At 40.2% G+C, this 115,343-nt stretch carries 116 protein-coding genes, 1 tRNA gene, 1 pseudogene and 1 riboswitch (2 of these 119 cut by a window edge); of the genes and pseudogenes, 70 read left to right on the top strand and 48 right to left on the bottom strand.

The features are described from left to right. Nucleotides 1–375, top strand: partial view of a conjugal transfer protein TraD gene (locus HMAT_RS10270; RefSeq protein WP_104382614.1) — the 3' portion only. The gene continues 264 nt to the left of window position 1, outside the view; the window shows 375 of its 639 coding nt (coding positions 265–639); its start codon lies off the left edge, out of view; the stop codon is at nucleotides 373–375. A 250-nt stretch (nucleotides 376–625) separates the two neighbouring features. After that, on the top strand, nucleotides 626–2,260 hold the full coding sequence (locus tag HMAT_RS10265) for a hypothetical protein (protein WP_104382613.1): 1,635 nt from the start codon (nucleotides 626–628) through the stop codon (nucleotides 2,258–2,260). Nucleotides 2,261–2,479: 219 nt separating this feature from the next. Here the strand turns inward: HMAT_RS10265 and HMAT_RS10260 are convergent, their stop codons facing one another. Together HMAT_RS10260 and HMAT_RS10255 are read right to left on the bottom strand one after the other, a co-directional pair. Further along, complete coding sequence (locus HMAT_RS10260) at nucleotides 2,480–4,507, bottom strand: UvrD-helicase domain-containing protein (protein ID WP_104382612.1); 2,028 nt, start codon at nucleotides 4,505–4,507, stop codon at nucleotides 2,480–2,482. After that, entirely contained in the window at nucleotides 4,491–6,254 is a 1,764-nt protein-coding gene (locus HMAT_RS10255) for an ATP-dependent endonuclease (protein ID WP_104382611.1), read from the bottom strand. The genes HMAT_RS10260 and HMAT_RS10255 overlap by 17 nt, the downstream gene beginning before the upstream one ends. Before the next feature lie 184 nt (nucleotides 6,255–6,438). Between HMAT_RS10255 and HMAT_RS10250 the strand changes: the two genes are divergently transcribed. The 15 genes from HMAT_RS10250 (at nucleotide 6,439) to HMAT_RS10180 (ending at nucleotide 18,050) form a co-directional block, all read left to right on the top strand. Then, entirely contained in the window at nucleotides 6,439–6,744 is a 306-nt protein-coding gene (locus HMAT_RS10250) for a DUF4134 domain-containing protein (RefSeq protein WP_104382610.1), read from the top strand. A gap of 11 nt (nucleotides 6,745–6,755) precedes the next feature. Then, a complete protein-coding gene (locus HMAT_RS10245) occupies nucleotides 6,756–7,088 on the top strand; it encodes a DUF4133 domain-containing protein (protein ID WP_104382609.1) in 333 nt (110 codons plus the stop codon). A 79-nt stretch (nucleotides 7,089–7,167) separates the two neighbouring features. Then, a complete protein-coding gene (locus HMAT_RS10240) occupies nucleotides 7,168–9,675 on the top strand; it encodes a TraG family conjugative transposon ATPase (RefSeq protein WP_104383379.1) in 2,508 nt (835 codons plus the stop codon). 21 nt (nucleotides 9,676–9,696) lie between these two features. Beyond that, nucleotides 9,697–10,329 (top strand): DUF4141 domain-containing protein, encoded by a 633-nt coding sequence (locus tag HMAT_RS10235; protein ID WP_104382608.1) that lies wholly within the window; start codon nucleotides 9,697–9,699, stop codon nucleotides 10,327–10,329. 3 nt (nucleotides 10,330–10,332) lie between these two features. Further along, entirely contained in the window at nucleotides 10,333–11,328 is a 996-nt protein-coding gene (gene traJ, locus HMAT_RS10230; RefSeq protein ID WP_104382607.1) for a conjugative transposon protein TraJ, read from the top strand. Nucleotides 11,329–11,341: 13 nt separating this feature from the next. Next, a complete protein-coding gene (gene traK, locus HMAT_RS10225) occupies nucleotides 11,342–11,965 on the top strand; it encodes a conjugative transposon protein TraK (RefSeq protein ID WP_104382606.1) in 624 nt (207 codons plus the stop codon). A gap of 10 nt (nucleotides 11,966–11,975) precedes the next feature. Beyond that, nucleotides 11,976–12,371 carry a hypothetical protein gene (locus tag HMAT_RS10220; protein ID WP_104382605.1) on the top strand — a complete coding sequence of 132 codons (396 nt, stop codon included), beginning with the start codon at nucleotides 11,976–11,978 and terminating at the stop codon, nucleotides 12,369–12,371. A 3-nt stretch (nucleotides 12,372–12,374) separates the two neighbouring features. Next, entirely contained in the window at nucleotides 12,375–12,659 is a 285-nt protein-coding gene (locus HMAT_RS10215) for a nitrogen regulatory IIA protein (RefSeq protein WP_104382604.1), read from the top strand. Next, complete coding sequence (gene traM, locus HMAT_RS10210; protein ID WP_104382603.1) at nucleotides 12,646–13,971, top strand: conjugative transposon protein TraM; 1,326 nt, start codon at nucleotides 12,646–12,648, stop codon at nucleotides 13,969–13,971. The genes HMAT_RS10215 and traM overlap by 14 nt, the downstream gene beginning before the upstream one ends. Before the next feature lie 24 nt (nucleotides 13,972–13,995). Next, nucleotides 13,996–14,898 carry a conjugative transposon protein TraN gene (gene traN, locus HMAT_RS10205; RefSeq protein WP_104382602.1) on the top strand — a complete coding sequence of 301 codons (903 nt, stop codon included), beginning with the start codon at nucleotides 13,996–13,998 and terminating at the stop codon, nucleotides 14,896–14,898. 99 nt (nucleotides 14,899–14,997) lie between these two features. Further along, on the top strand, nucleotides 14,998–15,555 hold the full coding sequence (locus tag HMAT_RS10200; protein WP_104382601.1) for a conjugal transfer protein TraO: 558 nt from the start codon (nucleotides 14,998–15,000) through the stop codon (nucleotides 15,553–15,555). A 59-nt stretch (nucleotides 15,556–15,614) separates the two neighbouring features. Further along, nucleotides 15,615–16,013: a DUF3872 domain-containing protein gene (locus tag HMAT_RS10195; RefSeq protein WP_371412047.1), complete on the top strand. Its 399-nt coding sequence runs from the start codon at nucleotides 15,615–15,617 to the stop codon at nucleotides 16,011–16,013. Nucleotides 16,014–16,117: 104 nt separating this feature from the next. Next, complete coding sequence (locus tag HMAT_RS10190) at nucleotides 16,118–16,396, top strand: molybdenum ABC transporter permease (protein WP_104382599.1); 279 nt, start codon at nucleotides 16,118–16,120, stop codon at nucleotides 16,394–16,396. Between the two features lie 52 nt (nucleotides 16,397–16,448). Then, complete coding sequence (locus tag HMAT_RS10185; protein WP_104382598.1) at nucleotides 16,449–17,324, top strand: hypothetical protein; 876 nt, start codon at nucleotides 16,449–16,451, stop codon at nucleotides 17,322–17,324. A 345-nt stretch (nucleotides 17,325–17,669) separates the two neighbouring features. Continuing rightward, complete coding sequence (locus HMAT_RS10180; protein ID WP_104383378.1) at nucleotides 17,670–18,050, top strand: response regulator transcription factor; 381 nt, start codon at nucleotides 17,670–17,672, stop codon at nucleotides 18,048–18,050. A 23-nt stretch (nucleotides 18,051–18,073) separates the two neighbouring features. Here the strand turns inward: HMAT_RS10180 and HMAT_RS10175 are convergent, their stop codons facing one another. From HMAT_RS10175 to HMAT_RS10165, 3 genes are all read right to left on the bottom strand, one after another. Beyond that, complete coding sequence (locus HMAT_RS10175) at nucleotides 18,074–18,991, bottom strand: putative phage abortive infection protein (RefSeq protein WP_104382597.1); 918 nt, start codon at nucleotides 18,989–18,991, stop codon at nucleotides 18,074–18,076. A gap of 38 nt (nucleotides 18,992–19,029) precedes the next feature. Beyond that, the gene (locus HMAT_RS10170) at nucleotides 19,030–20,259 is read right to left on the bottom strand and encodes a Shedu immune nuclease family protein (RefSeq protein ID WP_104382596.1); all 1,230 of its coding nucleotides are present in this window, start codon (nucleotides 20,257–20,259) and stop codon (nucleotides 19,030–19,032) included. A 391-nt stretch (nucleotides 20,260–20,650) separates the two neighbouring features. Continuing rightward, entirely contained in the window at nucleotides 20,651–21,184 is a 534-nt protein-coding gene (locus HMAT_RS10165) for an antirestriction protein ArdA (RefSeq protein ID WP_158655766.1), read from the bottom strand. A gap of 491 nt (nucleotides 21,185–21,675) precedes the next feature. On the opposite strand from HMAT_RS10165, the gene HMAT_RS27240 reads away from it, so the two are divergent. Both HMAT_RS27240 and HMAT_RS27415 read left to right on the top strand, forming a co-directional pair. Further along, the gene (locus HMAT_RS27240) at nucleotides 21,676–21,837 is read left to right on the top strand and encodes a hypothetical protein (RefSeq protein WP_199768588.1); all 162 of its coding nucleotides are present in this window, start codon (nucleotides 21,676–21,678) and stop codon (nucleotides 21,835–21,837) included. A 26-nt stretch (nucleotides 21,838–21,863) separates the two neighbouring features. After that, nucleotides 21,864–22,661, top strand: a pseudogene (locus HMAT_RS27415) (recombinase family protein); the annotation flags it as partial. A 739-nt stretch (nucleotides 22,662–23,400) separates the two neighbouring features. On the opposite strand, the gene HMAT_RS10155 reads toward HMAT_RS27415, so the two are convergent. Next, nucleotides 23,401–23,473, bottom strand: a tRNA-Lys gene (locus HMAT_RS10155). Between the two features lie 117 nt (nucleotides 23,474–23,590). Next, complete coding sequence (gene prmC, locus HMAT_RS10150) at nucleotides 23,591–24,451, bottom strand: peptide chain release factor N(5)-glutamine methyltransferase (protein WP_104382594.1); 861 nt, start codon at nucleotides 24,449–24,451, stop codon at nucleotides 23,591–23,593. A 33-nt stretch (nucleotides 24,452–24,484) separates the two neighbouring features. Between prmC and ribD the strand changes: the two genes are divergently transcribed. After that, nucleotides 24,485–25,528: a bifunctional diaminohydroxyphosphoribosylaminopyrimidine deaminase/5-amino-6-(5-phosphoribosylamino)uracil reductase RibD gene (ribD, locus tag HMAT_RS10145; protein ID WP_104382593.1), complete on the top strand. Its 1,044-nt coding sequence runs from the start codon at nucleotides 24,485–24,487 to the stop codon at nucleotides 25,526–25,528. Between the two features lie 76 nt (nucleotides 25,529–25,604). Continuing rightward, the gene (locus HMAT_RS10140; protein WP_158655765.1) at nucleotides 25,605–26,882 is read left to right on the top strand and encodes a DUF2851 family protein; all 1,278 of its coding nucleotides are present in this window, start codon (nucleotides 25,605–25,607) and stop codon (nucleotides 26,880–26,882) included. Here HMAT_RS10140 and HMAT_RS10135 read toward each other — a convergent pair. Then, nucleotides 26,879–27,529 carry an ankyrin repeat domain-containing protein gene (locus tag HMAT_RS10135; protein WP_104382591.1) on the bottom strand — a complete coding sequence of 217 codons (651 nt, stop codon included), beginning with the start codon at nucleotides 27,527–27,529 and terminating at the stop codon, nucleotides 26,879–26,881. The two genes, HMAT_RS10140 and HMAT_RS10135, sit on opposite strands and share 4 nt — an antisense overlap. 347 nt (nucleotides 27,530–27,876) lie before the next feature. Between HMAT_RS10135 and HMAT_RS10130 the strand changes: the two genes are divergently transcribed. From HMAT_RS10130 to HMAT_RS10090, 9 genes are all read left to right on the top strand, one after another. Further along, complete coding sequence (locus HMAT_RS10130; protein ID WP_104382590.1) at nucleotides 27,877–28,446, top strand: UbiX family flavin prenyltransferase; 570 nt, start codon at nucleotides 27,877–27,879, stop codon at nucleotides 28,444–28,446. A 215-nt stretch (nucleotides 28,447–28,661) separates the two neighbouring features. After that, nucleotides 28,662–29,930 (top strand): dihydroorotase family protein, encoded by a 1,269-nt coding sequence (locus HMAT_RS10125; RefSeq protein WP_104382589.1) that lies wholly within the window; start codon nucleotides 28,662–28,664, stop codon nucleotides 29,928–29,930. Nucleotides 29,931–29,933: 3 nt separating this feature from the next. Further along, nucleotides 29,934–30,608, top strand: a complete 675-nt coding sequence (locus tag HMAT_RS10120; protein WP_104382588.1) for a hypothetical protein — start codon at nucleotides 29,934–29,936, stop codon at nucleotides 30,606–30,608. Nucleotides 30,609–30,610: 2 nt separating this feature from the next. Continuing rightward, on the top strand, nucleotides 30,611–31,213 hold the full coding sequence (locus HMAT_RS10115; RefSeq protein ID WP_104382587.1) for a DUF4199 domain-containing protein: 603 nt from the start codon (nucleotides 30,611–30,613) through the stop codon (nucleotides 31,211–31,213). Nucleotides 31,214–31,312: 99 nt separating this feature from the next. Further along, on the top strand, nucleotides 31,313–32,263 hold the full coding sequence (locus HMAT_RS10110) for a glycosyltransferase family 2 protein (RefSeq protein ID WP_104383377.1): 951 nt from the start codon (nucleotides 31,313–31,315) through the stop codon (nucleotides 32,261–32,263). A 5-nt stretch (nucleotides 32,264–32,268) separates the two neighbouring features. Then, nucleotides 32,269–33,396 (top strand): glycosyltransferase, encoded by a 1,128-nt coding sequence (locus HMAT_RS10105; RefSeq protein ID WP_104382586.1) that lies wholly within the window; start codon nucleotides 32,269–32,271, stop codon nucleotides 33,394–33,396. Nucleotides 33,397–33,554: 158 nt separating this feature from the next. Continuing rightward, nucleotides 33,555–33,824: a hypothetical protein gene (locus tag HMAT_RS10100; protein ID WP_233789172.1), complete on the top strand. Its 270-nt coding sequence runs from the start codon at nucleotides 33,555–33,557 to the stop codon at nucleotides 33,822–33,824. Then, on the top strand, nucleotides 33,821–34,597 hold the full coding sequence (locus HMAT_RS10095) for an MBL fold metallo-hydrolase (protein WP_104382584.1): 777 nt from the start codon (nucleotides 33,821–33,823) through the stop codon (nucleotides 34,595–34,597). Before HMAT_RS10100 ends, HMAT_RS10095 begins: the two co-directional genes overlap by 4 nt. A gap of 70 nt (nucleotides 34,598–34,667) precedes the next feature. After that, complete coding sequence (locus HMAT_RS10090; protein WP_104382583.1) at nucleotides 34,668–34,823, top strand: lmo0937 family membrane protein; 156 nt, start codon at nucleotides 34,668–34,670, stop codon at nucleotides 34,821–34,823. A gap of 5 nt (nucleotides 34,824–34,828) precedes the next feature. Here the strand turns inward: HMAT_RS10090 and HMAT_RS10085 are convergent, their stop codons facing one another. Together HMAT_RS10085 and queA are read right to left on the bottom strand one after the other, a co-directional pair. Then, nucleotides 34,829–35,518, bottom strand: coding sequence for a 2-C-methyl-D-erythritol 4-phosphate cytidylyltransferase (locus HMAT_RS10085; RefSeq protein WP_104382582.1), 690 nt, complete (start codon nucleotides 35,516–35,518; stop codon nucleotides 34,829–34,831). 86 nt (nucleotides 35,519–35,604) lie between these two features. Continuing rightward, a complete protein-coding gene (gene queA / locus HMAT_RS10080) occupies nucleotides 35,605–36,654 on the bottom strand; it encodes a tRNA preQ1(34) S-adenosylmethionine ribosyltransferase-isomerase QueA (RefSeq protein WP_104382581.1) in 1,050 nt (349 codons plus the stop codon). Nucleotides 36,655–36,838: 184 nt separating this feature from the next. On the opposite strand from queA, the gene HMAT_RS10075 reads away from it, so the two are divergent. Genes HMAT_RS10075 through HMAT_RS10065 form a run of 3 tightly spaced genes read left to right on the top strand, consistent with a single transcriptional unit; the run spans nucleotide 36,839 to nucleotide 39,716 of the window. Then, nucleotides 36,839–38,083 (top strand): ABC transporter permease, encoded by a 1,245-nt coding sequence (locus tag HMAT_RS10075; RefSeq protein ID WP_199768587.1) that lies wholly within the window; start codon nucleotides 36,839–36,841, stop codon nucleotides 38,081–38,083. Between the two features lie 7 nt (nucleotides 38,084–38,090). Then, entirely contained in the window at nucleotides 38,091–38,759 is a 669-nt protein-coding gene (locus tag HMAT_RS10070) for a DUF2306 domain-containing protein (protein ID WP_199768586.1), read from the top strand. Nucleotides 38,760–38,801: 42 nt separating this feature from the next. Beyond that, nucleotides 38,802–39,716, top strand: coding sequence for a YARHG domain-containing protein (locus HMAT_RS10065; protein WP_104382579.1), 915 nt, complete (start codon nucleotides 38,802–38,804; stop codon nucleotides 39,714–39,716). A gap of 92 nt (nucleotides 39,717–39,808) precedes the next feature. Here HMAT_RS10065 and hisD read toward each other — a convergent pair whose 3' ends face one another. Further along, a complete protein-coding gene (gene hisD, locus HMAT_RS10060) occupies nucleotides 39,809–41,101 on the bottom strand; it encodes a histidinol dehydrogenase (protein WP_104382578.1) in 1,293 nt (430 codons plus the stop codon). Nucleotides 41,102–41,122: 21 nt separating this feature from the next. Continuing rightward, complete coding sequence (gene hisG, locus HMAT_RS10055) at nucleotides 41,123–41,974, bottom strand: ATP phosphoribosyltransferase (protein WP_104382577.1); 852 nt, start codon at nucleotides 41,972–41,974, stop codon at nucleotides 41,123–41,125. Between the two features lie 467 nt (nucleotides 41,975–42,441). Here hisG and HMAT_RS10050 point away from each other — a divergent pair, with 467 nt between their 5' ends. From HMAT_RS10050 to HMAT_RS10040, 3 genes are all read left to right on the top strand, one after another. After that, nucleotides 42,442–43,032, top strand: coding sequence for a phosphatase PAP2 family protein (locus HMAT_RS10050; protein WP_104382576.1), 591 nt, complete (start codon nucleotides 42,442–42,444; stop codon nucleotides 43,030–43,032). A gap of 28 nt (nucleotides 43,033–43,060) precedes the next feature. Beyond that, nucleotides 43,061–44,131 (top strand): Gfo/Idh/MocA family protein, encoded by a 1,071-nt coding sequence (locus HMAT_RS10045; protein ID WP_104382575.1) that lies wholly within the window; start codon nucleotides 43,061–43,063, stop codon nucleotides 44,129–44,131. Between the two features lie 142 nt (nucleotides 44,132–44,273). After that, complete coding sequence (locus HMAT_RS10040; protein WP_104382574.1) at nucleotides 44,274–45,521, top strand: hypothetical protein; 1,248 nt, start codon at nucleotides 44,274–44,276, stop codon at nucleotides 45,519–45,521. Nucleotides 45,522–45,622: 101 nt separating this feature from the next. On the opposite strand, the gene HMAT_RS10035 is transcribed toward HMAT_RS10040, so the two are convergent. After that, complete coding sequence (locus tag HMAT_RS10035) at nucleotides 45,623–46,246, bottom strand: 7-carboxy-7-deazaguanine synthase QueE (RefSeq protein WP_104382573.1); 624 nt, start codon at nucleotides 46,244–46,246, stop codon at nucleotides 45,623–45,625. Between the two features lie 343 nt (nucleotides 46,247–46,589). On the opposite strand from HMAT_RS10035, the gene thrS reads away from it, so the two are divergent. The 5 genes from thrS (at nucleotide 46,590) to HMAT_RS10010 (ending at nucleotide 50,484) form a co-directional block, all read left to right on the top strand. Then, complete coding sequence (thrS, locus tag HMAT_RS10030; RefSeq protein ID WP_104382572.1) at nucleotides 46,590–48,515, top strand: threonine--tRNA ligase; 1,926 nt, start codon at nucleotides 46,590–46,592, stop codon at nucleotides 48,513–48,515. Nucleotides 48,516–48,526: 11 nt separating this feature from the next. Beyond that, nucleotides 48,527–49,087: a translation initiation factor IF-3 gene (infC, locus tag HMAT_RS10025; protein WP_077435368.1), complete on the top strand. Its 561-nt coding sequence runs from the start codon at nucleotides 48,527–48,529 to the stop codon at nucleotides 49,085–49,087. Nucleotides 49,088–49,126: 39 nt separating this feature from the next. After that, complete coding sequence (gene rpmI / locus HMAT_RS10020; RefSeq protein ID WP_002993964.1) at nucleotides 49,127–49,327, top strand: 50S ribosomal protein L35; 201 nt, start codon at nucleotides 49,127–49,129, stop codon at nucleotides 49,325–49,327. 99 nt (nucleotides 49,328–49,426) lie between these two features. Then, the gene (gene rplT, locus HMAT_RS10015) at nucleotides 49,427–49,771 is read left to right on the top strand and encodes a 50S ribosomal protein L20 (RefSeq protein WP_046674462.1); all 345 of its coding nucleotides are present in this window, start codon (nucleotides 49,427–49,429) and stop codon (nucleotides 49,769–49,771) included. 266 nt (nucleotides 49,772–50,037) lie between these two features. Further along, on the top strand, nucleotides 50,038–50,484 hold the full coding sequence (locus HMAT_RS10010) for a DUF3060 domain-containing protein (protein WP_199768585.1): 447 nt from the start codon (nucleotides 50,038–50,040) through the stop codon (nucleotides 50,482–50,484). A gap of 68 nt (nucleotides 50,485–50,552) precedes the next feature. Here the strand turns inward: HMAT_RS10010 and HMAT_RS10005 are convergent, their stop codons facing one another. The 5 genes from HMAT_RS10005 to HMAT_RS09985 form a co-directional block, all read right to left on the bottom strand. Then, nucleotides 50,553–53,297 (bottom strand): DUF3857 domain-containing protein, encoded by a 2,745-nt coding sequence (locus HMAT_RS10005; RefSeq protein ID WP_104382571.1) that lies wholly within the window; start codon nucleotides 53,295–53,297, stop codon nucleotides 50,553–50,555. A gap of 159 nt (nucleotides 53,298–53,456) precedes the next feature. Further along, a complete protein-coding gene (rimK, locus tag HMAT_RS10000; RefSeq protein WP_104382570.1) occupies nucleotides 53,457–54,392 on the bottom strand; it encodes a 30S ribosomal protein S6--L-glutamate ligase in 936 nt (311 codons plus the stop codon). A 59-nt stretch (nucleotides 54,393–54,451) separates the two neighbouring features. Continuing rightward, nucleotides 54,452–54,889 (bottom strand): RimK/LysX family protein, encoded by a 438-nt coding sequence (locus tag HMAT_RS09995; protein WP_104382569.1) that lies wholly within the window; start codon nucleotides 54,887–54,889, stop codon nucleotides 54,452–54,454. Between the two features lie 58 nt (nucleotides 54,890–54,947). After that, a complete protein-coding gene (locus HMAT_RS09990; RefSeq protein ID WP_104382568.1) occupies nucleotides 54,948–56,126 on the bottom strand; it encodes an AIR synthase related protein in 1,179 nt (392 codons plus the stop codon). Nucleotides 56,127–56,179: 53 nt separating this feature from the next. Then, nucleotides 56,180–56,662 (bottom strand): DNA-deoxyinosine glycosylase, encoded by a 483-nt coding sequence (locus HMAT_RS09985; protein WP_104382567.1) that lies wholly within the window; start codon nucleotides 56,660–56,662, stop codon nucleotides 56,180–56,182. 97 nt (nucleotides 56,663–56,759) lie between these two features. Here HMAT_RS09985 and HMAT_RS09980 point away from each other — a divergent pair, with 97 nt between their 5' ends. The 4 genes from HMAT_RS09980 (at nucleotide 56,760) to mgtE (ending at nucleotide 60,098) form a co-directional block, all read left to right on the top strand. Then, complete coding sequence (locus HMAT_RS09980) at nucleotides 56,760–57,623, top strand: SPFH domain-containing protein (RefSeq protein WP_104382566.1); 864 nt, start codon at nucleotides 56,760–56,762, stop codon at nucleotides 57,621–57,623. A gap of 10 nt (nucleotides 57,624–57,633) precedes the next feature. Then, a complete protein-coding gene (locus HMAT_RS09975) occupies nucleotides 57,634–57,810 on the top strand; it encodes an Arc family DNA binding domain-containing protein (RefSeq protein WP_104382565.1) in 177 nt (58 codons plus the stop codon). A gap of 89 nt (nucleotides 57,811–57,899) precedes the next feature. Continuing rightward, complete coding sequence (pepE, locus tag HMAT_RS09970) at nucleotides 57,900–58,610, top strand: dipeptidase PepE (RefSeq protein ID WP_104382564.1); 711 nt, start codon at nucleotides 57,900–57,902, stop codon at nucleotides 58,608–58,610. A 171-nt stretch (nucleotides 58,611–58,781) separates the two neighbouring features. After that, a complete protein-coding gene (gene mgtE / locus HMAT_RS09965) occupies nucleotides 58,782–60,098 on the top strand; it encodes a magnesium transporter (protein ID WP_104382563.1) in 1,317 nt (438 codons plus the stop codon). Between the two features lie 72 nt (nucleotides 60,099–60,170). On the opposite strand, the gene HMAT_RS09960 is transcribed toward mgtE, so the two are convergent. The 6 genes from HMAT_RS09960 to ubiE form a co-directional block, all read right to left on the bottom strand. Next, nucleotides 60,171–61,430 carry a chloride channel protein gene (locus HMAT_RS09960; RefSeq protein WP_233789170.1) on the bottom strand — a complete coding sequence of 420 codons (1,260 nt, stop codon included), beginning with the start codon at nucleotides 61,428–61,430 and terminating at the stop codon, nucleotides 60,171–60,173. Between the two features lie 21 nt (nucleotides 61,431–61,451). Next, a riboswitch (Fluoride riboswitch) is annotated at nucleotides 61,452–61,514 on the bottom strand. A 7-nt stretch (nucleotides 61,515–61,521) separates the two neighbouring features. Then, nucleotides 61,522–61,896 carry a DUF423 domain-containing protein gene (locus HMAT_RS09955; RefSeq protein WP_104382561.1) on the bottom strand — a complete coding sequence of 125 codons (375 nt, stop codon included), beginning with the start codon at nucleotides 61,894–61,896 and terminating at the stop codon, nucleotides 61,522–61,524. 9 nt (nucleotides 61,897–61,905) lie between these two features. Continuing rightward, nucleotides 61,906–62,361, bottom strand: coding sequence for a GNAT family N-acetyltransferase (locus HMAT_RS09950; protein ID WP_199768584.1), 456 nt, complete (start codon nucleotides 62,359–62,361; stop codon nucleotides 61,906–61,908). Between the two features lie 90 nt (nucleotides 62,362–62,451). Continuing rightward, entirely contained in the window at nucleotides 62,452–62,901 is a 450-nt protein-coding gene (locus tag HMAT_RS09945) for a GatB/YqeY domain-containing protein (protein ID WP_104382559.1), read from the bottom strand. Between the two features lie 10 nt (nucleotides 62,902–62,911). Continuing rightward, the gene (locus HMAT_RS09940) at nucleotides 62,912–63,673 is read right to left on the bottom strand and encodes an SDR family oxidoreductase (RefSeq protein WP_104382558.1); all 762 of its coding nucleotides are present in this window, start codon (nucleotides 63,671–63,673) and stop codon (nucleotides 62,912–62,914) included. 82 nt (nucleotides 63,674–63,755) lie between these two features. Further along, complete coding sequence (gene ubiE / locus HMAT_RS09935) at nucleotides 63,756–64,496, bottom strand: bifunctional demethylmenaquinone methyltransferase/2-methoxy-6-polyprenyl-1,4-benzoquinol methylase UbiE (RefSeq protein WP_104382557.1); 741 nt, start codon at nucleotides 64,494–64,496, stop codon at nucleotides 63,756–63,758. 414 nt (nucleotides 64,497–64,910) lie between these two features. Between ubiE and dnaB the strand changes: the two genes are divergently transcribed. After that, on the top strand, nucleotides 64,911–66,524 hold the full coding sequence (gene dnaB / locus HMAT_RS09930; protein WP_104382556.1) for a replicative DNA helicase: 1,614 nt from the start codon (nucleotides 64,911–64,913) through the stop codon (nucleotides 66,522–66,524). Between the two features lie 119 nt (nucleotides 66,525–66,643). Here the strand turns inward: dnaB and HMAT_RS09925 are convergent, their stop codons facing one another. Further along, on the bottom strand, nucleotides 66,644–67,537 hold the full coding sequence (locus tag HMAT_RS09925) for a DUF3078 domain-containing protein (RefSeq protein WP_104382555.1): 894 nt from the start codon (nucleotides 67,535–67,537) through the stop codon (nucleotides 66,644–66,646). Nucleotides 67,538–67,675: 138 nt separating this feature from the next. Here HMAT_RS09925 and rlmH point away from each other — a divergent pair, with 138 nt between their 5' ends. Continuing rightward, complete coding sequence (gene rlmH, locus HMAT_RS09920; RefSeq protein ID WP_104382554.1) at nucleotides 67,676–68,149, top strand: 23S rRNA (pseudouridine(1915)-N(3))-methyltransferase RlmH; 474 nt, start codon at nucleotides 67,676–67,678, stop codon at nucleotides 68,147–68,149. Between the two features lie 44 nt (nucleotides 68,150–68,193). Next, a complete protein-coding gene (locus tag HMAT_RS27575; protein WP_262507815.1) occupies nucleotides 68,194–68,322 on the top strand; it encodes a hypothetical protein in 129 nt (42 codons plus the stop codon). 438 nt (nucleotides 68,323–68,760) lie between these two features. On the opposite strand, the gene HMAT_RS09915 is transcribed toward HMAT_RS27575, so the two are convergent. From HMAT_RS09915 to HMAT_RS09900, 4 genes are all read right to left on the bottom strand, one after another. Then, entirely contained in the window at nucleotides 68,761–70,014 is a 1,254-nt protein-coding gene (locus HMAT_RS09915) for a PQQ-dependent sugar dehydrogenase (RefSeq protein WP_104382553.1), read from the bottom strand. A 163-nt stretch (nucleotides 70,015–70,177) separates the two neighbouring features. Beyond that, nucleotides 70,178–70,423 carry a hypothetical protein gene (locus tag HMAT_RS09910; protein ID WP_104382552.1) on the bottom strand — a complete coding sequence of 82 codons (246 nt, stop codon included), beginning with the start codon at nucleotides 70,421–70,423 and terminating at the stop codon, nucleotides 70,178–70,180. Nucleotides 70,424–70,493: 70 nt separating this feature from the next. Beyond that, complete coding sequence (gene murI, locus HMAT_RS09905) at nucleotides 70,494–71,318, bottom strand: glutamate racemase (protein WP_104382551.1); 825 nt, start codon at nucleotides 71,316–71,318, stop codon at nucleotides 70,494–70,496. Nucleotides 71,319–71,372: 54 nt separating this feature from the next. Next, a complete protein-coding gene (locus HMAT_RS09900) occupies nucleotides 71,373–72,788 on the bottom strand; it encodes a glycoside hydrolase family 125 protein (RefSeq protein WP_104382550.1) in 1,416 nt (471 codons plus the stop codon). 196 nt (nucleotides 72,789–72,984) lie between these two features. Between HMAT_RS09900 and HMAT_RS09895 the strand changes: the two genes are divergently transcribed. Continuing rightward, nucleotides 72,985–74,658 (top strand): gliding motility protein RemB, encoded by a 1,674-nt coding sequence (locus tag HMAT_RS09895; RefSeq protein ID WP_233789169.1) that lies wholly within the window; start codon nucleotides 72,985–72,987, stop codon nucleotides 74,656–74,658. A 195-nt stretch (nucleotides 74,659–74,853) separates the two neighbouring features. After that, nucleotides 74,854–75,273, top strand: a complete 420-nt coding sequence (aroQ, locus tag HMAT_RS09890) for a type II 3-dehydroquinate dehydratase (protein ID WP_104382549.1) — start codon at nucleotides 74,854–74,856, stop codon at nucleotides 75,271–75,273. A 193-nt stretch (nucleotides 75,274–75,466) separates the two neighbouring features. Here aroQ and HMAT_RS09885 read toward each other — a convergent pair whose 3' ends face one another. Genes HMAT_RS09885 through HMAT_RS09865 form a run of 5 tightly spaced genes read right to left on the bottom strand, consistent with a single transcriptional unit; the run spans nucleotide 75,467 to nucleotide 79,165 of the window. After that, nucleotides 75,467–76,441 (bottom strand): bifunctional riboflavin kinase/FAD synthetase, encoded by a 975-nt coding sequence (locus HMAT_RS09885; protein WP_104382548.1) that lies wholly within the window; start codon nucleotides 76,439–76,441, stop codon nucleotides 75,467–75,469. Between the two features lie 55 nt (nucleotides 76,442–76,496). Then, nucleotides 76,497–77,219 (bottom strand): tRNA pseudouridine(55) synthase TruB, encoded by a 723-nt coding sequence (gene truB / locus HMAT_RS09880; RefSeq protein WP_104382547.1) that lies wholly within the window; start codon nucleotides 77,217–77,219, stop codon nucleotides 76,497–76,499. 9 nt (nucleotides 77,220–77,228) lie between these two features. After that, complete coding sequence (locus tag HMAT_RS09875) at nucleotides 77,229–78,023, bottom strand: undecaprenyl-diphosphate phosphatase (protein WP_104382546.1); 795 nt, start codon at nucleotides 78,021–78,023, stop codon at nucleotides 77,229–77,231. 15 nt (nucleotides 78,024–78,038) lie between these two features. Next, nucleotides 78,039–78,284 (bottom strand): DUF3098 domain-containing protein, encoded by a 246-nt coding sequence (locus tag HMAT_RS09870; RefSeq protein ID WP_104382545.1) that lies wholly within the window; start codon nucleotides 78,282–78,284, stop codon nucleotides 78,039–78,041. A gap of 2 nt (nucleotides 78,285–78,286) precedes the next feature. After that, nucleotides 78,287–79,165, bottom strand: coding sequence for an ABC transporter permease (locus tag HMAT_RS09865; protein ID WP_104382544.1), 879 nt, complete (start codon nucleotides 79,163–79,165; stop codon nucleotides 78,287–78,289). 218 nt (nucleotides 79,166–79,383) lie between these two features. Between HMAT_RS09865 and leuS the strand changes: the two genes are divergently transcribed. Next, on the top strand, nucleotides 79,384–82,167 hold the full coding sequence (gene leuS, locus HMAT_RS09860; protein ID WP_104382543.1) for a leucine--tRNA ligase: 2,784 nt from the start codon (nucleotides 79,384–79,386) through the stop codon (nucleotides 82,165–82,167). Between the two features lie 55 nt (nucleotides 82,168–82,222). On the opposite strand, the gene HMAT_RS09855 is transcribed toward leuS, so the two are convergent. Then, nucleotides 82,223–82,504 (bottom strand): GNAT family N-acetyltransferase, encoded by a 282-nt coding sequence (locus tag HMAT_RS09855; protein ID WP_104382542.1) that lies wholly within the window; start codon nucleotides 82,502–82,504, stop codon nucleotides 82,223–82,225. 423 nt (nucleotides 82,505–82,927) lie between these two features. Between HMAT_RS09855 and HMAT_RS09850 the strand changes: the two genes are divergently transcribed. Continuing rightward, complete coding sequence (locus HMAT_RS09850) at nucleotides 82,928–83,353, top strand: cold-shock protein (protein ID WP_104382541.1); 426 nt, start codon at nucleotides 82,928–82,930, stop codon at nucleotides 83,351–83,353. Between the two features lie 136 nt (nucleotides 83,354–83,489). Here HMAT_RS09850 and HMAT_RS09845 read toward each other — a convergent pair whose 3' ends face one another. From HMAT_RS09845 to HMAT_RS09835, 3 genes are all read right to left on the bottom strand, one after another. Beyond that, the gene (locus tag HMAT_RS09845; protein WP_104382540.1) at nucleotides 83,490–83,780 is read right to left on the bottom strand and encodes an RNA polymerase alpha subunit C-terminal domain-containing protein; all 291 of its coding nucleotides are present in this window, start codon (nucleotides 83,778–83,780) and stop codon (nucleotides 83,490–83,492) included. Nucleotides 83,781–83,954: 174 nt separating this feature from the next. Continuing rightward, nucleotides 83,955–84,401: a hypothetical protein gene (locus tag HMAT_RS27040; protein WP_158655749.1), complete on the bottom strand. Its 447-nt coding sequence runs from the start codon at nucleotides 84,399–84,401 to the stop codon at nucleotides 83,955–83,957. After that, nucleotides 84,356–84,544: a hypothetical protein gene (locus tag HMAT_RS09835; protein WP_104382538.1), complete on the bottom strand. Its 189-nt coding sequence runs from the start codon at nucleotides 84,542–84,544 to the stop codon at nucleotides 84,356–84,358. Before HMAT_RS09835 ends, HMAT_RS27040 begins: the two co-directional genes overlap by 46 nt. Before the next feature lie 59 nt (nucleotides 84,545–84,603). Between HMAT_RS09835 and HMAT_RS09830 the strand changes: the two genes are divergently transcribed. Continuing rightward, entirely contained in the window at nucleotides 84,604–85,185 is a 582-nt protein-coding gene (locus HMAT_RS09830) for a TetR/AcrR family transcriptional regulator (protein WP_104382537.1), read from the top strand. A gap of 24 nt (nucleotides 85,186–85,209) precedes the next feature. Here the strand turns inward: HMAT_RS09830 and HMAT_RS09825 are convergent, their stop codons facing one another. Both HMAT_RS09825 and HMAT_RS09820 read right to left on the bottom strand, forming a co-directional pair. Further along, a complete protein-coding gene (locus HMAT_RS09825) occupies nucleotides 85,210–85,416 on the bottom strand; it encodes a hypothetical protein (RefSeq protein WP_104382536.1) in 207 nt (68 codons plus the stop codon). Next, on the bottom strand, nucleotides 85,413–85,922 hold the full coding sequence (locus HMAT_RS09820; protein WP_104382535.1) for a GNAT family N-acetyltransferase: 510 nt from the start codon (nucleotides 85,920–85,922) through the stop codon (nucleotides 85,413–85,415). Before HMAT_RS09820 ends, HMAT_RS09825 begins: the two co-directional genes overlap by 4 nt. A gap of 119 nt (nucleotides 85,923–86,041) precedes the next feature. Here HMAT_RS09820 and HMAT_RS09815 point away from each other — a divergent pair, with 119 nt between their 5' ends. Further along, complete coding sequence (locus tag HMAT_RS09815; protein WP_104382534.1) at nucleotides 86,042–86,515, top strand: SRPBCC family protein; 474 nt, start codon at nucleotides 86,042–86,044, stop codon at nucleotides 86,513–86,515. 48 nt (nucleotides 86,516–86,563) lie between these two features. Here the strand turns inward: HMAT_RS09815 and HMAT_RS09810 are convergent, their stop codons facing one another. From HMAT_RS09810 to HMAT_RS09800, 3 genes are all read right to left on the bottom strand, one after another. Continuing rightward, on the bottom strand, nucleotides 86,564–87,184 hold the full coding sequence (locus HMAT_RS09810) for a hypothetical protein (RefSeq protein WP_104382533.1): 621 nt from the start codon (nucleotides 87,182–87,184) through the stop codon (nucleotides 86,564–86,566). A 1-nt stretch (nucleotide 87,185) separates the two neighbouring features. After that, nucleotides 87,186–87,854, bottom strand: a complete 669-nt coding sequence (locus HMAT_RS09805) for a hypothetical protein (RefSeq protein ID WP_104382532.1) — start codon at nucleotides 87,852–87,854, stop codon at nucleotides 87,186–87,188. Nucleotides 87,855–89,265: 1,411 nt separating this feature from the next. Beyond that, the gene (locus HMAT_RS09800; protein ID WP_104382531.1) at nucleotides 89,266–90,099 is read right to left on the bottom strand and encodes a DUF4846 domain-containing protein; all 834 of its coding nucleotides are present in this window, start codon (nucleotides 90,097–90,099) and stop codon (nucleotides 89,266–89,268) included. Between the two features lie 162 nt (nucleotides 90,100–90,261). On the opposite strand from HMAT_RS09800, the gene HMAT_RS09795 reads away from it, so the two are divergent. The 3 genes from HMAT_RS09795 (at nucleotide 90,262) to HMAT_RS09785 (ending at nucleotide 95,691) form a co-directional block, all read left to right on the top strand. Further along, entirely contained in the window at nucleotides 90,262–93,684 is a 3,423-nt protein-coding gene (locus HMAT_RS09795) for a glycosyltransferase (RefSeq protein WP_104382530.1), read from the top strand. Between the two features lie 103 nt (nucleotides 93,685–93,787). After that, nucleotides 93,788–95,296, top strand: coding sequence for an NAD(P)H-hydrate dehydratase (locus tag HMAT_RS09790; RefSeq protein WP_104382529.1), 1,509 nt, complete (start codon nucleotides 93,788–93,790; stop codon nucleotides 95,294–95,296). Then, the gene (locus tag HMAT_RS09785) at nucleotides 95,293–95,691 is read left to right on the top strand and encodes a GNAT family N-acetyltransferase (RefSeq protein WP_104382528.1); all 399 of its coding nucleotides are present in this window, start codon (nucleotides 95,293–95,295) and stop codon (nucleotides 95,689–95,691) included. Before HMAT_RS09790 ends, HMAT_RS09785 begins: the two co-directional genes overlap by 4 nt. Nucleotides 95,692–95,843: 152 nt before the next feature. On the opposite strand, the gene HMAT_RS09780 is transcribed toward HMAT_RS09785, so the two are convergent. Then, the gene (locus tag HMAT_RS09780) at nucleotides 95,844–96,431 is read right to left on the bottom strand and encodes a sugar O-acetyltransferase (RefSeq protein WP_104382527.1); all 588 of its coding nucleotides are present in this window, start codon (nucleotides 96,429–96,431) and stop codon (nucleotides 95,844–95,846) included. 217 nt (nucleotides 96,432–96,648) lie between these two features. Here HMAT_RS09780 and HMAT_RS09775 point away from each other — a divergent pair, with 217 nt between their 5' ends. Beyond that, nucleotides 96,649–98,862, top strand: coding sequence for a glycosyltransferase family 4 protein (locus tag HMAT_RS09775; protein WP_104382526.1), 2,214 nt, complete (start codon nucleotides 96,649–96,651; stop codon nucleotides 98,860–98,862). Here the strand turns inward: HMAT_RS09775 and HMAT_RS09770 are convergent. Continuing rightward, complete coding sequence (locus tag HMAT_RS09770; protein WP_104382525.1) at nucleotides 98,834–100,318, bottom strand: glycoside hydrolase family 130 protein; 1,485 nt, start codon at nucleotides 100,316–100,318, stop codon at nucleotides 98,834–98,836. The two genes, HMAT_RS09775 and HMAT_RS09770, sit on opposite strands and share 29 nt — an antisense overlap. A gap of 128 nt (nucleotides 100,319–100,446) precedes the next feature. Between HMAT_RS09770 and HMAT_RS09765 the strand changes: the two genes are divergently transcribed. The 6 genes from HMAT_RS09765 (at nucleotide 100,447) to HMAT_RS09740 (ending at nucleotide 107,882) form a co-directional block, all read left to right on the top strand. Next, nucleotides 100,447–101,913, top strand: coding sequence for an aminoacyl-histidine dipeptidase (locus tag HMAT_RS09765; RefSeq protein WP_104382524.1), 1,467 nt, complete (start codon nucleotides 100,447–100,449; stop codon nucleotides 101,911–101,913). 380 nt (nucleotides 101,914–102,293) lie between these two features. Next, on the top strand, nucleotides 102,294–103,622 hold the full coding sequence (locus HMAT_RS09760; protein ID WP_104382523.1) for a gluconate:H+ symporter: 1,329 nt from the start codon (nucleotides 102,294–102,296) through the stop codon (nucleotides 103,620–103,622). Between the two features lie 33 nt (nucleotides 103,623–103,655). After that, nucleotides 103,656–104,120 carry a RidA family protein gene (locus HMAT_RS09755; RefSeq protein ID WP_104382522.1) on the top strand — a complete coding sequence of 155 codons (465 nt, stop codon included), beginning with the start codon at nucleotides 103,656–103,658 and terminating at the stop codon, nucleotides 104,118–104,120. 10 nt (nucleotides 104,121–104,130) lie between these two features. Then, nucleotides 104,131–105,237, top strand: a complete 1,107-nt coding sequence (locus HMAT_RS09750) for a D-TA family PLP-dependent enzyme (RefSeq protein ID WP_104382521.1) — start codon at nucleotides 104,131–104,133, stop codon at nucleotides 105,235–105,237. Nucleotide 105,238: 1 nt separating this feature from the next. Next, a complete protein-coding gene (locus HMAT_RS09745) occupies nucleotides 105,239–106,330 on the top strand; it encodes a dipeptidase (RefSeq protein ID WP_233789167.1) in 1,092 nt (363 codons plus the stop codon). Nucleotides 106,331–106,637: 307 nt separating this feature from the next. After that, nucleotides 106,638–107,882, top strand: coding sequence for an MFS transporter (locus tag HMAT_RS09740; protein ID WP_104382520.1), 1,245 nt, complete (start codon nucleotides 106,638–106,640; stop codon nucleotides 107,880–107,882). 131 nt (nucleotides 107,883–108,013) lie between these two features. Here HMAT_RS09740 and HMAT_RS09735 read toward each other — a convergent pair whose 3' ends face one another. Next, complete coding sequence (locus HMAT_RS09735; RefSeq protein WP_104382519.1) at nucleotides 108,014–108,358, bottom strand: hypothetical protein; 345 nt, start codon at nucleotides 108,356–108,358, stop codon at nucleotides 108,014–108,016. 135 nt (nucleotides 108,359–108,493) lie between these two features. After that, nucleotides 108,494–110,275, bottom strand: coding sequence for an ABC transporter ATP-binding protein (locus HMAT_RS09730; RefSeq protein ID WP_104382518.1), 1,782 nt, complete (start codon nucleotides 110,273–110,275; stop codon nucleotides 108,494–108,496). A 181-nt stretch (nucleotides 110,276–110,456) separates the two neighbouring features. Here HMAT_RS09730 and HMAT_RS09725 point away from each other — a divergent pair, with 181 nt between their 5' ends. The 4 genes from HMAT_RS09725 to yajC are packed head-to-tail and all read left to right on the top strand — an operon-like array spanning nucleotide 110,457 to nucleotide 113,367. Next, entirely contained in the window at nucleotides 110,457–111,536 is a 1,080-nt protein-coding gene (locus tag HMAT_RS09725; RefSeq protein WP_104382517.1) for a Glu/Leu/Phe/Val dehydrogenase, read from the top strand. Nucleotides 111,537–111,596: 60 nt separating this feature from the next. Next, a complete protein-coding gene (gene nusB / locus HMAT_RS09720) occupies nucleotides 111,597–112,544 on the top strand; it encodes a transcription antitermination factor NusB (RefSeq protein WP_104382516.1) in 948 nt (315 codons plus the stop codon). A gap of 14 nt (nucleotides 112,545–112,558) precedes the next feature. Then, a complete protein-coding gene (locus HMAT_RS09715; RefSeq protein WP_104382515.1) occupies nucleotides 112,559–113,020 on the top strand; it encodes a DUF1573 domain-containing protein in 462 nt (153 codons plus the stop codon). A gap of 26 nt (nucleotides 113,021–113,046) precedes the next feature. Further along, complete coding sequence (yajC, locus tag HMAT_RS09710) at nucleotides 113,047–113,367, top strand: preprotein translocase subunit YajC (protein WP_104382514.1); 321 nt, start codon at nucleotides 113,047–113,049, stop codon at nucleotides 113,365–113,367. Nucleotides 113,368–113,488: 121 nt separating this feature from the next. Here the strand turns inward: yajC and HMAT_RS09705 are convergent, their stop codons facing one another. Further along, nucleotides 113,489–114,124 carry a hypothetical protein gene (locus tag HMAT_RS09705; protein ID WP_104382513.1) on the bottom strand — a complete coding sequence of 212 codons (636 nt, stop codon included), beginning with the start codon at nucleotides 114,122–114,124 and terminating at the stop codon, nucleotides 113,489–113,491. Between the two features lie 457 nt (nucleotides 114,125–114,581). On the opposite strand from HMAT_RS09705, the gene HMAT_RS27035 reads away from it, so the two are divergent. Both HMAT_RS27035 and HMAT_RS09695 read left to right on the top strand, forming a co-directional pair. Next, nucleotides 114,582–114,752 (top strand): hypothetical protein, encoded by a 171-nt coding sequence (locus HMAT_RS27035; protein WP_158655737.1) that lies wholly within the window; start codon nucleotides 114,582–114,584, stop codon nucleotides 114,750–114,752. Between the two features lie 252 nt (nucleotides 114,753–115,004). Beyond that, nucleotides 115,005–115,343 carry the 5' portion of an ATP-binding cassette domain-containing protein gene (locus tag HMAT_RS09695; protein ID WP_104382511.1) on the top strand. Its footprint extends 324 nt past the window's final position, so 339 of the gene's 663 nt are visible here — the first part of the coding sequence; its start codon is at nucleotides 115,005–115,007; its stop codon lies beyond the right edge, outside the window.

Below are 115,343 nucleotides of genomic sequence, written 5' to 3'. Positions count from 1 at the left end.
CAGATTGAGGGAGAGCCGGATGAAGTTTTCGGGAATATGTCCAATTTTGAAAATGAGGAAGACGAATGGGATGAGTACGGGTTTGAGGACAGCGACAATGAGTTTGCCACAGGGGTTACCTTTGATGAACTAACAACCGTGGGGGCATGGTTGGAGCAAGATACACTTGAACCTGTCCAGCAACAGAGAGCGGTAGATATAGTTCAGCGATTACAGGGAACGGAATTGTTAAGTCTGCTCGAAAACTCAATGGATGGGGCTTCACGGAAGATTGCAGAATTGTTGGACAAGAGCCTCTCCGCCGGAACGGATTTCAGTTCTCCCGATTTGCGGAAAAGTGATTTAGAAGATTTCGACATCGGGGAGTTTGTGTGAGCAAACTCCCTTTTTATTTAGATTTCTATTATAATCTTTTCAAGATAAAATAAGTGTATAAATCGTAAAAAAAACTATCTTGTGACAACTAAAGGTGTTAACTACGATTTTTTATATATCAAGAACATAATATTTTATTTTTCAACTTGTTGATTTTTAGCGATTTATTTTCTTGAACTTTAAAGGGTTTTAATTTTTTACGGCGAGGATAAAAAAGAAATAAAATATAATTTATAAGGGCAGTGTGACAATGGTAAACAAAAACAATACTAATCAAGAACAATTTAATGCTTTTCTTATTTCGCTTTTAAAGAAAAGCTTTTGTAAGTCAGGCATTGAATTGAACGAAGCTTTGGTAAGTGAGTTCGGTGTAACGCCCCAGTATGCAAGACAAATCCTTAAAAGAAGTGTTGAGAAAGACAGAATAAAATCATCTGCTCCCCATATGTTCGGTACCGGTCAGTACGTGTATTTTTTAAGTAAGGAAAATTTAAACTTATCAAACGTATTAAAGATTTGTAAAAAATACCGTCCTCCCATTTACAGATTACTAGAGTTAATGCAAATGAATGGCGGAATTGTATCTATTTATGAGGCATTAAAAATCACATCAACTCCAATCAAGAAAAATTCGGCTAAGATTTCTTTATTGTCGGACATCGAACATATGCTCACAGCACTTTCTATCATTTATAGAAAAAAGGACGAAAATAGTGTAGAGTATCTTATTCTTTACGAACAGAATCAAAAATTAAGTTCTCCAGTAGAAAAGCAAAAGATGTCAGACCATTATAATAAGATGGTTACAGACTGTACCTTAATACCAGATGTGTTACGTTGGCTTATCAATTCGAATATTATCGGTAATTCTCAACCAATATACAGAAATAAGAAAACCCCTAGTAGAGGTGCTGTTCAAAACAACTTAGTTTGGGATGCATACGGTTATACTAAAGCTACAGGCATAAATCCTAGTCTAGGCGTTCAAAGTGATAATACAGAAAAGCAAACACTCGTGGTTCTCGAGGTTGTTCTAAGTTCTGATTATACTAAGATTCATTTAGATGCTTTTTTTGAAAGAATTCAACACAATAGGCACTCTACAAAAGCTGACAGCAGAAAAATCCTCCCTATCGTCGTCTATAAATCTGCGTCACAACTTGTTATTAATACACTTGGCAAGCTGGGTATTATCGCTTTCGACATAAACTCTATCTTCGGTACTAAGATTATTGACATCTTACTTAAAACCCAAAACTTAGTTCAATTGATAAACGATCCCGAGGATATTGAAAAAGAAATTTCCGGTATATTAAAAACCATATCGAACGCCGGACAAGAAGATGCATTAAGGGATTTAAAAGGTACGTTATTTGAATTTTTAATGTATCCATTAATAGTAAATTTATATCCCCAAACTCATATAGAACGTGGAAAAATATTATATTCTGAAACAGTTGACGAAACAGGAGAAACAACTATAGAGAAGTATGAATATGATTACATCGTAGTAAATAATAATCCTCCTGAACTCATTTTCATAGAATTAAAAGGATATAATTCTGGTGCAACTATCCCGTTAGGGGATCGAAACACGAAATCATCTTTGAAGTGGTTTTTTCGGCGTACTCTTCCATTTGGTATTAAACAATATGATAGATATATTAAAGAGGGTAAAGTTGGTAAAGGCGTGTATATCACATCAGCAAATTTCTACCCCGATGGTCACGATTTTATAAGTACCATAAACAAAAGTAAGCTTAAGCCTTTACAACTAGAAGCAGGATATGAAAGACAATCACTAATAAAACTCTTAACCGAACGAGGGTTTAATAATGAAGTGAAGATTATCGAAAAATTCTACACTAAGGAAACGGAATCTTGACGACAGTTCACTTTAAACTCCGACTTTTACACTACATGACAAAAATTGAAAACAGCATAAAAAACGCGTCATCCGTCAGTGGACGGACACAGTTGCGAGGAGGTACAACGAAGCAATCTGCGTTTTTTATGTCATCAGATTGCTTCGTTTCCTCGCAATGACGATGACATGTTTTTTGTCATGTACTAAATCCGACTTTATATTCCCTATATGCAGATTTTAAACTGTTTTGATTTCCCAAACGTCGGTGTCAATCCCATTTAGTTGAGCATCAAATCTGTTTTTGTGTATTGCGATACACAGTAAATCCGTTGGTCGCGAAAAACCAACATAAGCCATTTTTGTTGATTGTTTAACTCTATCACGAACATTTGATTGTATTTGTATTCCTAAGAATTGGTCTTTTAGTCGTTGAGATTCGTAGGATTTAGCATTTATACCTTGTCCGTCTTGCTGAAAATATGATTCCAAATACAATGTTGCACAATGTGTTTGTCCTTTTACTGCGTGAACGCTTGTGATTTCAATTTCAAGTCCTTCTTCTTTATAATAGTTTGTTGATGCTAAAATTTCGGCATTTTCGATTGGAATTTCAGCATTGTCATTATTGATAAAATTTAAACTTTCAAACATTTGTTTGTCAAAAATTGCAAGTAAAGTCGGAATGTATTCTTTTATGCTCATGAAAACTTCGCTTGTTTTTCCTTGGATTATTCCGATTGACCAATTGTAAAGATTCAAATTCAATTCATCGTATTTCTGAATGTCGTTTTCGTGAATTAAGTCAATTAGAACTTTCTTTGTGTAAGGTCTGTTGTCTGCGGTGTTGATGCTTTCTAAACGCAAGATTTTAAGAAAAGCGTTCAAAATATTTTTACGCAAAGGTTCTAAGGTTTGTTTTTTCTCGTAGTACAACAAATAACTTTTCAAGTTGTCGTAATCTTGTTTTGGTTTGCCTTTTTCTTTTTTGAAACCCTGGTGATAATCTTCTAAACGTAATTTTGTCGCATCTTGGCGACCAGCATCATCATTCCATTCTGTATTCCAGCAAACAACTTTGATCGGTTTTCCGGAATTGATTAAATTATTTTCTCGGACAATTTGAGCAAAACAAGGAATTATATTTCCGATTGCGTTATCTTCAAAAACCAAAATATGCGGTTTTATTTCGCATTCGTATATTCCTATAATATCAAAATCATTATCGCTGTATAAGGCAAATTTCTTCACTACGTCTGCAATTGGCTTGCTCAATCGCTGACTTCCGTTAAGTCTTAAAACTTCCGCTCTGTCTTGCCAAATATCTGTTGCTTTTACTGAATTGTAGATTGCTTGGTTTTTGTCGCCAATTCGCTGAATTTTTGAAACGCTGTTTCCCTCGTCATAAAAAATCTTTTCCAACAAATCGTATTGATGCGTGTCCATATCTTGCATTTCGTCCACAAAAACAAAAGAGAAACGTTTTTGTAAAATGGTTTTTACGCTTGGAATTTTTTTTAAATAAATATCAGCTAAAAAATACGCATCGTCAAAATGTAAAATACCCGATTTGAGAATTGATTTTTTTAACGCCAAAAACCAATTATATACTTCTTGTTTTTCTTGTTGTGTGTAATCACGATAATTTTGCGGTCTTGTATTTCCTCTCGGTTTACTGATTTCTAAGACATCTTCGTTTAACTTTTTTACTAATTGGATTTCGTTTGATAATTTAAACCTGTAATTATAAAATATTGCTTCATTATTGTTTTTAATATGAGCAACTTTTGTGTTAGTTTCTTCGCTTAAATTAAATCTATGAAGCCAAATTTTATCAAGAAAACTTTTTATTCTTTCGTTGTAAATTTCGTTGTCTATTCTTATTGGTTTCTTTTTGAATTTTGAAACATAAAAAGGAATTGCCAAAAATGCGTCAACAAAACTTTGTATTGTGCCAATGAAATTGGGATAAGAAAAAAGTTTAGGACAATGCTTTTGTATTTTTTCTTTTATCTCGTCAATGGCTGCGTTGGTATGCGACAAAACCAAAATCCCCGAACCGTCAGCAAACGGAAGTTTCTTTTCTAAAATAACCAACTTTGCCAACAAAGCTGTTGTTTTTCCACTTCCCGGAACGGCTTGTAAATCTATTGTGTTGAAATTGCGAATAAACGTTCTGCGTTCTTCGTCAAAAGTTTTGCCCACAGGCAAAAGCAACCGTTCGGCATATCGAATTTCTTCATCTGATATGTTAATTACCTGTGGCATATTGAATCGCTTTTACAAGGTAATTAACCGTGTCGTTTTCATCGTCAATATTTAGAATTGTACGAACTTCTTTTGTCAAATCTTCATCAATGGTATTTGCAATTTGATAAGCAATTTCAGTCTTTTTCAATTTTTTTTTGATTAACTTTTGTGCAAGTGCTTTTTCAAAATTCGTGTTCCAATCTGTTTTTGTGTGAATGGCTTTTACTGCATTTTGAAATACCGTTGTTAAACTTGCTGACTTAAATAATGAATATTCCAACGTCCAATTTGGTGCTGGGAAATATTGAACGTTTTTTTCGGATTTCCAGCTTATGTCTGTAATTTTCTGCGTTGTTTCTTGCAAAACGGTGTTTTCATCACGTTTCTCATAATTGTTTCCGTTCTTTTCGTATTCTCTCACGTCAGAATCGGTAATTACAGCAACTGGAATTGTCATATTGGGTTCTGTTTGTCGCAAGTAAATGTTTGCATAATGGTCAAAGCCTGTATGTCCAATGTTTACAACCGAAACACCTTTTTCAGTCAAGTTAATTCCTATTGCTTTAGCAACGCTCGGAATTAAAATTTCTTCTGCCCAACCTTCTACCAAAATTACGCCTTTAGCGAAAAACAAATTGGCTTTTGTGGTGTCCAAAAACTTTTCTAAAAACTTATAATTATCTTTCTCTAATTTGGTGTAGGTTTTGCCCATTGGAAAAGCATTTGCGTTGTTGCAAATAATCAAATTTTCCAATTTGAGTTTTGAAGCCAAATTCGGGCTGTGTGTTGTAAGAATGAGTTGAATGGTTTCTTGTTTTTGAAAGGCTTCAATTACCTGCATTTGTGCTTGTGGGTGCAAATGTGCTTCCAATTCTTCCACCAAGCCCAAACGTAAACCACTCCAATTTGATTTGTTTAAGTGAAGCAATTCGGCAGCCATAAACAAACGGTTTAATGTTCCAAGACCAGGGTTTGTTTCGTTTTTCAACGACAAGGCTAATTTTTCAAGAATACTTTTTATGCCGGCTGATGTTGCTCCAAATTCGGTTTCGTAATCATTTCCGTAAAAACCTTTGATGTAGCCGTCAATTTTATCTTTTATCTTTTTACCCACTTTGGGTTGTCCTGCTTCATCATTTTCGTTGAAAAATTTTTCCAATTCGGTTTTAAGTCCAGAAAAAATTTGCAACAACTCGTTATCGTTTTCTTTTCCTTTAAATGCCTCATCGCCCAAAAGAATTTGCGATAAACGTGAATTGCGTTTTGCAATCAATTCGTTTTCGGCATCACGCAAAGGTTTTAAGTAAGTTGCTTTCAGATATTCTTTTGCTTCTGCTGTAAGCAAATAACCGTCTTCATCAACACCTGCTTTTACATCAGTCGGTAAGATTTTATCTGCTTGGCGTTTTACATCGTAATTGAGTTTTAAAAATGGTTTTGCGTTTTCGCCTGTTCCGTTCCAGCCCAACCACTCCGTAAAATTCTTTGCTTCATCAGGCATTAAACCGTCAAAGGTTAATTCAATGCGGAAACGAGTAGCTTGTTGATAAAAGTCTTTATCATCAACTTTTATGTAATCGTAGCTATGTGTTTTCAGTACTAATTTTATCGCATCGATGATGGCGGTTTTGCCTGAATCGTTTTCACCAATAATCACATTTAAACCTTTGGTTAGGTTCAAATCTAAATTTGGTCTATCAGGGTCAATTTCGCTCTCCGAACCAAATTTTCTAAAATTCCACAACTTAATATTCGATAAATGCACTGATAATAATTTAATAAGGTTTTTATACTCCTCTAAGATATAAAATAATTTACTTCAATCGCCACTCACTGCCAACTAATTCCACAGATTTCCACTTTCCCGTAACGCTTCGATTTCCATAAGACTTTTGTTGCGAAAGCCCACATGGGGTGGGCAGACAATAACAATTTAATTCAGTTAAATCATGGATAAACAAAGCAAAAAAGTGTTGCTGACAGGCGTTGCCTTACTGTCGGCATTTGGTGTGTTCGCACAGGGCAACGGCACGGCAGGGATTACGGAAGCGACCCAAATGGTCACCTCTTATTTTGATCCGGCAACCAAACTGATCTACGCCATCGGGGCTGTGGTCGGATTGATCGGAGGTGTTAAGGTGTACAACAAATTCAGTAGCGGTGACCCCGATACAAGCAAGACGGCAGCATCGTGGTTTGGGGCTTGTATCTTCCTAATCGTAGCGGCTACCATTCTCCGCTCATTCTTCCTTTAAGCCGACTACCTATGAGCAATTACAGTATCAATAAAGGTATCGGCAGGACGGTCGAGTTCAAAGGGCTGAAAGCACAGTACCTGTTCATCTTCGCAGGCGGTCTGCTCGGTGTGCTTATCCTCGTCATGATCCTGTACATGGCAGGTGTAAACCCCTACATCTGTCTGTGCATCGGGGCAGGCGGAGCATCGCTAATCGTATGGCAGACATTCGCATTGAACGGGAAATACGGCGAACATGGATTGATGAAAGTCGGCGCAAAGAGAAGGCATCCGAAATACATCATCTGTCGCAGAGCCGTACACCGCTATCTGAAATTTAACACTAAATCCCAAGCCCTATGAGACCATCATGAGCATAACGAAAAAACAGAGATTAAATGCTCATGATAGCTTCATATCCATTAAAAAACAGATAAATACTATGAAAAATACAGGAAAAGCCACAACGTTGGAGAGCAAGTTTCCATTACTGGCGGTGGAACAGAACTGCATCATATCAAAGGATGCAGACATCACGGCTTGCTTTCGGGTACACCTGCCGGAACTGTTCACGGTAGCTTCGGCGGAGTACGATGCCATTCATTCGGCATGGCACAAAGCTATCAAGACCTTGCCTGATTACACCATTGTCCACAAACAGGACTGGTACATCAAGGAAAATTATGCGCCGGACATTGCACAGGAAGACCAGAGTTTTCTTGCAAAATCCTATCAACAGCATTTCAACGAACGCCCGTTTTTAAACCATTACTGTTACCTGTTCCTGACCAAGACGACCAAAGAGCGGATGCGGATGCAGAGCAACTTTAGTTCGCTTTGCAAAGGTGTCCTTATCCCGAAAGAAATTAGGGATAAAGAAGCCGTCCGCAGGTTTATGGAAGCGGTCGCACAGTTTGAGCGCATTATCAACGATAGCGGTTTTGTGAAACTGGAACGTTTGACCGAGGATGACATCATCGGAACAAGTGAAAAACAGGGATTGCTCGAACAGTACCTTACCCTGTCGAGGGAAGCCGGAACGCCCATGCAGGATATAGCTTTGGGCAGTGAGGATGTGCGTGTCGGAAATAAAAGGCTGTGCCTGCACACGCTGTCCGATACGGATGATTTACCCAACACGGTATCGTCAAATACACGGTATGAAAAGCTGTCCACGGACAGGAGCGATTGCCTGCTGTCCTTTGCCTCTCCGGTCGGTCTGCTCCTTAGCTGTAACCATATCTACAACCAGTACCTGTTTTTGGATAACAGCGATGAGAACCTGCGCAAGTTTGAAAAGTCCGCACGTAATATGCACTCACTGGCAAGGTACAGCCGAGCCAATCAGATTAACAAGGAATGGATAGAAAGGTATCTGAACGAAGCACATTCGTTCGGACTTTCTTCCATCCGTGCGCATTTCAACGTGATGGCGTGGTCGGACGACCCGAACGAACTCAAACAGCTAAAGAACGACACGGGAAGTGCGCTTGCTTTGATGGAATGCAAGCCGAGGCACAACACCGTGGATGTCGCCACGCTGTATTGGGCAGGTATGGCAGGCAATGCAGGTGACTTTCCGGCAGAGGAAAGTTTTTATACGTTCATTGAACCTGCCCTGTGTTTCTTTACAGGGGAAACCAATTACCAAAGTTCGGTATCGCCTTTCGGTATCAAGATGGCGGACAGGCTCACGGGCAAGCCTATCCATTTGGATATTTCCGACCTGCCCATGAAAAAAGGCGTTATCACGAACCGCAACAAGTTTATCTTGGGGCCATCGGGAAGTGGTAAGTCTTTTTTTACCAATCACATGGTACGCCAATACTATGAACAGGGTGCACACGTCCTGCTCGTGGACACCGGAAATTCCTATCAGGGATTGTGCGAGTTGATCAAAGGCAAGACCAGAGGCGAGGATGGTGTTTACTTTACCTATACCGAGGATAACCCCATTGCCTTTAACCCGTTCTACACGGACGATGGCGTTTTCGACATTGAGAAAAGGGAAAGTATCAAAACGCTCATCCTTACGCTATGGAAGCGTGACGATGAACCGCCGACCCGTTCGGAGGAAGTGGCATTGTCCAATGCCGTGAGCGGTTACATCGACCGTATCAGGCAGAGCGATGAACATCCCTCTTTCAATGGGTTTTACGAATATGCAAAGGGTGATTACAAAAAGGTACTGGAGGAAAAACAGGTAAGGGAAAAAGACTTTGACCTCGCCAATTTTTTGAACGTGCTTGAACCCTATTACAAGGGCGGTGAATATGATTACCTGCTCAACTCGGACAAGCAACTCGACCTTTTGAGTAAACGCTTTATCGTGTTTGAAATAGATGCCATCAAAGACCACAAAATTCTCTTTCCCATAGTGACCATCATCATTATGGAGGTCTTCATCAACAAGATGCGCAGGCTCAAAGGTGTGCGTAAACTGATACTCATTGAGGAAGCATGGAAAGCCATCGCCAAAGAAGGAATGGCGGAGTACATCAAGTACCTGTTCAAGACGGTACGGAAATTTTTTGGCGAGGCTATCGTGGTCACGCAGGAAGTGGACGACATCATCCAGTCACCCGTGGTCAAGGAAAGTATCATCAACAATTCCGACTGTAAAATCCTGCTTGACCAACGCAAGTACATGAACAAATTCGATGCGATACAGGAAATGTTGGGGCTTACAGAAAAGGAAAAATCCCAAATCCTTTCCATCAATCAGAACAACGACCCGTCAAGGCTTTACAAAGAGGTATGGATTGGGCTTGGCGGTACGCACTCCGCCGTGTATGCCACAGAGGTTTCGCTCGAAGAATATTTCGCATACACCACAGAGGAAACCGAAAAAATGGAAGTCATGCAACTGGCTTCCGAACTGGACGGCAATGTGGAACTGGCGATAAAGCGCATTGCCCAACAGAGACGTGAAAGCACAAATAGTTATTAATCATTTTAAAAATCAGAAACAATGAAAAAAACAATGTTACTGGTGTTTACGGCACTTATGCTTGCCGTTGCACCGTCCGCAAAAGCACAATGGGTCGTTGTTGACCCCTCAAATTTGGCATCGGGTATTATCAACTCCGCCAATGAAATCGTGCAGACCTCATCCACCGTGTCCAACGTGGTTAAGAATTTCAACGAGGTCAAAAAAGTGTATGAACAGGGCAAGGAGTATTACGACAAACTGCAAGCCGTAAACAACTTGGTGAAAGATGCCCGTAAGGTGCAACAGACTGTTTTGCTCGTGGGTGATGTGTCCGAAATGTACGTGAACAATTTCGGCAAGATGTTGAACGACCCGAATTTCAGTCCGCAGGAACTCACGGCAATCGCCAACGGTTATTCTGCTCTGCTCAACGAAAGCACCGAGTTGCTGAAAGAACTGAAACAGATTGTTACTTCTTCCTCGCTTTCGCTGAACGACAAAGAGCGTATGGACATCATCGACAGGGTTTACAAAGAGGTCAAGGATTATCACAACCTTGTCCGCTATTTCACCAACAAGAATATCTCCGTAAGCATTTTGAGGGCTAAGAAACAGAACAACACCAAGAGGGTGCTTGAACTGTACGGAACTGCTGAACAAAAATACTGGTAAGCTATGGAATGGAACAATCTTCACGAACTCCTGCGCTCGCTTTACGATGAGATGCTCCCACTGTCCGCCGATATGGCGACAGTAGCTAAGGGCATCGCCGGATTGGGCGCACTGTTCTACGTAGCACTGAAAGTGTGGCAGGCATTGAGCCGTGCAGAACCGATAGACGTGTTTCCACTCCTGCGACCGTTCGCCATCGGGCTTTGCATTATGTTCTTCCCGACCATCGTATTGGGAACTATCAATGCGGTGCTAAGTCCGGTAGTAAAAGGCACAAATGCCATGCTCGAAAACCAAGTGCTTGACCTCAACAAGTTGCAGGAACAAAAAGACCTGTTGGAAAGAGAGGCGATGCTCCGCAATCCCGAAACCGCTTATCTCGTAAGCGATGAGGAATTTGATAAGAAACTGGAAGAATTGGGATGGTCGCCGTCCGATTTGGTTGCCATATCCGGTATGTACATGGAACGTGGCATGTACGATTTAAAGAAAAGCATCCGTGACTGGTTTCGGGAGCTACTGGAAGTCCTTTTCCAAGCCTCGGCACTGGTCATAGATACCATACGGACATTCTTTCTTATAGTGCTGTCCATTCTCGGGCCGATAGCCTTTGCGATAAGTGTATGGGATGGTTTTCAGTCCACACTTACGCAATGGCTGACCCGATATATCAGCGTGTACCTGTGGTTGCCCATCGCCGATATGTTCAGCTCCATGCTCGCAAAGATACAATCCCTTATCATCGAAAGGGATATTGATATGCTTGCCGACCCGACCTATATCCCCGACACATCCAACACCGTGTATATCATCTTCATGCTGATTGGCATAGTGGGTTATTTCACCGTGCCAACGGTGGCAGGTTGGGTAATACAGGCAGGTGGTGCAGGAAACTTCATGCGCAACGTAAACTCTACGGCATCGAAGACCGGAAACATCGCCGGAGCAGGAACTGGGGCTGTTGCAGGAAATATCGGTGGCAGGTTAATGAACAAATAAAAATCAGAAAGCAATGGAATTTAAGACACTAAGAAATATAGAAAACAGCTTTAGGCAAATACGGCTGTACGCCATTGTATTTGCCGTACTCTGCATCGCCGTTGTAGGATATGCCGTTTGGCAATCCTACAACTTTGCAGAGTTGCAACGACAAAAGGTCTATGTACTGGACAACGGCAAGTCCTTGATGTTGGCATTGTCACAGGATGCAAGCATCAACAGACCTGTTGAGGCAAGGGAACACGTAAGGCGTTTCCATGAACTGTTCTTTACGCTCGCACCGGATAAGAACGCTATTGAAAGCAACATGAAAAGGGCTTTTAATCTTGCCGACAAATCGGCTTTCGATTACTACAAAGACCTTTCGGAAAAGGGCTATTACAACCGTATCATTTCGGGCAACGTGCAACAGCGTGTCGAAGTGGACAGCGTGGTGTGCAACTTCGATACCTATCCCTATGCCGTCAGGACGTATGCCAAACAGTTTATCATCCGGTCAAGCAATGTTACAAGCCGAAACCTTGTGACCTCCTGTTATCTCGTGAACTCCGTCCGCTCGGACAACAACCCACAGGGCTTCAATATCGAAAAGTTTGCCGTGTTGGAAAACAGGGATATAGAAGTCATCGACCGCTAAAGCCAAGATTATGGAAGCAATATCAGATTTGAACACGTTCGCCAAAATCCTTACCGCAAAGGGATATGACGGCGATTTCCATACGCAGGGGGCGTATGCCGGAAAACTGAAAGCAAGCATCAGCGAATATCTCGCCAACTGCCCCAAAGGTGTAGCTAAAAAGGAGTTGTTGCTATCCTGCTTTCTGCAATGGGCAGGCGAAGACCTGCCCAGGATAGAATGCCTTATGTGGGTGAAGTACCTAAACGGCAAATTCTTCTTGGGCAGAATGGAGATTGCAAAAAAAGACAGTTACGGGCAGGTGATGAAACAATCGGAACTGACCGACCTGTCGGTCGTAACCACTCCCAAAGCAAAAGAGGCAATCACTATGGTCAGTGATGCAGTGGAACGGAATAACAATTAAAGGATGAAAAATCTAAGAACAGCAATCAGTAATTGGTTTGACAAGCTCGATGGACAGTGGCGAGCGATGCCTGTTGCAAAACAGCATCGCTATACGCTACTGCTCTTTGCAGGCTATGCACTGCTGTCCGTCATTGTACTGCTCGAAGTGTGCTACGATGTAGCGCATTCCGATAATACCATGACCATTGAGCATATCGAAAACCCGATTAAGCAAAACAATTCCTCGGTTTCACCGCAGGACAGTATTACAACAATCTTAAAAGGTAAAAATCATGAAAGACAATGAAAACAAAAAGGTGAGTTTTTTGGTCGAAGATGACGACCCGAAAAACGGAATGGATGCGACCCAAGACGGGGCGCAGAACAAAGCCGACAAGCTAAAGAAACCTATCATTTTTGCCCTTATGGGCGTGGTGTTCCTCGGCTGTATGTACCTAATCTTCAAATCGTCCTCCGATAAGGAAACGGTCGAGGATATTGGTCTGAACGATGCCGTACCGCAGGCAAGTGATGCAGGGCTTCAATCCGATAAGCAAAAGGCTTATGAACAGGAAATGCTCGAACAGAAAATGCAGGAAAAGCGCAATTCGCTCCTGTCACTATCCGACTATTGGAGTGAGGACAGTACCGCCGATCCGGAAGCGGAGCAACCGGATGAGGTTTACAAAGACGGCTACACTTACGGCGGTGGTACACGCAAGAACAGCAACCCTGCCCTGAATAGTTACCGCAATGCGCAAAGTACGCTGACCTCGTTCTACGACAACAGCGATTACGAAACGCAGGAACTCCGCAAACAGATTGAGGAACTCAAAGAACAGTTGGCAGAAAAAGACGTACCGCCTGTAACGACCATAGATGACCAACTGGCTTTGATGGAAAAGTCATACGAAATGGCTTCTCGTTACCTGCCACAAACCCCTACACAGCCGAACAGTACGGACACAATGGTTTCCGCAAAGGGTGCATTGCAAAAGGAACATTTTGTGGCTTTCACTCCTGTAAGGAAAAATACGGTTTCAGCATTGTACCGTGAACCGACCGACAGTGCTTTTTTGGCAAACTGGAACGAAACCCGAAACCGTAGCTTCTATACGGCAGGTGTTTCGGAACAGGTCATACAGCCAAAAAACAGCATCAAAGCGGTGGTACAGGAAACACAGGTCGTGACGGGTGAAAGCGGTGTGCGCCTACGCCTGTTGGAAACGGCACAAACGCCTGTCCGCTCCATTCCGGCAGGAACGGTACTAACGGCAAATGCCAAGTTTCAAGGTGGCAGATTGCAGTTAAAAGTAACGTCCATCGAATATGAGGGCAACATTATTCCGGTCGATATAACCGTGTACGATGTGGACGGACAGCAAGGGCTATATGTGCCATATTCGCCCGAAATGAACGCCCTAAGTGAGATAGCCTCCAACATGAGCCAAACCTCCGGCACGTCCATTATGATGACACGCTCGGCAGGTCAACAGATGGCAGGTGACCTTTCCCGTGGTGTGGTACAGGGTGTGTCGGGTTACTTCTCCAAGAAAGTAAGAACACCCAAAGTAACCGTCAAAGCCGGTCATCAAATTTTCCTTGTTTCAAAAAACTAATGTTCAACTAAAATAAAAACGAAAATGAAAGCAATATTTAAAAGCCTCTTGGCAATGGTCTGTTTGACCCTCTTTATCACAGGTGCAAATGCACAGCAAGTTGCATCCAATACCACAAAATTGAGCATGGGCAAGGTAGAGCCTTACGAAATGCAGGTGACGTACAGCAAAACCTCGCATCTGATATTCCCGTCCGCTATCCGCTACGTGGATTTGGGCAGTGAATACCTTATCGCAGGCAAAGCCGAAGATGCGGAAAACGTCTTGCGCATTAAGGCAAGCGTAAGGGATTTTGACGAGGAAACCAATTTTTCCGTCATTACGGACGATGGTCGTTTCTACAATTTCAACGTCTTTTACAGTGCTTATCCCTCAACGCTGAATTATGATTTGCTGACGATGCAAAAGGCATCGGACAGGGAAAACGGCAACGATGTTCTGTTTGAGGAATTGGGGGGCAATTCTCCGTCACTGGCAGGCTTGCTCATGGAGACGATTTACAGGAAAAACAAACGGATTGTAAAGCATATCGGGTCGAAAAGCTACGGCATACAATTCCTGCTGAAAGGTATCTACGTGCATCATGGAAAATTCTATTTCCATACGGAACTGCGCAACAAAAGCAATGTGCTGTTCAATATTGATTTTGTGAATTTCAAGGTGGTGGACAAGAAAGTCGCCAAGCGTACCGTGGTACAGGAAAAGGCAATGCAACCACTGCGGACGTACAAAACGCTCGGTGAAATCACGGGCAATACGACAGACCAAAACGTGTTCCTGCTCGACCAGTTTACCATCACGGACGACAAGGTACTCGTGATTGAAATCTTTGAAAAGAACGGTGGCAGACAACAGGTATTACACGTGGAAAATTCAGACCTCGTAAATGCCAAGTTGATAAACGATATGCACCTAAAGATTAATTAACCCAAAACGAAAGAACAATGATACCTGCATGGGTTGCCTTAAAGAATTTTTATACCAACCCATGCACGCTTCATCACCATTAAAAATAAAATTATAAAGATGAAAACATACATTTTTGCCGTGGTGCTTGCCATGTGGAGCATCACGGCGGTACAGGCACAGCGAATGCTCCCCAAACAAAAGGGATTGGAAGTAAACGCAGGTATGTTGTCCAAAGAAGTAAGCGACAATTACTATCTGAATTTGACCCTTACCGTGAACGGAAAGAACGGCAATTACTGGATATGGGGTGCGGAATATGCCCATCAGCTTTCCGGTTACAGGGATGTACAGATACCGCTCGAAACCTATACGGGCGAGGTGGGTTACAGTCTTCAGCTATTGGGCGATGCACGGAAGACCATCACGCTGAATGCAGGGCTTAACGCCGTGGCAGGTTACGAAACCATCAACCGGAGCGAGGCAATGCTACCGGACGGCTCAACCATCCTTGACAAAGACAATTTTGTCTATGGTACAGGCGGACGGCTCACACTTGAAACGTACCTGTCCGACCGTTTTGTCCTGCTCCTGCAAGGGCGGACAAAAGTGCTTTGGGGTACGGATTTGAAACAGTTTCGTCCATCGGCAGGGATTGGACTAAGGTTTAACTTTTAAAATGATTTGCAATGAAAACATTAATCAGAAAATACAGGCTTCATTTACAGGCAACGTTTATGCTCTTGGCGATGTTGGTCTGCTCCGTGGTGCTGACCTCGTGCGAAAAAGACGAACTCGACATCAAACAGAATTACCCATTTGAGGTACAGGTGATGCCTGTACCCAAAGAGGTGACAAACGGGCAGACCGTTGAAATACGGATTACCGTTCAACGGTCGGGCAATTTCAGCGATGCGAAATACTTTATCCGCTATTTCCAGTTTGACGGACAGGGAGCATTGCGGTATTACAGCGAACCGCCGTATATGCCCAATGACCTGTACGTGTTGCCACAAACACAGTTTAGGTTGTTTTACACTTCCCAATCGACCGTATCACAGTCTTTTGACATTTGGATTTCGGACAATTTCGGGAACGAAAAACAGATAAGTTTCCAGTTTAACAGCCGTGATTAAAGACAGAAAAATCCTGCCCGATGTGGCGGGATTTTTCATTTTTTAAGCCTATTATTCGGTGCTTTTTGGTAAATTCAAAGTGTCGAATTATAATAGCTATCGTTATGGGGGCATCATTGGTTTTAGGCATAATATTTTTGGTTTTAGGTTTGGGTCTGCGTTACTGGATTAACCGCAGGAAGTTTTACAGACGTAGCCCCACCGGAGCAGAGGGCTTTTCATCTTATGAGAAATCGGTTATTATAAAAACTTCTGAACGTTTGGGCAAATGGATAGCTTATGCTTTGATTATATTCGGAGTGCTTTTTCTGTGGAGTTATTCGAGACAGAAAAAGGCAAGTGAAAAAGCATCCTCAAATACGGAAATACAAAACCCACAATAGGCATTACATTGAACACAAAAGTCAGTCATAAATCGCAAAACATAAATATTAAATGAGTAAGCAAGGATTAGTGTATTGTATTCAACCCGAACAATACGATGTTTTTGATGAGCGTATTAGCAAACCTATATGTATTAAACAGGTTGAAAACGGAATTGAAAAAGGCTCTATGGTTTTTCAAGAACTGGACGAAGTAAACTTTGCAAAAAATCCTTTGACTTACTTTCCTCCCAATAACGTTGGTCTTTTGCTTTCAATTTGCAAAAGACATTTAGTAGATGCTAAGAAATTATTTAAAGAATATATAGACCCTCATATAGTAAATCACTCATTTGTTGATGCTGAAACGAACAAAAAAGAGTTTTTAAAAGAAAAGTCTAAAATAGTAGCTGACTACATCGAGGCTATACAAATTTGTATAGTTTTCGGCTATACTGCATTGGAGACATTTTCAAACCTTAGTATAACCGAAACTTATCAATACAAGGTAAATGTTAAAAGTAGAGGAGTTGTCGAACTATATGACAAGAAAGCAATTGAAAGATGGGTTAGTCTTGCCGATAAATTATCAAAGATTTTACCCGAAATCTATGAAACAAAAAAAATAGAAACTACCAAGTTTTGGAGCTACTTCATTAAATTAGAAAAATATCGACATGATATTATCCATCAAAAAACGATTGAAAGGACGGACTTCTATAAAACTTACTTTAATAAAGATATTTTCGAAATTTGTGCAAGTGCAGAATATGTGTTGAAATTCTTCTATGAAGCACATTCAGACAAGCAACGGACAAATCCGTTATGGCCTTGGCTTATCAACAAAGACAAGGAATTTCCTGTGACATTCGACTTCAAATCTGAAAATTATGAAGTGGTAGGTAATCTTTTTGAGGGCAACAAAAGATATAATAAAAAGAACCGTTAAGATGAAGTCTCTATTTGCTTTACACATTTCAATATGTTGTAGAAATAGATAATTTCAGTAATTATCTGCACAGGCAAATGGTAATAGAATGTTGTGTATGAAAATACACATTGTTATCTTTCCTATTGAAAATATAAAATTCTTAAAGTGTTTTTGCTTTAAGTCTCGACATTAAAAACTGGTAATTTTTAGACCCCGAGACAATAAGTAGGAACGCTCATGCCAATAGGCGTGGGCGCTCTCTTATTCGGTGGTCGGGCGTACCAGTGCCTTAATGTCGATAAGTGTAGTTGCCTGCGCTTTTTTATTGCAGGCACTCCATACAGAATAAAAAACTACGTGAATATGGAGACTAAGAACATAAGCCGAATTACCACAGCATTTATCAATGATAGAACCCCAGTGATGGATTTAATGCATGATGACCTCGTTTCTTCGGGGGTAGACATTGTCTTTCGTTCAGATAACGTTGTGGATGGGATAAATCAACTGTCAGCATTAAAATCGTTACCCAATATCTGCATCATCGACCTCGATTTTTCTGATAAAGGCATCATGAAGCATTTACGGGAATTAAGAAGTCAATACCCTAAATTGAAGCTAATTGCCCATAGTGATATGGATGATGAAAAAATTATCAGAGAACTTGAGGAGTTTGGCTTTTCAAAATATGTGCTGATTGGAAATGACATGAAAAAAGCCATTGACGGGGTGGTCAATGGCTAACATGGGTAAACTTTTTTCATAGTTCAATATTCTTCATCTTCATATTCCATGGGAAAATGTTCGTTTGGAATATATCCATCACAATACCCGTTTGGTATGTTTTTTAAAAGTTTATATTTTGTTATATAGTCATTTTCTTTCCATTTTCTTCCAAATCGGGAAAGAACATTGAAGAATAAGACATACAATTCTGGATTTGATAATTGGGCTCTATATATTTTCATCAAATCCTTTTTTTCTATTTCGTTTAAAAATTTTGAACTGTCCACAAGCTTTATTGCATTGTACATATTTCTAAAATACGTGCTTAGGTTTGTTTGATTAGTTCTGCCATACCTTAAATTTGGATTTAGGTTTATTTTATCTTGTATTTCTTTAGCAAGTTCTCTGTGAATGGGGCTGTAAACAAGTAGTTTATCTTCGATAAATGATATCCAAGAGCCATCTATACCATAATAAAAAACCACATATACGATATCAGCGATTTGTTGTTCTGTTAATTCGTACTTTTTTTCCTCATTTATTTCTCTAACAATATCAAATAACCTGTTGATTTGGATTTTAAATTGAACGAATGCTCTTCTGCCATCAGATATTTCTGCTTTTCGTGTTACATCTAAATGTGGTATTTTTAATTGATTGACATTCTGATTATGGTAATCAATCATTCTGAAAAAATTAGCTTCTAATGCGGATTTTTGAGTATCTCTATTTTGACGAAGAATAGTATAAATCAGCAAGAAAATACTAAGGATACTGAAAATTGTACCAACGAAACCACCAAAAAAATCACCAAATTTTGAAGCGAGTTCAGGGTCAATAATTTTTGTTTCATTAAAATGGTACGATGAATTAAATATGATGGCGAAAAATGAGATTATGCCTATAAGTCCGAATATTATGGATAGGGATACAAAGATTGTTTTTATTGTTTTGTTCATTGGTAAGGAAAGGTATTTGATAGGCTGATGGATTACTTTTATTTGTCAATTTTAATTGTATCTAACAAGTTTTTTAGTCTTTCAAGCAACTCATCGTAAAGTACAAATTCTATATCTTTTAAACTTTCACGTAAATTTTTAAACTGATTTTTTTTCTTGTCAGTATCTAATTGATTAGTATGTCCAATTACAATAATCGCTCGTGGGTTTATTATGTTCACATTTAAACCTTGTTCGGTTTCAGTTTCGGTTTCATCTTTAATAGCTTTCGCATAACTTAAAGCGTTCTCTTTTGCCTTTTGTAAATAATCAGAGACTTGGGAAATAACCATTGAAACGTCCTTGCTCCAAAACCAAGTTTTATGGCTATTATCGTACTGTATCAATTGTGTTCCGCTTTTTTTAAGCTCGTAAAAATCAACGTAACCATATATGTCCACCAAAACTAAATCAGGATATTTAGTTATACCTGTTGCAATATTTTTGTAGTCTATCTTCCGAACATATCGGCTATCGAATAATGTGATGAATTCATCGAAGAACCTTTGCCACTCGCTCTCCGATGGATTGTCTTTTAGCAATTTTTCATATTTCTGAATTATTTCTTGTAACGTTAGAATTTGAGCATTTTTTAACAAGCCTGCTGTCATCTTTTTAACTATATGACTTGCTTTGAACTTCCTCGTGGCTTTGACATAAAAGTTTCCGATTTGCTCAATTTCGTTTGCGGTCAACTTCTCGATTAATTTGTCATTTAAATTTCTAAGAATTAAATCTTTATTATTATTGGTTTCAGTAAAGTCAAAATTCACATTTGGAAATATCTCAACAACTAAGTTTTTTATTAAAATCTTCTTTGTGTCGTTACAAGCCCTTTGTTCTTGATTAATTTTTGACAATAAATCTTCTAAATCAGAATAGTTTATAATCAATGAATTCCCTTTCTTTTCTGATTTATTGGTTTCAGAAAGTACCAGAGTTTCTACTTCTTTGTTCTTGAAATTGTATTTAAAAAAATTGTTTAAACTATTTTCAGCAAAACCATACCCAAATGCGCTGACGAAATGAGGAAAGTCCTTTGGACTATCAATGATTATCTTTTTTATTTGTTCTCCCTCGAACTCGTATTCAATTTGTTTGCTATTTTTAGAATAGATGAAAGTTTTTTCATTTTTTTCATCTTCTTTATTTTGTCGATAAACCTTGGTAATCTTGCCTTTAGTCTCTTCGAATATCAGAAGCTTTTTTGTTTCTTGGACTTGTTTCATAAATTAGTTACTATCAAGAATAGTTGTTATGTAACAAATTTAATAAAATAAAACATTCTTATTACCACCAATTCAGATGATTATATATAATCTTAGGTTTCTTTGCTACTTTCTTTTTCGTCTCAACTCACGAAAGAAAGTAGTCCACTACAACACAACCTGTTTGGAAAATGCAGATGTGTTGACATTGTGGAACGGAGCATTTACAAAAGGGGTTGTTCCACTTTCCGCAAAAAGACGGTTCCGACCTGGGGAGGATCTGTCTTTTTGCCCGACCGAATTTTAGGGTAAAGTATTTTTCCGTATCATGCCCGTATCATGATTTTAGGTCGTTTTTAAAACCTTAATTATTTTTTAAGCGACCACCTTTGCAGGCGGTCGCCTGTGTGGATTAGGAATTGTAAAATACATGACCGTTATCGCTCCAATAGTCACCGGAAAACAGGTCACGGGCAAAAGCCTCATAATCGAAGTAGGTTTTTGCAAATTCGGGCAAGTCCATTTGCTCTACCTGTTCATAGGCAAAATCTTCCTCGTCCTTGTATTCGCCTATATAGTCATCGTCAAAGTCGCTTATTAGGTCGCTTATATCCCCCTCGGATAGCTTACGGTGTCCATTGTTGCACCATATTAGGAATGCTTCTTTTCGGGTTTCGTCCATGTCTTCCAAAGCCTCCAAAACGTCAAATATGCTGTCGCTTATACAACATTCGCCGATTAAGCCGTTCGGGATGTTCTCGTAATCTTGGAACATAAATTCGGGGTCTTCCTCGTCATCGTGTAGCTCTCTGCAAGCATCGTAAAATTCGTCTTTGTCCGCATAGTCGGATAGCGTTAACCATTCCCCGAAGATTGAACCGTCATTGTATTTTCCGTATGTGCCGACATATACCCTTGCTTCCGATGTGTTTATTTGATGTGTCATTTCTTTACTGTTTTGAATTAATTTTTTTGATTTATTCGGCAATGAGAGGTGGTGCTGTTGTTTTGTTTCAATACTATTTCCAATGCTTATAATCCTCATGCCTGACATTTTTTTTATTCGTGTAAAGAGCCGGAGTATGCTGTGTTTCGTTTCGGGAGCATCAAAGGTTCGTGTTTAGCAGGCACAAGGTTTTGTAAAAAAAATACTACCCATAGGTGGAGATTTTTTTTACAAACTTGTCTTGACCTTTTGCCTGCGTTAAGAACACGGACATACCTTTGCTCCATGAAACGTGAACAATAGGCATACTCGCTTTTTAGGCATAACCAAACGTGGAAGTAGTGAGGATAGCATTGTCGAAATAGTTCTAAACAGGCAGACTATGCCAAGTAATTCAACCCAAAGACACAATCCAATATCCACTCCATCAGTGCAATAAGTTTGTCTGTGCGGATTAATCCGTATGGTTAACAGGCAAAAATCAGTTGAAGATGGAGAAAGAAAAAGCGAACGATTTAACACCCGAAAGAGTTGTACAAATCTTGAAAAAGAAAGGAACAGAGGTCGATATAGAGGAAGCAAAAACCATCTTGGAGTTTGTCAAAAAGATAGCTCACATTGCAGTTAACCAGTATCTAAGAGGAAAATTTTAACCCAATGAAAAAGGAAAACTGTTGTGATGAGAAAGGCAGATTTATACATACGTGTATCGACAGACGAGCAGGCGGACAAAGGATATTCGCAACGTGACCAAGAAGACCGATTAAGAAAATATTGTGAGATAAAGGGCATTCCGGTAAGGGATGTTTACATAGAAGACCATTCGGCAAAATCTTTTAAACGTCCAGAGTGGCAGAAATATTTATCTAACCTACGCAAAACAAAGAACAACAAAGCGGGGTCAATAATACTATTTACGAAATGGGATAGGTTCAGCAGAAACGCAGGGGATGCGTACCAAATGATTAACCAGTTACGTACACATGGCGTTGAACCTGTGGCAATAGAACAGCCCTTAGACCTTACCATTCCCGAAAACAAAATCATGCTTGCGTTCTATCTTGCTTCACCGGAAGTGGAAAACGACAGGCGTGCATTGAACGTTTTTCACGGGATGCGCAGGGCAAAAAAAGAGGGGCGGTATATGGGTACTGCTCCATTGGGATATATCAATAAGATAACAGAGGGCAAAAAGAAATTCATTGCCCCACATGACTTTGAAGCCCCCCTTTTGAAATGGGCATTTGAACAAATCGTTGCAAACAATTTCAATACGGAACAGATTTGGAATATGGTTCGGGAGAAAGCGGATGGAAAGGGTAGGTTCAGTAAGAATAATTTTTGGGTAGCTGTCCGAAACCCATTGTACTGTGGCAAAATATTCATTCCTCCCTACAAAGAGGAAAAGGGATATTTTGTCAAAGGACAACATGAGCCATTAATCAGCGAAAAGACGTTTGCGGATGTACAGAATATTCTCGATGGGAGAAAACGGGTTGTAAAACCTAAAATCGTGGCTATGGACAATCTACCGCTTAGGGGGTTTATTAAATGTCCTAACCCTAATTGTAATAGGATGCTCACAGGGAGTGCCTCAAAAGGCAAGATGGGAGTTTACTACAATTACTATCATTGCACTTCCGCCTGCGGAGTACGGTTCAAAGCCGAAACCGCAAATGAGGCATTCTTAAAACAATTACGGTATATGTCGCCAAAAGAGGGTATGGTCGATGTTTTTATCGAAGCCTTTATTAAAGATTTCAATAACAAAACCAAAGCCCAAAATACCGAACGGGCAAATATCATTGGTGAGATTGATGCATTGAACAAACGCTATCAAAATGCACTTTTAAAGAATGCGGATGGCGAAATGGCAGACGATGATTTCCAAGAAGTAAAGAAATTGACCAAAGGAAAGATTGAGGTTTTGGAACGAAGATTAAATGACTTGGCAGTGGTCGGAACAGAGATTAAGGATTTGGTAGCATCTACCTTAAAAAAGGTCGCAAACATTGATAGACGCTATGAAAACGGCGATATTGAGGACAAAAGGCTTATAGTGAGTTCGATGTTCCCCGATTTTTTGGAATTTGACGGAACAAGACATCGAACTCCGAGACTAAATTCTGCGATTGCTCTTATTTATCAGAATAACAGCAAGTTACAAGGCAAAAAAAATGGGACAAGTCTATCATTTTTAGACTTGTCCCAAGAAGTGATCCCGCTGGGATTCGAACCCAGGACCCATACATTAAAAGTGTATTGCTCTACCAGCTGAGCTACGGAATCCTTTCTGTTTTTGAAAGTGATGCAAAGGTAGAGTTTCTTTTGATATGCTCCAAATAATTGGTTCTAAAATTTGGTTGATCGGCGTTAACTGTCTAGTAAATAAAAAGATTATTTTTTCTATATGCTTTTCTTAGCATGGATTATCCGGTTGGCACCGTGGATATCTTTGATGAGCTGCACTTGCTGAAAGCCCTTTTTCTCGATGAGATCCTTGGTTTCCGGTCCCAGATATTGATTAATTTCAAAATAAAGATCTCCGTTTGGTGCCAAATGTTTTAAAGCAAAAGATGAAATAACATCATAAAAGATCAGCGGCGCACTTTCTTCAATGAATAAAGCGAGTTCAGGTTCATAGGCCAATACATTTTGCTGCATTTGCTGTTTTTCACTTGGTGTAATATAAGGCGGGTTGGAAACGATAATATCGTATTGTTGGTCTGAAAAGACGTAATCCCATTCTAAAATATCCGCATTGATGAAATGAACGGGTTCTCCCAGGCGTTGCGCATTTTTTCTGGCGGTATGGATCGCTTCTTTAGAGATATCTACCGTAGTCACCTGTGCCTGATTTAAGTATTTTGATAAAATAATGGGAATGCAACCTGAGCCAGTGCCGATATCAATCACCTTTAGATACGATGAGGAAGCATGTGTTTTTATAATCAGATCAACGAGTTCCTCCGTCTCCTGTCTCGGGATCAGAACCGATTCATTCACCTCGAAAAACTCACCGTAAAAATCTGCCTTATTTAAAATATATTGGATCGGTCTGCTTTTTTTGAGATCATGAAGAATCCTCTGGAAATGAGCAGCCTCGTTTTCAGAAACGAAATCATCCTTTTTAAAAGGATATGTTATTCTTTTTATACCCAATAATTCTTCGACCACAAGTAGAAATATGGATTTTATTTCGTCACTGTCATATATGGACTTTAATTCATGTTGAAACGATAATTCGAAATCTTGAAGTATTCTCATGCATCAAAGGTACGATTTTCATAGATTTGCATTATGAATATGCACAGGCAATATATGCAACGCTGCTTGGATCTCGCTCAGCTAGGAGCAGGGTCTGTAAGTCCAAACCCCATGGTGGGTGCAGTTATCGTCCATAATGACAAGATTATAGGAGAGGGGTACACTTCTCCTTACGGAGGTCCTCATGCGGAAGTTAATGCTGTAAGTCAGGTGCTGGAGCGGTATGGTGATTCGGCAAAGGAATTACTGGCTGCAAGTACATTTTATGTCAGTCTTGAACCTTGTGCACACTACGGTAAAACACCTCCCTGCGCCAATATGATCGCCGATTTAAAACCATTGAAGGTTTTTGTCGCTTGTCTGGATCTCTATGCAAAAGTCAATGGTAAAGGTATTGAAATACTGAGAGCGGCTGGTATTGAGGTTGAAATTGGGCTTTTGGAGAAGGAAGCGGTCTGGCTCAACCGCCGTTTTTTTACACGAATCAGCCAACATCGACCATATGTTATTTTAAAATGGGCACAATCTAAAGATGGATTGATGGGTCAACAGGATAAGCAGGTGTGGATCAGTAATGCCGCAAGCCAGCAATTGACTCATCGTTGGCGCGCAGAGGAGGACGCAATTTTAGTGGGGACGCATACTGCTCAACTGGATGATCCTAGTTTGACTGTTAGGCATTGGAAAGGTAAAAATCCAATCCGCGTGTTGATAGATCGGGATCTGGTCATATCTCCTGATGCTAAGATTTTTGATGAAAAAGCCGATACCATTGTGTTTAATGCAAAAAAAACAGATTGGCAAGGACATATTAAGCATATTGAACTTGAAAATTATGGCCTGTATTTACCGCAAAGTATCCTTTATCAATTGTACCTGATGGATGTACAGTCCATTATCATTGAAGGGGGAGCAAAGACTTTACAAACATTTATTGATGCGGCTCTTTGGGATGAAGCACGCGTGTTTCGATCGGAGAAGGAATTGCATAGTGGTGTTTCTGCTCCAAAGTTAAATGGACGGATTTTGGAAACACAGATGATTTCAAGTGACTTGTTGTCAATCTATGTGAAATAGTTCGGATAAAATTGTATATTTAAGAAATTATAAATCATAGCCGGTTAGCTTAATTTCTTAGTATACAATTATGGTGATGACAGAAAACTTAATGCAGTTTATCTGGAAACTACGGCTATTCAATACAATAGGGTTGCGATCCACGGACGGAGAGCCGTTGATTTTGATAAACTTTGGTCAGCATAACCTGAACGCAGGACCGGATTTTTTAATGTCTCATATCATACTCGGAGACAAAAAATGGTATGGAAATATAGAACTCCATATTCGTTCATCGGATTGGGATCGGCATCATCACCAGGATGATTCAGCTTATAATAATGTTATCCTTCATGTTGTCTGGGTAAATGATAAAGTCATATACCGAAGTGATGGGAGTGTTATCCCAACGATGTTGCTTTCGGCGTACGTAAATCAGCATTTGCTCGATCGGTATTCGACAATGATGAATACGACAAACTGGATTCCTTGTCAGTCGCAGTTAAGTTCAGTTGATGTTCTAAAAAAGACAATGTGGTTGGGCGCATTATCTTATGAGCGCCTAGAGATGAAAGTTCAGACGATCTTTAGTTTATTGGCTGATAACGACAAGGATTGGGAAAAGGTATTTTGGATCTGGATGTGTAGATGTATGGGGCTGAAAGTGAATGCAGAGGCATTTCATGAGCTTGGAGAAAAACTTCCTATATCTTTATTGAAAAAATATCGTTCGAATACCTTGAAGATCGAAGCAATTTTTTTTGGAACAGCTGGATTCTTATCCAGCAATGAGGAGGATGAATATGCTAAATTACTCTATAATGAGTTTGTTTATCAACAGGGTGCTCATAGAATTGAGGTTGTAAGCGGTGATTGGAAAAAACTACGAATGCGACCTTATAATTTTCCTGAACTTCGCATAGCGCAGTTGGTAAGCTTATTTACTGATAAGTCATTAAGTTTTTCAATGATTTTGGATCTGGAAAATTTAGAGGATGCACGTTCATTGTTTCGTATTGGAAGGTTAAGTGAGTACTGGAAATCTCGTTTTTTACCAAGAGGTAAGGAGCGTACGGCGCATTCTGGAAAAATAGGGAAAGATACCATTGATATCCTCATTGTGAATGTTGTGGTACTATTTCTTTTTGCTTATGGCAAATATTATGGGATAGAACGGTATATTGACAAGGCCATTTATTTTTTGGAAATGCTTCCTGTTGAGAAAAATGCAATCATAAAACGGTTTGGAGAATTTGACTGGCATGCCGAAAATGCTGCCCAAAGCCAGGCGATATTGCAATTGAAGAAAATGTACTGCGATAAGAGACAGTGTCTTCATTGCCGGATTGGTGCCGAAATTATGCGAAGTGGTTAATTCGCGAGTATTTCGGCAATTTCCTTATATCCTTTTTCCAAAGCGAAGTCCGCTGGGCTGAATCCTGCCAGGTTGAAGATTTTTGTATCTGCACCAAATTCAAGCAAGGTGACAATGAAGTCAATATTTCCGTGTTGGGCGGCATAATGTAATGCCGTTTCACCCGTTGCTTGAACCGCATTGACATCGGCATCGGCTTCCATAAGCATTTTGCCGATTTCTTCGTTATTATTTGAAGCAGCAATATGTAGGGGGGAGCTGAGTTGTTCGTTTCTGCTGGCTACATTAGGATTTACCTTTTTGGATAACAATAGACGGACAATGTCAACTCTGTTGAAATAGGTTGCCAACAACAAAGGTGTAAACCCATGGGAAGACCATTCATTGACAACCGATGGAGCCTGTTGAATAATAGCCTCCACGTATGCGGTCAATCCTGCTGCACAGGCCTCATGGATGGTCATCGTTTTGGTGTGTTGCAGAAGTATTCGGATAATTTGCGGTTTATTGTAGTAACATGCCAATAATAAGGGTGAAATACCATGACTGGTGGTCTCTTGTAATAATTCAGGGTTTCCAATCAATAGTAGGTCGATGTCGTGGCTTTTGCCTTCTTCAATATATTGCTCTAAAACAGAAAGATTCATTTTCAAATGTAATTGCGTAACTCTCCTACTAAAATAGGTTTTATTAATGAAAATAACTGTTTGAGTAGCGAATTTATTTGCGAAATCGGGTTGTCATAAATCCTGAAAAAATTGCAAGTGATATAAATTGGAGTAATAATTCGGATGGGATCAGGGGCAAAAGTGGTGTTTTTTGAGAATTTATATACACAAATGTGTAGTAATTCATATAATATTTTTGAAAATTAAAAAGTAGATGTACTTTTGTTAAGCCCCTCCCAAGGGCATGTTTTTCATAGGTAGATGTAGGGTCGAGTGTTTCTCACTTCGACCCTTTTTTTATAGCTTTGTTTTTATATTTAAAAGAAATGTCCAAAAGAAAGATTGTTGTTGCTATTACGGGAGCGAGTGGCTCTATATATGCGAAGTTACTGCTGGAAAAACTGAATTCGCTAAAATCTCAGATTACTGAGGTGGGTATTGTGATGTCAAATAATGCGAAGGATGTATGGCGGGCTGAATTGGGTGATGAGAGTTACCAGGACGTGCCTTTCAAGTTCTACGATAAAAATGACTTTTTTGCTCCTTTTGCATCGGGTTCGGCGCGTTTTGATACCATGATTGTTTGTCCTTGTTCTATGGGAACCTTGTCCAGAATAGCCTATGGGACTTCTTCAGATCTTACCACCCGTGCAGCGGACGTTATGTTAAAGGAAAGGAGGAAACTTATTTTAGTTACACGTGAGACACCACTAAGCATTATTCATATTCAGAATATGAAATTGGTTACAGAGGCAGGTGGAATTATTTGTCCAGCTTCTCCGTCTTTCTATAGCTTACCAAAAACTTTGGAGGAGTTGGCTGAGACTGTGGTTGATCGGATTTTGAGTTTGGCCGGATTTGATTTTAAGCATTATCAATGGGGAGAAAATTCCTAATGAATGTTCACTGAAATCTATTTTTAGTGTTCTATAATAAAATTGTATTTTGTAACTTTGTTTCTCGAAATGAAGCAATCAAAAGCATCACGCGAAAAATCTGTTTATGGCTATACAATTTATAGTGATAAATTCGTTTTTTGTTTGTTGCCGGAGAACACGCTACATGCTTCAACAGACAATTTGTATCCTATTAATTTCAATCACATTCATATATGAAAAGCTTATTGATTACTTCTGTTAAAGTAATTTTACCGGGTAACGAATATCATCAGCAGACTGTTGACGTATTTATCGACAAAGGGAAGATTGCACAGATTGGAAACACCATCAAAGTAGCTGATAAAAACGTAGAGACCATCGACGGAACAGGTAAGATTTTATCGCCTGGATTTTTCGATTTACATGCCAATTTTGGGGAACCAGGTTTAGAGACCAAAGAAGATATCCGGACAGGAACGGCTGCTGCTGCTGCTGGGGGTTTCACTGCCGTGGCCGTCATGCCTAATACCGAGCCTGCCATTCAAAGCCGGTCCGAAGTGGCGCTCGTGGTCAATGCTGCAAAAGGAAATATTGTCGATATACATCCCATTGGTGCAATTAGCAAGAAGCGGGAAGGTAAGGAAATGGCCGAACTCTATGATATGAAACAGAATGGTGCTGTTGCTTTCAGTGATGGAAATAGGAGCGTGCAACAAGCAGGACTAATGAGTAGAGCTTTGTTGTATGCAAAAGGATTTGAGGGACTGATTTTTTCGCATGCCGAAGATGAGTCCATGGCGGGTGGCAATAAAATGAATGAGGGTACGATGAGCACTTATTTAGGAATGAAAGGAATTCCTAATCTTGCGGAATCCTTGATGGTTTCCCGTGATCTATATCTTGCGGAATATACGGAAGCCCCGATCCATTTTGCGTCAATCAGTACGCCCGAAGCCGTAGATCTAATTAAAAAAGCGAAAGCTAAGGGCCTTCGGGTTACTTGTGACGTGGCAGCACATCAATTGGTATTTACAGATGAGGATATCATTGGTTTTGACAGTAACTATAAAGTGAGCCCGCCATTAAGAACCAAAGCCGATGCGAAAGCGCTGATAAAAGGTTTAAAGGACGGTATCATAGATGCAGTGGTTTCACAACATACACCACAGGAAATAGAATTTAAAAATGTGGAATTTCATATTGCAAAAAACGGTATTATAGGCTTGCAAACTGTGCTACCTTTGTTAATTCGTGCTGGATTAACCGAAGAGCAAATTGTACATAGCTTAGCTGTTAGACCGAGACAAATTCTTGGCATAGCTATCCCGCAAATTAAAGCTGGGGCTATGGCGAACCTTGTGCTGTTTGACCCTGCGAAATCTTGGAATTTCGATGAAAAGACAAATAAATCCAAATCAAAAAATTCCCCATTATTCGGGCAGACATTAAAGGGGGCTGTCGAATTGGTCATCAATAATAATCAAATCATTAAAAACGATTAAACCATGGAAGCAAACGTAAAAGCTGCTGTTGAAGCAGGTATTTTAAATTATGGAAAAGTTGACGGGATTGATACAGCCCCAGAATTTCTGGCGAAAATCATTCAAGTATTCAATACTGAAGCTACCTATCTGGAGAAATTGGAACTTCTGGATCAGTCTTTTGACGATTATCCTTTGTTTGATGAACTTCGTGAAGTCTATGTTGACTTACTATTGATGAATTTCTTTTCTAACGATGTGCTCAAGCTTGAAGATGACTACCTGGACTCTGAAGAATGGGAAGCTATTGAAGATGAGACTATAGATCGTGGAACTGAGTTATTGAATATTTTCCTTTATCTAGGTGAATGTAAAGATGACGAGATTGAACCGGAGCTAGATGATTTCCTAAAAGAGTTTTTATTGGTTGATGAAGATGAGTTTCAGGATGAACATGAAATCTATGAAGATATCATTGCAAACCAGATTCTAGTGGATAGCCCGTATGCCGAAATAGCCAAAGTGGCTAGGGGGATTAATCCCAGAAGTGAAGTATATGAGCTGTTCTATCCGGTAATGAGCTTCTTTAGCGAGTTGAAACCAAGTGATCAACAATTTGAAGAATACACGGCGGAATCAAACAATAAAGCGTTTGATTTGGCTCTTTATAAGGTTCTTAGCACTTATTATAATAAATAATTATGGCAGATTCAATTAACCCCAGCAATGCCGGATTCGATGCGGTAATTGACAAGAAAAAGAGTATTATCTATGGTGTCGTTCTGGGCGTGATTTCATTCATTCTTGGACTGATCGTCTTGTTTGTTGTTAAGGACCTGAATTCCTTTTGGGGAGTTATGTCTATGTCATTTATTGTTAATACGGGTATATTTGTTGTTATATCCGCATTGTTTTCCTTTTCTCTAAGAAAAGCGAATGGCGGTTATTGGAGTTTTTCCATTGCACTCAAATCCATTTTTATGATGTTGGCTATTTCGACAATTATTTCGACAATAGGAACACAGGTTTATGTTAATTTTGTCAATCCTACGCTGCAAGAACAAGTTGTGACACACACCATTAATGTGACCATTGAGTATATGGAAAAGAATAATGTTCCCGATGAAGTCATTGATTCGAAAATTGCCGAATTGGAAAAACAAGTTGATGCGATCGGAAAGATAACCTTGGGTCAGATCTTTAAAGGCTTGGCCATTACATTGTTGTTTCAATTTGTGTTTGCATTGCTATTGTCTGCGCTTTCCAAGAAAGAAAAACCCGTATTCGCTCAGCCTGTCAAGTAGATTTTTATAAAATAAAATATAGTGCATAAGGTATTGCTGAGAAAAGTAATACCTTTGTTTGTATTAAAATAGTACATTTTTAGCATGATTAACATTCACATGGATATTTCTGTTGTTGTTCCATTATTTAATGAAGAAGAATCTTTACCCGAATTAACGGCCTGGATTGACCGGGTTATGACGGCTAATCACTTCTCTTACGAAATTATTTTGGTCGATGATGGGAGCAAGGATAATTCCTGGAAGATCATTGAAGAATTGAAAGCACAAAATGGCAATATTTCAGCCATTAAATTCAGACGTAACTATGGTAAATCCGCTGCTTTAAATGTTGGATTTGCGGCAGCCCAAGGCGACGTGGTCATTACGATGGATGCGGATTTGCAGGATAGTCCGGATGAGATTCCGGAGTTATATGACCGAATTATGAATAAGGGAGCCGATCTGGTTTCGGGTTGGAAACAAAAGCGTTATGATCCATTGACAAAGACGATTCCGACCAAACTATTCAATGGGGTAACGAGATCAATGTCAGGTATCCATAATCTACATGATTTTAACTGTGGTCTCAAAGCTTATAAGAAAGAAGTGGTTAAGAATATTGAAGTATACGGAGAGATGCACCGCTATATTCCGGTTATTGCAAAATGGGCTGGATTTACGAATATCCAGGAACAAATTGTTCAACATTATCCACGTAAATACGGTACAACAAAATTTGGACCGGGACGCTTTGTTAAAGGGTTTTTAGACTTGTTGTCTATATTCTTTGTCGGAAAATTTGCCAAACGGCCGATGCATTTTTTTGGTGTTATGGGGGTGATAAGTTTCCTTGCCGGTTTATTTATTTCAATCTATTTGATCTGCCACAAATTGATGAGTATAGCTAGTGGTACACCCTTTAGAGATATAACTGATCAGCCATTATTTTTCTTTGCGCTGACGGCGATCATTTTAGGTACCCAATTGTTTTTGACAGGATTTTTAGCCGAACTGGTTTCGAGAAGTAGTTCGGACCGGAATGAGTACCAAATCGAAAAAGTCATTTAATTCCTATGCGCATTGTGATTCTGGGGTCCGCATACCCTTTAAGGGGAGGAGGGATCGCTTCTTTTAACGAACGATTGGCATCCCACTTTCAGGAATTGGGGCATGAGGTGGATATTTACTCGTTCACTTTACAATATCCCAATTTTCTCTTTCCGGGCAAATCTCAATTCTCCGATGAACCGGCGCCAGTTGGTCTGAATATAAAGACGAAAGTTAATTCGATCAATCCTTTGAATTGGTTTAAGATCGGAAGCGAACTCCGGGAAGCTCGATATGATCTCCTTATCGTTCGTTTTTGGATGCCCTTTTTTGGTCCCTGCTTAGGTACAATTCAACGGCAGGTGCGGAAAAATAAACACACCAAGATCGTCTGTATTGCGGATAACATTATCCCACATGAACAGCGTTTTGGAGATAAATTCCTGATCCGTTATTTCTTGAAATCTGTCGACGCCTGTGTCACCATGAGCAAAAGTGTACTGGCTGACTTAAAGACCTTGAGTCCACGGATGCCAGCTGTTTATACCCCCCATCCTTTATATGATAATTATGGCCTCCACATGAGTAAAGTTGAGTCACGCAAGTTGCTCAATATTGAAAAGCGAGATCGTGTTATCTTATTTTTTGGGTTTATTCGACAATATAAGGGCTTAGATCTATTACTGGAAGCTTTAGCGGATGCTCGGGTCCGGGAACTAAATATCAAATTGTTATTGGCGGGGGAGTTTTACGGAGACCCAACACCTTATTTGGCCCTTATCCAAAAATATCATTTGGAGGATGTGATTTACATGCATACTGATTTTATTCCCAATCAGGAGGTTGGCCGTTATTTCTCGGCTGCTGATTGTGTTGTGTTGCCCTATCGAACAGCAACACAAAGTGGAATTACACAGGTTGCTTATCACTTTGATTTACCGATGATCGTAAGTAATGTAGGCGGCTTACCCGAACTGGTACAGGACGGCAGTGTAGGTTATGTGGTTGAGCCAGATGTGAACGGCATCGTCAATGGAATCGTATCATTCTATCATCACGATAAGGAAGGACAATTTCGGACAAATATAATAGACGAAAAGAAAAAATATAGTTGGGATACCTTTGGGAACGAGCTTCTTAAACTGGTCGATTGATCCCTGGAAATAATGAAAATATCCTGTGCTATAGCGGTTTTTGAAATTGTATTTTAAACACCTGAAAAATGTGTGTAAGTGAATTTATTTGTATATAAAGGCAAATTTATCTAAGTTTGGAATACTGGGAAAAAAACTAAAAAGAAGGAGAGATTTTGTTGCCGTTTACACAGAGTAGTTTAACAAAGATAGAGGAGTTTTTTAAAGAGCAGGGCTTTAAAGTTAGGTATGAAAAAGGTTCATTCCGCACTGGGGCCTGCATGTTGCAGGCGACAAAGGTTGTGGTCGTGAATAAGTTTTCCAATCTGGAGATAAAAATCCAGTCCTTATGGAATATTTTATTGGAGGTGGAAATTGATTCAGAGGTTATTTCTGAAAAACTTTTTCCGATTTACGAAGAGGTATTGAAATCAAAGACAATAGTTTGAGAATAACATTTTTAGGAACCGGAACATCACAAGGGGTACCCGTTATCGCGTGCCAATGTCAAGTCTGTCAATCTCAGGACAAACATGATAAACGCTTGCGTTCTTCTATTCTTATTGAATATAACGATCATACGCTTGTGGTAGATACAGGTCCTGACTTTCGCTATCAGATGTTGCGTGAAAAAGTAATGCATCTAGATGCTGTACTGATGACACACGCACACAAAGATCATATAGCTGGGTTGGATGATGTACGGGCGTTTAACTATCAGCAGCATTCTTCCATTGCGATTTACGGTACAAAGGCGCTTCATGAAGCCTTAAAACGTGAGTTTTACTATGCCTTTACAGAAATTAAATATCCCGGAGCTCCACGATTAGATTTAGAAGAAATAAAAGCAGGGGAGCCGTTATTTCTATTTGGAAAAGAGATTATGCCTATCGAGGTATTGCATTATAAAATGCCTGTGCTGGGATTTAGGATAGATGATTTTGCCTACATTACCGATGCGAAATTTATCTCCGAGGAATCCAGGATGTTGTTGAAAGGTGTAAAAATTTTGGTTGTCAATGCGCTGCAAAGGGAATCCCATATTTCCCATTTAACCCTGCAGGAGGCGATAGCATTTGCAGAGGATATCAACGCTGATAAGACCTATTTTACACATATTGGGCATCGGATGGGCTTACATGCGGAGGTTTCGGAAGAACTACCGCCTAATATATACCTCGCTTACGATCGATTGCAGATCAATCTTGATGAATACATTTAATATAAAACTTTAGTCCATTTCCTGTTGTTATACCTATATAAAACAGAATAAGGTATTAAATTATAAAGAAATGGGAAACTTATTGTACATCATCGCCGTTATTTTAGTGATTATCTGGGCGATTAGTTTTTTTGGAGGTTATGCAGCCGGAAATAACATTATTCACATCCTTTTGGTCATTGCAATTATTGTCGTGCTGTTGCGCGTCATTCGGGGTAACGCCTAATCAATTCACTTTTTAATCAGTTTCAAATAAAATTGGGCAATTTGTAGGTCTTGTGGATAGGTGATTTTAATATTTTTAGCATCGCCCTCAACAATAGCAATACGATTGCCCATTTTTTCGACCACTGAGGCATCATCTGTAAATAAAGGATCCTCTTTTTGGCGATAAGCCCGTGCAAGCAATTCAGCATGGAATACCTGAGGGGTCTGTACCAGCCAAACCTGATTTCGATCGACAGCATTATTTAATGTATTGTTGCCGGTCCGTACCGATTCAATACTCTTTTGCGCTAAAACAATTGCTTGGTGCTCGTAGGCCCCCTGGAATGCCCGAGTTATTAAAGAACTAGAGACAATGGGACGGGCGCCGTCGTGGACGGCAATATAATCACTTGTTCCTAATTCAAAATTTTTCTGGATATATTCAAGGCCATTTTTTACACTTGCGAAACGAGTATCACCGCCAAAAGCTAAATGGACTGGCGTGTGATAATGCTGTTTTAAACATAAATCTGTCCAGAATTGCTCCATTTCTTTGCTGATGACCAAGATAATCTCTGCGATCGCTGATGATTGGTGAAAATTATCAATGGTATGCATAATCACCGGTGTTCCGTTTAAATCAAGAAACTGTTTCGGTAAGTCGCTGTTCATACGACTCCCGGTTCCGGCGGCAACGATAATGACAAAATTCATAGACAGGTATTGAGTGTTTTTATTTAAAAAAACGTGGATAGTTTACAAGCTACCCACGTTTCAAGATATTTTATAATCTACTCTGATTAGATGATCAACATCGCATCACCGTAGCTGTAGAATCTGTATTTTTCTTTTACAGCAACCTCATAGGCGTTCATTACATTCTCATATCCCGCGAATGCAGCAATCATCACCAATAAAGTAGATTCCGGCGTATGGAAGTTGGTAATCATTGAGTTTGCAATGCTGAAATCATAAGGAGGGTAGATGAACTTACTTGTCCAATCTGAAGCAGCTTTTAAGTGATGATCTGCAGATACTGAGGATTCAATCGCACGCATAGATGTCGTTCCAACAGCACATACGCGGCGTTTATTATCAATTGCTCTGTTTACTACTTTTGCAGCTTCATCCGTGATAATAAATTGCTCCGAGTCCATCTTATGTTTAGTCAAATCTTCCACTTCGACAGTACGGAAGGTACCAAGACCAACATGTAATGTAACTTCAGCAAAATCCACACCTTTAAGTTCCAAACGTTTCATTAATTCACGGGAAAAATGAAGACCAGCTGTAGGTGCTGCAACAGCGCCTTCATTTTTGGCATAAATAGTTTGGTACCGGAATTTATCTTCTGGAGTTGCTTTACGTTTGATATATTTAGGAAGTGGCGTTTCACCTAAAATCTCGATGTTGCGACGGAATTCTTCGTCGGTACCATCAAATAGGAATCTGATTGTACGTCCACGTGAAGTCGTGTTGTCAACAACCTCAGCGACCAATAAGTCATCCTCGCCGAAATATAATTTGTTACCAACACGGATTTTACGTGCAGGATCAACCAATACATCCCAAAGACGAAGCTCATTGTTCAATTCGCGTAACAAGAAAACTTCAATCGTAGCTCCAGTTTTTTCTTTATTACCATATAGGCGCGCTGGAAAAACTTTTGTATTGTTTAATATCATGACGTCTTTGTCGTCAAAATAGTCCAATACATCTTTGAAAATTTTGTGTTCAATTTTACCAGTATCCCGATGTAAGACCATCAAACGTGATTCGTCACGATTTTCAGAAGGTTCAGAAGCAAGCAATGATTCTGGTAAGTTGAATTTAAATTGAGATAACTTCATCTTTAATGATATATATTTTAATGTCTGCCTTTCAGTGCATTACAGTGCACCAAATACTAGGTTGCAAAAAGCATACAAAGTTATAACTTTTTTGGGTATCAAAAGGCCTTATTTCTAATTTATGCATATATTTTTATTGATTTTGACATTAAATCAAAACTATATTGTATTTTAGGATGCAATTATGTTATTCCTTCGATTGATATTGGAAAGTTGTCAGTTTGCGTTTTCGGCATTAAAGGACAATCGTACACGGACCTTGCTTTCCTTGCTGGGCGTGACTATCGGTATTTTTACCATTATAGGTGTGTTTTCGGCAGTAGATACCCTACGAAATAATATTGAGGAATCTGTCAAGAAGATCGGTAGTAAGACACTTTATATCGAAAAATGGCCCTGGGATGGCGGTCCAAATTATCCTTGGTGGAAATATTTGAATAGGCCCGAACCTACCTATAATAATTATCAGGATTTAAGAAGTCGTATGACAACAGCCGAATATATGGCGTATATGATCAATATCGGCAATACGACGATTAAGTATAAGAACAATTCGGCGCAAGGTTCTTCCGTAAATGCAGCTACCTATGAAAATCTATATATCCAAAACTTAAATATTGTTGACGGTAGATACTTTGCCGAAAGTGAATCCCGAAGTGGAGCTCTTGTAACGGTATTAGGAGCCAACATCGCGGAGGGTCTTTTTCCAAATGAGGAGCCGGTAGGCAAGTATATCAGTATGTTGGGCCGAAAGATTCAGGTGATTGGCGTGTTAAAAAAAGAGGGTAATGGTGTATTAATCAATACATCGCCTGATGATACGGCTTTTATTCCTTTTGAATTAGCCCGTAATCTTGTCAATTATGATAATTTCTCACCAAGTATAGCGATGGTGATCAAGTCGAATTATACCTTGGGGGAGGCAGAAAGTGAAGCAAAAACATTGATGCGTTCTATCCGCCGCATTTCTCCGCAGCGTGAAGAAAATTTTTCCATCAACCAGACAACGATGATTACGGGTGCATTGGATCAGCTTTTTGGTATCATCAACCTTGCCGGTTTTTCCATTGGTATTTTTTCGATTTTAGTCGGTGGTTTTGGTATCGCGAATATCATGTTTGTCAGCGTCAAGGAACGCACACATATTATTGGAATCCAAAAAGCATTAGGGGCTAAAAACTTCTTCATCTTGTCGCAGTTTCTCATTGAATCTATCGTGCTTTGTTTATTAGGGGGCGGAATTGGTCTTGCCGTGGTCTATTTTCTGGCTTTTATCGTTCAATTGGCGACCGGCGTGGCCATTGTCGTTAGCTTAAAGATGGTCATTCTTACGGTTTCTCTTTCGACCTTCATTGGCCTAGTATCAGGGATAGTTCCGGCTTTAATGGCCTCCCGGTTGGATCCTGTCGAAGCAATTCGAAGTAAATAAACTCGTCATGGAAAAAAAAGCTCAAATTTCGATATTGAATGGATTTTGGCTTTTGATTTTTGCTTACAGCTGTACGTTGATGGCGGAAATTACTTGGCGCTACCGCAGTTTTGCATTAGACGCAAATTTTCTTATGATCAAACAGACTGAAGTTGAGGAGCTTTGGTGGTACAAGTATGCTTTTTATACCCATGTCTGCACCGCAATCCTTGCTTTGCCCGCTGGTTTTACCCAATTTAATTCAGGCTTACTAAAGAAGCGCCCCCGATTACACCGGACGATCGGATACATTTATGTCGTCGGTATTTTGGGATTTGCAGCACCTTCTGGTGCTTTGATTGGTTCTGTCGCTAATGGCGGGGTATTTGCAATCATTTCATTTGAGTTGCTCGCACTGGGATGGTTCTATTTTACATGGCAGGCAGTGCGCCTCGCAGTTCAGAGAAAAATAAATCTTCACCATGATTTTATGCTGCGAAGCTTCGCCCTGACCTGTTCAGCGCTTACATTGCGTTTTTGGAAAGTGATTCTGGTCTATCTCTTCCATCCCAATCCGATGGATCTTTATCAGCTAATTGCCTGGTTGGGTTGGGTTCCTAATTTATTACTTGTAGAGTTTATTATTTATCGAAAAAATCATAATTTACGAAACCATTACGGTCTATCCGACTTATAAATGGCATGAATTCATTTATTTAATAAAACAAATTATAACAAAATGAAAAGGAATATTTATTTATTGTTAGCGCTTTCCGCCCTGATCGGTTGTAAGGATCGAACAAATAAGAAGGCCGTTGAACCCAAAGCAAAAGATTCCGTTGTCCTAGAGCGTGAAGCACATCAGGAGCTTTATGGCAATTGGGTGGGCGATTTTGTGATTGATGAAAATTTACTAGAAGATGGAGAGGGGCTTCCAAATACCGATTATAGTCCAAAAATAAACCTGACCATAAAAAAAATTACAGATAAAGGGAATGTTTTTGGGCAGAATGTGGTCAAAGGGAATCTACGTTCGTTGATGGGAAAACTTGAGGGCGACGGGAATGCGATGCAGCTCCTGTTAGATGAACCCGGAGATAAAAAATCAGATGGTCGTTTTGAAATAAAACTGAGGAATGATACATTGATCGGTAGCTGGGTTGCCTATGACCAGAGCGTGAAGATTAAAAAGAGAAATTTCAAATTATTGAAAAAGCAGTTTGCCTATAATCCCAATCTGATGTTAAATAATCAAGATGAAGAATATGGAACTTTGGTCGATTGGATCAATGCGAAAAAGAAAGAAGCGACAGATCAAGACGGTGATTCGACTTATACCTATGTGATGGAATATTATCGGTCTGCATCCCCGGCGGTGTTCAGCATAAATGCTTCTAAACAAAAATTGGCAGAGAAAGACTTGAAAAACTTAAAAAAATTAGATCTGGAGATTATCCGAAATACAATTTTCGCTCGGCATGGCTATGCATTTACTAAACCCTCTATTCGTCAGTTCTTCGATCCGGTAGATTGGTATGTGCCGGTTTCGAAAGATGTGAGTTCGGATCTGAGTCCGTTGGAAAAAGATAATATTGCTCTTCTGACGAGATTCGAGAAGTATGCGACAGATAATTATGACACATTTGGAAGATAATTTTCCTAAGGATTTTGCCTCGGATTGAGGAATAAAAAAAGCGGTCGTACAATGTGTGCGGCCACTTTTTTTGTATTTTCAGTTCCGCTGGATTATACCTGTTCGTTGCGGATGGAAATGGCATTTTTATGTGCTTGTAGCCCTTCGAGCTCGGCAAGTATTTCGACCGTAGATCCGATTTGTTGAAGTCCGGTCTCATTGATATGCTGAAATGTTATTTTCTTTACAAAAGAATCAACGGAAACACCTGAATAGGAACGGGCGTATCCTGATGTCGGCAGCGTATGGTTTGTGCCTGATGCATAGTCACCGGCACTTTCTGGGGTAAGGTGTCCTAAGAAGACCGAGCCTGCGTTGCTGATATGACGTGTCAGGGATTCCCATTGATCCGTTTCCAGGATAAGGTGCTCCGGAGCGTATTCATTTGAATACTGAATAGCCTCCTGGAGGTTACCGACCGTGACAGCATAAGAGTTTTCGATTGCTCTTGAGGCAAGTGCCTTGCGCGGTAAAACCGCCAATTGTGTCTCGAGTTGGGTGTTAACGGCGTCTACTATAGCTGTGGAAGTCGCAACTAATACGGCCTGACTGTCTGCTCCGTGTTCTGCTTGCGCGAGAAGGTCCGCCGCTACGAATGCCGGGTTGGCAGATTCGTCAGCAATGACAAGTACCTCAGATGGGCCGGCAGGCATATCTATGCTAACATTCGTTAACCCTTGTATGATTGACTTTGCTTTGGTGACAAATTGATTACCGGGACCAAAGATTTTGTCGACTTTCGGAATAGATTGTGTACCGAACGCCATGGCTGCTACGGCTTGCGCGCCACCAACAAGGTAGATCCGCTTAATATTGAGTAGCTTCAAGCAATAAGCGACAAATCCATTAATCTTTCCATTGGATTGTGGCGGTGAACAAACCACGATTTCCTTACATCCCGCAATGCGAGCCGGGATACCCAGCATCAATAATGTGCTTGGTAGTACTGCAGAACCTCCGGGGATATACAAGCCTACTTTTTCAATCGGGCGTATTTCCCGCCAGCATTTTACGCCCGGCATTGTCTCGACCGTACGTTCTCTTTTAAGCTGTGTGCTATGGAATCTGTGGATATTCTGGAACGCGATTTCTAAAGCGCGCTGTTGGTCGCGCTGTATGGTTGCCGCTAGATCATCTATGTCATCCGCATCTAAAAAGAGTTTGTCAAGCTGTACTTTGTCAAATTTTTCGGCATACTCGCGTAGTATAGTATCACCTTGTACGCGTACCTGTTGAATAATATCCTGGACGACATCCTGAATTGCGTTGTTCGGGTCTGTATTCCGTGCAACCAGCTGTTGTCTTTCCTCTTCTTTTAAAGATTGGTAATCATATTTTTTTAACATGGTCGTCAGAATCGGTCAAGTTTAAAGAATGATTTTTTCGATTGGCATCACAACGATACCCTGTGCACCTTCAGCTTTTAATTTGTTGATTTTATCCCAAAAGTCGTCCTCCGTAATAACGGTGTGCACGGCTACCCAGCCTTCTTCAGCCAATGGAACTACAGTTGGACTTTTGACACCATGTAATAGTGAGGTGATTGCGGGAAGGTTTTTCTTCTCTACATTCAATACCACATATTTGGTTTCCTTAGCAAGCAGAACTGATTCGATGCGTTGAACTAATTCGGCCAGAATTTCGTTTCCTTCGAGTCCTTTTCGTCCAACTAAAATTGCTTCCGAATTTTTGACATCTGCAAAAGGTTTTAGACCATTACTTTTCAATGTTCCTCCTGTGGAAACAATATCACATATTGCGTCGCTAAGCCCCAGACCGGGTGAAATTTCAACAGATCCTGATATCAATCGTATATCTGCATTGATTTTATAATCGTCAAGAAAATTTTTAAGGATATTAGGGTAAGAAGTTGCGATTGCTTTGCCGTTAAGGTCTTTGATGTCCTGAATGGAACTATCTTTCGGTATCGCTAGTTTTAAGGTACATTTTCCGAAGCCAAGTCGTTTAAGATATGCTACTTTTGATTCGGTTTCATCGATGATATTCTCACCTACTATACCAAGATCAGCTATTCCTTGTTCGACATAACCCGGAATATCATCATCTCTGAGAAATAATATTTCGAGAGGGAAGTTGCCCACAGTTGTAATTAAGGAGCTTTTGTAGTTTTCAAAATCTAAACCACAGTTTTTCAGTAATTGAACAGATTTTTCGTTTAACCTACCCGATTTTTGGATAGCAATTTTAAGATTTTTCAACGCTTTATAAATGTTAGCAGTAAATTATTAATAATAAGAAATCAAACAAGAGGGAAGGTATTCTACGTAAGAACACATTAAATTAACATATCGCCACAATGGCGATGATGCAAATGAAAATGATGTACGTAGGTATAGACCATGTTTGTATTAATAACTGAAAGCAAATGTATAGTAAATTAATGGGAAATACAAAAATATCATTTTAAAAAGTTTAAAGATCCGGGCTGTGACGGTTTAAATCGCTAAAATTTCTGTCTGTTTTCTATAAAGTTTGAAACATAGACTGACAACTCTTAGAAAATTCCTTATTTTTAACGAATGAAGTCCTTTTAAGTTTCCATTGCTTATAGGCCGGGCTGGGTAAGGAACGATAAGCATCAGCGGTATGAGGACTTCAATAACGATAGTGGCATACACAGTTTTACTGTGGTAAATGAAGTAAAGGATAAAAAGAATCTGTATAGATGAAAAGAATAGCATTTATTTTAGTAGGCTGGATAACCTGTCTGGCTGGTGTCACCCTGGCTCAGGAAAAGCCAGCTTCTACATTAGATATCCGTATTTTGGAGTCTATTGCCGAAACAAGAACCGAGCCTCAGACACAGACCTTCAAAGTGCTTTCTGATATCAATAACTATGTGCAGGTGGCTGTTCCTGTAGGCTTATTAGTTGCAGGAGCTGTTAATAATGACAAAGTAATGCGTCAAAATGCACTTTACGTAGCGAGTAGTACGGCTGTGACGGCGTTAGTTAATGTAGGAATAAAGCATTTGATCAAACGGAGCCGGCCATTTAAAAAATATCCAAACTTTATATCTGTTCGTACAGCCGGGGGCTATTCTTTCCCTTCCGGGCACACGTCATCAGCATTTGCGACAGCTTCCGCATTATCCCGCGCCTATTCAAAATGGTATGTAGTCGCACCCTCGTTACTTTGGGCTTCGGGTGTTGGCTATTCCAGAATGTATTTAGGTGTGCATTATCCTACGGATGTGCTGGCTGGTGCGGTGTTAGGAGCAGGTTCTGCTTTTGCATTGGATGGATTAAGAAAATAAAATAGAAATTTGTTTAAACGAATAATTGATGCAAGTTATTAGAATATTGGTGGTGGGCTGTGGTAATATGGGTGCTTCTCATGCCAAAGCTTATCATGATCTAGATGGATTTGAGATCGTCGGTTTGGTTGCTCGAGGAGATAGCAAAAGTAAACTTAATGCCGAATTAGGTTCCGAATACCCGTTGTTTGAATCCTACGAGTCCGCATTGGAACAAACAAAACCTGACGCTGTCTGTATTGCGACCTATCCGGATACCCATAGGGACTACGCGATTAAGGCTTTCGAGTCAGGCGCTCATGTTTTCATTGAGAAGCCCTTGGCGGAGGATGTAACCTCAGCCGAAGAAGTCGTGGATGCAGCCATAAAATATGGTAAAAAACTGGTGGTGGGATATATTCTGCGTTACCACCCTTCGTGGATTAAGTTTATAGAGATCGCAAAGACCATGGGAAAACCTTTGGTCATGCGGATGAACCTCAATCAACAAAGCCATGGTTACATGTGGAATGTTCACCGCAATCTGATGTCAAGTCTGAGTCCAATTGTTGACTGTGGTGTTCACTACATTGATGTGATGTGTCAGATGGCGGGTGTTAAGCCGGTACGTGTTTCGGCGATAGGTGCCCGACTCACTGAGGATATTCCGGCATGGAACTATAATTATGGTCAGCTCCAGTTGCATTTTGAGGACGGGTCTGTCGGTTGGTATGAAGCGGGATGGGGTCCTATGGTGAGCCAAAATGCTTTTTTTGTAAAAGACGTTTTCGGTCCCCGGGGCTCAGTGTCCATTGTTGCCGACAAAGCTAGTGACGAAGGCAAATCGGATTCGGTCGCAGCGCATACGCAAACAGAAAGTTTACGAGTACATTATGCTGATTTAGATGAGCGTAATGAATTTACCAAAGAAGATGAATGGATAAACTTGTCTGACGAACCAGATCATCAGGAATTGTGTAACAGGGAGCAGCGCTTCTTTCAGCAGGCGATCTTAGCGGACCTTGACCTGTCTTCTTCCATGGAAGACGCCATCAATAGTTTACGCATAGCGCTCGCTTGCGATGAAGCTGTGAAAACGCAACAAACGGTATTATTATAGTTTTCATTTCATGTAGGTGTATTCCTTTTTTTTACCCTTTTTCAAAAAATAGCGGAATAAAAAACAAATAAATAAAAAATATAATGGAAGGATAGGCTTTTTGGTCTATCTTTTGTTATTTAGCTACATATTTATCATTCTTATGCAGAATTTATTCAAAGTAGCGTTGTTGTTCGGCTTGTCCATCCCTGTAGTACATGGGCAGGATAAGCAATGGCAGATGGAATTGGTGTTTAAAGGGGAGATTTCTCCTGAAAAATTTGAAAATGAGATTCCTGAATTTGCGAAAGAGTTTTATGAGCCTTTTCTAAAGGGAAAGATGGCTTATAAGAATGTTGAGATCTTAGCCGATGCCGATTATTCTTCTGCCGTGATCAATCAAAAGGAACATGCTATTTTGAATAGAAAATTGGCAAAAACATACTCTTTTTCAGCAGGAGACGATATTGTCACGGCAGAATCTTATCACCCGTCCTATAAAATTGTGAGCAATAAATTGAAAGAATCTGAAGGTCCCTATGTATGGATGCAGGATTTAGGTGAGATTGAAAATGTAGCTGGAGTGACCTGTAAAAAAGCAAAATTATTTATCAAAAATCAAACAGATTCGGCGGAAGCAACCGTTTGGTATTCGGAAGCGGTACCAACTTATTATATGACCGCTTTTTCGTTTGTTAATGATCTTCCCGGGGCTGTGCTAAAATTGTCTTTAGGTGCAAATGCTGATTTAGGTTTCGAGACAACTAAAGTGTCTAACGTGTCGGGCGCAAAGGATTTCCGATTACCTCAGGATATTAAAGTTGTTGATATTTCAGGTGATAGTACTTCAGAGAATGGAGAAGATGTGAGTTTATTTGAAGATACTTTTCCTTTGGATAGATCGCTTAAGTGGGTCATGGTGAAAGATAAGGAAACAAATGATGAATATTATGGGATAAAGAGCACAACGGGGCAGGAAGTGCTGTCCTGTTCACTTTTTTCCTTGGCTTATTTTAATGACCAGACTGCCATCGTTTCAGATAAGGATAATTACTTCTGGCTATTGGATAAAATGGGGAATAAAGTAAACAAAACAGGGTTCGATTGGCTCACTCCGGCAACGGAAAGATTGGCTATTTTTCAGAAAGATGGAAGTTTTGGACTCGTTACTCAAGAAGGGAAGGTTTTGCTGGATAAAAAGGAAAACATAAGTAAGTTTTTGAATAATTATTTGATGTTTTCAGAAGAAGGAAAAATAGGATTATTGGATGAGCATGGAAAAATTATTGTTCAGCCTAACCTATTATTTTTGGATGTAGACAGTGCTGGTAAAGTTCTGGTGCGGGATAAGGAAGGAGAGGAAACAAAAACGCTTGAATTCGATGCATTTATAAAAGAATATGTGAAATGATTTAGATTTTGTTGAAATAAACAGCTGTCGGTCATCACAAAAAAAGCATTCAATGTCAATAGATTGAATGCTTTTTTTGTAATCATAATTTTTATGTCCTTTTAAGGAATATTCAGGAACTTGTGCGTCTGTAGGGAGATGTCCCATTTCGGATTTTCTTTGACGTAGTCAATAATGGACGGGGTCATTTCTTTGGATTTTGACCATTCCGGCTGAAGGTATAATTTGCAATTCGGGCCGACCAATTGTGCATATTCTTCTCCCCAGGCAAAATCGCTTTTATTGAAAACGATCACTTTGAGTTCCCCGGCTGCATCAAGTACATCTTTTCTCGGTGCTTTGAATTTTTTTGGAGACAGGCAGATCCAGTCCCATTCTCCACTTAGAGGATATGCTCCGGATGTTTCGATAAAAGTTTTTATTCCGGCAGCATGCAGACCCTTGGTAAGGTAATCCAAATTATAGATCAGTGGCTCTCCACCTGTAATAACAACTGTTTTAGCGGGATATTTCTTGGCATTTTCGATAATTGAATCTGCCGCTGTAAGCGGATGGATAGACGCATCCCAGCTTTCTTTTACATCGCACCAATGGCAGCCTACATCACAACCACCCAATCTGATGAAATAAGCAGCAGTCCCGGTGTGGTAACCTTCCCCCTGGATGGTGTAGAACTCTTCCATCAAAGGTAATCGTGTTCCGTCTTCTGGTACTTGATTCGACATAGTTAAAATTTGAGTCTGCAAAAGTAGTAAATATTAATGATATGCTCAATTTAAACTGTTGTTTTCGGTGGAATTCATGTCATTTTTGTGGGATTGAAAATTGAACGGTAATTTTGGAGTTTTTTGTGAGAGCGCTGCTTTTTGTTTTCTTTTTTGAATCCGGTGTTACCAGATGAAGGATTGCTGAAAAAGGGACAAGAGATCATAAAAAAACTGTTTATTACCAGAAATTTTGCTAAATTTGTTTCACAATTTATTTATTGAAAACATAAGTGTAATAACATAATTGTACATGTTGTTTTGTGTTTTCTATTTTTTAACAATATAAAGATCATAGTTGTAAATGATTAAAATTACACTACCTGATGGTTCCGTTAGAGAATATCAAAAAGGAATCACTGCAGCAGAAATTGCTTTGTCAATTTCTGAAGGGTTAGCGAGAAATGTTCTTGCTGCTGAGGTGAATGGTGAAGTATGGGATTCTGCCCGTGCTATTGAAGAAGACGCTAGCGTCAAGTTGTTGACCTGGAATGATACAAAAGGAAAATCTACTTTTTGGCATTCTTCGGCTCACTTACTTGCTGAGGCGCTGGAAACATTGTATCCGGGAATTAAATTCGGTATTGGGCCGGCAATCGAAACAGGTTTTTACTACGATGTTGATTTTGGTGATCGCGAATTCTCTTCGGATGACTTTAAGGCTATCGAGGACAAAATGTTAGAACTTGCCAAACGCAAAGAAACCTTTGAACGTAAAGCCGTTTCTAAATCGGATGCTTTAGCCTATTTTACCGAAAAAGGGGATGAGTATAAGCTGGATCTGATCAAGGATCTGGAAGATGGAAAGATTACTTTTTATACCCAAGGTGATTTTACAGATTTATGCCGTGGACCACATATTCCGAATACCGGATTTATCAAAGCCATAAAACTGACTAATGTTGCTGGTGCATATTGGCGGGGTGATGAATCCCGGAAACAATTGACACGTATCTATGGTGTAACTTTTCCGAAAGCATCAGAGCTTACCGAATATTTAAAGTTCATTGAAGAAGCAAAGAAACGCGACCACCGCAAATTAGGTAAGGAACTGGAGCTTTTTGCATTTTCTGAAAAAGTGGGTGCTGGATTGCCTTTATGGTTACCAAAAGGTGCTGCACTACGTCAAAAACTGATTGATTTCTTGCAAAAGGCACAGTTGAAATCTGGATATGAGCCAGTGGTAACGCCACATATCGGGCATAAACAACTGTATGTGACTTCTGGTCACTATGAAAAATACGGTGCGGATTCCTTTCAACCGATCAAAACACCTATTGAAGGTGAAGAGTTTTTGTTGAAACCGATGAACTGTCCGCATCACTGTGAGATCTATAAGGTAAAGCCGCGTTCGTATAAAGATTTACCGGTTCGTTTTGCCGAATTTGGTACAGTGTATCGTTATGAGCAATCCGGTGAGTTGCATGGGTTAACACGTGTACGTGGGTTTACGCAAGATGATGCGCACTTATTCTGCCGCCCGGATCAGGTAAAAGATGAGTTTAAGAAAGTAATTGATCTCGTTCTTTATGTATTTGGCGCTTTGGGATTTCATGACTATACTGCACAGGTGTCGTTGCGTGATCCTGAAAACCGTACTAAATATATCGGTACTGATGAAAATTGGGCTTTAGCCGAATCGGCGATTATTGAAGCCGCTGAAGAAAAAGGTTTGCCGACTGTCGTGGAGTATGGTGAAGCTGCTTTCTATGGCCCGAAATTGGACTTCATGGTTAAGGATGCGCTGGGACGTAAATGGCAGTTGGGTACTATTCAAGTTGATTACAATTTGCCGGAACGTTTTGAATTAGAGTATACTGGTAGTGATAATATGAAGCATCGTCCAGTGATGATTCACCGTGCGCCATTTGGATCTTTGGAGCGTTTTGTAGCCGTATTGATCGAACACTGTGCGGGACAATTTCCGTTATGGCTTGCGCCTGAGCAATTTATCGTCTTGCCAGTGTCAGAAAAATACGAAGAATATGCGCAAAATGTTTTGAATTCGCTAAATAATTCCGATATTCGCGGACTGATAGACTTACGTGACGAGAAGGTGGGCAGAAAAATCAGAGACGCCGAAGTGAAAAAGCTTCCTTATATGTTAATTGTAGGGGAAAAAGAGGTGGAAAATGGCACAGTTTCTGTACGTAAACATGGCTCAGTAGAATTAGGAACTATGACTGCTGACGAATTTAGAGATATATTAATTAAGGAAATAACCGTTTAATTTTTAAACATTTGGCATTAAAAAGACCCGGTGGTCCAAGACCACCAATGAGAAAGAAAGAACCAGATCACCGCATTAATGAGTTAATCAAGGTACCTGAGGTACGTTTGGTAGGAGATAATGTGGAACAAGGAGTTTACCCTACACGCAAAGCGTTAGAGTTGGCTGATGAGTTGGAACTTGATTTAGTGGAGATTTCGCCAAATGCTGTACCGCCGGTTTGTAAGATTATCGACTACAGTAAGTTTGTTTACGAACAGAAGAAGAAACAAAAGGAAATCAAAGCTAATGCAAAACAGACTGTTATCAAAGAGATTCGTTTCGGACCTAACTCTGGTGAACATGATTTTGATTTCAAATTGAAACATGCGATTAAGTTTCTTGAAAGTGGTGAGAAAGTGCGTGCGTACGTACACTTCAAAGGTCGTGCTATCGTACACAAAGATCAAGGTGAGATCTTGTTGTTACGCTTCGCTCAGGCACTAGAAGATTACGGTAAAGTAGAACTTTTACCAAAATTAGAAGGAAAACGTATGTTTTTAACAGTAGCCCCAAAGGCTCCTAAAAAATAATAAGAATTCTAACAGATTGATATAAAATTTATAAGTATTATGCCAAAAGTTAAAACCAATTCCAGCGCAAAGAAACGTTTCAAATTGACTGGAACAGGTAAAATTGCAAGAAAAAACGCTTTCAAAAGCCACATCTTGACAAAAAAGAGCACAAAACGTAAACGTAACTTAACACAAACAAGTTATGTATCTGATGGCGATATGGGCAACGTTAAACGTATGCTTGCTATCGGTAAATAAGTTTTATTCGATTTTATTTAATAATAATTTTTTAACCGGGTACAGGGTCGTAAGTTCATTGAAATACATGGCACCTTTTACCAAACTAATTTTAAAAATATGCCACGTTCGGTTAACGCAGTAGCTTCAAGAAGAAGACGCAAAAAAATCCTAGGCCTTGCAAAAGGTTACTTTGGATCACGTAGCAAAGTTTATACTATTGCTAAAAATACAGTAGAAAAAGGTTTACAATACGCTTACCGCGATCGTAAAACCAAAAAACGCGAGTTTAGAGCTTTATGGATTCAACGTATCAACGCTGGAGCTCGTCAACACGGAATTTCTTATTCCCAATTGATCGGTAAATTAAACGCTAAAAACATTGGTTTGAACCGTAAGGTTTTAGCTGACTTAGCTTTAAATAACCCAGAAGCTTTCAAAGCAGTTGTAGACGCAGTAAAATAGAGTTTTTAATCCGCTGTCAATTTGTTAGAGATATTAAAGGAGCCCAAAAGGCTCCTTTTTTTATTGTCACTTGGGTTTCCTGTTAGATCACTGTAGTCTTTTTTGGACGATATTTGAACGCATAACGAGGGGCTGCTCATCGTATTTTATTTGTCGGAGGCTTTATAGCCTCTTTTAAACAACTGAAATTATCAAACTATATGTAATAACCATTCTCACTCAATATTAGGTTTGATTTTTGTATAGTGGTTTATAAACATACAATTATGAAAATAAGAACGATCGCATTTGGATTTTCACTTCTGTTATTTGGAGGTATGGTTATGGCTAAAGGGCCAGGTTACAAAGCTCCTATAAAAACTGTGTCGGATCTACAGGGAAAAGTTATATCAATTGAGGGTGTAGGCAACAGCCGGACAATAGAGGCCAAGGGAGGAGAGACAATCCAAATTGAAGGTGCCGATAATAAGGTGGTAATACGTGGTAATGTTAGTAAAGTTATTATTGAAGGTAAAGGCAATACCGTAACGGGAAATGACGTGTCGACTGTTACGATAGAGGGCGCAGACAATATGGTTAATATTGGGTCTCTTGAAACCGTTCAAATTGAAGGTTTCAAAAATCACGTTCACTACAAATCGACTAAAAACAAATCTGGCCAAGCAAAGGTCTCTACTGAGGGTGCCGACAATATGGTTATGAAGATGAAATAATCAAAAATTTCAAAAAAAAGGGTTTTGCATGATATCATGCAAAACCCTTTTTTATTGAAAAATAATATCTAGTTTTTAGTTTGATTGCCTTCAGACTGCTTGTCATCTAATTCATTTCTTTGTGTTTTATAATCCGCGGATGTAATTTCTGTATCTTGTTCTTGTTGTATCGGATAGGGGTTTAGGAAATCTTGATCAAAGGGATGCGTTGTCACAGCCCTTTGAATACTGTCATCGTTCTGATATGTCCGAAGACAGGTGCCTTTGATACGTTCAGAGTTAAATACATAAGTTCCCCAAATACAGAAAAAGAAAATCGCTTTTAGAGTATCTCGATAGTGTGTGAATAGATCGCCTGGTTCATCTAAATAACTTTTGAACATAAAATAGGATGCAATTCCATCAATAGTACAAAATATGGCCATAAATAGTGCAACCATAAAGAAGGTCTGTGCGAAAATGTCCCTTTTCTTGATCAATAAGATACAGCTATAAATCAAACCAGCCAGTATCAATACATTACCGATTATTTCCGTTAGCAGCAAAATTTTGTATAAAATGGGTGAAATACCTTCTAACTGATCTGCCGCTTGCCAAGTATTTAAATTAAAAAAGGACTGTTGGAAGAAAAACATACTGGATAAGGTCAATATATTTATAAAAAGTACAATAAGCAGTACAATCATCCATCCGCCGATCTGATCGTGATAAATTTCGTCATAGGGTTTGATGATAAATGGTTTGCTCTTATTATACTTTTTAACAATATACCAGATGACAGCTGGCACCAGGACAATGAATAGGATTAGGGTAAACCAATTAATCTCCTTCGCTGATGTCGGTGTGCCCAGATTAGTTATTCCATCTGTTACATATCCGTCGGCGTCCAGATAAAAACCATTGAAAAAGATATTCTCACGATCGGCAAAATCTGTATAATACTGTTGAAGGTCTTTTTGTTCAACATAAGGTTCGTGAAAACCTAAGGTATAAGCAATCTTAATACTATCTGGCTTTATTTCCAATGTTTTTCCGAATACATAGGCGTTACGCTCAAAATAACGATTATCTTTATGGTTGCCAAATGCATTTTTTCCTTTGTTAACAACGTCGATCTCATATTCGATATCGGTAGGGAACGGCAGGCTCAGTGGGGCAATACGGTCCTCCATAATTTCGGGCAGCTTATCATTTATATTTGTGCCCAACAAGGAAATATACTTTTTGGAAGATCCGTTTTCTGCTTTTCCGATGTTTTTGATTTTGTATTTTTCGGTGACCTCTACACGATTGTTCTCAATATCATCTTTAAATTGTATAGGGCTAATTTTATTGATTTTAGGATAGGTCTTCGCATAATACTCCAGGTATTGCTTCTGTATATCGTTTTTGGCACTACCTTGAAAATAAGTACGCATATTGTCCGCTTCATTTCCGAAATAGACTGTTTTGACATCAAGGGTCGCTTCAAATTTGCCTTCTAGCGTCAATGTTTCCTTGACTTTAATATTTCCTACAATATGTTGTGGTACATCGGCAAGCTTTCCATTGCCCATGGTCGAGAGCACTTTTCCATAAGCGGGGAAATATCTGTTTTTGATATCTCCGCCTTGATTGATTATGGTCGGATCAATATATTGGTAACGTCCTCCGATATTAACTTCAACAACCATGTGGTTGAAAGCATAAGGTGAGGGGAGCTCTTCCTGAAGCCCTCGGTCCTTATACGTATTGGCTAATACCAGTCCTACGTCGATGTTCTTATTTTTGAGTATTGTTGCGAGCAACATCGATTTATCTTTACAATCGCCATAGCGCTGCGAAAATACTTTTTCCGGAACATTTGCCCGGTGTGAATATTCTCCCATCTCAATGCCCATATAACGTATTTCGTTTTGTACAAAGTCACAGGCCTTTTTTAAGTAGTTATAGGGCTGCCCGTTTGACTCTTTCCACAGTTGATTGACAAAAGTTTGAAGTGTACTTGAAGGAACTAGCTGTGGTATGGGATTAATCCTGCGGTTCCATTGATCAACGTCCTGCCAGGTATTGAACTCTGAGCATTGGATATATTTTAAAGGGCTGTACCAGGCCGGACTATAATTTTCGAATTGAACTGTTTTGTCCTCAGTAAGCTCCCAGAAGAAATTTGTTGTATTTCCCATGGATTGTTGCTGTACCTCAGGTGCACCATTGAAACTTTTGAATTGAAGTTTGCGACCGTTAGGTACAATATAATTGAGATGGACCAAACCAGTAGGTTCATATCCCTGTAAGTAATAGGTATCGAAAAATTTATGTTCAAATACGGGATTTGCACCTATTATGGAATAGGCAAATACGATCTTATCGTCTTTACGTAAATCTTCCAGGACATAATGGGCCATCTGACTTCCGTTGTAGATAGACCTCGAAAGCTCTGTTTCGGATGCAAGGAGGTTGAATTTTGCCTGCGACAGTAAGTCAATATCTTTCCCGTTGCGAATGATCTTCAACTCATGTAATTGAAGTTTTTGGAAATGCGGATCAAAGGTTACCTGAACCTGTCCCAGGTTTTCGATTCCACTTTGATCGAACAATACTTTTATGTCTCTATAATATTTTGTTTGGGCAGCTAAGTTTATTTGATTTTCGATTAACTCATAGTAATATCCATCACTAATATCATCCAGATTTGGCTTTACGGCTTTTTTTGTAATGGGCCGGAGCCAAGTTGGCGATGCTGTTTTTTGAATGGGTGTTTGGCTAAATGACCTTGAAAATGAAGCTAGTACGAGTACGAAAGCGAATAGAAGATGGCTAAATCTTTTCATTAATTCATAATTTAACCTAAGATAAGTAAAATTTGGACTCAACGGTAGCTGAATTTAGGAAGTATTGGAAATCTTTATTTCATTGAATCTAGCTTCTTTAAAAGTTAAAAGGGTTTTCAATCGCTATTGAAAACCCTTTTAACTTTTAACTCGGTAATTTTATAATTTGCTTTCTCTCTTTTTCTTTTTCTTTACCACTTTTGGCATTTGTGCCTGTTTCAATTCATATTGTCTTTCGATGTATTGAATGATTTCAGAAGCAATGTCCTTTTTGGTGGCTTTTTCTATACCCTCCAACCCAGGGGAGGAATTTACTTCAAGAACTAAAGGACCACGGTCCGAGGGAATCATATCCACGCCACAAACGGTAAGCCCCAATTGAGCGGCAGCGGCAATAGCGGTTTCTCTTTCTGCCTTGCTTAGGCGTATTATCTGAGCCGTTCCGCCCCGGTGTATGTTTGAGCGAAATTCCCCTTCTTTAGCCGTACGTTTCATTGCCCCGACAACTTTGCCGTCAACCACAAAAGCTCGGATGTCAGAACCTTTCGACTCTTTGATAAACTCTTGGATCAAAATGTTGTTTCCGAGGCCGTAGAAAGCCTCTATAACAGATGATGCCGCTTTCTTGGTTTCTGCTAAAACAACACCAATCCCCTGTGTACCTTCCAATAGTTTAATCACCAAAGGAGCGCCGCCCACCATACTGATCAGATCGTCAACATCAGAGGCCGTACGTGCAAATCCCGTAATTGGAAGGCCAATGCCGGCACCGGACAAAATCTGTAAGCATCTCAATTTATCCCTGGATCTGGTAATGGCTTGACTCGGATTTGCGGAAATGACATCCATCACCTCAAATTGTCTGACAATAGCCGAACCATAAAAGGTGACCGAAGCGCCTATTCGGGGAATAATAGCGTCAATACCACTGAGATCCTGTCCTTTGTAATGAATACTGGGGTTACCTTGTTGAATGCCAACGTAACACTTACTGTGGTCTATGACAACACATTCGTGTCCTCTTTGTTGTGCAGCTTCTACGAGACGACGAGTTGAGTATAAACTCTTTACTGTCGATAATACGGCAATTTTCACGGTTTGTATATTGAATATATTTTTGTGCTAAGATAACAAAATAGCTTTGCTATTTGTTTTTATTTTGACGGGGACTTCAAGGAGAGATTTTCTTTGGAGACGTCGACCAAGAATCTTCGATAGAGAAAATTCTTTCCTAAAAGCATCGGGTAAGTCATTTTGGAACGATTTCGAAATGAAATCTTGATATTGAAAACCTGGTCGTATAGTTTTGCCGTAGTTCGGATATAATAACGCTTTTCCTCCTGGCCAAACGAACTCTTGACCAGTTTTGATTTGTAAAGCTTCAATTTTAAAACTTTGGTTTCTTCTGTTTCGAAATTGGTAATGAGTTCGCAATGGATCCAGTCCTGACCATCTTCATTGACGATTTTATAGGAGTTACAATGCAAAACCGAGGAAGCAGCGCCAGTATCGACTTTTGCCTCTATGCCAAATATTCCTAATTCAGGTAAATCCAGGGTTTCTTTCCAGCCCACGAGAAGTTTTTCTTTCATTGATACCAAAAGGAATAAATGCACCAATCTTTATCGCGTAGATTGGTGCATACATATTTTATTCGTAAATAAATTCTCCAAAAGGAGATGTAATCGTTACTTTTTTAGATGCGGCGTCTTCTACACGACCGATAATTTGCGCCGGAATTCCGAATGACACCGAAATGGCAATGATATCTGCAGCGATCGCTTCAGGTACATACAATTCCATCCGGTGTCCCATATTGAATACTTTGTACATCTCCTTCCAATCTGTATTGGATTCTTTCTGTATCAATTCAAAGAGTGGTGGAATTGGGAAAAGATTGTCTTTAATGACATGTACATTGTCCACAAAGTGCAACACTTTAGTCTGCGCTCCACCTGAACAATGCACCATTCCATCAATCTGAGAACGGTACTTATCTAAAATATTTTTGATGACAGGGGCGTAGGTACGTGTGGGTGAAAGGACAAGTTTACCCGCAGGAACTGTTTCGCCTGTTTCCACTGTGATGCCATTGGTTAAATCCTGACTTCCCGCAAAAACAAGTTCGTAAGGGACAGCTGGATCATAAGCCTCCGGATATTTTTCCGCTACTTTTTTGTTAAAGACGTCATGACGTGCTGAGGTTAAGCCATTGGAGCCCATACCGCCATTATAAGCTTTTTCATAACTTGCTTTTCCATTAGAAGCCAAGCCTACGATTACGTTGCCCCCTTTAATCCGGTGATTTGAAATCACATCTTCCCGCTTCATCCGACATGTAACCGTACTATCGACTATGATTGTGCGTACCAGATCACCAACGTCAGCAGTTTCGCCCCCGGTAGAATAAATACCGATACCCAAATCCCGAAGTTCAGCCAATATTTCTTCTGTACCATTGATGATTTCTGCAATAACTTCTCCAGGAATAAGATTTTTGTTTCTGCCGATTGTAGAGGACAGTAGAATATTATCGATCGCCCCAACACAGAGTAAGTCGTCTATATTCATAATGATTGCGTCTTGTGCAATACCTTTCCAAACCGAAATATCCCCAGTTTCTTTCCAATAGACATAGGCTAGAGAAGACTTGGTGCCAGCACCATCAGCATGCATTATATTGCACCAGTCCTGATCTCCCCCCAAAATATCGGGAATGATTTTACAGAATGCTTTGGGAAACAGACCCTTGTCGATATTTTTTATCGCATTGTGCACATCCTCTTTTCCAGCGGATACACCTCGTTGATTGTATTTTAAATCTGACATCTTAGCGCAAAAATAAACAATAGCGCTGAATTAACGAACCTTATTTATGTAATTTAATCACTTATGATCGTACGCCAATGCATGACGAGTTGTTCGAGGTTTGTTTTTGCATTTGCAGGACTTGTACTGGGGAGGCATAGGTAGCGTATGTTCTCTTTTTCCTCAAAATACTTTGCATATAATTTATACGCTTTTTGCCCATTAAAGACTACGAGTTTGATTCCCGGATGTGCCTCCAGAAGGGCGATGATTGGATTGGGACTTTCATCTTTGATGGCCAAATCCATACTGCCCGGACGGGATGCTTCGGCACAGACATCCCATAGACCAATGCCGTTGTTAAGTAGCAGATTTACTTTGTCAATATAGGCTGTCGTATTTGGACTGTTAAACAAATGTCTGATCACTTTCCAAAAACGATTTTGCGGATGTGCATAATATTCATTTTGCTCCAATGATCTGTCACCCGGTAAAGATCCGAGGATAAGCGTTTTGGTATTGGCATTCACAAGTGGCAAAAAAGATCTTTTGAGCATAATCAAAAATAATAATAAAAATTTTGGCTTTGAAATAAGAACTATTTTTTGCTATATTTATGATATTAAAATGATATCAAATATATATTAACAAATTATGGAAAAATTGATTAAACCTATGTCGGGCTATTTAGCCTTATTAATTGCGGTAGCTTCTTTTATAGCTGCCATATTTTCATTTGCCAACGTCGACGAAAGTTCGCTGTATGTTGTACTTGGCGTCATCCTGATGATCGGAACATTTTTTATCCTGAAGGGATTAATGATTATTAATCCAAATCATTCACGTGTTTTGAATTTCTTTGGTCGATATGTGGGGACTGTAAAAGAGAACGGTTTGTTTTTTGTCAATCCGCTGTATTCTACAATCAAGATCAGTTTACGTTCCGACAATCTGCAAGGACAGACATTAAAGGTAAACGATAAGATGGGCAATCCTATTGAGATCGGAGCTGTTATCGTATGGCAGGTAGGGGATACCTATAAAGCTGCTTATGATGTCAGTAACTATACCTCCTATGTACGTACGCAGAGTGAAGCAGCAGTACGGCATCTTGCGGGAAGTTTTCCTTATGATAACCTGGAGGATGAGGGAGCAGAGATCACTTTGCGTGAAGGCGGCGATACGGTGAATCATATCCTTGAGCAGGAACTTGCTGATCGTCTTGCACCTGCAGGAGTAATTATTAAAGAGGCGAGAATCAGCCATTTGGCTTATGCATCCGAAATTGCCGGTGCGATGCTACAACGACAACAAGCTGCGGCCATTGTTGCCGCGCGCTCTAAAATTGTGGACGGTGCTGTGGGAATGGTCGAAATGGCACTCAAAAAGCTATCTGAAAAAGATATCGTAGAATTGGACAACGAGAAAAAAGCGGCTATGGTCAGCAATCTAATGGTGGTACTTTGTGGAGAAAAAGCTGCAACGCCAATTGTAAATACCGGTACTTTGTACCAATAAACTGAATGAAATGGCAGATAAAAAGAACTTTATGTTGCGGCTTGACGATCAAATGTACAAAGCATTGGAAAAATGGGCTGCAGATGAGTTTAGGAGTGTTAACGGGCAGATCGAATATCTTTTACATAGAGCGCTGCAAGAAAATAAAAGATGGAGTGCGGAGAAAAAGTCTGCTGATAAAAAATAAAGAATCAGAAAGTAAAAATGTACCTTTGGCTTCGTTCCAAACGAAGTAAAAGGTACATTTTTTTGTTATATAATTTGAAGAAATAAGATATGGTGATCAATCCAATCTATAATTTATTGGTCGTAAGCACAAGCACTATTCATGGTAGCGGATTTCTTGACTACATTAAAGAAGATTTTGTGAAATTTATCGCTTCCGATGTGTTGCTGTTTATTCCCTTCGCTAGACCATCCGGAATATCGTTTGATGCGTATACGGCCAAAGTTCAGGAGGCTCTCGATGATCAAAATATAAAAGTTACCGGATTGCATGAATTTCAGAACAAGAAAAAGGCCATTCAGGAAGCAAAAGCAATCTTTGTCGGTGGTGGTAATACATTCTTGTTGTTGAAGACATTGTATGATTTGGATCTTGTACATCAATTGCGCGTCCAAGTAAGCAAAGGAACTCCCTATGTAGGTACTTCCGCTGGATCCAATTTGGCTGGATTGACCATTGGTACAACAAACGATATGCCTATTGTTTATCCACCTAGTTTTGATGCTTTGGGATTTCTCCCTTTTAATATTAATCCACATTTTTTGGATCCGGACATGAATTCGACCCATAAAGGAGAAACACGGGAAACCCGTATTCAGGAATTTCATCAATTTAATTCACAACCCGTAATCGGGCTACGGGAAGGTAGTTGGTTAAAAGTAAATCAAGGAGAAATAAAATTGGAAGGAACGTTGACAGCCCGTTTATTCCGACCGAATAGAGATGCTGTAGAGCTTGCTCCCGGATTAATTAATTTTTAAGATTTTGTAAAATCTGCACTCTTTTTGTATCTTAATCATAAAGTAAAAGCGGTCAGCAGTCTCTTTTTATACATGGCAGAGTCTTTCTTCCTTAAAAAATACTTTTGTAGATGATTGAATATCATACAAAATAAGCTACTTTTGCGCTAAATCCATTAAAATTTTCTTCCAATGGAACAAAATTCAGCATTGCACCCAGCCGATATTGCGGAAGAAATATCGCGTCTAACTAAAGGTGAGCAACATCAATATTTTATGGGCTATCCGCTAGAGGATAGATTGGAAATCTTTTCATTTTTGGAAGTAGATGTCCAATACACGTTGATTAAATCAATGACCGAGCAGGAATTGTCCGAATTGCTGAATAATCTAAAGCCGGATACGCGAAACGAGTTGCTTTCTGAGCTACCGGATGATCTGATCAAATATTTAATCAATCTTTTGAACGAGCGTGAAAAACAGATGGCGCTGGAGTTGATCGGATATAAAGAGGATAGTATCGCCCGATTAATGACACCCATGTATGTACAGGTACGTCCCTATTATACAGTGGATGATGTTTTTCGGCACATTAAAGTCTTCGGCAGAAAGGCTGAGACACTCAATTTCATTTATGTCGTTGATGAAAAGAATGTCTTGATTGATGATTTGAAGATCGGTCAATTATTATTGTCTGATGGTTCCACAAAGATTTCGGATCTAATTGACTATAATTTTGCAGCAATTAAAGCTTCGACTCCGATGGAGGAGGCTTTCGAAATCTTTCAAAAATACGACCGAAGTGCCTTGCCTATCGTTACCGAGGCGGGTGTATTGGTTGGTATTGTGACATTTGATGATGTGTTGGATCGGATCGAAGACCGTGACACAGAAGATATTCAACGATTTGGAGGGATGGAAGAGTTGGATCTGGCTTATACCAAGACACCATTACTTCAATTGGTACAAAAGCGGGCCGGATGGCTTATTATATTGTTTTTCAGTGAGATGCTTACCGCTTCTGCCATGGGTTTCTTTGAAGGGGAACTGGAAAAGGCGGTTGTATTGGCACTATTTGTTCCCCTGATTATTTCCAGTGGTGGAAATTCGGGTTCGCAGGCTGCATCACTTATTATTCGTGCGATGGCCTTGGGTGAATTGAAACTCAAAGACTGGTGGTATGTAATGAAAAGAGAAGTTTCTTCGGGATTGATTTTAGGCGGTATATTAGGTACTATTGGCTTCCTTAGGATATTGGCCTGGCATTTTCTTGGTCTATATGACTATGGCCCTTATTGGATTGCAATCGGTCTTACTGTGGCGGTATCTTTGGTGTTTATCGTGTTATGGGGAACTTTGTCGGGTTCATTTATTCCATTTATTCTACGTCGATTTGGTTTGGACCCAGCCACGGCATCGGCACCTTTTGTGGCCACTTTGGTTGATGTCTCCGGCTTGATTATCTATTTTACCGTTGCAGCATTCTTCTTGCAGGGCAAATTATTGTAAGCCTGTTTGAAAAAAATAGCGATGAAAAGCATAAAATCAGTCCATGATTTTATGCTTTTTTTATGATCTGAGTTACAAATTCAATCGTCGATACAATTTTTCTTTAATTCCCCCTTTTTGAGCGACATAAATTCCTTTTTTTCCAGAAAATATAAATGCGGCTATGCAAGCAATTGCTATAAAAACAACAGGTTGAAAACCAAAAAGCTCATAGCCCATAATGATACAAGCAAGTGGCGTGTTTGTGGCGCCGGAGAATACGGCAACAAAGCCCATGGCGGCCAGTAGACCCAAAGGGAGTGGGATAATGGTGCTCAGCGCACTCCCAAGCGTAGCCCCAATAAAAAACAATGGGGTCACTTCCCCGCCTTTAAAACCGGCAGAAAGCGTAAATGTGGTTAATACCAATTTGATGAGGAAATCATAATAATCCGAAGGATTGTTAAAAGCCTCCTGGATCATTGGAATACCCAGGCCTATATATTTTGTGCTTTTTAGCAGTACCACCGTAATTACAATGATGATACCACCGATCACCGGTCTGAGCAGAGGGAATTTGATCTTTTTAAATTGGGCACTGAAGAATTCTCCCGTCAAGGTAAACAACCAGGCTGCCGCGCCGAATAAAATTCCGGCAATCAGGCTAAGGCCGATGTTGCTTAAAGATAATGCGGGTATACTATCATGTATAGGATAATGTGTATGTGGAATATTCCACAACTGGCAACTAAGGTTTGCGATATAGGCTGTGAGCATGCAGGGGAGTAGCCCAAAATATCTTTTTTTGCCAATGAGCAGAACCTCAAGACCAAAGATAGTACCCGCAAGTGGGGTGCCAAAGACGGCGGCAAAACCTGCTGTAATACCGATAGATATCAAGATACGACGTTCGGTTTTGTCGAAATTAAACCAACGGTTCAGCTGGTCGGATATTGCACCGCCAATCTGGACCGCCGTTCCCTCACGTCCGGCTGATCCCCCAAACAGATGGGTGAGCAAAGTTCCGAATAGGACAAGTGGTGCCATGACGAGCGGTATTCGACGCTGTGGATAAAGGTATTCTTCAATCAGGAGGTTGTTCCCTTTACTGGAAGGATTACCCCAACGCTGATAGGATAAAGCAATGATCAGCCCCGCAAGAGGTAATCCGTAGATGATCCAGAAATTGTTTTCTCTATATGTGGTGACCCAATTCAGCGAAAAAAGAAAGAATGCGCAGATTGACCCAACGCTAAAGCCAACAGTACAACAGGTAATCAGCCATTTGAAAAGAAAATAAAACTTGTTTTGCGTTGTTTGATTTGAAGTTTTAATAGCCATAAATCTACTCATATAAAATTTGTTGTTTTTATACTAAAAGTAGACGTCATCAGCTTATTAAGGCGGTTCAAGGCAGACATCATTGCCATCAGATCATACAAAGTTATAAAAAACGAATCATAATTGCAATCCAGCCCATTATCATGAGTAATCCCCCTAAAGGAGTGATAGGGCCAAGAAACTTTAGATTTTTTTTCCAATACTCCGCAAAGGAAAGAAAATAAATACTTCCTGAAAACAAGAATGTGCCTGCGATAATTAGGTAACAAGCTACCCGTTCGGACTGATAATCAAAGGATAGGTTTAGCCCAAGAACCAATAGCGTGATGGCTGCATACATTTGATATCGAACGCCTACCTCGAACGAATCCAGCTTTTCAGCTGATAGAATTTTTTTGAATGCATGGGCTCCAAATGCACCTAATATAATGGCCAAAGCGCCCAATAATGCGGCGGTAATGATTACAATGTTATTCATAAATATAATTTATTTAAGAACTGATTTAGTCATGTCTATGTGGAGAATCCCATAGTCAGGATAAGGTTCAGAATTTTGTTCAAACCCAAATTTCTCATAGAATGACTTTAAGTGAAATTGGGCGCCGATTTGAATCTCCTGCGGTCCGAACGCTTCTAAAGTAGCCGCGATAGATTTATGCATCAGCAACTGACTTAGGCCTGTTCCTCGTGCCTCCTTCACAACAATTACACGGCCTATCGAAGCTTGTGGGTATGAAATTCCAGCTGGAACCAAACGGGTATATGCGACAATTTCTCCATCCTTTTCCGCCCAAAGATGTAGGCAGACATAATCTTTATCATCCAGTTCAGGATATAGACATTCTTGTTCCAGTACAAAAACCTCCGTACGCAATTTTAGAAGGCGGTACAGTTCCCGGTTCGTCAGCTCGTCAAAATTCTTAAGTTTCCAATTATATTCCATGATGGTTAATCAAGAGAGACAAATCGAGTTACCGACCCTAAGCAGGAGCGATTGGTTGGTAACTCGATTGATGTTATTTTAATAGGATGATTATGCCAATAGACTTTTTACCACCTCAGAGATTGTTTTTCCGTCGGCTTGTCCGGCTAATTTTTGATTGGCAGCACCCATTACTTTTCCCATTTCCTTAATGGATGAAGCCCCGGTCTCTGCGATAATTGCTTTAATAACAGATTCTACTTCCTCTCTGCTCATTTGTTTAGGAAGGTAAGCTTCGATTACTTTTTCCTCTTCTACCTCAATTTGGTAAAGATCTTCACGATTTTGATTCTTATAGATTTCGGCAGATTCACGGCGTTGTTTTACTAGTTTTTGTAAAACTTTGATTTCAGCTTCCTGATTCAGCTCTTCTGCATGGCCTTTTTCAGTTTTAGCAAGAAGAATCGCCGCTTTTATGGCACGTAATCCACGCAATGTTGCTGTGTCTTTTGCAATCATTGCCGCTTTAATGTCTTGATTTATTTGTGTTTCTAATGACATGATGTTTAAATTATTTTCGATTGACAATCGTGCCCGTAGCCTGAGCCGTGGGCATTATTAATAGATCGTTGATATTCACGTGCGCTGGTCTGGTAATGACAAAAAGTATTGTTTCAGCAATGTCGGTTCCGGTTAGGGGTTGTACGCCTGCATAGACGTTTTTTGCCCGTTCCTTGTCGCCGTGAAAACGAACTTCGGAGAACTCTGTTTCGACCATTCCGGGATCAATGGAACTAACTTTTATACCTTTGGAAAGCAGGTCGATACGCATTGCTTTTGTTAATGCGTCGACGGCATGTTTTGTCGCACAGTACACATTACCATTCGGATAAACCTCTTTTCCGGCTATAGATCCTAAATTGACAATATGTGCCCCATTTTCAGTATCCATGAGTGGGATAACTGCTTTGCTCACATAAAGCAAGCCCTTGATGTTGGTATCGATCATTCTGTCCCAGTCACCTATATCCCCATCCTGAATAGGATCCAGCCCCTGACTAAGTCCAGCATTATTAATCAACACATGGATTTTTTTCCATTCATGCGGCAAACCATCTATTTGATTCTGGACCTGCTCCGAATCTCTGACGTCTAATTCAAAGGTATGAATTTTAATATGGGGATAGGTTGAACTCAGTTTTTCCTTCAATTCATCCAGACGATTCAGTCTGCGGGCACAAAGTAAAAGATTGTAGCCTGCCTTCGCCAATACTTCAGCACAGGCCTGACCGATACCTGAACTTGCTCCTGTGATGAAAACTGTCTTTGTCATATATGTTAACTAGTTGAAATATTAAAACTCGATATTGACCCTCTTTTCATGCTAAAATGTAGTCGTGGAATCGTTTAGTGGCTTATTTTGTAGCGATATAAATCGTACAGATACCAAACGTTTGGGGCTTTACAATCGTTTGGTCAAAGCCAGCCTTTTTATTTATAGCAACAAATTTCTGTCCATCGGGAAACTGAGCAACAGATTCGGGTAAATATTCGTAAGCACTGGCATCTTTTGAAAAGAATTTTCCAATAGTCGGTGTTACATATTTGAAGTAAAAATTATAGAGCTGTTTTATTGGAAATTTTTTAGGATTTGAAAACTCCAAAATAACGGCTTTACCGCCGGGTTTTAATACTCGGTAGATATCAGACAGTCCCTTTTCTAAGTTCTCAAAATTACGTACACCAAATGCTACAGTCACGGCGTCAAAAGTATTGTCATCAAATTGAAGCCTCTCCGAATCGCCTAATTGTACTTCAAATTGATTTTCCAACCCTTTGTTTGCGATTTTCTTTTTAGCAACATCAAGCATACCCTGCGAGATATCAACCCCAATGATTTTTTTTGGATTCAATATTTTAATCGACTCCAATGCAAAATCGCCTGTTCCGGTGGCCACATCCAGCATTAATTGAGGTTTGATGGATTTTAGGGAATTGATGGCTTTCTTGCGCCATATAATATCAATCCCTAAAGACATGAAGTGGTTTAAGAAATCGTAGGAATGGGAAATATTGTTGAACATATCCGCGACCTGTTTTTTCTTGCCATCATTGGCGTCTTTATAGGGCTTTAATGTTGAAGAATCGTGCGTCATTTTACAAATATACAATATAAGTATATTTTTAATGCTTAAAATGGGATTTGTTTTTCGATTTAAAGCTGAGATTTTTCCTGTCTGATCAAGGAGATGTTAAGGCAGTCTTTAATGGAAAATAAATGTTGCCATTTTGAATTTCTGGAATTTTGGTTATTCACATCGACTTAAGTTATCAACACTTTTTAATGTATTGATTTTAAGTGGTTGTTTTTTATTTTCAACATGTTTTCCACAGGTTATGTTAATAAGTGAGCTGGTAAAACTGTGTCCTTCAAAGCGTTTTGACAGTTGATGGCTGAACAACTAATTCTGCTGTTTGTAATTCATCATCGTGGTGAATTTTATTTTTTATACATTTGTTATCCCATCTTAAATTTAAGAGTTGGGAAGCTATATTTCTGATATAATATCATGATGAACGAGAGCAATTTTGAGGCGAATAATACGGATAATAACAAAAGAGGTAATTATGGTGAGCGCCGTACCAAATTAAACAACATGGTAAGCGGCTTAGGTAAGCTACCACCACAGGCGGTAGATCTTGAAGAAGCTGTTTTGGGCGCATTAATGCTTGAAAAAAATGCACTAAGCGAGATTATTGATATTTTAAAACCTGAGTCTTTCTATAAAGAATCGCATCAGAAGATTTTTGAAGCGATATTTGGTTTATTCCAAAAGACATCACCGATTGATATTTTGACGGTGACATCCGAGTTACGTAGAATGGGTGCGCTGGAAATGGTAGGCGGAGCTTATTATATTACGCAATTGACCGACCGAGTCGTTTCTGCGGCTAATATTGAATACCATGCACGGATTATTTCTCAAAAATATATTCAAAGGGAACTGATCAAAGTTTCGACTGAAATTATCAATAGCTCTTACGACGAGACCTCCGATATTTTCGACCTCTTGGACCATGCCGAAAAGAGCTTGTTTGATATTGCACAAAATAACTTGAGAAGAGATTCCCGCAAGATGGACGATATTATGCGTGAAGCGATCTCGAATCTTGAGATGTTACGTGATCGCACGGACGGTCTGACCGGTGTGCCATCAGGGCTAACGGCGCTCGATCGTATGACTTCTGGCTGGCAGCCTTCGGATCTGGTGATTATCGCTGCACGTCCGGCGATGGGAAAAACGGCATTTGTATTGTCTGTCGCACGCAATGCGGCGGTAGAACACGGTAAAGCTGTAGCGGTATTCTCGCTGGAGATGTCGTCTGTTCAGTTGGTTAATCGTCTGATCGCTGGGGAAACTGAAATTGAACAGGAAAAACTAAAAAAAGGTAACCTGGCTGATCACGAATGGCAGCAATTGCACTCTCGTATCGGGCGACTGACAGACGCTCCGATCATCATTGATGATACACCTGCGCTGAATGTATTTGAATTTAGGGCAAAATGCCGTCGTCTAAAAGCTCAATATGATATTCAGATGGTGATTGTCGATTATTTGCAATTGATGCACGGTAAAGCAGAAGGTAAAGGCGGAGGAAACCGGGAGCAAGAAATCGGTAGTATTTCCCGTGCTTTGAAATCTGTCGCAAAAGAGTTGAATATTCCAGTTTTGGCCTTGTCACAATTGAGTCGTGCGGTGGAGTCCAGACCCGGAAATAGTAAGCGGCCAATGTTATCCGATTTGCGTGAGTCGGGGTCTATTGAGCAGGATGCCGATATGGTACTTTTCCTATACAGACCAGAATATTATGGTTTGACAGAAGATGAGGAAGGTCGTCCGACGGCAGGTGTGGGTGAAGTTATTATTGCGAAGCACCGTAATGGTGAAACAGGGATCGTGCCGCTTCGTTTCGTCGGTAAATTTGTTAAATTTGTCGATCTTGAAGACGAATTTTCCGGAATGGGTGGAGGTGACGGTTTTGGCGATGCGCCGGCCACATTCTCTGCATCTGCGTTGAATCCGTCTCCAAATTTTGGCGATGACTTTGGTGGAGCAGGTTTTAGTGGTGGTATTACCATGCCTTCCCGTATGAATGATATGCCTGACGATGCGCCTTTTTAGTATGTAATTTTACACAAGTATCCATAAATGAGAAAGCCGAAATAGTATATTTCGGCTTTTTTTGAGTTCCATTCAATATATTTTTGTCTTGGTTTTTGACGAACAATTGATTGTCGTGACTAAAATTTATAGGTTACTCCAGCTCCGACAATTTGTCTAATCTGTAATGCGGAGTTTCTTTTTCCAACTTCTTTTCCTTCTTTAATAATCGGAATGGCGGTGTTGTCGTCATAGATCATTTGCACGCCAGCATTTACGGTGATAAACTTATTGACCTTCATGAATAGATTTGCGGTGTAGTCTATGTCAACATTCTGCGGCTTGTCCAAATAATTTGAATAGAGTTTTAGAATATTTTCAAAGGAAACATTCTCCATTAAGTTTACTTTGTAATACGCATCAAAGGAGGCTCCAAATTCGGTTCTTACTTTTTTACCCGGATCCAGACCATATCGTGTTGATAGTAGCGTATCATTAACAAAAACGAATCTTAACGCTGCTGGAGATAGATTGAATCTCAGGTTATCGGATTTTTTGTAGGCAAAACCCGGTCCAAAGCTTAAGTATGCCGGAGCCAGGAATCGCGAAATACGTTCCTTCGGTGTTTGGGTATAATCAAATCCATCGGCAAACTGCGTATTAAAATTCAAGAAAAAAGTATATAACCAATATTGCGAGGCTTGATGGCCCAATAAACTGTTCAATACCAATCTGTCATCATTTTTACGCCAGTCAGATTCTTTTTGAAAAGTTAAACCGTATGCTGCTAACACCTTGTTGTCCCAGGACCACTTGTCTTTTTTATAATTGAAATCATAATTTAGGGTAAGGTTTCCAGAGAATGAATTGACACCCCCCGCAGCCCAATTGGAAAATGAACTTTGGTTAATTAGAAAAGTGTTTTCACCTTTGATGGTCCACATTTTACTGGTGTCTGGAAGGGCTTCCTGACTATAACTTCGATAGCCAAATAAACATAATGCAATAAGAAAGATTGATTTAATTTTTTTCATACTAAAAATTTGGTTTTGTGCATTTCTTGCGAAAATAATTGTTCTATAACTAAACGAATAATATTGTTTATTGTTTTGTGGCTTTTTGTTTACGTATATTTTAAATAAAATCGGAACTTTGGCAACTTGATAGATACTATGAAAATAACATTGCTTTGTATTGGAAAAACGGATGATAAATACTTGATCGAAGGAATCGATAAATACATCAAAAGACTAAAATTCTACGTAAACTTTAATATCATCGTAATACCAGATATTAAAAATAGCAAAAGCCTCTCTGAGGAACAGCAGAAGGATAAGGAAGCCGGATTGATTTTAAAACAATTACAGGCGCAGGATATGGTCATTTTGCTGGATGAATTTGGCAAGGAGTTCCGTTCTTTGGACTTTTCCGCTTATTTGGAGAAAATGATGGTCAACAGTGTACAGCATATGGTGTTTATTATTGGTGGTCCTTATGGTTTTGATCAAAAAATCTATGATCGTGCCAATTCCAAAATGTCTTTGTCAAAGATGACTTTTTCGCATCAGATGATCCGTTTATTCTTTACCGAGCAGCTCTATCGGGCCTTTTCTATAATGAAAGGCGAACCTTATCATCATGAATAATATGGAAAAAAGTCCGTAACTTCATCATTAATAAAAACAGACTTATGAATTTGCCGAACAAACGTGATTATCACTATAAAAGTGATGAAGGAGAGAAAAATAGCCAGTTGAATAAATACATTATGATCGCATGTATTGTTATCGTTATTTTATTGGCAATTTACTTTGCATAATTTGATATCCTCTAATTACGGGATAAGTAAAAGAATAAATCTCTTACTTAATATCCGTATGGAGGATATCAGCAGATGATTTTAATAAATTTGATTGGAATGTTTAGAGAAGAACGCCTAATTTTTTGGAGAAGGTTGGCAGGTCTTGCGCGTTCTTTTGGGTTCGGTGTTGTTTACAAATCCCCAGTTGGTCACATAGAATGATAAGGGGTTAATTTCTAATAATTTTTTCATTTTTTCTTTTTTTACCATATAATATTTTATTGTTTCGACTAGATATGATCAATAATCACGCCAAACTTTAGCTTATGCCAAATTGCCTTTCGTGATCTGATCAGCTTATATGGGTATCGATAAAATAAATTCGGAAGAATAGGCGGGGGAGGCACATAAACATAATAAGTAGTCCCCTATGGAGACTACTTATCTTTATTAAATTTACTTTTTGTCTATTTTATATAATCTGCCGAGATCAGTAATAGCATATAGTGCACCATCATTTCCCTGCGTAATATCTCTGAATCGTTGCCCTTCACTTGCTAGCAGGCGCTCTTCGCCAACCACTTTATTGTCTTTTAAGATAATTCGGGCGATATGGGTACTGCTTAGGCCGCAAATAAAAAGATTATTCTTCCATTCAGGGATGTTCTGTCCGGTATAAAAGGTAATTCCACTTGGGGAGAGCACAGGATCCCAATAATAAACAGGTTGCTCAAGCCCTTCTTTTTGCTGTATACCGGCGCCAACTTTATCGCCTTTATATTCTATTCCATAGGTAATGGTTGGCCAGCCATAATTTTTACCGGCTTGGACCCTATTGAGTTCATCTCCACCGCGAGGGCCAAACTCAGTTTCCCATAAATCGCCGGTTTCAGGATGAAACGCAAGTCCTTGCGGATTACGGTGTCCATAACTATATATCTCTGGCCGTGCATTTGCTTTTCCTATAAATGGATTGCCCGGTGCGGGTTGTCCATCTTTCGTAATGCGTAAAATCTTACCCAGGGCCGCATTCAGATCCTGAGCCAAAGGTCTGGTGACCAAATCGGAGCGTTCACCGGTACTAAAAATAATGTTTCCTTCTTTATCAAAGACTATTCGTCCACCGTAGTGCAGGTTGCCTTTATGCGCTGGCGTTGCCTGATAGATAACTTTCGCGCCCTCGAATGATTTCTCGTCAGCAGAAAGCTTACCTTTGGCAACAGCCGTTAATGTTCCTGCAGGCGTATTGTCCGAAAACACCCAATATACCATTCTATTTGTTGCGAAATCCGGATCGAGTCTCAATCCGAGCAATCCGCCCTGACCACTGCTATTTACCGCAGGAAGACCTTTGATTGGCTCACTTAATTTCCCCTCGGCGGTTGCGATACGCATATCACCTTCTTTTTCTGTGATCAATAATCTACCATCCGGTAGCGCAGCGATACCCCAAGGGGACTTTAATCCTTCGGCAATGACTTTGCCCTCATAGGCTGTTGTTGTTTTCGCTCCAGCGATTCTGGTCTGTCCGGCAAATGCAGGTTTGTAATCCGTATTGGCTTTTTGAGTCTCCACTGGGGGATAGCTTGTCGTATCCGTACCCGGATTTGATGTGCTATCCGAACCTGAATTTGAATTTGCATGATTTGAATTACAGGCGGTCAGGCCTAGCGATATTGTTAAAAGGCTTATTGTCAGTTTGGTTTTCATTGTTGATGACTTTTTTTGGTCTGATTGTACAGTTGAAGATATTAAAAATTAATGAAATGCTGTCCGATATCATGTAATAAATTTATCGACATTTATCAAAATGTCATTAAAAATGAGAAGGATAAGAACTTCACCTATTCTGTTAATTGTTTCGGCGTTGGGCCTAAGGCGTATTCAAACAATGTGTCAGTATCTTTTGCAGCTCATTTTCTTTGTTGACAAAATAATCGCTCACTTCCAATGTTGCACTGGTGTTTAAATTGTAGATACATACAGGGACATAGTTTGGCTGAGCAGAAGTCTCAAAAGTCTTAAAATAGTCAGCGCTTTCCTGGAAAGTTGAAAACTCTTTGGATTCACAATGTTGTGTTTCCTGATTATATGCGATGGTTATAAAATTCTTTTTCATTGTACGCTCCTTTATCAAGAATAACGAAAAGTAAACGACAATAGTTTTAAAAATTCATCGGTTTTTATTTTTAAACGCTGATATGGCTCGCATCCACCTCTTTTCCAAAAAATATTTTTGCCTTGGTTTCAAAATCCCTGGGGTCATCCGTGGTGTAGAAGGCCAGTTGACTGTTTTTGGAACAGCATGTTTCTATTTCAGTATGCCGGTGTAAATAATCCTGTAGGCTGTTAGCAACAATAGGTCCCTGAGAAATAATATTGATATTTTTCGGGACATATTTTTCGATAACTGGCAATAATAGGGGGTAGTGCGTACACGCTAAAACAATGGTGTCAATTTGATCGCATTGCTGTAATAGCTCATGAATATCTTTTTGAACAAAATAATGTGCTCCTTCTGTGTTAATTTCATTATTTTCGACCAAAGGGACCCAAAAAGGACAGTCATGTTGAAATACTTCAATTTCCGGATTGAATTTATGGATCTCTATTTTATAGGATTCTGATTTTACAGTTCCTGTTGTGGCAAGGATACCGATTTTATTTGTCTGCGTATAATTATGGATGATTTCTGTGGTCGGCCTGATGACGCCAAGAACTTTTTTCCCCGGAGGAAGATCGTTTTGCTGAATCGTTCTTAACGCCTTTGCCGAAGCCGTATTACAGGCCAAAATAACGAGATTACAACCTAGATCAAATAGTTTAAACACACATTGTTTCGTATAGGTATATACGGTCTCAAATGAGCGCGTACCGTAGGGGACCCGTGCATTGTCGCCTAAATAGATATAATCATATTGGGGCAAAAGCTGTTGAATTTCCTTGAAAACGGACAGACCACCATAGCCAGAGTCGAAAATTCCAATAGGACCAGAAGTTAATGTATTATCCATAACGCAATGCTATAAGTTACATCCACCTATAACATTGCGTTATAAGATTCAGTTTTATTGAAGCAAAGATGGTTTCTCTTTATATATTTTCCAAATTAATTCGCCAAATAATGTGTTAGTCCAGGCAAACCAATGTCTGGTGAATTTTTTGGGATCGTTTTTATGGAAAGATTCATGCATAAATCCTGTTCCACCGTGTGTGCTTACCAACGTTTTGATACAGTTTCGGATCTCCTCATCGTTTGTCGAGGTCTGTGCACGCATAATAATGGACATCGGCCAAATCATGTCACGACCAATGTGTGGACCACCAATGCCTTCGGCTGCGGTACCTTTAAAGAAGAATGGGTTCTTATCAGATAGAACAAAATTACGTGTGCGTTGATAGACTTCATCATGCATGTCGACGGCGCCTAAATAAGGCAGAGCCAATAAACTAGGGATATTGGCATCATCCATCATTAAGTGACTTGAATAACCGTCTACTTCAAAAGCATAGATCTTTCCGAGTGTAGGGTGATCGATAATTCCATATTTATTTACGGCTGCCTCTACTTCGTTGGCGAGTGCTTCCATTTTTGATGCAAGTGCCTGTTCGTTTTTGACCTTTTTAAGAATTTCAGCAGCTTGTCTCAAGCTAACGATCGCAAATAAATTGGAAGGAATTAAAAAAGAGAAAATAGTCGAATCATCCGAAGGTCTAAAGCTTGAACAGATCAAACCCACGGGGTTGACAGGATAACCATAACCATCGACCTGTAGGGTGTCGGATCCTCTGGACGTTGTCCGTTCAAATTTATAAGGACCTAAATTATCTTTACGTTGCTGTTCGACAAACGTCTGATAAATTTTATGTTGCGCCTCTAACCACTCTTCGTTAAATGGGCTACTGTCATTTGTTTCTTTCCAATAATGATAAGCCAATCGAATCGGATAACATAGCGAGTCAATTTCCCATTTCCGTTCATGGATTCCGGGTTTCATGCTGGTATGGTCACTAAACCATTCTCCCTTTTTCGTTGGATCATTGTAAAAAGCATTGGCATACGGATCGATGTTAATGCATTTACTCTGCTTTTGAATTAAACCAACGATTAGATCCTGCAACTTTTTATCTTTTTTCATGAAAGGAAGATAGGGCCATACCTGAGCACTACTATCACGAAGCCACATGGCGTCGATATCTCCAGTGATGACATAGGTATAGTTTCTTCCATTCTGAACGTAAGGGAATACTGTGGTATCCAATGTGTTCGGAAAGCAATTGTTAAATAACCAAGCCAACTCCTTATTTTTTGTGTTTTTTTGAAATTCTGCGATTGCATCTTCAACTACTTTACTGGAAAAAAGTCGTTTTTCCTTAGGCGTGCGCACGGCAGGAAAAGAATGTTCCTGAGCAAAAGAAAATTTGCTTGCAAATGCACCTGCTGTCAATAAGGTTGCGTTTTGGATAAATGTTCTGCGTTTCATGCTTATTAGGGCTGATTTTTTGTTATACAAGGTTATTTACTAAGATGCAAGATATAAATATTTTTGAATATAACGAACAGCAAATACGATTTAGCATTATAAAATTGACTCTGAATGTGAATAAAGTCATTTTTATTCGGTTAATTTGCAGTTAGGAATGCATTTTGCTAGAAGAAATAATCTTTGAAATAATTTTATGGGGCTTAATAGATCAAAAAAAAGTAATTTACTTCGAATTGTGCTGGCTGGCATCGGGGTAAGTGCCTCCTTTGCAGGGTTTGGGCAAATTAAAAGTCAGCCTTATTCGTATCATTTCTATCAGAAAATGAACGATGTAGTGTATTCTACGGAGACGAGAATGCACACAACAGCTAAACCATTTGTCATCAAAGATTCTTTGTTGCTGGCCAAATTTGACTCGATACAATCCAATAAACCGGTTTCTTCGTCAAATTGGTTTATGCGTAAGATCTTTAATGAACATCTGGTTCAAGTGGAGAAAGACGATTACACGTTCTATGCCGACTTTTTGCCAGATATGTATATTGGAAAAGATATGCAGGGCGACAAACGTCGGACTTGGATGAACGGAAGGGGATTTCAGGTAGGACTGAATGTGGGAAATAAATTCACATTTAACTCATCTGCATTTGAAAGCCAAGCGGTTTTTCCAAAATATCTGGACGATTATATCGTGGCGAATAAAGTAATTCCGGGTCAGGGAAATACCAAATTTCAATCGAAAAATAAAATGGACTGGATGTACGCGACTGCAAGCATGACCTACGACGCACACAAATATATCCAAGCAACCATAGCCTACGACAAGAACTTTATTGGTGATGGTTATCGCTCGATGTTGCTCTCCGACTTTTCATCTAATTATGCGCATCTGAAGCTAACGGGTACGATAGGGAATGTACAGTATACTTCCATCTGGGCCTATATGAATGATCCAACACACCCGAGACAAGATATCAGTGGAATATACCCTATGGAAGGGCAAAATAACAGACGTCTGGGCGATGGGAAAAAATGGGGAGCCTTTCAATACCTGGATTGGAATGTGACCAATAAATTATCTGTCGGTTTCTTTCAGTCTGTTGTTTGGGCAGCACAAGACGAGGCTGGAAAAAGAGGATTTGACTTTAGTTATTTAAGTCCGATTATCTTTATACGTCCTGTTGAAAGCAATAACCGTACATCGCCGGATAAAATGTTTTTAGGAGCTACTTCAAAATATAAATTACCTTATAACTTGACTGTTTATGGCCAGTTTCTATTGGGCGAATTTACGGCTAAGGAATTTTTTGCGGGCAACGGTTATGCACACAACAAGTGGGGTGCACAGCTAGGCGTAAGGGGATACGACATGTTTGGTGTCAAAAACCTAAACTTCCTTGCGGAATACAATACTGCTAGGCCTTATACCTATGCACACTTTAAATCCTATTCCAACTACAGCAACAATGCCGAACCATTGGCGCATCCCAAAGGTGCTAACTTTAGGGAATTGGTTGGTCTGGTAAACTACGCCTGGGACAGATGGGACTTTTCATTACAGGGGATGTATACGCAAAATGGACTGGATCTGCCTGACGGAAGCAATATGGGCGGAAATATCTTTCAATCGTATAATACCATTCCAAATTTGTATGGAAACCATATTGCGCAAGGGATAAAGAACAACATCTATTATGCTGATGCGAAAGCAGCATATGTGCTCAATCCCAAATATAATCTTCGGTTAGAATTAGGTTATATGCAACGTTATGCCAAAGCACAATATGAGACGCCTGTCGTGAATAAATCTGGCGTGGTTACATTTGGACTTCGTTCGAGCTTTAGAGCGATCTATAATGATTTATAGGAAGTTTTTATATATTTGAAGCACATTATTGAGCTTATGAAAACATCATGATTATTCAAGCCCTATATGGAATGTATAATTATGATGTTTCTTGTTTAATAAAACTGTTTTATAGCCTTTAAGGTCTCTGCAACAAGCTACCAAAGGTAGCCTACATGGACCGAATGCTAGTATTGTCTAAATTATTAAATACGGATGAAAAAAATCCTTGTGTTAAATGGCCCAAATTTAAATCTATTGGGTGTTAGGGAAAAGTCAATCTATGGAAGTCAGGATTTCCTGAGTTATTTCGAGGAATTAAAAAAACGCTTTTCAATGATCCAGCTGGAATATTTTCAAAGTAATTCCGAAGGAAAATTAATTGATAAAATTCATGAGGTTGGTTTTGAATATGATGGAATTGTAATGAATGCTGGCGCATATACGCATACCTCTGTTGCTATTGGTGATGCTATTGCTGCTGTACAGACTCCGGTCATTGAAGTACATATCAGTAATGTGCATCAACGGGAGGAATTTCGTCATCATTCCTTTTTGGCTAAAAACTGCAGGGGAGTGATTTGTGGTTTTGGATTGGATAGTTACCGGCTTGGCGTCGAAGCGCTGTTAGTTTAAAAATTTATTGGTTAAAACTTAGTTTGCTTCTCATCAGCGAGTAGGTAATGTTAACATATGACGGGTTGAAAGCGTGCTGCCTAGTTCTGAAAAATAGTAATTTAGGACCATCCCGATGCAAAGAGTTCGTTATTTATAAAAAGAAAAGCGGGAAATTTTCCCGCTTTTCTTTTTATAAATAACTTAAAGGATCTTATCCAATAAGATTTCGTATTTCTATTTCATCTGCTTTGATCTGTGCTTTCATTTCCTCCAGCGAGTCAAAGCGTTCATCATGGCGAATAAAGTGAAGGAATTTAACGCGTAGTGTCTTACCGTAAATATCCTGATCAAAATCAAATAGACTGATTTCAATTGCACGATTCATTCCGTCAACCGTGGGCCTTGTGCCAATGTATCCCATCCCTTTAGCGATCGAAATAGGATTCTCTTCTTTATATTCGCCTGTCGTGATATTCTGGATGTGATTGTAGATATAGACCTCAACCGCATAGATACCGTAGGCAGGAATGAGTTTATGAGGTTCATGCACCTGCAGATTTGCTGTTGGGAATCCAATGGTACGCCCGATTTGATCGCCCCGGATTACCGTTCCTGTCAATTCAAAAGGATAACCTAAATACAGGTTGGCTGTTTTGATATCACCTTTGATGAGTGCTTCACGCACGCGGGTGGAAGAGACAGCAATATCATTGATATCCTGCTCTGGGATTTCGTCCACACTATAATCAAATATCGAAGCAAATTGTTCCAGATCGCCGAGCGAGCCCTTGCGATCTTTTCCAAAATGATGATCATATCCAATAACAATCTTTTTTGTACCCAATTTTCCTACAAGTACATTACTGATATATTCTTCAGGAGTTTGATTGGAAAAATCACGGGAGAAGGGGATAATGATCAGATGGTCAATACCAACCTTGCTCAATTGACTTACTTTTTCTTCAATATCATTTATTAAACGTAAGCTGTCATCGTCCGGATTAATAATTAATCGGGGATGGGGGAAAAAAGTAAGCAATATGGTTTCACCGTTAATTTTTTGTGCAGCCTCCTTTAAGTGGACCAATATTTTTTGATGCCCAATATGGACACCATCAAAAGTACCAATGGTAACTACTGCATTTTCAACGGGGGAGAAATCTTCTAAACTTCTGTAGATTTTCATTTATAGGATTTTTTGCAAAAATAAGATAAAGAATCAATAAAAAGTGCCGATAGGGTTATTTAATGATTTCTTTATGACGTTTTATTTCGGCGATAAGCTGTTCGAGGTTCCAAGCGTTTTCAACACGATAATCACCACTTTTGGTCCGTCTTAATGAACTTAAATGTGATCCACTCTGTAATACTTTTCCAAAGTCGTAAGCCAATGACCGGATATATGTACCTTTTGAACAGGAAATGCGAAAATACACATTGGGAAGTTCAATCTTCTCGATCTCAAAGCTATTGATCCGAACTTGGCGAGATTTTATTTCGACATCTTCACCGCGGCGCGCTTTTTCATAAACACGTTCTCCATTGATCTTTATGGCAGAGTGTGCCGGAGGAAATTGTTGGATATCACCCATAAATGATTTCGCGGCATCTAAAATCATTTGTTCGTTAATATGTGCGATCGGGAATGTCTCGTCAATTTCGGTTTCCAGGTCATAGGAAGGCGTTGTGCCGCCCAGTGTGATTGTACCCGTGTATTCTTTGTCTTCAGCTTGATAGCTGTCGATCTTTTTTGTCAATTTGCCTGTGCAAACGATCAATAATCCTGTTGCTAAAGGATCCAGTGTACCTGCATGGCCAACTTTTAATTTTAATGGTTTCAGTGAGTTTCTGACTTTACCCACAACGTCGAAACTTGTCCATGTCAAAGGTTTATCAATCAACAACATTTCACCTTCAGCAAAATTAAACGCTGCTGAGTTTTCACCAACCTCTCTCTTTTCCATGAAAAATTTTTAGATAATTTGTAAACTATGACCCGAAAGGAGTAACACCAATATAATCACGCCGACAATGATTCTATACCATCCAAAGGCTTTAAATCCATGCTTTGTTAAAAATCCAATAAATGATTTGATGGCAACAATTGCGACAACAAAACCAATGAGGTTACCTACAATAAGAAGATTAAGCTCTTCGCCTGTAAATGTATTTCCTTCTTTGAAGAATTTCAAGAGTTTAACGGCGGATGCGCCAAACATCATCGGCAAAGCGAGGAAAAACGAAAACTCTGCAGCCGCTTTACGCGTTAATTTTTCGGCCATACCACCGATGATGGTACTGGCAGAACGTGATGTGCCTGGAATCAAAGCGAGACATTGGTATACACCGATCATAAAAGCCTGTTTGTAGCTTACTTTGTCCGAATCTTCAACAGTAGGTTTATTGAACCACTTGTCTACAAAAAGAAGAACGATACCACCAATGACCAGCATAACAGCAACCATCAAGGGGCTTTCTAAAAGTGAATCGATAAAATCATTGAAAAGTAGACCAAGGACTGATGCCGGAATAGCTGCAATCACCAATTTGTAGTAAAATGAAAGTGATTTGAAGAATCGTTTATAATACAACACAAGGACCGATAATATCGTTCCCAGCTGAATGACAATTGTAAACAGTTTAACAAACGCTGATGGCTGAATACCCATAAGAGCGGTTGCAATAATCATATGACCTGTGGAGGAGACAGGCAAAAACTCCGTTAATCCTTCGATTATAGCGAGGATGATAGCTTCAATAATAGACATCTGTTTTTAATAAGATTATTCTTCAGTTTTCGTTGTTTTGGGACGATACAGGATCGCAACAAAGCCTAAGGCAAAGCCAAGGACAACAACAATAGGTGCTAAGGTGATTTTAGTAAAACTATAAATATCAGTTTCACCTGACATCAGGGCGAAGCCGATGACAACAATAATCAGACTAGCTATAAAAAGCTGATAATTTAATTTGGAAAATACGAAGGAACCTTTATTTACAGATTCTGTAGATTTCTTAATTTGAGCCATTTTTATCTATATAAATCGTTAGATTGAGCTTTTAAATATTTCGTCACAGCAAAGTATGTGCTGAGCCCTGAGATTAAAATTCCGATGAAGATGACCCCCAGGAAGATGACGGCAAATTCAAACCAGTTGCGCAGAAACACCAGTTCAGGTATCTGTTGTTGCGCAAATTTAAGGGTCAATATCAACAATAAAATCGCGATCAGTGAACCAAGCAATCCATGAATAATACCATACGTGATAAAAGGCTTGCGGATAAAGTTCTTGGTCGCACCGATTAACTGCATGCTTTTAATTAAGAAACGCTGCGAGTAAATGGCTAGACGTATTGTATTGTTGATTAAGGCAACAGCAATGATCAAAAGAATAACAGCAAAGGCCAAAACAATGATACCGATGATACGCACATTTTTATTGACCATATCAATTAATGATTCTTGATAGACCACTTCTTTTATTCTATTATTTTTAGAAATTTTTTCAATGAACGTCTTGATGCTATCCGTATTGGCATAATTTTCCTTCATATAGACATCCAATGATGGCAATAATGGATTATGCCCAAGGTATTGCACAAAATCTTCTCCAAGATCCTCTTTCAGGTTTTTAGCAGCTATTTCTTTACTGATGTATACTGACCGAAGTACATAAGGATCTTTTTCAAGATCTTTTTGTAAGGATAGTACGTCCCCTTCACTAGTGCCATCATTTACAATGACATTCAGGACAATGTTTTCTTTAACGTACTTTGAAAGATTTTTAGCGTGCACCAATAGTAAGCCCAACATACCTGTCACCAACAGTACCAGTGCGATACTGATCACTGTGGATACATATACAGACTTTGTTTTTCTTTTTTGTGTGCTTAATTCGTATTCTGACATAATAAGCAAAAATTTATTTGCGAAAGTAACTAATTGAGCGGAAGATTTCGAATTTATCTTGTAATTACTTTGATAAACATCAATTCGAATTTTGTTTTCTACCTATGTTTAAATAACTTTTCAATACTAGAATTTATTGTTCAAACTACAAAACTTTTATCACATTTCAGTATTAAAATCGTAATTTCGCAAGTCATAAAAATTCCTTACGAACAAAAATGGAGTATAATCACAAATCATTAGAGAAAAAGTGGCAAAAGTTTTGGGCGGATCATCAAACCTATAAGACATCGGATGTGCACCAGAAGCCAAAATACTATGTGTTGGATATGTTTCCTTATCCATCTGGGGCGGGATTACATGTTGGCCATCCACTAGGATACATTGCTTCGGACATCTTTTCAAGATATAAACGATTAAAGGGCTTCAATGTACTACATCCAATGGGCTATGATTCCTTTGGACTTCCTGCAGAACAATATGCGATTCAAACAGGTCAACATCCTGCTGTTACAACCGAAGCGAATATCAATCGTTACCGGGAGCAGATGGACAACATCGGTTTCTCTTATGACTGGAGTAGAGAAGTCCGTACTTCCGAACCTGAATATTATAAATGGACGCAGTGGATTTTTATGAAATCATTCGATTCTTGGTATAATAAAGAAACGGATAAGGCGGAATCCATTAACACATTGATTGCGAAATTTTCTACAAGCGGTTCTACAGCTGTTCAGGCAGTATCTGACGAAGATGTATTAGCATTTAATGCAGAAGAATGGAAATCTTTTGACGAAGAAACACAACAGCGTGAGCTTTTAAAATATCGCATTGCTTATTTGCGCGAGAGTACGGTCAACTGGTGTGCTGCTTTAGGAACAGTATTGGCCAATGATGAAGTGATCAATGGTGTTTCTGAACGCGGCGGTTATCCGGTTGAACAAAAGAAGATGATGCAATGGTCTATGCGTATCACGGCTTATGCTGATCGCTTGTTAAAAGGGCTGGATACCATTGATTGGCCAGAGCCGTTGGTCGAAATGCAACGTAACTGGATCGGGAAATCTGTTGGTGCCTCGGTGAAATTTCCTGTTCCGCAGCTGGATACTGCGATAGAAGTTTTCACAACACGTGTGGATACCATTTTCGGCGTTTCATTTGTCGTTTTAGCTCCGGAACATGAATTGGTTGCCGCATTAACGACTGCAGATCAAAAAGCTGAGGTAGAAGCTTATATCGATAAAACCTCAAAAAAATCTGAACTTGACCGTATGGCCGATAGCAAGACAGTATCGGGTGCTTTCACAGGTGCTTATGCCAAACATCCTATTTCCGGACGGGATGTGCAAATTTGGATTGCGGATTACGTGCTTGCCGGATATGGGACAGGAGCTGTAATGGCTGTGCCAAGTGGCGATCAACGTGATTATGTTTTTGCCAAACATTTTAATTTAGAAATTATTCCGATTTCGGATACACAGCAGATTGAAGAAGAAGCTGATCCGAATAAGGATGGAAAATATATTAATTCGGATTTTATCAATGGTATGACCTATCAGGAGGCTGTACCTGCGCTGATTTCCAAGCTGGAAGAATTGAATTTGGGTAAGGCAAAAATCAACTTCCGTATGCGTGATGCCATTTTTGGACGTCAGCGTTATTGGGGCGAACCTGTACCGGTCTATTTTAAAAATGGTCTTCCGTATCTCATTAAAGAGGAAGAACTACCTTTATTGTTGCCGGAGGTTGATAAGTACTTGCCGACAGAATCCGGAGAACCTCCTTTAGGACGTGCAAAGGACTGGAAATATGAAGATCAGTATGAATATGAGTTGAGTACCATGCCAGGGTGGGCCGGTTCATCATGGTATTGGTTCAGATACATGGATCCAAAGAATGAAGATAGCTTTGCTTCAAAGGAAGCCGTTGACTACTGGAAAGCCGTTGATTTATATATCGGTGGTTCGGAACATGCGACAGGCCACTTGTTATATTCGCGCTTTTGGAATAAGTTTTTAAAAGATCTTGGTTATCATAATGAAGAAGAGCCCTTCCGAAAACTGATCAATCAGGGTATGATTCAGGGGCGTTCAAATTTTGTCTACCGTGTACTCGATGAAGAGGGTAGAGGAACCAACCAATTTGTGTCTTACGGCTTGAGAAATGATTACAAGACAATTCCTTTGCATGTGGATGTTAATATTGTGTCGAATGATGTTTTGGATCTGGAGAAATTCAAAAATTTCAGACCTGATTTTGCGAATGCTGAATTTGTATTGGAAAATGGCAAATACATCTGTGGCAGTGAGGTGGAGAAAATGTCCAAATCAAAATTCAATGTCGTTAATCCAGATGATATTATTGAAACTTATGGTGCCGACACCTTACGCCTTTACGAAATGTTTTTGGGGCCACTGGAACAGGCTAAACCTTGGAATACCAATGGTATCGAAGGTGTTTACAAGTTTTTAAAGAAAGTATGGCGCCTGTTTCACGATGCGGAAGGTAATTTTAATGTATCGGATGAAGAGCCTTCAAAAGCTGAATTTAAAGCTTTACATAAGATTATCAAGAAAGTAGAGGATGATATTGAACGGTTCTCTTTCAATACGTCGGTTTCTGCTTTTATGATCTGTGTCAACGAATTGACCGATTTGAGAAGCAATAAACGTCAAATATTGGAGCAACTTGTTATCGTTCTCCAGTCTTATGCACCGCATATTACAGAAGAGTTGTGGAACTTATTGGGTCATGCGGCAGGAACACTTTCTCAGGCAAATTATCCTACCTTCAACCCCGAGTATTTAGTTGAATCTGAATTTGCGTATCCAGTCTCTTTCAATGGTAAAATGAAGTTCAATCTATCGCTTGCATTGGATTTGGATCAACAAACCGTGGAAGAAATGATTAAGGCACATGCAGATGTGCAACGGCATCTGGACGGCAAGCCCATTAAGAAGATCATTTTTGTAAAAGGAAAAATAATCAATATTGTAGCTTAGTCCATACCGCTAGCAAGAATAAAAGCCATTTTGTCCCAGTGATAAAATGGCTTTTTTAGGCTAGTACGTCCTGAAAGGCAATTGTTTTGTCAAAAATTGATTTTGCATATGGGCAATTCGGGATAATCTTGGCATCGTTTTTCCGCGCATAATCCACTGCTTCAAGAACGAGTTTTTTACCAACACTCATCCCTTTATATTCGTCGTAGACCTCGGTGTGGTCTATGGAAAATTCGTTCTCGGTCTGCCATGTATATTCTAAAATCCCGGCCTCATTATTATCCACCTCAGCAATGAAATTACCTCTGTCGTCTCTTTCGATATTTTTTACTTCCATAGTGCTTTTTTCAAAATAACGTCCAAAAGATATTTTTGTTTTATCAAAGTTCTCAATTTTTACTTCGCCGGATATACAATTACGTAGCTATCTACGAGCTTTCTTATTTTTTTGAATTTCATTCAGCAAGGCCGCCGGATCTTGAATATGGTCTACCTCATTGCAACTAAACGTTTTTTTTAATTTTAAAAAAAAGAATGGTTTCTGTATGTTGGCCTCTACCGAACGTATTTAAAGGAGCAAAAGATGAACATCTTTTCATTCGTGAATCTCAGGAGAATTAGGCGATCGACTATCTGATTTCTCCTATTTTTTTTGTACCTTTGCAATTATCTCCTTAGAACACGTCGCATTTTTATCTTTTCACCGAAGCTCTAAAGGTCCGAAACCTCCTCGGGAACATTTTATTTTAATCCATATTGAATGAGCAAAAGCCAAATTACATTTAACAAAAAAGAACGAGAAAAAAAGAAATTACTCAAAAAACAGCAAAAAATTGAGAAAAAAGAATTCAATAAAACAAACAACGACAAAGGAAAATCTTTGGAAGAATTGTTTGCTTATGTTGATGAGCACGGGAATATCTCAGACAGACCTGCGATAAAATTGAAAGAAGGGGAGAGCCCAAGCATGACCTCAAACCATCATGACGAGTACTCCTTCGGAAAAGTTGTCCATTACAATACAGAGTCCAATTATGGATTCATTAGAGACAATGAGACCCAGCAATCTATTTATTTCAATGACCGTCTTGTCGGACAGAAATTGAACCTGAATCAGAAAGTGAAGTTTAAATTCAAAAGTGCTAAACAAGGCGCTCAAGTAACTGAGGTTTTGATTGAGTACTAGTAAACGAAGATTCCGCTTGTGTTAAAAGCGTTGAATTATAAGGCCCTCAAGCACTTCTAGTAGCCAGAAACTATGTGGAAGCCAAGCGAGGGCTTATTTTTTTGTTATCACCTGACAGAATAGCCTTTGGAGCAGCCTACTCCTTAAATTTTAATCCCTTTTCCATTAAAGCCTGACCTAACAAAGGTAAGGAAGTCTTTCCAAGACCATGGAGCTTCAGTAGGTCCTTCTCCGAATACTGAGCCAGTTTTTCAAGTTGATCTATGCCATGGTTTAAAAGTGTATTTCTAGCGGGGCTACCCAAAAGAGCTAGAAAACCATCTTTAGGTTTCTTTTCCTTTTCGCATATTGGGCATGTTGGGCAGTCTGTACTCTTATAGAAGCTGTGCCCATTAGTACATGTTCTTCTGGTTTTGATTCTCGTCATGTGGCCTATATCTGATAATTAATTACAATATCAACATTATTCTTCGATTATAGTTTATGCTTTTGCTATTTTAATGTCTGTTGTTCAATGAGATATTCTGGGTGATTTTGAGCGAAAATTTTTCAGAACGTATATTCTATTTTGTTCCAGAATGTGTTTTTTATCGGCTCTGATTTAATTTTGGCTACAAACCAAATGATTGGTTCTATCGGAACTTTTTTCGATATAACGGGGCTGATGAAACAAAAAATAGAATAGTCCTCCGGTGAAATAGGCAAGGACATCATAAAGATCAGCCGTATTATAATCCGTATAGTAGGGCATTACCCACTCAAAAAGTAGCGATACAATAGCGGCTATGAACCAGATTTGATACAGCGGATAGCCATGTGGATTACCGTTGTTAAATAAATAACTTCCTACAACAGATGAGACGTGGACAATAACGGGCACAAAGACAAAATCCGTAAGCCAGCTGTTTAAAAATGGAATCGGGAAATGATAGTGCCGCGTAAATCGAATAAAGAACCAGCATAACCAATAGATAATAAATATATTGTCAAAAAGTGCCTTTCCTAATGCGCAAAGGAAACGGCGATCAACATCGCTATTGCTCCGCATGCCATCAAAGTTAAAAACATAAAAAAAGCTGTCTGTTTGCCGAATTTTTTCCAAGGACTATCATTAGGATGGGTAGGAATGAGTGTCTGTTTTAAATCGAAGTATTGATTTTTCAGCCAGTTTCCTTTCTTTTTGTCTTTCATATAATCTTAATTTAATTATTCAGGACACAAAATTAGAACAATTGTTCTAATTTTGTGTCATGAATACGAAAGAAAAAATTATTACGGCAGCATTAAGTCTATATAACCGCGAAGGGATACGTACGGTAACCACACGTCAGATTGCTCAAGAAATGGGAATTAGCGCTGGAAATTTGCATTACCACTTTAAACATACAGAAGACATTATCTATACTATTTTTGGTCAACTCCAACGTGATTATGATGAAATGGTGCTTCTATTTGATAAGAAAGATCTTGTGCTTCGGGAGCTATTGCGGGAATTTACGGACGGATCATATAGATTGATCAATAAGTACAAGTTTATTTTTGTCAATTTTGTTGAGATATGCGCTTGGATCCCAGCAATTGGCGAGTCTTACAGGGATCTTGTCATGCGACGTGAGGAGCAATTTATTTCCCTCTTCAGACATTACGCTCAGTTAGGGATGTTTCGGCAGGATATACCGATAGCTATGCTGAAGGGTTTTGTACGTCAGATTTTTATCATATCAGATTTTTGGTATTCGAGTTTTGCAGTACTGGGAGGCCAGTGCCAATCGGATGCGCTGGAAGACTATCGACAAACGATAGAAGTTACCTTTTATCCATACCTGACTTAATACCTGTTCTTGCTTGTGAGCACGTTAGGCGCAGCGATAGTCACCGACGTGGATGTCCGAAATCTGGACAAGCGTTTTCCCTTCGAGGTTCTCCGGAAGATGTTTTATGGGTAACTTTAGTTGCTCATATTTTACCCACTGTGGTTCGATCTGCCAAGCGTAATAGCGGGCCAGGGCTACAATTAGGATGAGGGTAATAAGCCCTTTCTTAAAAAAACGTTTCCTTTTCATTGTGTTTTGGCTATCCAGCTGGATTTTGTAACCTGCATATTTAGCCCTTTCCAGATTCCATTGCCGATGGGAGTTTCAGTCGTGACACCTTCATTGATTTCAAATCCTGCTCCCTCGTAGCATTTTATCGCATTGCTGTTCCATGCATATACATTCAGGTCCGCTTTGTCGTATATATCGTCGATGAAAAGAAGTGTTAGCATGGCGTTTATTGTTTTTCTTCCAAAGCCTTTGTTTCGCTCTTTATTATCAGCAATCAATATGCGGGACAGTCTTGGGATAGCTCTTTCAAAATTCAATTCGCAATGCCCGATAACGTTGTTTGTTTCTGTACTGATAATTTTATATGGACGGCGTTTGGGATCGTCAATATATTTTTTTAGCTGTACGTCAGTGATTGGAAACGAAAAATAAGGGCCTGCAAACTGCAGGAGTTCTTCTGGAGATTTTATCCAGGATTTGAAGCGGTCAAAGTCGGTTTCTTCAAATGGAAGTAGGGTGATCATAAATTATTATTGATATATAAACCTAAGCATAGGATTAAGTTAGATAATTGTTGGGCACTTTCCTAAAAAAATCCTGATTTTTGCGAAATTCGTTCCAAATTTACTGAAACGAAAACTGTATGCCAACACTTATTTTAGGTACCATCGTAAATGCGCCCATAGCAATAGTTTTTGATCTGGCCCGTAGTATAGACCTGCATATGTACTCGACGAAGAAAACAAATGAGAAAGCAATATCAGGTGTTACCAGCGGGTTGATTGAGGCGGGGCAGACTGTTCAGTGGCGAGCGAAACATTTGGGCGTATATCAAACCTTGACGGTGCAGATTACGAAAATGGAAAAGCCCTATTTTTTTGAGGATAAGATGATACAGGGTATATTTCAGACGATGGATCATCAGCATCTTTTTGAAGCGCAAGTGGATGGTACTGTCCTGATGCGGGATGTGTTTCATTTTAGGGCACCTTTAGGTCCTTTGGGGTGGTTCGCTGAATGGTCTTTCCTTACTGTATATATGAAACGATTTCTTGAAGAGCGTAACCGTATCATCAAAGTTGTCGCGGAATCAGGAGATTATGTCCATTATTGCTGAGGATAGGGTAGAGGATGGTTCTTTAGATGCAGCTTGGTTATGAGTAGTTTACCGGTTCTTTGGGGTAATGCTTAGATATGGGTTTTTCTGCAGAAGCTGTTCCTGCAGAAAATCGAAGGCACCTCTCTGGTTCATTGTCACCTGATGGATCTTGGAGAATTCATTGTAAAAATAGATGCGAAAGCTGTTTGGACCGCGGGAATTCTGTATAATCTTTGTCTCGATGCGGTGGATCTGACTGATCAGGATTTTTTTACTTCCAAAAAAAGTGAAGAATATAAGTTCATGTTCACAAAAAAGATAAGGCGCAATGGTTGCATAAATGCGGACAAGTCTGTTTGTATATCTTCGGTAAATATCAAGGTCATGACTGTTGAGGCCTTTTAAGGCAATAATAAATTTCTGATTTTTGGCGTACACGGCCCAGCTCAATCCACCGAATAGTACGCCGAAATAAACGAATAAGGTGCTAAGTAGCGGGAGGGATTTATAGAAAAAACTCAGCTTGTCCGGAGTATCCGTCCATTTTTCCAAAAAAACGTAAAAGAAGAAGCCATAGCAAAGGAGAAACATCACTATAAACAGTCCGATACCAGCATTACGGACTTTGCAGATTTTCCTTATCTCAGTTTGTAAAAATGAACTGTTGTCGGATGAATAACTTTCCATATCATAAATAATAGTGTGTAGACTTGTTTTTTGTTGTCAAATAAGAAGGTATTTGGTTCCGTGCGATGATTGTCAGATTTGGACGCTCGTCGAGAAGTTGTTTTTGTAGAAAATCGAAGGCCGCGATCTGGTTCATTGCTACCTGATAGATTTTTGTAGCTTCATTATAAAAATAGATGTGGTAGCTGTATGTATCGCGATAATTACGGACAAATTTTGTTTCTATGCGTTTGATCTGATTGATTGGAATCTTTTTATTTCCAAAAAGAGGAAAGAATATAAGTTCATTTTTACAGAAAATGTAGGGCGCAATGGCTGTATATCGCTGAGTAAGTACACTTGTGTACCGTCGATAGATGCCTAAGTCATGGCTGTCGAGCTGCTTTAGGGCACTCACATATTTTTGGTTTTTGATATACAAAGCCCAACTTAATCCGGCAAATAGTATTGTAGGGAACAGGAATAATGTGTAAAGGGATAGGGTGGAGCTATAGTAAACGGTCAGCTTGTCTGGGGTATCCAACCACCTGTCCGAAAAAACATATAATAAGATAGCAAAGTAGATGAGAAACGATGAAATAATAAAAGCGATGGCATTATTACGGGCTTTTTTTATTTTCTTGATCTCGATCTGCACAAACAAACTGTCTTCGGCGGAATAATTATGCATATAATGAATTATATAGTAATGCAAAGATAACAAGAAGCAAGACTTTTTGCTTGTCTGTGTTTTTAAAATTTCTGTTGTTGTTTGGACTTTATCATTTAATAGTGTCTTCTAGATCTGATTTTTATATTTATTTAGATGATGTTATTTTGTTGAAGTATAGTTTGTTATGTATTTATTCAATTGTTTCTTAGCTTTTTGTCATGTGGTAAATCTACCGGTATTGTGCATGAAGCACTTGTGTCATTTAAAAGATATAAGTTAGATAAAGAGACTAACGTTTGCCGTGTGGGTAGCTGCTGATGATCATCTATTTTTGATGTGAGCTGATTGGAGTAACCTTATTTTTATGGCTTTTAAGAGATTTTTTTGATTGGCCTATCTTCCAGATCCTTATTGTCTGTAAAGGGCTCGTGCCGCTTAAAAACATCGTTAGACGAGGGATGTGGCAACGTAAGCTGATGGGGTAGTTGCTGATGATCGATTATTTTGGTGGGAGCTATTTGATATAGACCTATTTTTACGGCTTTTAAGACATTTTTTTGTTTGCCCTACGCTAACCACCTTTGTTATTCATAATTGGCTTATGCCGCTTAAAACCGTAGTTAGATAAGGGCTAGCGATAATGCATGCTGGCGTATCGCTATTGATGACCATTTATTCCTTTCTTTTGGATGTTGTGAAAAGGTGTTTTGTCGCAAGTAAGCAATGTGTAGTTGAAATATACTGTGACTTTTTTACATTGACTGGATGCAGGGAAGGCTGTCGTGTTAAAGAAAAGGGTATGGATAAAATTTTATCCATACCCTTTTCTTAGTGAAAACTATAGCTTTTGCTGTTTTTTATACATTATTTTTTTATTTATATAGTACATGTAATGAATTCTATATTAAATGATAATGAAATATAATTTATTGGATTTTGTATTTAAACGCGAAAACTTTGAGAGAAGGCTATTTTGACCAATAATACGCCTTTCTTATGTGCTTTTAACCCATAAGAAAGGCGCTTTTGAACCGTGTTATGTCCTCGTTATTTCGCCCACATACTTACTCAATCACGAAGTTATTCTTGATTAGCGCGTAGTATACAGCTATTTAATGCAGATGATAACGGAAGGTAGATAATCGTGTGCAGGAATTCCCTATAGATCCTCTTTTAGGGAGAGATGACATCAGTAACCATTGTTATTGCTACAAGATCAAAAAGAGATTGTGTGCTTATTTACTGGTGTTTTTGTTGTATTTAAGTTGTTGTATTTCAGTATATTTATGTTATTTATTTGTTGCTTTTGTTTATAAGTGGTAATTTTAATAATGATAGCGCGGGATAGACTGTCACAACAATTGGAATATTATGAAATCATCCCTAATGGGGTGAAAAATATATTATTTTGGATTTATTTTGTTCGCTTTTATTCCCAGGTTTTCAGATTCTTGGCATAAAAAGTCCATTCCGGAGTTTTGATTACATCCTTGTCGATATCGTACCAAGGGCTTAATTGTGGGTCATTCCAATTATTCAACAGCTGTATTTCCTGGGCAGGCATATAACTTTGCGCAAGCAGTACAATTGTTTTTCCCGCCTTATTTTTTGCAAGGTCAACGACAATAATAGCATGCCCGATCGGGGAACCTTTCTGTATGAAAGTATCTCCGATTTTGACCGCTTTCGTTGTTTTTACGTTAGGTAATTCATCGTGTAAAGATGCTGTATTGGCATAGGCAAAGATATACTCCATGTATTTCCAGTATTTTGCATAAGAATAGTCTCCTTTGGCATAATTTGTATAACTGCGTGGTTTTCCATCCGAAAGGAAGTTAAACTTAATGTCTTGATACCTTTTTTGCTGATAGAGGTAATCGGCACGTAAGCGCATTACGGCATCCGCGCATTGATGGAGGTCGCGTTTACCAATATCCAGCTTGATAACACCATTGTAGATATTGTTCCTGGGCTTAATTTTTCCATTATAATAACAAACCTCATGGTCCAAGGGGTGTAGGGGAAGATTTTCTAGAAAACTGCCAAAGTCTTTTGCGGTATATGGGAGTCTTTCAAAACCCTTGGGCAATGAAATTCTTGTTTTGACAGTCATTCCTGCAGGGATAATAAACTGTGTTTCCTCAGTATGCTCAGTAGTCGTTTGGTCTTTGGGTTGCGCTTGTGAAATAGCCGAATTTGGCTGCCCACAGCCAATGATCACCTGTAGAGACAGTACAGATAATAATAAATATGTTGTAGTCATAGCGGGTTTTCTAGTCAATGTTGCCTGCTCTACTAAGATAGCTAAAATTCAGCAGAGTAAGGAAATCGGGACAGCCCTGAAAATTAAGAAATTTTTAAGCTGCAAACGCACTGTTTGGATCATTTTCTGATGTAGCTTAGCCAAAGTTAATCGCAGAAATTTATGTCAGAAAAACAGATTTTTCAGACGTCGAACAAGAAGCGTTGGTACGCTTTCTCATGGATGAGCAGGGCATTGATCGTTGGAATGATCGTAGCCATTGCATGTGTTGTCTATACCCTGGGCAAGATCCAGGTACCTCCATTTCCAACCATCAATACATATGCGCCATTGACAGCAAGATCTACTGCCAGGCTGAAAAAATCCAGACAGTTCAAAGAATTTGCCGTTGTCAAGTCAGAACTTGAAAAAATCAAACGGGATCGGGAACTGAAACACTTGAAGCACCTGGGCAATAAAAATAGGATTAACATGGGGTTTTATGTCAGTTCTTGGTCGAATGAGGTCCGCCAGCAATCCCTATCCGACCTAAGGCGCAATATTGGGCACCTGGATATGGTCGCTATGGAATCTTTTTTTACGGTGCCCGGCCAAGATACGGTTGTGGATAAAGCCGATACCGCTGCCCTGAATGTGATCCATCAATATAAACGAAAAGCTCTTGCCCAGATTTCGAATTTTAGTGGTAATGATTTTGATGGACAGACGGTACGGACAATCCTGGCGGATCCGGTAAGGCAGCAACGTTTTATTGATGATATCCTGATCAAAATAAAGCGTAATGGTTTTTCAGGAATCAATATTGACTTTGAAAATCTTCAATTGGATGACCGTAAGCCTCTAATCGATTTTATGGCGCGGATCTATCAAGTTTTCCATAGTGAAGGTTTGCTTGTTTCACAGGATATTTCGCCTGAAAATGATGATTATGACCCCGTTTCGCTACAGAAATATAATGACTATATCATTTTGATGGCCTATGATCAGCATTCGATCGAAAGTAATGCCGGTGCAATTTCCCATCAGGTCTGGGTAGAAAAGAACCTCGATGCATTGTGCAGCAGGGTGGATGCAGACAAAGTGATTTTGGCGTTGGCCTGTTATGGATACGACTGGCCTGTCGGAAGAGTAGGCAAGACACTGACCTATGACAATGCTGTTATTCTGGCGCATAATTACAATGCAACTATTCACTTTGATCCAGCTTCTGCTAACCTCAATTTTAGTTATCAAGATGGAACTGGCATGCGGCATGATGTTTACTTCACCGATGCAGCGACCTATTTCAACCTGATTCGTAAAGCGGATGACTGGGGTCTGGCGGGTATAGCGCTCTGGCGATTGGGAAGTGAAGATGCCCGGTTATGGTCTTTTATCTCCAAGTCGCTGGATCACGATGATTTGGCAAAAGAGCCTTTCGATTTTAAGAGCATCAGCAACATTAATGTCGGTGGCATCCAGTACATTGGCGATGGCGAGATTCTGGATTTAGTCAATAGCCCCGCGCCCGGATTGGTCAAATTTGCATACGATTCCGGTACCGGGATGATTCAGGATCAGCAGTATGTCAAAACACCGAGCAATTATGTGATCAAGCGTTTTGGAGAAAGAGATAATACGGTTGTGTTGACTTTTGATGATGGTCCGGATCCAACATACACGCCGGAAGTATTGGAGATATTAAAAAGAGAACATGTGCCGGCCGCTTTCTTTCTCGTTGGGGTCATGGCCGAAAAAAATATGGATTTGGTCCGTAAAGAGTACCAGGAAGGACATGAACTTGGTAACCATACTTTTTTTCATCCGGATATGTCAACAATCGGTCCCAACCGGGTAAAGTTTGAGCTAAATGCAACGAGAAAGATTATTGAATGTATTACAGGACATAGCACGATCTTGTTTCGAGCACCCTTCAATGCGGATGCTGAACCACAGACTGTAGCCGAAATTCTCCCCGTCGCCCAAAGCCGAAAGGAAAACTACATCAATGTCGGCGAATACATCGATCCCAATGACTGGCTTCCGGGACGTACTGCGGATGAGATTTATAACGAGGTTATAAAACAACGGGATAATGGCAATATTATTTTGTTGCATGATGCTGGAGGGAACAGAGAAGCGACCATCGCCGCATTGCCCCGCATCATCCATTATTTTAAGGAACATGGGTATAAATTTGCAACAGTAGGGGATCTAATGGGTAAGAAGCGTGACGAGCTTATGCCACCAGTACAGAATGCTTCAGATTCGGGTTTTAGTGGCTCATCCAATCGCCTATTTCTCGGAACATTGTTCTATGGTAATATCTTCCTTAACCTGATTTTCTCGATAGCGATCGTGTTGGCGATCTTTCGCACAGTGATGATTGCCTATCTGGCCATACGGCAAAAAAGGAAAAATAAGAAGGAGCAGTCTAAATTAATAGCTGATCCGCGGGACAAAGTCAGTATTATTATACCTGCTTATAACGAGGAAGTGACCGTTTTGGCAACGATTAAAAGCCTGCTTCATCTCGATTATCCTGCATATGAATTGATTTTTGTCGATGATGGATCCAAGGATAAAACGTTCGAAATTGTAAGTAAGGTATATGGAGATCATCCAAAGGTACGGTTGTTTACAAAACCTAATGGGGGTAAAGCATCGGCATTGAATTATGGTATTCAACAGTCTAATGCAGCGTTTGTGCTTTGTATCGACGCCGATACACAACTGAAGACCGACGCTTTACGGATGCTGGTGAAGTATTTTAATAGTGATCAGATTGCTGCTGTTGCCGGTAGTGTAAAAGTAGGCAATGTGCATAATATGCTGACGCATTGGCAATCTATCGAATACATCACTTCTCAAAATATGGATAGACGGGCTTTTGACCTGCTCAATATGATTTCGGTCGTCCCCGGTGCCATCGGTGCTTTTCGGAGGTCTGTTATTGTGGAAGTCGGCGGGTTTACAACAGATACATTGGCGGAAGACTGTGATCTGACCATGCGCATACTGAAAGCAGGTTATACCGTCCGCAATTCCGCAGAGGCTATAGCATTCACCGAAGCACCGGATACGGTAAAAATGCTTTTCAAACAACGCTTTCGCTGGAGTTTTGGTGTGCTGCAAAGCTTCTGGAAAAATAAAGACACATTGTTAAATCCCAAATACGGCTATTTCGGAATGGTCGGTATGCCCAATATCCTGATATTTCAGATCATCCTGCCTTTATTTGCACCGCTGGCAGATCTATTTATGCTATTTTCACTTGTTAGTGGCTTATTTTCTCTGAGTGAGGTGAACGGTATCAGCTGGACTGGCATCGCGGGACTATTCTCACTGCACAACGGTTTTGGTCAGGTGATATTTTATTATTTTCTCTTTGTATTTGTGGATATTTTCTTTGCTGGTATTGCATTCCGGATGGAGGGTGAGAAAATGAAAAATTTGATTTATCTGTTTCCACAGCGTTTTTTCTGGCGTCAATTGATGTATTTCGTGCTGTTCAAATCAGTGAGAAAAGCCATTAAGGGTGAATTGAATACCTGGGGTACATTGAAACGTACCGGAGGCGTGAAGGAAGTGGCCATGAGCGAATAGTGTTCATGTCTTGGTTGTACTCTATTTTCTAAGTAAATTAGAACGGGCGTCTGTTTCCATAAGAATCATTGAAAATAGATGCCCAAAATAAAATACAACGGATATGAAGATACTTTCGGCTGCCCAGATGAGCTGGGTAGATCAGCAGACCATGAAAGATCAGGAGGTAAGCAGCCTCGGCCTGATGGAACGTGCGGCAACAGCTGTTTTTGGAGAAATAAAGCGGTTATACCCACGTTTAGCGCATCATACGTTTTATATTTTCTGTGGTAAAGGTAATAACGGTGGCGACGGATTGGTATTGGCCAGACTCCTGGATCAACAGCAGGCTCAAGTCAATGTGTATTTAGTTGATGCTACAGATTATTCAACAGCTAATTTGGCCAATCAAAAACGCTTGCCTGCTCACCTTGTTCAGAAGATCAGTCCCGAAAATCAGGTTCATATTCCTACGGGGACAATCGTCTTGGACTGCCTGTTCGGTTATGGACTGAAACATCCGCTTGCTGGGCAGTGGCACAGCCTGATAACAGGTATTAACCGTTGTTCCGGACCAATTTATGCAATAGACATGCCTTCCGGGCTGTTAAGTGACGGGCCAACAGCAGACGATGCCCCCGTCATACAAGCAGATATGGTATATACATTCCAATCACCGAAACTGGGGTTATTAATGCCCGACAATAGTATGTGGGCCAACGCATTCCGTGTATTGGATATCGGGTTGAGCAGATCCGCGCTGGAACAGGCTGACACCAACTTTCATTATGTTGATTTGGCATTGTTGGGCACATTTTACCGAAAACGGAATAAATTTGATCATAAAGGGACGTTTGGGCATAGTCTGATTATTGGTGGCAGTAGGGGAAAGATGGGTGCGGTGCAATTGGCACTGAAAGCAGCTCTGCGCTCGGGATGCGGACTGGCTTCTGCTTATATACCTTCCTGCGGATATACCTGCATTCAAACTGCTGTCCCTGAAGCGATGGTTATAAGTGATCCCGAAGAAGAAATGATTACGCAGTTTCCCGATATTCGTACCTTTCAGTCCATCGGTGTCGGAATCGGCATGGGTACGGCACACGATACAATTGATGCTTTCAAGGTATTTATTATGCAAGGTATTGATACTGCCTTGGTATTGGATGCTGATGCATTGAACATACTGGCGCAGGATCGCGACTTATGGCAATTTGTTCCGAAGGGCAGTATACTGACTCCGCATCCCAAAGAGCTGAGCAGGATACTAGGAACTTGGCAGAATGATTTTGAAAAACTTCGGAAAGCGAAAACCTTTGCGGCGGAATACCAGCTGTATATTTTAATAAAGGGTGCCAACAGTGCGATAGTTACCCCTGATGGTACAGTCTATTTCAATAGCACGGGCAATGTGGGGATGGCTACGGGGGGAAGTGGGGATATTTTGACCGGGATATTGACAGCTTTGTTAGGACAGGGTTATTCTTCGCAGGAAACCTTGCTTATGGGGGTATATTTACACGGTAGGGCCGCGGATATTGCGGTACAGACGGTCGGCGTTTATTCCTTATTACCTTCGGATATCGTTAGCTGCCTTCCTGCTGCATTTCTAGAACTGGAGAAACAGTCATGACGGATTGGTATATTGAACAGGTATTTGCGGCTCGTACCTGGAAACTTCGAAAGGATGTTTTTAGTTCTACAGGGAATCTGTCGGAGGTCATGCTGGACGGGGATTTTGAGGCATCTCATTTTGCAGCATACAATGAAAACGAAGTTGTGGGTGTGCTCAGTCTGAGTCGTTCAGAAAGCGATTATGAAATTCTTTATTTTGCTGTCCATCCCGATTTTAGACGAAGGGGCGTGGGCAGTGCCCTGCTCCGTTATACAGTACAATTTATCAAAACCTTCAGTGGCCGTCGTCTTTTTGTTCAGACGAATATGGAGCATCAGCATTTTTGGACCCGAAATGGATTTGTTCCGGTGAAAGAATCGGGCAAGCCGGACCGATTTCGAAAAATAGTCTGAGCTGGCATTCAAAGAGAAATTTTTGAATAAGCTCAACGTTACATTTTCTGCGTCGGTATGTAGAAAATGAAGTGTGACAAAGTACATCAAAACAATGATCATCATGCACATGATGATCGTTGTTTTGATGGGAGGAGACATCTTTATGCTGCCTAAATGTTGGTGTAATCAATCTGGTCTGCCGCTGTAATCGGGCGGATGACGCGACATGGATTTCCTGCTGCAATGACATCAGCAGGGATATCTTTTGTAACCACCGAACCGGATCCAATCACCGAATTTCTTCCGATGCGTACTCCGGGGTTGACCACTACCTGGCCGCCGATCCATACATTGTCTTCAATAACGATAGCCGCGGAAAATTCCCAGCCCTGATTTCTTGTTTCAAAATAAATCGGATGACCCGCGGTAAAAAGACTGACGTTTGGTCCGAACAGAACATTTGCACCGATTGTCACTGGCGCGCCGTCCAAAATGGTACAGTTGTAATTACTATAAAAGTTTTCACCTATGGAGATATTATAGCCATAATCGCAACGGAACGGCGGTTCTAGAAAGAAACGGCTGCCTGTAGCTTTAAATAGCTTTTGAATGATCTGCTTCCTGAACTTGATCTGTTTGGGCTCGGAGTCATTGAAACGCTTGAGTTCTTCTTTTGCAAATTGCCTTTCTTTAAATAGTTGTCCATCTGTATCGATATAAGGGATGCCCGCAATCATTTTCTCCTTGGGTGATTTCATTCAGTCAATATTTTTGATCTGGCGCAAATATACGGGAAGTTTTTTAGGCACTACATGGACAGTTAAAATTAAGCCGTCGTTATGGGCTGAATTTATTCTTTCTGGATTAAATAATGTACTCGTTACAAACAATTTGCTGTCGAGAAGCATTTAGATAATGGAACACACAGAATGCTATTGGCCTCACGGAAGGCTTTTATTCAAAATAATCATTTAAATGAAAATCGCTTATATCAGTACCTACTTGCCCAAAGAATGTGGTATCGCCACCTTCACTTCGGATCTGCTGCATGCAGTGGCCCTACACAATCAGGATCTTACCCAGCACGTGATTGCCGTTGCAGACCGCGAATATGTTTACCCAAGTGAAGTGGTTTTTACCATTGACCAACACCATCAGCTTTCCTACATCGAAGCTGCCAACTACATCAACAGCAACGGTTACGACTGTGTCATCCTTGAACACGAATATGGTATTTTCGGAGGAAATAGCGGTATGTATATCCTTTCACTTATTAATGCGCTTCATATTCCGCTGTTGGTAAATTTTCATACCATTCTGGAGAAACCGAATGTCGATGAAAAAGCGATTTTGATAGAATTGGTCAAGCGGGCTTCCGTTGTTGTGGTGATGAGCAATTACGCAATCACACTGTTGAAATCTGTCTATCGTATTAATACTTCAAAAGTGAGGCTCATTCATCATGGCGTACCCGAATTTCGCCTTAATCAGGAAGAAGCCAAAGCACAGATGGGGCTGTCTGGTAAAAAAGTCCTACTGACTTTTGGGTTTATCGGTCGGAATAAGGGGATTGAAACTGTAATTGAATCTCTAGCCGAGGTAGTTAAAGAAGAGCCTGATCTTTTGTATTTGATCGTTGGGAAGACGCATCCCAATGTACTGGCCCATTCCGGAGAAGAATACCGTGACTATCTCAAGAGCTTGATTGATGCATATAATTTGGAAGAACATGTGCAATTTGTCAATTCTTTTGTCAGCCAGTCGGACCTTGTTACCTACTTGTCGGCTTGTGATGTGTATGTGACACCCTATGTCAACGAAGCGCAAATCACTAGTGGAACACTATCTTATGCCATTGGGGCGGGGGCTGCAGTGGTATCTACGCCCTATTGGCATGCCAAAGAGCTGTTGGCTGATGGCCGTGGCGTATTGGTAGACTTTAAAAATCCAGCCCAGATGGCGAGGACCTTAACGGCATTATTTAGTAATCAGGAATACCGTATGACCCTGCGCGACAATGCCCGAAACTTTGGTAAGGAGATGACCTGGCGAAATATCGGGCTTCGCTACACCCGGCTTTTGGATAAAGTGGTGCCTTCACTTGATGGTTTCAAAGAAAATGTCACATTTTCTAAAGATGAAATGCCTAAGTTCAGCTGGAAGCATATCGATCGGCTGACCAACCAGGTCGGTATTTTGCAGCATGCAACCTATTCATTACCCAATTACAAAGAGGGGTATTGCTTGGATGACAATGCGCGCGCTTTGTTGGTCACTTTATTGGCACAGCGTGACTTTTCGGACAAAAGACTAGACCGTCGTATCTCTACCTATCTGAGTTACATCTACTATCATCAGCGGGAAGATGGACTGTTTCATAATTTCATGAGCTTTCAGCATAATTTTCTGGACGAAGTCGGATCTGAAGATTCTTTTGGTCGAACGATCTGGGCTTTGGGGGTACTGCTGCGGGAAACAAAGTTGACAAGCTATTATCAGTTGGGGCATGAACTGTTTTTTAGATCCGTGCCAAATTTTCGTCAGTTACGGTCTAATCGGGCCATTGCCTATACTATACTCGGTATTGCGGAATATTTGCATCATCAGTCGAATGACGAAGTCATGATCGAATTGATGCGGGAACTGGTCGGCAAGTTGATACGGGAATATGAGGCAAGTTCGGATGACAACTGGCAATGGTTTGAGTCGGTACTGGCCTATGACAATGCTATTTTGCCTTATGCTTTACTGACAGCCTATCCGTTTCTCAACGACGAGGCCGTGAAACAATTGGGGTTATTGACCCTGACCTTTCTGGAGAGCATTACCGTTCAGAATGGTGCTCTTTCGCTGGTCGGAAATCAGGACTGGGCAAAACAGGGAAAACACATCAGTAAATTCGGTCAGCAGCCGCTCGATGTCACAGCGATGGTGTTTATGTACCGTGAAGCATTTCGTCTGACCAATAAAAAGGTCTATTTTGCCCGTATGGTCGCCTCGTTCCGATGGTTTTTGGGCGAGAATGACCTAAAGCTGGGACTTTACGATGAAGAAACCAAAGGCTGCTGCGATGGCCTTGAATCTTATGGAATCAATAGAAACCAAGGGGCCGAAAGCACCCTCTGTTTCTATCTCGCCTATATTATCGTTTACGGTGCTTTTATTGATAGCGCTCAGGATTCAAAATAGCAAGCAGCAAGTCCTCCAGATTGATCGTAGCATAGGTGGATGCATAGTCAGACATGGCGTAGGGCAAAATCAGCTGTTCATTATGGACGAGTGCACCACAGGAATAAATGACATTGGGGACATAGCCCTCGCGCTCTTCGTCATTGGGAGTCATCAAGGGGCTGTGAAGACGGCCTATTTCCACATGCGGGTTGTCCAGGTCCAGTAAGGCTGCGCCGAGGACATACTCCCGCATCGGGCCGACGGCGTGCGTCAGGATCAGCCAGCCGTACTGCGTTTCTATCGGTGATCCGCAATTGCCTATCTGCACATACTCATAAGGGTATTCAGGTTGCTGGATCCGAATGGCAGTTTCCTGCCAGATATTGATGTTATGAGAATAAGCAATATAATTGTTTTCGCCATCAATACGGCAGAGCATCGCATACCTACCGTTGATTTTTCGAGGAAAGAGTGCGGCTCCTTTATTGGCGATCTCCCCATAGATCGGTTTTACTTTAAAATGGTAGAAATCTTTAGTCGTCAAAAGCTTGGGGAGTATACTGAATCCATCGTAGGCTGTGTAGGTCGCATAATAGATGCTTTCCCCTTTTTCATCCTTAAACTGTACAAAACGGGCATCCTCGATGCCCCTTTTTTCTGTATCCGCAATAGGGAAGATGACCCGTTCAGAAATGGAAGTGTCCAGTGAAAATGTCATTTCATAATGGGATGAAGCCAGCCATAGGGCCTGTTGTAAAAATGTAATGTTTTCCAAATTCTCTTCGCTATCCCGTCTGACCTCGTCAATATAACGCTTGAGTTCTTCATAAGTAAACGTTGCTGTTAATTTTTGCTCAAGCTTCATTTTCACTTCTGTGGGTTCGGCATGTAGCTCGTTCATCTTTTTTAAGAAGGACTCCTTATGGTAACGGTGGTTTTTGACCTGAATTGGTTTGTCCAGTAAATTACCGATATAATCTATATGGATATTATTGTCCACGTCAAGCGTTCCGGCGCGAAAGACAATCGAAGATACATGGCCTTCACCCGTGGCCCTAAAGCTGAGTATTACTCGTTTTTCACCTTTAAAGAGTTCGGTCTGATCCGGGTGCTCTACGATAGAGGGATTAAAAAGTGCTGCCGATTCAATGGAATACTCCATCGTAAAATACGAACCAATCAACAGCTTGTCCAGGTGACTGAGTTTATCTTTCGGAAAAGGAACCTTTTCCAGTAGGTGGCTCACACGTTCAAAATTACGTTCAAAAATATTGATAATGCTACGATGTCTTTTCGTATAACTGCGGAGAATCTGACCAAAAACCTCTTTACGCTCGGATTCGCTTAGTCCTAAGGTACGTTTGATGACCTTGATGGTACGCTCGTCACCGAGAGAGAAAAATCTGGCTAGTACCCTTTTCTTGTCTGGTTTGAAATAAATATCTTTTCGATCTACTTTTACGGGTTTATGCATGTCGGCGTTTTTCAAGTTTACACTCTTATAAGAACGATCAGCGAAGGGTTTTTGTTTTTATAAGCTTCGGATAAAGACAGGATATGTTGTAAAAATGGAGTAACTTTGACAGATACAAATTTTTAGATATGGCTGAAAATAGTTTAGATAAATTAGAACCAAAAGCAATTTGGAAAAATTTTGCTGCCCTGAATGCTGTTCCGCGGGCCTCGAAAAAAGAGGAACGTGTGATTGCATTTATGGTAGATTTCGGAAAATCACTGGGATTGGCAACCAGTGTGGATGAAATTGGGAATGTGCTGATCAAGAAACCCGCAAGTGTGGGGATGGAAGATCGCAAGACCGTCGTATTGCAGTCGCATTTGGATATGGTTCACCAAAAGAATAACGATACCGTTTTTGACTTCGAGAATGAGGGGATCAAAATGTATGTGGACGGTGATTGGGTAAAAGCTGAAGGAACCACTCTGGGGGCCGATAACGGCCTGGGTGTTGCGACTATCATGTCTATTTTAGCATCGGCGGAAATCGTTCATCCGGCTATCGAAGCCTTGTTTACCATCGACGAAGAAACCGGAATGACCGGAGCACTGGGTTTAAAAGGCGGTGTTCTGTCAGGTGAGATCCTATTGAACCTCGATACTGAAAATGACAATGAGATCGACATTGGCTGTGCGGGTGGTATTGATGTTACGGCAATACAATCCTATGCAGCGGAGGCCTGCCCTTCAGGTACCGTATCTTTTGAGGTTACGGTAAAGGGATTGCATGGCGGGCATTCAGGTATGGATATCCATAAAGGCTTTGCGAATGCCAACAAAGTGATGAACCGTCTTTTGTTTAAGGCCAATGAACGCTATGGATTACGCCTTGCGTCTTTATTGGGCGGCAGCCTTCGCAATGCGATCCCAAGAGAAAGTGTAGCTAAAGTTGTCATAAACGAAGATAAATCATCTGCATTCGTTGCGGAACTTAAACAATTGGCGCAGGAAATCAAGTTTGAATTTGCCACGACCGAACCCCTGATGGAAATCGTCGTACAGCCAAGCGATGCAGTTCATGAGACCGTTGTTCCTGTTCGCATACAGGAGAATCTAATCAATTGCGTTTATGCGGCATTGAACGGTGTATACCGTGTCAGTGCGGATTTCGAGGACCTGGTCGAGACTTCTAACAATATTGCTAAAGTTGAAGTGGGGGATGGGCAGATGGCAATAAAATGTTTGACCCGTTCTTCGGTCGAAACTTCCAAGTTTGATCTGGCCCATTCTTTACAGGCAGCCTTTGAACTAGGTGGTTTTGCTGTGGCATTCTCCGGTAATTATCCGGGATGGGCACCCAACCCGAATTCCGAAATTTTGGAGGTGCTTAAATCTATTTATAGAAAACAGCATGGCGAGGCTCCGGAAGTTGTCGCCTGTCATGCCGGATTGGAATGTGGCATATTGGGTACAAACTACCCCGGTATGGACATGATTTCCTTTGGCCCGACGATATTGGGTGCGCACTCACCAGCAGAACGTGCTTCCATATCTTCTGTTCAGAAATATTGGCAATTTGTACTCGAAATACTAAGCGAGATTCCACGTAAATAAGACCCTTTTTTATATTGTGGCAATGGCTGCTTAGACGATCGTATCAACATACGAAGGGCTGTTTAAAAAAGCTGATGTGTACCCTAAAAGTGTTTAGCTAAATCCCGGGATATATCAACGATTTGAACAGCCCTTTTCTTTACATCTGCATTGCCTCTCCAAGTGCTGCGGATTCAGGTCATGTCGCCATTCTTTATCCATCAAGCGCATTTTATAAAAATACCTTCGCTGTTATGCCCCTCCTTAGCGATATTTTCAATTATTTTTTATCTTCCTTGCAGAAAAAGAAAAATAATTGTACTTTCAGGATGAAAAAATGATTTACTAGACCAAAACTTTATTAAACCTCTCATTTGAGGGGTTGACCTAATATTGATATAATGACCATAATCCTCATTGTAATCAGCATTTGTTTGCTTATCCTATGCATTACTTATTTTAAAATTAATGCGTTTCTTTCGTTTTTATTGGTTTCTATTCTCAGCGGGCTGTGTTTGGGCATTGCTCCGGATCAGTTGGTCGGTACCGTTGAAAAAGGGATCGCGGGCGTTATGGGTAGCCTGACGCTGATTATCGTGCTTGGCGCGATGTTGGGCAAGATTGTCGCCGAGAGTGGTGCAGCTGAAATTATTGCTGTACAGATGGTCCGCTTGATGGGAGAGAAATACCTGCAATGGGGATTGATGCTAACGGGCTTTGTCGTGGGGATTCCGCTGTTCTATGGGATTGGTTTTGTGCTGTTGGTACCCCTGATTTTTTCGATCTCTTATCGGTACAAATTGCCGGCGGTGTATATTGGCTTACCCATGTTGGCTGCATTATCGGTAACACATGGATTTATTCCGCCCCATCCTTCACCTGTTGCTCTGGTGGCACTTTTTCATGCAGATATGGGACTGACATTGATTTATGGTCTTTTGATCGCCATTCCGGCGATTGTATTAGGCGGACCTATTTTCGGCCGCAGCCTGCGGAATATGCTCCCGAGCCAAGAATCAATCTTCCGGCAGGAAAAAACAGTTGGTCAACAGGAATATAAGCAGCCTACCGTTGTTAACAGTTTGGCAGTAGCCTTGTTACCTGTCTTATTGATTATTTTATTTACCCTTATACCCTATATATTCCATACTGATGACACGACAGTACAGCGCTGGCTGAAATTTATAGGCAGCCCAACAGTCGTGATGGTCATTGCAGTAGTCATAGCCACCTACTTATTGGGGTTGAAACTTGGCCGTTCCATGGTCAAAGTTATGTCAATCTATGAGTCGGCTGTCAGGGATATTGCAATGATCCTGCTGATCATTGCCGGATCGGGTGTATTCAAACAAGTTATGGAAGATAGCGGCGTGAGTTTGTTGTTGGCAAATACGCTACAGCAGCTTCCAATTTCACCCTTGTTATTAGCATGGTTAATTACCGCCGTCATAAGAGGTTGTGTAGGATCGGCAACAGTTGCCGCATTGACAGCTGCGGGCGTTTTATTACCCATTGTTACAGCTGGCAAGGTTGATCCCAATCTAATGGTATTGGCAATTGGGGCCGGGAGTCTCATGTTCTCCCATGTCAACGATGCAGGCTTCTGGCTGTTTAAGGAGTATTTTGGCCTGAGTGTCAAGGATACTTTATTTTCTTGGTCGATTATGGAAGCCGTCGTTTCCATTGTCGGACTTCTCGCTGTTTTGCTATTGCAAATTATTTTATATTAGCTCATATATTTTTAAACATTAAAATCATTCACGATGTACAACGCAGATGAACAATTTGAAAAATTAGGTTTGACATTACCACCGGCACCAGCACCTAAAGGTGTATATAAACCCTACGTTATCGATGGCAAGTATCTTTATCTTTCTGGACACGGACCGGTACAGGACGATGCCTCCCTGATTATCGGACGGATTGGTAGTGATATCAGCCCCGAGGATGGAAAACTGGCTGCCCAGCAGGTGGGATTGACCATGTTATCGACAATCAAGACCAATTTGGGCTCGTTGAATAAAATTAAACGGGTTATTAAAGTATTGGGTATGGTCAACTGTACATCCGATTTTCTGTATCACCCCGGGGTAATCAATGGCTGTAGTGAGTTGTTTGCTGCGGTATGGGGTGAGGAAAATGGAATCGGTACACGTAGTGCGGTCGGATTTGGCTCTTTACCGGATAATATTCCCGTTGAAATAGAAGCGCTATTCGAGTTATATTAATCGGTGGATCATGGAAAATTGGTATCGGGTACAAAATGTGGATCAGGTAGATTCCCCAGCACTGCTGGTGTATCCTGATCGTATTGTTCGGAATATAGAAAGGGCGCTGAAATTTGTCGATGGGGATGCCGGCCGTTTACGGCCACATATCAAAACCAACAAATGTAGGGAGGTCTGTCAGTTATTGTTGGACAGCGGGATCAGCAAATTCAAATGTGCAACCATCGCTGAAGCCGAGCTTCTTGGCATCGTCGGAGCGAAGGATGTTTTATTGGCTTATCAGCCAGTAGGACCAAAGATTGACCGTTTGCTGCGTTTGATCGAAGCATTTCCCAATACACATTATGCCTGCCTGGTAGACAATGCCGATTCTGCGCATGAGTTATCAACGCGAGGGCTGGAAAATGGCAAGCCTCTTGCAATTTACATCGATGTTAATGTTGGTATGGGGCGTACCGGTGCTTCTATCACCCAAATGGAGCGTCTTGTGCTTGATATTCAATTATTAGATGGTATTCATTTGATCGGTGTACATGGCTATGATGGGCATATTCATGATAACGATCACAAAGTCCGTGAACAACAAAGCCAGCAGGCATATTCTGTGCTCGAAATGGCCTACCTGATGGCGCAAGTTTCTACTTCTACACCGCTTACAAAGGTGATCGGCGGATCACCCAGTTTTCCGTTCCATGCCGAACGTGGCGATGTGGAATGCAGTCCCGGGACCTTTGTGTTCTGGGATTTTGGTTACGCCGAAAATTATGTTGAACAGGATTTTCTGCTAGCTGCGGTATTACTGACACGGGTTGTTTCCATTGTGGATCACAAACATCTGTGTCTGGATCTGGGTTACAAGTCTGTTGCAAGTGAATCGCCGCAGCCCCGTGTCAAATTTTTTGACCGGCGGATCGGAGCGATCAAAATGCAGAGTGAGGAGCATCTTGTTGTTGAAGTGCGGGACAGTACCGATTTTAAGATTGGCGAAGAGCTGTATTGCGTGCCACGGCACATCTGTCCAACAGTCGCCTGTTACGACGAGGTGCAGGTAATTGATAAAGGAGTCGCTGATCAGGTCTGGAAGGTACTGGCTCGAAGTAAAAAGATAAATTATTGATATGTACGAATTTGAAATGCCTTTTGTGGTTGATGCACACCTCGATTTGAGCATGAACGCCATGGAATGGAATCGGGATCTCCGGCTGCCCATTCAGGAACTAAACCTGCGGGAGCAGGGGATGAACGATAAGCCCGACCGCGCAAAAGCGACAGTTACTTTTGACGAACTACGCAAGGGGAATATCGGTTTGGTCGTGGCCACGCAAATCGCGCGCTTTGTTCTTCTCGATAGTCCATTGCCGGGCTGGTATTCAGCGGAGCAGGCCTGGGCGCAGACACAAGGCCAGTTAGCCTGGTACAAGGCCATGGAAGCTGATGGGCAGATGAAGATGATCAAAACAAAGGCCGATTTGGATCAACATCTTGCATGGTGGTCTCAGGGAACAGATCATTCAGATAAGCCCATCGGTTACCTATTGAGTCTGGAAGGTGCCGATTCTTTGGTTGATGTCAGTCATGTGGAAGTCGCCTATAATTATGGTTTGCGGGCGATAGGCCCGGCGCATTATGGGCCGGGGAGGTATGCGAATGGAACCGATTCCTCCGGTAAGCTCAATCCGCAAGGGGTGCTGTTGTTGCAGGAAATGGAACGATTGGGCATGATCCTGGATGCCACACATCTCAATGACGATGCTTTTTGGGATGCTATGGGACGCTATGGTGGTGCGATCTGGGCCAGCCACAACAATTGCCGGAAGTTTGTGGATCACAATCGGCAGTTCAGCGATGAGATGATCAAGATTTTAGCGGACAAAGGAGCCGTTATCGGCGTTGCTTTGGATGCCTGGATGATGGTACCCAACTGGGTGCGCGGTACATCTGACCCGAAATCCAGCAACTGCTCTATGGAAATTATGGCCGATAACATCGATCATATCTGCCAATTGGCTGGCAATGTCAATCATGTTGGTGTAGGAAGTGATTTAGATGGAGCGTTCGGTCGGGAACAATGTCCTTATGATCTAGAGACCATTGCTGATATCCAAAAGGTTTTTGGGATATTGAAACGACGCGGCTACAGTGATACTGATCTGACAAAAATCGCCAGTCGGAACTGGGAGGATTTTATGCGGAATGCCTTACCTGAATAGCGGGAGATCTTCCCGGGGTAATCGCAGTTCGTGATAGCGATCATCCTATCGCGATGCCTGGCATTATACCACCATCTTTGTCTTTGGCAATTAAGGTCGTTCATTGATAAAAAAGATGATCGTTGAAAACGCAGATTTAGACCTTTAATGGGCGGTAGTCTTCTAGAAAGTCGCTTTAAGGTTAAGCGTTTAGGGCAGATAAAATCAGATTAGGGTAAACAGATCGTTACACAAGGGCACACTTACCCGACAGATAGGTCTTCGAAATAAATGATATATTCGTAAACAGAAACAATTCTAAACCGTTATGACGCTTACCTTACGCCTCCAGTTATCCCTGATGATGTTTTTGGAGTATTTTATCAAAGGAGCCTGGTTTGTTACCTTAGGTACCTACTTGGTCAAATCCCTGAATGCCTCGGGAATGGAAGTTGCCAATATATTTTCTACGCAGTCACTGGGCGCAGTATTTGCCCCTTTTTTTGTTGGCTTTGTCGCAGACCGTTATTTTAATGCAGAGCGGGTGCTTTCGGTTTTACATCTCTTGGGGGCGGTTTTGCTTTATGGGATGTCCCAAGCACCTGATGCCAGCCATTTTTACCCCTACGTCTTTGTGTATTTCATGGCCTATATGTCATCACTTTCTCTTTCCAACGGTATTGCTTTCCGACATATTGCGGATGCTAAAAAGTATTTCCCGGGAGTTCGGGTATGGGGAACGATCGGCTGGATCTGTTCAGGGCTCGTGATCAGCTATCTATTTCGCTGGGATAGTCCTGAGGCAATAAGCCGGGGAGCCCTGCACAATACTTTTATTATGGGTGCTGTCTGTTCTGTGCTTTTAGCGCTGTTCAGCCTGTTTCTTCCCAAAACTCCACCGCAGATACGGGTTAAAAGGGAAAAATTTGATTTTGGAAAAGCTATCGGACTGGATGCGCTGGGGCTGTTAAAACAAAGGAGTTTTTTAATCTTTTTTGTTACGGCCATTGTGATCTGCATTCCCATTTCATTTTATTACCAAAATGCCAACCCCTTTTTGGTTAATGTCGGTATGCCAAATCCAACTGCAAAAATGGCACTGGGGCAGTTTTCAGAAGCGATCTGTTTGCTGTTGATTCCATTTTTCTTTAGCCGATTGGGCTATAAGAAAATGATTTTATTGGGCATCGCCGCATGGGCATTGCGGTATTTGTTCTTTGCATTTGGAAATGGACAGGAAAAAGCTTTTCTGCTTATCTTCGGTATTGTTCTGCATGGAATCTGTTATGATTTTATGTTTGTCGTCGGGCAGATCTATACCGATCGGATTGCTGGTGAAAAATATAAGGCTTCTGCACAGGGTCTGATCACCATTGCCATGTATGGCGTGGGGATGCTGATTGGGTTCTGGGTTGCCGGTGCGGTTTCAGATTATCTCAAAGCGGCTTATGCCGATCAATTCTGGGAATACCTATGGTTTATACCGGCTGGAATTTCATTTTTCTGTCTGTTCCTGTTCGCTGTTTTTTTTAAAGAAGAAAAAGCCGTACAGACAGCTGGAGATATAAAGTGATTATCACAAAGCAGCAAAAAGGCTGCTCAAACGCTGAACTGTCCTTCAAAAGTATTTATTTTACTTTCGGGTTTCATTCCAGTTTTTGGACAGCCTTTTTTTTACAATGGGGCCTAAAAAATAAAGGTTGATTAAACCATATTAAACCATTGCTGATATTTTTCACCAATAAAAGGAATTGCTTTTTTTTCGCCCGAGAACGCCGCAATTAAACCCAATATAAGAGCGATAAGCAAGATTATACCGACAACACTCATGATTATTCCACCGATACCGGGGATAAAGCGCAACAGGCCCAATACAATTCCTGTGACGGTAATACCGATACTCTGTCTGATGTGGAATTGACCTAAAGAAGTCTTTTCCTTATTGTTCATGATGATGGCTGCAATCAGACCGATTAGGGTTAAATAAGAAATGATGGCAACGGTCTTGCCGTCGTTTGATGATGTGCTCTGCACTTGGTTTCTCTCCATGATACTTATACAATAAAAAGTTTGTTATAAATGTATAAGGCAAATGTAAAAGAGATAACCCCCGTTTTCATTAGCTGAAATCAGGGATATTTAATTTTGTGCAATGTTATTGCCATTATTTTTGGGCTTCTGAGATTATCCTTCCACGCTTTCCAGCAGTTGTTTTTCATGGAGTTCAAAGTATTCGCCTCTTTTCTCCATTAATTCAAGGTGCGTGCCCTGTTCGACAATTTCACCCTGATCCATGACAAGGATCTGGTCTGCATTTTTGATGGTCGAAATCCGGTGGGCTATAAAAATACAGGTTTTGCCCTTCATGATGCGACTCAATGAGCGTAAGATGGTTTCTTCGGTTTTGGTATCCACCGCAGATAAGCAATCATCAAAGATCAATACATTTGGTTCTTTTACCAACGCTCTAGCAATGGATACACGTTGTTTTTGACCGCCCGAAAGCGTGATACCACGCTCTCCTACAGCCGTTTCAAAGCCTTCGTCAAAAGCGATGATATTGTCATACACTGCCGCGTCCTTGGCTGCTTGTTCGATCTGTTCCTGCGTGAAATGGTCCAGTCCGAAACCGATGTTATTGGCAATTGTATCTGAAAATAAGAATACATCCTGAGGGACAAAGCCAATTTGCTGACGTAGATTTTTGAAATTGAGATCCTTTAATGCGATGCCGTCGTATTGGATATTACCTTTGTCTATATCATACATACGTAGCAGTAGGTTGGCCAGCGTAGATTTTCCGGAACCAGTTTTTCCGATAATGGCCAATGTTTTTCCGATAGGTACCCGGAAAGATATATTTTTAATGGCTTGAATACCCGTTTCAGGATAAGTGAATGAAATATTGTCCACCTTGATTTCCCCAGCGATTTCTTTGTCTATTTGACCATTGCCGATCGGTGATTGGGTTTCCAGAAATTCATTGATCCGCTTTTGTGACGCGGCGGCCCGTTGTACCAGCGAAGTTACCCATGCTAAAGACATGGCCGGGAAGGTCAATTGATTGACATAGATAATAAATTCGGCGATGTTTCCGGCAGTGACTGTTCCCTTTGCAACTTCAATACCGCCTATATAGATGGTGATGACGGTGCTGAGACCGATCAGCAATAAAATAAGAGGAAAGAAAACCGCCTGTACCTTAACTAGATCCAGCGCTGTGTTGCGGTAGATGGTGCTTTCCTTTTCAAAGGCCTGCATTTTGTTCTCCTCCCGGGTATAGGTCTTGATGACACGGATACCTGCAAACGTTTCCTGAACAAAAGAAGACAGGTTTGCCAGCTGTTTTTGGATTTTTAAGCTGCGCTTATTGATAATTTTATTGACAAAAAGAATGATGACCGATAAGACAGGTATCGGAGCCAATGCATACGTCGCCAGCCTTCCATTGACGCTATACATGGCATAGATAACCATAATGGACAGGACCACGGTATTAATGGCGTACATTATGGCCGGCCCCAGATAATTACGGACCTGGTTGACATCCTCTGTTGCACGGCTCATCAGATCACCCGTATTATTTTTCCGGAAAAACCCGAAATTCAGTTCTTGGTAATGGTTGTAAATCTCATTTTTAAGATCATACTCGATATAACGGGAAGTCAGAATAATGGTCTGCCGCATAAAGAATAAGAAAATACCGCGCAGGAGCGAGAGCAATAGGACCACAAAACCGAAGAACAGCAGGCTTGTGCCAAACACCTTATAAATCAGTTCCTGTCTATCAAATCCGTCAAACAGGCGGTAGAGATAAATATTTTCTTGTACTAAGTCAAACGCTTCGCGAATTACTTTAGCGGGGAGCACCCCAAAGTAATTGGAAATGATAACAAAAATCACCCCCGGAACCAGTTTCCAGCGGTATTTATAAAAGTACTTATTTAAGTAGGCGAGATCCTTCATATTATGGGTACAAAAATAGGACTAATTCGTCAACTATGCTTTATATTTCGATGAAATTACTGTCATTGGGAAATCAAATGTTAAGTCTTGGATAAAAAAAGATATTATGCACAACGAATAATTTTCCTACTTTTGCATCAAGTACCTTAAAAAATTAAAACAAATTAGAGTAGTACATTTTATGTCAACATCTCAAAATTCTATTTTTGAATTGATGAGCCAGTCTGGCCATCAAAACTTATTTTTCTGTAATGATGAATTAGTGGGCTTAAAAGCTATTGTTGCGATCCATGATACCACATTGGGTCCGGCAATAGGAGGGGTTCGTATGTTGCCATACGAAACTACAGAAGAAGCTATTGAGGATGCTTTACGTTTATCCAAGGCCATTACCTATAAATCCGCTATCACTGGATTGAACCTAGGTGGCGGAAGTGCTGTTATTATCGGTAATAGCCGTTTGGACAAATCTGAGGTTCTATTGCGCCGTTTGGGCCAGTTTATTGAAGGATTGAACGGTAATTTTATCGCGTCTTTGGATGTGGGTACAACACAGCGCGATTTAGAATATATTTATACGGAAACCGAACATGTTGCTGGCCTGCCAAAGGCGATTCACGGCAGTGGGGTTGGAGATACTTCAATTTTTGCAGCCCAAGGTGTTTATTTCGGTATTAAAGCCTGTTTGAAAGAGCTGTATGGATCGGAGAGTGTAGCAGGCAAAAAAGTTATTGTACACGGAGTAGGTAGCGTTGGTGAGCGATTGATTGCCATGTTGCGTGAAGAAAATGCACGTGTTTACGTGAGCGACATTACCGAAGAGAAAATGCTTAAGGTGGCGGCCAAATACAAAGCTGAGCCAATCCCATACAATGAGGTATTTGATCATGAGTTTGATGTCTATTCACCTTGTGCATTGGGCGGTACAGTAAATCCCGAGTCGGCGCAAAAAATGCAGTGTAAAATAATTGCCGGTTCGGCAAACAACCAGCTGAAAGATGAGGTTGCGACAAGTACAATTCTTCACGAGCGAGGTATATTGTATGCACCGGACTATTTAATCAACGCAGGTGCATTGATCAGTTGTTATTCAGAAATTCAGAATTATGGGGTGGATCACACGGAATTTGTGATCAAAAACATATATAATGCGACGAGAGACGTGTTGAAAAAATCAAAAGAAGAGAATATCTCTACTTTTGAAGCGGCCAATCGCATTGCGGAGAAACGTATCCAAGATATCAAAAAAATCAAAAGATAGTCTTCTTCCCAAAATCGTTCTTATTTATTAGTTTATAAAAAATCGTTCTTTAAAATTACTATGTTAAACAGGAGACACCTGAGGGTAAAAGTAGTGCAAACGCTTTATGCGTACAGTCTTACAGAAGACAAAGACATCAAAACATTTGAAAAAGCACTATTAAAAAATGTGGATGAGGTCTACGAAATGTATATCTGGACACTAAATCTATTGGATGAGGTATCCGATTATGTATTGATAGACGCAGAAGGCAGAGCCAACAAGTTTTTGCCGACTGAAAAAGACTTGTCTTTAACGACCAAGTTAAGTACAAATACTTTTATTGAGTCATTGAGACAAAATCCGCAATATGCCGAGGGAGTCAAAAAATATAAGATTTCATGGAGCTTTGACCCAGAGATCGTGCGTACGGTATTTTTGCAGTTAAAGGATTCTGAGGCTTATTTGGAATATTTACAGCAGGAGGACCGTTCGATCGGTACGGAGAAAGATATCATTAAGTATATCTTTAAAAAGATCATTTTGAAATCACCGGTTATCGAGCAGGTTTTTGAGGAGAAATTTATCAACTGGCCTGTCGATAAAGAAGTGTTGCAAGCATTGATCGCGAAAACTTTTAAGAACTTCAGTTCAGAAGACCCGCGCAAAAACAAGCTTGCTGAAATTACCCAAAACTGGAACGATGATAGCGATTATGTCATTGCCTTGTTGGGTAAGACAATTCGCAATACAAATGAGTATCAGAAACTGATCTCTGATAAGACAAAGAACTGGGAGTCAGATCGTATTGCTTTGATGGATACTTTGTTGATGCGTATGGCAATATGTGAATTAGTGAATTTTCCATCTATTCCAGTGAAAGTGACAATAAATGAGTATATTGAAATCTCTAAGGTATTCAGTACATTGAAAAGTAATACATTTATTAACGGTATCTTAGATAAAATATTAAGCGACCTGAACCAACAGGGGAGAATCCAGAAGGCAGGTCGTGGTTTAAGGGATTAAAGATCAATCAACAAATGAAGAACTTTAGTAAATATTCAGTGTTAGCTTTGGCATCGGTGCTTTTCTTTTCTTGTGGAAATGCTCAAAAGGGACAAGCGGAAACGGCTAAGACAGGAACTGAGGCAGTTGCGGTAGACAGTCTTTCTAAAGCTGCGGCGCAATTGGGTAAAGTAGAATTTGCAGAATCGGCTTTCGATTTTGGTCAGGTCAAAGAAGGTGCAGAAGTGAAACACACGTTCGTATTGAAGAATACGGGTGATGCGCCGGTTATTTTGTCCAAAGTGACTGCTTCTTGTGGCTGTACGCAGCCAGAGTTTTCAAAAAGCCCTATTTTACCGGGGGGAACATCGGATATCCATGTAACTTTCAAGAGTGAGGGACAGGTAGGTAAGCAGCAAAAGATCATCACGATTCAATCAAATGCTTCCAACGGTATGACGACTGTTCAACTTAAGGGTGAAGTATTACCAAAATAACACATTATTAAACGATATAATAACAGATGAATACAGTATTATTACAAGCAGCAGGCGGAAGTAGCATGATGAGTTTTTTACCAATGGTTTTGATCATTGTGGTATTTTATTTCTTCATGATCAGACCGCAAATGAAGAAGCAAAAAGATCATAAGAAATACATTGAAGAATTGGGTGTAAACTCTAAAGTTGTTACCACTGCCGGTATCCACGGACGCATCGTAGAGGTATCTGAAACTACTTTCTTGGTAGATGTAGGTTCAGGTGTGAGAATTCGGTTTGACAAGTCTGCCATTGCGTTAGATGCTTCAAAAGCTGCTAATGCAACTGAAAAAAGTGCTTCTTAAGTATTATTTTTAAAACAATAAAGAAAGCCAGTCTCCGAAAGAATCTGGCTTTTTGTTTTATGGAACCACTGCTACGCAAATTTTCCTGTTGTATTGCCTATTTAGGCGTTCATATCATATGCTATATAACGCCGCAATAGATGGAATTTGAAAAGCCGCCATCCACTGTATCCCATATACAAACATAAACATGATAATCACAGTTTTTTTTACTTATATCATCAATCTGCAGTGAGCAAGCTCCTTGTCGCACTTCTGCAATTGATGTTTTTAAGCGAGATTCACCCTGTAAGCCAACTAATGCCAAATTAAGTTTATATCTACTACCATTATATTGACCATTGGGTGTCCACTTGAGTTCAACAATATTACCCTGAAGCTTAACTTCGCAGCTGGCCAAGGGTGTCAACTGTCCTGCAAATATGATCAGTTTCTCGGGATTGACAAATGGGTTGTTCTCGGAATCCAGTTCCAGAGCCTCTTTAAAAATGTGGCGCTGAGCCAATTGGAAAGCGCCAATCCGACTTCCTTTTTTCGCTAAAAACCGGTAACCAAAATCAAGTATCCCACTATTATCACCGGCAAATCTTCCGGCTACTTTTTGCTTTTTCCTGTTAAGAAGTTCTAATTCGCTGGGTGGGGATGTACGTTTTCTCCTAGGTCCCCTTACAACGTTCTGTCCGTTTAATAGATAGGCATTGACAGAACCGAATTTTCCGATAATTGGGCCATTGGGGCCATTTTGTAAAATCGCCATAGTCGTTTCTTTCTATTGTTTATAACTGTTGGTATCTATGTTATTATCAAGTTAATACTAAATTCTAAATTAAAAAAGATGTAACACTAGTTTTACATGGATCTAATAGGGGATTAATAGGGGATTAATAGGGATTTATCCCTGTAATCCCCCTGTTAACCCCCTGTTAACTCCCTGTATTTACCCTATTAATTGAGAAGTTGGTAATAAGCAATTTTTAGCTTGTACCGGACATAATAAGATCGTTACCGTGCACCTTTCGGCTAGAGAAAACGGCGTTCTTTTCTGTTGCGCAGGAGGGCAATACTTTTTAGGTTCAGATCTATGGTTGGCATTTTTTAGTATGTTAAAATGCTCAGTTTTATTCAAAATATGTACGAGTTTTCAATCGAGACGGAATTGAATCGTTTCCATTGAGAATAATTTTTTGTAACTTAAAGGTTTAATATAATCAATTATGAAGATAAATATAGACACACGGACCAAAGGGCTAATGGTATTGACTAGTCTTGCTTTAATGATGATATTGGGATGTTTTTTGCAGAAATGCTGGGCCGGTCGCTATATTATTGGACGCATTAAACAAGAGAAGGTGAGTAATGATAAAGCTGATCTTTCAATTCTTTAGTTTTGTTATTTTATTCAATTTGTTTGTAACGGTATGTCTGGTATTTCAAATGCCTGGTTTTGTTGAGCGGCATGGTGTAGCTTCTCTTGTGCTCTTTTTTTGGTTTAAATTCGTTGGCCTGTTGTTGTCTTTTCTTGGTGAATATGCTTTTAATCTTCGAAAAAAAAAGCTTTTTTTATCCAACATAGGATATTCTCCTACAAAAATATTGAGCGGCATTTACCTGATTGATCTCATATTTTATATTTTTTTATGTGTACAGATCGTAGTTTATATATAGATAGTCTTTCTTTCAGTCGTGACGGAAGGGTGATACTTTCGGGGGTATATCTGCAGGTGCCCGGCAATACGGTCGTCGGTATATTGGGGCGAAATGGAAGCGGAAAGTCGACATTAATGAACTGTATCTTTGGGAACAGCAAAGTGGATTTTGCATTTATGAAATGTGATGGGAAAGTATTTAAGAGAGGATATCTTACCAAAGAAATTGGTTATCTACCTCAAAATGGATTTGTACCCAAAAGTTTGTCTGTTAGTAGATGCATTGAGCTTTTTGATCTTCAAAATTCGCCTTTGATCGAAATTCCAGTC

Source organism: Sphingobacterium sp. HMA12 (assembly GCF_002933815.1).
GTDB lineage: Bacteria > Bacteroidota > Bacteroidia > Sphingobacteriales > Sphingobacteriaceae > Sphingobacterium.
The sequence above is the reverse complement of the archived record's forward strand: the minus strand, read 5'-3'. Positions and strand labels throughout refer to the sequence as shown.

Coding starts and splice junctions, on each gene's coding strand:
- HMAT_RS09950 (WP_199768584.1), bottom strand. CDS start 62,361: ATGGAATATAATTGGAAACTTAAGAATTTTGACGAGCTGACGAACCGG.
- traJ (WP_104382607.1), top strand. CDS start 10,333: ATGGAATGGAACAATCTTCACGAACTCCTGCGCTCGCTTTACGATGAG.
- pepE (WP_104382564.1), top strand. CDS start 57,900: ATGGTGATCAATCCAATCTATAATTTATTGGTCGTAAGCACAAGCACT.
- HMAT_RS10170 (WP_104382596.1), bottom strand. CDS start 20,259: ATGAAACAAGTCCAAGAAACAAAAAAGCTTCTGATATTCGAAGAGACT.
- HMAT_RS09990 (WP_104382568.1), bottom strand. CDS start 56,126: ATGTCAGATTTAAAATACAATCAACGAGGTGTATCCGCTGGAAAAGAG.
- HMAT_RS09745 (WP_233789167.1), top strand. CDS start 105,239: ATGTACGAATTTGAAATGCCTTTTGTGGTTGATGCACACCTCGATTTG.
- HMAT_RS10075 (WP_199768587.1), top strand. CDS start 36,839: ATGTTATTCCTTCGATTGATATTGGAAAGTTGTCAGTTTGCGTTTTCG.
- HMAT_RS09795 (WP_104382530.1), top strand. CDS start 90,262: ATGTCAGAAAAACAGATTTTTCAGACGTCGAACAAGAAGCGTTGGTAC.
- HMAT_RS09910 (WP_104382552.1), bottom strand. CDS start 70,423: ATGAAAAAGAATTTTATAACCATCGCATATAATCAGGAAACACAACAT.
- HMAT_RS10220 (WP_104382605.1), top strand. CDS start 11,976: ATGGAAGCAATATCAGATTTGAACACGTTCGCCAAAATCCTTACCGCA.
- dnaB (WP_104382556.1), top strand. CDS start 64,911: ATGATGAACGAGAGCAATTTTGAGGCGAATAATACGGATAATAACAAA.
- HMAT_RS09725 (WP_104382517.1), top strand. CDS start 110,457: ATGTCAACATCTCAAAATTCTATTTTTGAATTGATGAGCCAGTCTGGC.
- HMAT_RS10085 (WP_104382582.1), bottom strand. CDS start 35,518: ATGAATTTTGTCATTATCGTTGCCGCCGGAACCGGGAGTCGTATGAAC.
- HMAT_RS09960 (WP_233789170.1), bottom strand. CDS start 61,430: ATGAGTAGATTTATGGCTATTAAAACTTCAAATCAAACAACGCAAAAC.
- HMAT_RS09800 (WP_104382531.1), bottom strand. CDS start 90,099: ATGACTACAACATATTTATTATTATCTGTACTGTCTCTACAGGTGATC.
- HMAT_RS09810 (WP_104382533.1), bottom strand. CDS start 87,184: ATGGAAAGTTATTCATCCGACAACAGTTCATTTTTACAAACTGAGATA.
- HMAT_RS10125 (WP_104382589.1), top strand. CDS start 28,662: ATGAAAAGCTTATTGATTACTTCTGTTAAAGTAATTTTACCGGGTAAC.
- HMAT_RS10215 (WP_104382604.1), top strand. CDS start 12,375: ATGAAAAATCTAAGAACAGCAATCAGTAATTGGTTTGACAAGCTCGAT.
- prmC (WP_104382594.1), bottom strand. CDS start 24,451: ATGAGAATACTTCAAGATTTCGAATTATCGTTTCAACATGAATTAAAG.
- HMAT_RS09945 (WP_104382559.1), bottom strand. CDS start 62,901: ATGTCATTAGAAACACAAATAAATCAAGACATTAAAGCGGCAATGATT.
- HMAT_RS10115 (WP_104382587.1), top strand. CDS start 30,611: ATGGCAGATTCAATTAACCCCAGCAATGCCGGATTCGATGCGGTAATT.
- HMAT_RS09825 (WP_104382536.1), bottom strand. CDS start 85,416: ATGAAAAGGAAACGTTTTTTTAAGAAAGGGCTTATTACCCTCATCCTA.
- HMAT_RS10200 (WP_104382601.1), top strand. CDS start 14,998: ATGAAAACATACATTTTTGCCGTGGTGCTTGCCATGTGGAGCATCACG.
- aroQ (WP_104382549.1), top strand. CDS start 74,854: ATGAAAAAAATCCTTGTGTTAAATGGCCCAAATTTAAATCTATTGGGT.
- ubiE (WP_104382557.1), bottom strand. CDS start 64,496: ATGACGCACGATTCTTCAACATTAAAGCCCTATAAAGACGCCAATGAT.
- HMAT_RS09715 (WP_104382515.1), top strand. CDS start 112,559: ATGAAGAACTTTAGTAAATATTCAGTGTTAGCTTTGGCATCGGTGCTT.
- HMAT_RS09750 (WP_104382521.1), top strand. CDS start 104,131: ATGGAAAATTGGTATCGGGTACAAAATGTGGATCAGGTAGATTCCCCA.
- HMAT_RS10035 (WP_104382573.1), bottom strand. CDS start 46,246: ATGTCGAATCAAGTACCAGAAGACGGAACACGATTACCTTTGATGGAA.
- HMAT_RS10005 (WP_104382571.1), bottom strand. CDS start 53,297: ATGAAAAGATTTAGCCATCTTCTATTCGCTTTCGTACTCGTACTAGCT.
- HMAT_RS27240 (WP_199768588.1), top strand. CDS start 21,676: ATGGAGAAAGAAAAAGCGAACGATTTAACACCCGAAAGAGTTGTACAA.
- HMAT_RS09780 (WP_104382527.1), bottom strand. CDS start 96,431: ATGAAATCACCCAAGGAGAAAATGATTGCGGGCATCCCTTATATCGAT.
- HMAT_RS09940 (WP_104382558.1), bottom strand. CDS start 63,673: ATGACAAAGACAGTTTTCATCACAGGAGCAAGTTCAGGTATCGGTCAG.
- HMAT_RS10260 (WP_104382612.1), bottom strand. CDS start 4,507: ATGCCACAGGTAATTAACATATCAGATGAAGAAATTCGATATGCCGAA.
- HMAT_RS09705 (WP_104382513.1), bottom strand. CDS start 114,124: ATGGCGATTTTACAAAATGGCCCCAATGGCCCAATTATCGGAAAATTC.
- HMAT_RS09730 (WP_104382518.1), bottom strand. CDS start 110,275: ATGAAGGATCTCGCCTACTTAAATAAGTACTTTTATAAATACCGCTGG.
- HMAT_RS09985 (WP_104382567.1), bottom strand. CDS start 56,662: ATGCTCAAAAGATCTTTTTTGCCACTTGTGAATGCCAATACCAAAACG.
- HMAT_RS09865 (WP_104382544.1), bottom strand. CDS start 79,165: ATGTCAGAATACGAATTAAGCACACAAAAAAGAAAAACAAAGTCTGTA.
- murI (WP_104382551.1), bottom strand. CDS start 71,318: ATGGATAATACATTAACTTCTGGTCCTATTGGAATTTTCGACTCTGGC.
- HMAT_RS10130 (WP_104382590.1), top strand. CDS start 27,877: ATGTCCAAAAGAAAGATTGTTGTTGCTATTACGGGAGCGAGTGGCTCT.
- HMAT_RS10165 (WP_158655766.1), bottom strand. CDS start 21,184: ATGACACATCAAATAAACACATCGGAAGCAAGGGTATATGTCGGCACA.
- HMAT_RS09875 (WP_104382546.1), bottom strand. CDS start 78,023: ATGTCTATTATTGAAGCTATCATCCTCGCTATAATCGAAGGATTAACG.
- mgtE (WP_104382563.1), top strand. CDS start 58,782: ATGGAACAAAATTCAGCATTGCACCCAGCCGATATTGCGGAAGAAATA.
- HMAT_RS09820 (WP_104382535.1), bottom strand. CDS start 85,922: ATGATCACCCTACTTCCATTTGAAGAAACCGACTTTGACCGCTTCAAA.
- rpmI (WP_002993964.1), top strand. CDS start 49,127: ATGCCAAAAGTTAAAACCAATTCCAGCGCAAAGAAACGTTTCAAATTG.
- HMAT_RS10265 (WP_104382613.1), top strand. CDS start 626: ATGGTAAACAAAAACAATACTAATCAAGAACAATTTAATGCTTTTCTT.
- HMAT_RS09740 (WP_104382520.1), top strand. CDS start 106,638: ATGACGCTTACCTTACGCCTCCAGTTATCCCTGATGATGTTTTTGGAG.
- traK (WP_104382606.1), top strand. CDS start 11,342: ATGGAATTTAAGACACTAAGAAATATAGAAAACAGCTTTAGGCAAATA.
- nusB (WP_104382516.1), top strand. CDS start 111,597: ATGTTAAACAGGAGACACCTGAGGGTAAAAGTAGTGCAAACGCTTTAT.
- HMAT_RS10110 (WP_104383377.1), top strand. CDS start 31,313: ATGGATATTTCTGTTGTTGTTCCATTATTTAATGAAGAAGAATCTTTA.
- HMAT_RS10195 (WP_371412047.1), top strand. CDS start 15,615: ATGCTCTTGGCGATGTTGGTCTGCTCCGTGGTGCTGACCTCGTGCGAA.
- HMAT_RS09845 (WP_104382540.1), bottom strand. CDS start 83,780: ATGACGAGAATCAAAACCAGAAGAACATGTACTAATGGGCACAGCTTC.
- HMAT_RS10050 (WP_104382576.1), top strand. CDS start 42,442: ATGAAAAGAATAGCATTTATTTTAGTAGGCTGGATAACCTGTCTGGCT.
- HMAT_RS10235 (WP_104382608.1), top strand. CDS start 9,697: ATGAAAAAAACAATGTTACTGGTGTTTACGGCACTTATGCTTGCCGTT.
- HMAT_RS09955 (WP_104382561.1), bottom strand. CDS start 61,896: ATGAATAACATTGTAATCATTACCGCCGCATTATTGGGCGCTTTGGCC.
- HMAT_RS09885 (WP_104382548.1), bottom strand. CDS start 76,441: ATGAAAATCTACAGAAGTTTAGAAGATTTCTCCCCCGTTGAAAATGCA.
- rlmH (WP_104382554.1), top strand. CDS start 67,676: ATGAAAATAACATTGCTTTGTATTGGAAAAACGGATGATAAATACTTG.
- HMAT_RS09895 (WP_233789169.1), top strand. CDS start 72,985: ATGGGGCTTAATAGATCAAAAAAAAGTAATTTACTTCGAATTGTGCTG.
- traM (WP_104382603.1), top strand. CDS start 12,646: ATGAAAGACAATGAAAACAAAAAGGTGAGTTTTTTGGTCGAAGATGAC.
- HMAT_RS09830 (WP_104382537.1), top strand. CDS start 84,604: ATGAATACGAAAGAAAAAATTATTACGGCAGCATTAAGTCTATATAAC.
- rplT (WP_046674462.1), top strand. CDS start 49,427: ATGCCACGTTCGGTTAACGCAGTAGCTTCAAGAAGAAGACGCAAAAAA.
- HMAT_RS09775 (WP_104382526.1), top strand. CDS start 96,649: ATGAAAATCGCTTATATCAGTACCTACTTGCCCAAAGAATGTGGTATC.
- HMAT_RS09915 (WP_104382553.1), bottom strand. CDS start 70,014: ATGAAAACCAAACTGACAATAAGCCTTTTAACAATATCGCTAGGCCTG.
- HMAT_RS09850 (WP_104382541.1), top strand. CDS start 82,928: ATGAGCAAAAGCCAAATTACATTTAACAAAAAAGAACGAGAAAAAAAG.
- HMAT_RS10250 (WP_104382610.1), top strand. CDS start 6,439: ATGGATAAACAAAGCAAAAAAGTGTTGCTGACAGGCGTTGCCTTACTG.
- HMAT_RS27035 (WP_158655737.1), top strand. CDS start 114,582: ATGAAGATAAATATAGACACACGGACCAAAGGGCTAATGGTATTGACT.
- hisD (WP_104382578.1), bottom strand. CDS start 41,101: ATGTTAAAAAAATATGATTACCAATCTTTAAAAGAAGAGGAAAGACAA.
- HMAT_RS09790 (WP_104382529.1), top strand. CDS start 93,788: ATGAAGATACTTTCGGCTGCCCAGATGAGCTGGGTAGATCAGCAGACC.
- ribD (WP_104382593.1), top strand. CDS start 24,485: ATGAATATGCACAGGCAATATATGCAACGCTGCTTGGATCTCGCTCAG.
- HMAT_RS10070 (WP_199768586.1), top strand. CDS start 38,091: ATGGAAAAAAAAGCTCAAATTTCGATATTGAATGGATTTTGGCTTTTG.
- HMAT_RS10140 (WP_158655765.1), top strand. CDS start 25,605: ATGACAGAAAACTTAATGCAGTTTATCTGGAAACTACGGCTATTCAAT.
- HMAT_RS27575 (WP_262507815.1), top strand. CDS start 68,194: ATGAATTTGCCGAACAAACGTGATTATCACTATAAAAGTGATGAAGGA.
- HMAT_RS09870 (WP_104382545.1), bottom strand. CDS start 78,284: ATGGCTCAAATTAAGAAATCTACAGAATCTGTAAATAAAGGTTCCTTC.
- HMAT_RS09760 (WP_104382523.1), top strand. CDS start 102,294: ATGACCATAATCCTCATTGTAATCAGCATTTGTTTGCTTATCCTATGC.
- HMAT_RS10090 (WP_104382583.1), top strand. CDS start 34,668: ATGGGAAACTTATTGTACATCATCGCCGTTATTTTAGTGATTATCTGG.
- traN (WP_104382602.1), top strand. CDS start 13,996: ATGAAAGCAATATTTAAAAGCCTCTTGGCAATGGTCTGTTTGACCCTC.
- HMAT_RS09925 (WP_104382555.1), bottom strand. CDS start 67,537: ATGAAAAAAATTAAATCAATCTTTCTTATTGCATTATGTTTATTTGGC.
- HMAT_RS10185 (WP_104382598.1), top strand. CDS start 16,449: ATGAGTAAGCAAGGATTAGTGTATTGTATTCAACCCGAACAATACGAT.
- HMAT_RS09835 (WP_104382538.1), bottom strand. CDS start 84,544: ATGAAAGACAAAAAGAAAGGAAACTGGCTGAAAAATCAATACTTCGAT.
- HMAT_RS10190 (WP_104382599.1), top strand. CDS start 16,118: ATGGGGGCATCATTGGTTTTAGGCATAATATTTTTGGTTTTAGGTTTG.
- HMAT_RS10135 (WP_104382591.1), bottom strand. CDS start 27,529: ATGAATCTTTCTGTTTTAGAGCAATATATTGAAGAAGGCAAAAGCCAC.
- HMAT_RS10180 (WP_104383378.1), top strand. CDS start 17,670: ATGGAGACTAAGAACATAAGCCGAATTACCACAGCATTTATCAATGAT.
- HMAT_RS09995 (WP_104382569.1), bottom strand. CDS start 54,889: ATGAAAGAAAAACTTCTCGTGGGCTGGAAAGAAACCCTGGATTTACCT.
- HMAT_RS10040 (WP_104382574.1), top strand. CDS start 44,274: ATGCAGAATTTATTCAAAGTAGCGTTGTTGTTCGGCTTGTCCATCCCT.
- thrS (WP_104382572.1), top strand. CDS start 46,590: ATGATTAAAATTACACTACCTGATGGTTCCGTTAGAGAATATCAAAAA.
- HMAT_RS09735 (WP_104382519.1), bottom strand. CDS start 108,358: ATGGAGAGAAACCAAGTGCAGAGCACATCATCAAACGACGGCAAGACC.
- HMAT_RS10240 (WP_104383379.1), top strand. CDS start 7,168: ATGAAAAATACAGGAAAAGCCACAACGTTGGAGAGCAAGTTTCCATTA.
- yajC (WP_104382514.1), top strand. CDS start 113,047: ATGAATACAGTATTATTACAAGCAGCAGGCGGAAGTAGCATGATGAGT.
- leuS (WP_104382543.1), top strand. CDS start 79,384: ATGGAGTATAATCACAAATCATTAGAGAAAAAGTGGCAAAAGTTTTGG.
- HMAT_RS10175 (WP_104382597.1), bottom strand. CDS start 18,991: ATGAACAAAACAATAAAAACAATCTTTGTATCCCTATCCATAATATTC.
- HMAT_RS10245 (WP_104382609.1), top strand. CDS start 6,756: ATGAGCAATTACAGTATCAATAAAGGTATCGGCAGGACGGTCGAGTTC.
- HMAT_RS10065 (WP_104382579.1), top strand. CDS start 38,802: ATGAAAAGGAATATTTATTTATTGTTAGCGCTTTCCGCCCTGATCGGT.
- HMAT_RS10120 (WP_104382588.1), top strand. CDS start 29,934: ATGGAAGCAAACGTAAAAGCTGCTGTTGAAGCAGGTATTTTAAATTAT.
- HMAT_RS09980 (WP_104382566.1), top strand. CDS start 56,760: ATGGAAAAATTGATTAAACCTATGTCGGGCTATTTAGCCTTATTAATT.
- HMAT_RS09975 (WP_104382565.1), top strand. CDS start 57,634: ATGGCAGATAAAAAGAACTTTATGTTGCGGCTTGACGATCAAATGTAC.
- HMAT_RS09755 (WP_104382522.1), top strand. CDS start 103,656: ATGTACAACGCAGATGAACAATTTGAAAAATTAGGTTTGACATTACCA.
- HMAT_RS09815 (WP_104382534.1), top strand. CDS start 86,042: ATGCCAACACTTATTTTAGGTACCATCGTAAATGCGCCCATAGCAATA.
- HMAT_RS10045 (WP_104382575.1), top strand. CDS start 43,061: ATGCAAGTTATTAGAATATTGGTGGTGGGCTGTGGTAATATGGGTGCT.
- truB (WP_104382547.1), bottom strand. CDS start 77,219: ATGGAAAAGAGAGAGGTTGGTGAAAACTCAGCAGCGTTTAATTTTGCT.
- HMAT_RS27040 (WP_158655749.1), bottom strand. CDS start 84,401: ATGCGGAGCAATAGCGATGTTGATCGCCGTTTCCTTTGCGCATTAGGA.
- HMAT_RS10105 (WP_104382586.1), top strand. CDS start 32,269: ATGCGCATTGTGATTCTGGGGTCCGCATACCCTTTAAGGGGAGGAGGG.
- HMAT_RS09855 (WP_104382542.1), bottom strand. CDS start 82,504: ATGGAAGTAAAAAATATCGAAAGAGACGACAGAGGTAATTTCATTGCT.
- HMAT_RS10010 (WP_199768585.1), top strand. CDS start 50,038: ATGAAAATAAGAACGATCGCATTTGGATTTTCACTTCTGTTATTTGGA.
- queA (WP_104382581.1), bottom strand. CDS start 36,654: ATGAAGTTATCTCAATTTAAATTCAACTTACCAGAATCATTGCTTGCT.
- HMAT_RS09770 (WP_104382525.1), bottom strand. CDS start 100,318: ATGCATAAACCCGTAAAAGTAGATCGAAAAGATATTTATTTCAAACCA.
- HMAT_RS09805 (WP_104382532.1), bottom strand. CDS start 87,854: ATGCATAATTATTCCGCCGAAGACAGTTTGTTTGTGCAGATCGAGATC.
- HMAT_RS09765 (WP_104382524.1), top strand. CDS start 100,447: ATGGCTGAAAATAGTTTAGATAAATTAGAACCAAAAGCAATTTGGAAA.
- HMAT_RS09785 (WP_104382528.1), top strand. CDS start 95,293: ATGACGGATTGGTATATTGAACAGGTATTTGCGGCTCGTACCTGGAAA.
- HMAT_RS09900 (WP_104382550.1), bottom strand. CDS start 72,788: ATGAAACGCAGAACATTTATCCAAAACGCAACCTTATTGACAGCAGGT.